Source organism: Streptomyces sp. 351MFTsu5.1 (assembly GCF_000383655.1).
In the GTDB taxonomy this organism is placed as follows: Bacteria; Actinomycetota; Actinomycetes; order Streptomycetales; family Streptomycetaceae; genus Streptomyces; species Streptomyces griseorubiginosus.
The window spans coordinates 284,130-396,591 of record NZ_KB911777.1 but is presented as its reverse complement, the minus strand read 5'-3'; the positions used below and the strand labels follow the sequence as shown (position 1 = coordinate 396,591).

Annotated in this window: 104 protein-coding genes and 1 pseudogene (2 of these 105 only partly in view); 58 read left to right on the top strand and 47 right to left on the bottom strand. The window is 71.9% G+C overall.

The window, feature by feature from the left end; all coding sequences use genetic code 11:
* The 3 genes in view from H295_RS0108380 to H295_RS0108370 are tightly spaced (each overlapping or abutting the next) and all read left to right on the top strand, a layout consistent with a single transcriptional unit that may run on beyond the window.
* Positions 1-154 carry the 3' end of an ABC transporter substrate-binding protein gene (locus H295_RS0108380; protein WP_020134903.1) on the top strand. Its footprint begins 896 nt before the window's first position, so only the last 154 of its 1,050 coding nucleotides appear in the window; its start codon lies beyond the left edge, outside the window; it ends in the stop codon at positions 152-154.
* Positions 151-1,164, top strand: coding sequence for a FecCD family ABC transporter permease (locus H295_RS0108375; protein ID WP_020134902.1), 1,014 nt, complete (start codon positions 151-153; stop codon positions 1,162-1,164). The genes H295_RS0108380 and H295_RS0108375 overlap by 4 nt, the downstream gene beginning before the upstream one ends.
* Entirely contained in the window at positions 1,161-1,961 is an 801-nt protein-coding gene (locus H295_RS0108370) for an ABC transporter ATP-binding protein (RefSeq protein WP_020134901.1), read from the top strand. The genes H295_RS0108375 and H295_RS0108370 overlap by 4 nt, the downstream gene beginning before the upstream one ends.
* Before the next feature lie 89 nt (positions 1,962-2,050).
* On the opposite strand, the gene H295_RS42915 is transcribed toward H295_RS0108370, so the two are convergent.
* Positions 2,051-2,725, bottom strand: a complete 675-nt coding sequence (locus H295_RS42915) for a lysophospholipid acyltransferase family protein (protein ID WP_020134900.1) — start codon at positions 2,723-2,725, stop codon at positions 2,051-2,053.
* Positions 2,726-2,875: 150 nt separating this feature from the next.
* Here H295_RS42915 and H295_RS0108360 point away from each other — a divergent pair, with 150 nt between their 5' ends.
* Complete coding sequence (locus H295_RS0108360; protein WP_020134899.1) at positions 2,876-4,090, top strand: DUF2207 family protein; 1,215 nt, start codon at positions 2,876-2,878, stop codon at positions 4,088-4,090.
* A 32-nt stretch (positions 4,091-4,122) separates the two neighbouring features.
* Here H295_RS0108360 and H295_RS0108355 read toward each other — a convergent pair whose 3' ends face one another.
* Entirely contained in the window at positions 4,123-4,305 is a 183-nt protein-coding gene (locus H295_RS0108355) for a hypothetical protein (RefSeq protein ID WP_020134898.1), read from the bottom strand.
* Positions 4,306-4,590: 285 nt separating this feature from the next.
* Here H295_RS0108355 and H295_RS0108350 point away from each other — a divergent pair, with 285 nt between their 5' ends.
* Positions 4,591-7,551 carry a helix-turn-helix transcriptional regulator gene (locus H295_RS0108350; RefSeq protein WP_020134897.1) on the top strand — a complete coding sequence of 987 codons (2,961 nt, stop codon included), beginning with the start codon at positions 4,591-4,593 and terminating at the stop codon, positions 7,549-7,551.
* 40 nt (positions 7,552-7,591) lie between these two features.
* Here the strand turns inward: H295_RS0108350 and H295_RS0108345 are convergent, their stop codons facing one another.
* Entirely contained in the window at positions 7,592-8,497 is a 906-nt protein-coding gene (locus tag H295_RS0108345) for an NAD(P)-dependent oxidoreductase (protein WP_020134896.1), read from the bottom strand.
* Positions 8,498-8,601: 104 nt separating this feature from the next.
* Here H295_RS0108345 and H295_RS0108340 point away from each other — a divergent pair, with 104 nt between their 5' ends.
* From H295_RS0108340 to H295_RS0108330, 3 genes are all read left to right on the top strand, one after another.
* Positions 8,602-9,192: a TetR/AcrR family transcriptional regulator gene (locus H295_RS0108340; protein WP_020134895.1), complete on the top strand. Its 591-nt coding sequence runs from the start codon at positions 8,602-8,604 to the stop codon at positions 9,190-9,192.
* A gap of 171 nt (positions 9,193-9,363) precedes the next feature.
* Entirely contained in the window at positions 9,364-10,197 is an 834-nt protein-coding gene (locus tag H295_RS0108335) for a PIG-L family deacetylase (RefSeq protein WP_028809186.1), read from the top strand.
* Positions 10,198-10,337: 140 nt separating this feature from the next.
* Positions 10,338-11,306 (top strand): SMP-30/gluconolactonase/LRE family protein, encoded by a 969-nt coding sequence (locus H295_RS0108330; RefSeq protein WP_028809185.1) that lies wholly within the window; start codon positions 10,338-10,340, stop codon positions 11,304-11,306.
* Between the two features lie 84 nt (positions 11,307-11,390).
* On the opposite strand, the gene H295_RS0108325 is transcribed toward H295_RS0108330, so the two are convergent.
* Positions 11,391-13,622, bottom strand: a complete 2,232-nt coding sequence (locus H295_RS0108325) for an alpha-L-fucosidase (protein ID WP_020134892.1) — start codon at positions 13,620-13,622, stop codon at positions 11,391-11,393.
* A 254-nt stretch (positions 13,623-13,876) separates the two neighbouring features.
* Between H295_RS0108325 and H295_RS0108320 the strand changes: the two genes are divergently transcribed.
* Positions 13,877-14,596 carry a FadR/GntR family transcriptional regulator gene (locus tag H295_RS0108320; protein WP_020134891.1) on the top strand — a complete coding sequence of 240 codons (720 nt, stop codon included), beginning with the start codon at positions 13,877-13,879 and terminating at the stop codon, positions 14,594-14,596.
* A 42-nt stretch (positions 14,597-14,638) separates the two neighbouring features.
* On the opposite strand, the gene H295_RS0108315 is transcribed toward H295_RS0108320, so the two are convergent.
* The 3 genes from H295_RS0108315 to H295_RS42910 all read right to left on the bottom strand — a co-directional run bounded on the left by H295_RS0108315 (position 14,639) and on the right by H295_RS42910 (position 19,036).
* Complete coding sequence (locus H295_RS0108315; RefSeq protein ID WP_020134890.1) at positions 14,639-15,754, bottom strand: chitinase; 1,116 nt, start codon at positions 15,752-15,754, stop codon at positions 14,639-14,641.
* A 74-nt stretch (positions 15,755-15,828) separates the two neighbouring features.
* Positions 15,829-18,015 carry an RICIN domain-containing protein gene (locus H295_RS0108310; protein ID WP_020134889.1) on the bottom strand — a complete coding sequence of 729 codons (2,187 nt, stop codon included), beginning with the start codon at positions 18,013-18,015 and terminating at the stop codon, positions 15,829-15,831.
* A 55-nt stretch (positions 18,016-18,070) separates the two neighbouring features.
* The gene (locus tag H295_RS42910) at positions 18,071-19,036 is read right to left on the bottom strand and encodes a DMT family transporter (RefSeq protein WP_051135517.1); all 966 of its coding nucleotides are present in this window, start codon (positions 19,034-19,036) and stop codon (positions 18,071-18,073) included.
* A gap of 30 nt (positions 19,037-19,066) precedes the next feature.
* On the opposite strand from H295_RS42910, the gene H295_RS0108300 reads away from it, so the two are divergent.
* Complete coding sequence (locus tag H295_RS0108300; RefSeq protein ID WP_051135528.1) at positions 19,067-20,635, top strand: PLP-dependent aminotransferase family protein; 1,569 nt, start codon at positions 19,067-19,069, stop codon at positions 20,633-20,635.
* A gap of 154 nt (positions 20,636-20,789) precedes the next feature.
* Here the strand turns inward: H295_RS0108300 and H295_RS0108295 are convergent, their stop codons facing one another.
* The 3 genes from H295_RS0108295 to H295_RS0108285 all read right to left on the bottom strand — a co-directional run bounded on the left by H295_RS0108295 (position 20,790) and on the right by H295_RS0108285 (position 26,180).
* Entirely contained in the window at positions 20,790-21,857 is a 1,068-nt protein-coding gene (locus H295_RS0108295; RefSeq protein WP_028809184.1) for a LacI family DNA-binding transcriptional regulator, read from the bottom strand.
* Positions 21,858-22,038: 181 nt separating this feature from the next.
* Positions 22,039-24,423, bottom strand: a complete 2,385-nt coding sequence (locus H295_RS0108290; RefSeq protein ID WP_020134885.1) for a beta-galactosidase — start codon at positions 24,421-24,423, stop codon at positions 22,039-22,041.
* A complete protein-coding gene (locus tag H295_RS0108285; RefSeq protein ID WP_020134884.1) occupies positions 24,420-26,180 on the bottom strand; it encodes a glycoside hydrolase family 35 protein in 1,761 nt (586 codons plus the stop codon). Before H295_RS0108285 ends, H295_RS0108290 begins: the two co-directional genes overlap by 4 nt.
* A 205-nt stretch (positions 26,181-26,385) precedes the next feature.
* Between H295_RS0108285 and H295_RS42905 the strand changes: the two are divergent.
* From H295_RS42905 to H295_RS0108270, 3 genes and pseudogenes are all read left to right on the top strand, one after another.
* Positions 26,386-27,015 (top strand): annotated as a pseudogene (locus H295_RS42905) (helix-turn-helix transcriptional regulator); the annotation flags it as partial.
* 152 nt (positions 27,016-27,167) lie between these two features.
* Positions 27,168-28,142, top strand: a complete 975-nt coding sequence (locus H295_RS0108275) for a pyridoxal-phosphate dependent enzyme (RefSeq protein ID WP_020134882.1) — start codon at positions 27,168-27,170, stop codon at positions 28,140-28,142.
* Between the two features lie 272 nt (positions 28,143-28,414).
* Positions 28,415-28,777 (top strand): cupin domain-containing protein, encoded by a 363-nt coding sequence (locus H295_RS0108270; RefSeq protein ID WP_020134881.1) that lies wholly within the window; start codon positions 28,415-28,417, stop codon positions 28,775-28,777.
* Between the two features lie 52 nt (positions 28,778-28,829).
* Here H295_RS0108270 and H295_RS0108265 read toward each other — a convergent pair whose 3' ends face one another.
* The 3 genes from H295_RS0108265 to H295_RS0108255 are packed head-to-tail and all read right to left on the bottom strand — an operon-like array spanning position 28,830 to position 32,054.
* Positions 28,830-29,804, bottom strand: a complete 975-nt coding sequence (locus H295_RS0108265) for an NAD(P)-dependent alcohol dehydrogenase (protein ID WP_020134880.1) — start codon at positions 29,802-29,804, stop codon at positions 28,830-28,832.
* Between the two features lie 46 nt (positions 29,805-29,850).
* Complete coding sequence (locus H295_RS0108260) at positions 29,851-31,200, bottom strand: vWA domain-containing protein (protein WP_020134879.1); 1,350 nt, start codon at positions 31,198-31,200, stop codon at positions 29,851-29,853.
* On the bottom strand, positions 31,197-32,054 hold the full coding sequence (locus tag H295_RS0108255) for an AAA family ATPase (RefSeq protein WP_028809183.1): 858 nt from the start codon (positions 32,052-32,054) through the stop codon (positions 31,197-31,199). Before H295_RS0108255 ends, H295_RS0108260 begins: the two co-directional genes overlap by 4 nt.
* Before the next feature lie 173 nt (positions 32,055-32,227).
* On the opposite strand from H295_RS0108255, the gene H295_RS0108250 reads away from it, so the two are divergent.
* From H295_RS0108250 to H295_RS47135, 3 genes are all read left to right on the top strand, one after another.
* Entirely contained in the window at positions 32,228-32,821 is a 594-nt protein-coding gene (locus H295_RS0108250) for a hypothetical protein (RefSeq protein WP_020134877.1), read from the top strand.
* 9 nt (positions 32,822-32,830) lie between these two features.
* Positions 32,831-33,595 (top strand): hypothetical protein, encoded by a 765-nt coding sequence (locus H295_RS47850; RefSeq protein WP_020134876.1) that lies wholly within the window; start codon positions 32,831-32,833, stop codon positions 33,593-33,595.
* A 182-nt stretch (positions 33,596-33,777) separates the two neighbouring features.
* Complete coding sequence (locus tag H295_RS47135) at positions 33,778-33,924, top strand: hypothetical protein (RefSeq protein WP_158691027.1); 147 nt, start codon at positions 33,778-33,780, stop codon at positions 33,922-33,924.
* A gap of 29 nt (positions 33,925-33,953) precedes the next feature.
* On the opposite strand, the gene H295_RS0108235 is transcribed toward H295_RS47135, so the two are convergent.
* Positions 33,954-35,387: a glycoside hydrolase family 43 protein gene (locus H295_RS0108235; protein WP_020134875.1), complete on the bottom strand. Its 1,434-nt coding sequence runs from the start codon at positions 35,385-35,387 to the stop codon at positions 33,954-33,956.
* A 318-nt stretch (positions 35,388-35,705) separates the two neighbouring features.
* On the opposite strand from H295_RS0108235, the gene H295_RS0108230 reads away from it, so the two are divergent.
* Together H295_RS0108230 and H295_RS0108225 are read left to right on the top strand one after the other, a co-directional pair.
* Positions 35,706-37,130 carry a family 43 glycosylhydrolase gene (locus tag H295_RS0108230; protein WP_028809181.1) on the top strand — a complete coding sequence of 475 codons (1,425 nt, stop codon included), beginning with the start codon at positions 35,706-35,708 and terminating at the stop codon, positions 37,128-37,130.
* Between the two features lie 279 nt (positions 37,131-37,409).
* Positions 37,410-40,379, top strand: coding sequence for an alpha-L-rhamnosidase (locus tag H295_RS0108225; RefSeq protein WP_020134873.1), 2,970 nt, complete (start codon positions 37,410-37,412; stop codon positions 40,377-40,379).
* Here H295_RS0108225 and H295_RS0108220 read toward each other — a convergent pair.
* The 6 genes from H295_RS0108220 to rhaI all read right to left on the bottom strand — a co-directional run bounded on the left by H295_RS0108220 (position 40,352) and on the right by rhaI (position 48,065).
* Entirely contained in the window at positions 40,352-41,008 is a 657-nt protein-coding gene (locus H295_RS0108220; RefSeq protein ID WP_020134872.1) for a LutC/YkgG family protein, read from the bottom strand. The two genes, H295_RS0108225 and H295_RS0108220, sit on opposite strands and share 28 nt — an antisense overlap.
* Entirely contained in the window at positions 41,005-42,492 is a 1,488-nt protein-coding gene (locus H295_RS0108215; protein WP_028809180.1) for a LutB/LldF family L-lactate oxidation iron-sulfur protein, read from the bottom strand. The genes H295_RS0108220 and H295_RS0108215 overlap by 4 nt, the downstream gene beginning before the upstream one ends.
* Positions 42,489-43,244, bottom strand: coding sequence for a (Fe-S)-binding protein (locus H295_RS0108210; protein WP_020134870.1), 756 nt, complete (start codon positions 43,242-43,244; stop codon positions 42,489-42,491). Before H295_RS0108210 ends, H295_RS0108215 begins: the two co-directional genes overlap by 4 nt.
* A 73-nt stretch (positions 43,245-43,317) precedes the next feature.
* Positions 43,318-44,754: a rhamnulokinase gene (locus H295_RS0108205; RefSeq protein ID WP_028809179.1), complete on the bottom strand. Its 1,437-nt coding sequence runs from the start codon at positions 44,752-44,754 to the stop codon at positions 43,318-43,320.
* Positions 44,751-46,790, bottom strand: coding sequence for a bifunctional rhamnulose-1-phosphate aldolase/short-chain dehydrogenase (locus tag H295_RS0108200; protein WP_020134868.1), 2,040 nt, complete (start codon positions 46,788-46,790; stop codon positions 44,751-44,753). Before H295_RS0108200 ends, H295_RS0108205 begins: the two co-directional genes overlap by 4 nt.
* A gap of 114 nt (positions 46,791-46,904) precedes the next feature.
* Positions 46,905-48,065 (bottom strand): L-rhamnose isomerase, encoded by a 1,161-nt coding sequence (gene rhaI / locus H295_RS0108195; protein ID WP_020134867.1) that lies wholly within the window; start codon positions 48,063-48,065, stop codon positions 46,905-46,907.
* Between the two features lie 274 nt (positions 48,066-48,339).
* Between rhaI and H295_RS0108190 the strand changes: the two genes are divergently transcribed.
* The 10 genes from H295_RS0108190 to H295_RS0108145 all read left to right on the top strand — a co-directional run bounded on the left by H295_RS0108190 (position 48,340) and on the right by H295_RS0108145 (position 58,893).
* Complete coding sequence (locus H295_RS0108190) at positions 48,340-49,857, top strand: sugar ABC transporter ATP-binding protein (protein ID WP_020134866.1); 1,518 nt, start codon at positions 48,340-48,342, stop codon at positions 49,855-49,857.
* Positions 49,854-50,894, top strand: coding sequence for an ABC transporter permease (locus H295_RS0108185; protein WP_020134865.1), 1,041 nt, complete (start codon positions 49,854-49,856; stop codon positions 50,892-50,894). The genes H295_RS0108190 and H295_RS0108185 overlap by 4 nt, the downstream gene beginning before the upstream one ends.
* A complete protein-coding gene (locus tag H295_RS0108180) occupies positions 50,887-51,864 on the top strand; it encodes an ABC transporter permease (RefSeq protein WP_020134864.1) in 978 nt (325 codons plus the stop codon). The genes H295_RS0108185 and H295_RS0108180 overlap by 8 nt, the downstream gene beginning before the upstream one ends.
* Positions 51,865-51,959: 95 nt before the next feature.
* Entirely contained in the window at positions 51,960-53,039 is a 1,080-nt protein-coding gene (rhaS, locus tag H295_RS0108175) for a rhamnose ABC transporter substrate-binding protein (protein WP_020134863.1), read from the top strand.
* 16 nt (positions 53,040-53,055) lie between these two features.
* A complete protein-coding gene (locus tag H295_RS0108170; protein ID WP_020134862.1) occupies positions 53,056-53,376 on the top strand; it encodes an L-rhamnose mutarotase in 321 nt (106 codons plus the stop codon).
* Between the two features lie 23 nt (positions 53,377-53,399).
* Positions 53,400-54,824 carry a BNR repeat-containing protein gene (locus H295_RS0108165; RefSeq protein ID WP_020134861.1) on the top strand — a complete coding sequence of 475 codons (1,425 nt, stop codon included), beginning with the start codon at positions 53,400-53,402 and terminating at the stop codon, positions 54,822-54,824.
* Between the two features lie 81 nt (positions 54,825-54,905).
* Entirely contained in the window at positions 54,906-55,931 is a 1,026-nt protein-coding gene (locus H295_RS0108160; RefSeq protein WP_020134860.1) for a LacI family DNA-binding transcriptional regulator, read from the top strand.
* Between the two features lie 103 nt (positions 55,932-56,034).
* Positions 56,035-57,336: an alpha/beta fold hydrolase gene (locus tag H295_RS0108155; RefSeq protein ID WP_020134859.1), complete on the top strand. Its 1,302-nt coding sequence runs from the start codon at positions 56,035-56,037 to the stop codon at positions 57,334-57,336.
* Positions 57,337-57,432: 96 nt separating this feature from the next.
* A complete protein-coding gene (locus H295_RS0108150; RefSeq protein WP_020134858.1) occupies positions 57,433-58,038 on the top strand; it encodes an FxLYD domain-containing protein in 606 nt (201 codons plus the stop codon).
* A 45-nt stretch (positions 58,039-58,083) separates the two neighbouring features.
* The gene (locus tag H295_RS0108145) at positions 58,084-58,893 is read left to right on the top strand and encodes a pentapeptide repeat-containing protein (protein ID WP_020134857.1); all 810 of its coding nucleotides are present in this window, start codon (positions 58,084-58,086) and stop codon (positions 58,891-58,893) included.
* Here H295_RS0108145 and H295_RS0108140 read toward each other — a convergent pair.
* The gene (locus H295_RS0108140; RefSeq protein ID WP_020134856.1) at positions 58,861-60,369 is read right to left on the bottom strand and encodes a cytochrome P450; all 1,509 of its coding nucleotides are present in this window, start codon (positions 60,367-60,369) and stop codon (positions 58,861-58,863) included. The genes H295_RS0108145 and H295_RS0108140 overlap by 33 nt on opposite strands.
* Positions 60,370-60,476: 107 nt before the next feature.
* Here H295_RS0108140 and H295_RS0108135 point away from each other — a divergent pair, with 107 nt between their 5' ends.
* The gene (locus H295_RS0108135; protein ID WP_020134855.1) at positions 60,477-61,085 is read left to right on the top strand and encodes a TetR/AcrR family transcriptional regulator; all 609 of its coding nucleotides are present in this window, start codon (positions 60,477-60,479) and stop codon (positions 61,083-61,085) included.
* A 77-nt stretch (positions 61,086-61,162) separates the two neighbouring features.
* Positions 61,163-61,888: a DUF2470 domain-containing protein gene (locus H295_RS0108130; RefSeq protein ID WP_020134854.1), complete on the top strand. Its 726-nt coding sequence runs from the start codon at positions 61,163-61,165 to the stop codon at positions 61,886-61,888.
* Here the strand turns inward: H295_RS0108130 and H295_RS0108125 are convergent.
* From H295_RS0108125 to H295_RS0108105, 5 genes are all read right to left on the bottom strand, one after another.
* Positions 61,856-63,088 (bottom strand): lactonase family protein, encoded by a 1,233-nt coding sequence (locus H295_RS0108125; RefSeq protein ID WP_028809177.1) that lies wholly within the window; start codon positions 63,086-63,088, stop codon positions 61,856-61,858. The genes H295_RS0108130 and H295_RS0108125 overlap by 33 nt on opposite strands.
* A 92-nt stretch (positions 63,089-63,180) precedes the next feature.
* Positions 63,181-64,203: a hypothetical protein gene (locus H295_RS0108120; protein WP_020134851.1), complete on the bottom strand. Its 1,023-nt coding sequence runs from the start codon at positions 64,201-64,203 to the stop codon at positions 63,181-63,183.
* Between the two features lie 27 nt (positions 64,204-64,230).
* Positions 64,231-65,508 (bottom strand): FUSC family protein, encoded by a 1,278-nt coding sequence (locus tag H295_RS0108115; protein ID WP_028809176.1) that lies wholly within the window; start codon positions 65,506-65,508, stop codon positions 64,231-64,233.
* A 192-nt stretch (positions 65,509-65,700) separates the two neighbouring features.
* Positions 65,701-66,054, bottom strand: a complete 354-nt coding sequence (locus H295_RS0108110) for a nuclear transport factor 2 family protein (protein WP_020134849.1) — start codon at positions 66,052-66,054, stop codon at positions 65,701-65,703.
* A 53-nt stretch (positions 66,055-66,107) separates the two neighbouring features.
* Positions 66,108-66,854 carry an SDR family NAD(P)-dependent oxidoreductase gene (locus tag H295_RS0108105; protein ID WP_020134848.1) on the bottom strand — a complete coding sequence of 249 codons (747 nt, stop codon included), beginning with the start codon at positions 66,852-66,854 and terminating at the stop codon, positions 66,108-66,110.
* A 122-nt stretch (positions 66,855-66,976) separates the two neighbouring features.
* Here H295_RS0108105 and H295_RS0108100 point away from each other — a divergent pair, with 122 nt between their 5' ends.
* A complete protein-coding gene (locus H295_RS0108100; RefSeq protein ID WP_020134847.1) occupies positions 66,977-67,588 on the top strand; it encodes a TetR/AcrR family transcriptional regulator in 612 nt (203 codons plus the stop codon).
* Between the two features lie 115 nt (positions 67,589-67,703).
* Here H295_RS0108100 and H295_RS0108095 read toward each other — a convergent pair whose 3' ends face one another.
* A complete protein-coding gene (locus H295_RS0108095; protein ID WP_051135526.1) occupies positions 67,704-68,291 on the bottom strand; it encodes a PAS domain-containing protein in 588 nt (195 codons plus the stop codon).
* A 204-nt stretch (positions 68,292-68,495) separates the two neighbouring features.
* Between H295_RS0108095 and H295_RS0108090 the strand changes: the two genes are divergently transcribed.
* From H295_RS0108090 to H295_RS0108075, 4 genes are all read left to right on the top strand, one after another.
* The gene (locus tag H295_RS0108090) at positions 68,496-71,666 is read left to right on the top strand and encodes a cytochrome P450 (protein ID WP_020134845.1); all 3,171 of its coding nucleotides are present in this window, start codon (positions 68,496-68,498) and stop codon (positions 71,664-71,666) included.
* 16 nt (positions 71,667-71,682) lie between these two features.
* Complete coding sequence (locus tag H295_RS0108085) at positions 71,683-72,684, top strand: phosphotransferase family protein (RefSeq protein ID WP_043217221.1); 1,002 nt, start codon at positions 71,683-71,685, stop codon at positions 72,682-72,684.
* Complete coding sequence (locus H295_RS0108080; RefSeq protein WP_020134843.1) at positions 72,681-73,961, top strand: ROK family transcriptional regulator; 1,281 nt, start codon at positions 72,681-72,683, stop codon at positions 73,959-73,961. Before H295_RS0108085 ends, H295_RS0108080 begins: the two co-directional genes overlap by 4 nt.
* Positions 73,962-74,027: 66 nt before the next feature.
* A complete protein-coding gene (locus H295_RS0108075) occupies positions 74,028-74,276 on the top strand; it encodes a hypothetical protein (protein WP_020134842.1) in 249 nt (82 codons plus the stop codon).
* Between the two features lie 193 nt (positions 74,277-74,469).
* Here the strand turns inward: H295_RS0108075 and H295_RS0108070 are convergent, their stop codons facing one another.
* On the bottom strand, positions 74,470-75,498 hold the full coding sequence (locus tag H295_RS0108070; RefSeq protein WP_028809175.1) for an SDR family oxidoreductase: 1,029 nt from the start codon (positions 75,496-75,498) through the stop codon (positions 74,470-74,472).
* Positions 75,499-75,625: 127 nt separating this feature from the next.
* On the opposite strand from H295_RS0108070, the gene H295_RS0108065 reads away from it, so the two are divergent.
* The gene (locus H295_RS0108065; RefSeq protein WP_020134840.1) at positions 75,626-76,282 is read left to right on the top strand and encodes a M15 family metallopeptidase; all 657 of its coding nucleotides are present in this window, start codon (positions 75,626-75,628) and stop codon (positions 76,280-76,282) included.
* Between the two features lie 16 nt (positions 76,283-76,298).
* Here the strand turns inward: H295_RS0108065 and H295_RS0108060 are convergent, their stop codons facing one another.
* The 4 genes from H295_RS0108060 to H295_RS0108045 form a co-directional block, all read right to left on the bottom strand.
* Positions 76,299-77,258 (bottom strand): SDR family NAD(P)-dependent oxidoreductase, encoded by a 960-nt coding sequence (locus H295_RS0108060; RefSeq protein WP_020134839.1) that lies wholly within the window; start codon positions 77,256-77,258, stop codon positions 76,299-76,301.
* 258 nt (positions 77,259-77,516) lie between these two features.
* Complete coding sequence (locus H295_RS42895; RefSeq protein ID WP_078616595.1) at positions 77,517-78,743, bottom strand: FUSC family protein; 1,227 nt, start codon at positions 78,741-78,743, stop codon at positions 77,517-77,519.
* Between the two features lie 29 nt (positions 78,744-78,772).
* Positions 78,773-79,429, bottom strand: a complete 657-nt coding sequence (locus H295_RS0108050; RefSeq protein WP_020134837.1) for an HAD family hydrolase — start codon at positions 79,427-79,429, stop codon at positions 78,773-78,775.
* Between the two features lie 39 nt (positions 79,430-79,468).
* On the bottom strand, positions 79,469-80,506 hold the full coding sequence (locus H295_RS0108045) for a PHP domain-containing protein (protein ID WP_020134836.1): 1,038 nt from the start codon (positions 80,504-80,506) through the stop codon (positions 79,469-79,471).
* Between the two features lie 336 nt (positions 80,507-80,842).
* On the opposite strand from H295_RS0108045, the gene H295_RS0108035 reads away from it, so the two are divergent.
* The gene (locus H295_RS0108035; RefSeq protein ID WP_020134834.1) at positions 80,843-81,079 is read left to right on the top strand and encodes a hypothetical protein; all 237 of its coding nucleotides are present in this window, start codon (positions 80,843-80,845) and stop codon (positions 81,077-81,079) included.
* Between the two features lie 9 nt (positions 81,080-81,088).
* Here the strand turns inward: H295_RS0108035 and H295_RS0108030 are convergent, their stop codons facing one another.
* Positions 81,089-82,309: a glycoside hydrolase family 16 protein gene (locus H295_RS0108030; protein WP_020134833.1), complete on the bottom strand. Its 1,221-nt coding sequence runs from the start codon at positions 82,307-82,309 to the stop codon at positions 81,089-81,091.
* A 110-nt stretch (positions 82,310-82,419) separates the two neighbouring features.
* A complete protein-coding gene (locus H295_RS0108025; protein WP_020134832.1) occupies positions 82,420-83,016 on the bottom strand; it encodes a VanZ family protein in 597 nt (198 codons plus the stop codon).
* A gap of 215 nt (positions 83,017-83,231) precedes the next feature.
* Here H295_RS0108025 and H295_RS0108020 point away from each other — a divergent pair, with 215 nt between their 5' ends.
* From H295_RS0108020 to H295_RS0107995, 6 genes are read left to right on the top strand one after another with little or no spacing between them, the layout of a single operon-like run.
* Entirely contained in the window at positions 83,232-83,414 is a 183-nt protein-coding gene (locus H295_RS0108020; RefSeq protein WP_020134831.1) for a hypothetical protein, read from the top strand.
* Positions 83,411-83,863, top strand: coding sequence for a monovalent cation/H+ antiporter complex subunit F (locus H295_RS0108015; protein WP_020134830.1), 453 nt, complete (start codon positions 83,411-83,413; stop codon positions 83,861-83,863). The genes H295_RS0108020 and H295_RS0108015 overlap by 4 nt, the downstream gene beginning before the upstream one ends.
* On the top strand, positions 83,856-84,116 hold the full coding sequence (locus H295_RS0108010) for a hydrogenase subunit MbhD domain-containing protein (RefSeq protein WP_020134829.1): 261 nt from the start codon (positions 83,856-83,858) through the stop codon (positions 84,114-84,116). Before H295_RS0108015 ends, H295_RS0108010 begins: the two co-directional genes overlap by 8 nt.
* A complete protein-coding gene (gene mbhE / locus H295_RS0108005) occupies positions 84,113-84,853 on the top strand; it encodes a hydrogen gas-evolving membrane-bound hydrogenase subunit E (RefSeq protein ID WP_020134828.1) in 741 nt (246 codons plus the stop codon). The genes H295_RS0108010 and mbhE overlap by 4 nt, the downstream gene beginning before the upstream one ends.
* Complete coding sequence (locus H295_RS0108000) at positions 84,850-85,200, top strand: sodium:proton antiporter (protein ID WP_020134827.1); 351 nt, start codon at positions 84,850-84,852, stop codon at positions 85,198-85,200. Before mbhE ends, H295_RS0108000 begins: the two co-directional genes overlap by 4 nt.
* Positions 85,200-86,966: a complex I subunit 5 family protein gene (locus H295_RS0107995; RefSeq protein WP_020134826.1), complete on the top strand. Its 1,767-nt coding sequence runs from the start codon at positions 85,200-85,202 to the stop codon at positions 86,964-86,966. Before H295_RS0108000 ends, H295_RS0107995 begins: the two co-directional genes overlap by 1 nt.
* On the opposite strand, the gene H295_RS0107990 is transcribed toward H295_RS0107995, so the two are convergent.
* Positions 86,967-87,629: a DUF4230 domain-containing protein gene (locus H295_RS0107990; RefSeq protein WP_028809174.1), complete on the bottom strand. Its 663-nt coding sequence runs from the start codon at positions 87,627-87,629 to the stop codon at positions 86,967-86,969. It abuts the gene before it with no gap.
* 151 nt (positions 87,630-87,780) lie between these two features.
* Here H295_RS0107990 and H295_RS0107985 point away from each other — a divergent pair, with 151 nt between their 5' ends.
* Entirely contained in the window at positions 87,781-88,974 is a 1,194-nt protein-coding gene (locus tag H295_RS0107985) for a cytochrome P450 (RefSeq protein WP_020134824.1), read from the top strand.
* A gap of 6 nt (positions 88,975-88,980) precedes the next feature.
* Here H295_RS0107985 and otr(A) read toward each other — a convergent pair whose 3' ends face one another.
* From otr(A) to H295_RS0107970, 3 genes are all read right to left on the bottom strand, one after another.
* The gene (gene otr(A) / locus H295_RS0107980; protein WP_020134823.1) at positions 88,981-90,822 is read right to left on the bottom strand and encodes a tetracycline resistance ribosomal protection protein Otr(A); all 1,842 of its coding nucleotides are present in this window, start codon (positions 90,820-90,822) and stop codon (positions 88,981-88,983) included.
* 218 nt (positions 90,823-91,040) lie between these two features.
* Positions 91,041-91,454: an anti-sigma factor antagonist gene (locus H295_RS0107975; protein WP_020134822.1), complete on the bottom strand. Its 414-nt coding sequence runs from the start codon at positions 91,452-91,454 to the stop codon at positions 91,041-91,043.
* 140 nt (positions 91,455-91,594) lie between these two features.
* A complete protein-coding gene (locus tag H295_RS0107970) occupies positions 91,595-92,032 on the bottom strand; it encodes a MarR family winged helix-turn-helix transcriptional regulator (RefSeq protein WP_020134821.1) in 438 nt (145 codons plus the stop codon).
* Between the two features lie 103 nt (positions 92,033-92,135).
* Between H295_RS0107970 and H295_RS0107965 the strand changes: the two genes are divergently transcribed.
* Positions 92,136-93,590, top strand: coding sequence for an aldehyde dehydrogenase family protein (locus H295_RS0107965; RefSeq protein ID WP_020134820.1), 1,455 nt, complete (start codon positions 92,136-92,138; stop codon positions 93,588-93,590).
* 22 nt (positions 93,591-93,612) lie between these two features.
* Positions 93,613-94,719, top strand: a complete 1,107-nt coding sequence (locus tag H295_RS0107960; RefSeq protein WP_020134819.1) for an NAD(P)-dependent alcohol dehydrogenase — start codon at positions 93,613-93,615, stop codon at positions 94,717-94,719.
* A gap of 51 nt (positions 94,720-94,770) precedes the next feature.
* On the opposite strand, the gene H295_RS0107955 is transcribed toward H295_RS0107960, so the two are convergent.
* Positions 94,771-95,721, bottom strand: a complete 951-nt coding sequence (locus tag H295_RS0107955; RefSeq protein WP_043217217.1) for an NADP-dependent oxidoreductase — start codon at positions 95,719-95,721, stop codon at positions 94,771-94,773.
* Between the two features lie 71 nt (positions 95,722-95,792).
* Between H295_RS0107955 and H295_RS0107950 the strand changes: the two genes are divergently transcribed.
* On the top strand, positions 95,793-96,746 hold the full coding sequence (locus H295_RS0107950; RefSeq protein WP_028809172.1) for a GlxA family transcriptional regulator: 954 nt from the start codon (positions 95,793-95,795) through the stop codon (positions 96,744-96,746).
* A gap of 22 nt (positions 96,747-96,768) precedes the next feature.
* Here H295_RS0107950 and H295_RS0107945 read toward each other — a convergent pair whose 3' ends face one another.
* Both H295_RS0107945 and H295_RS0107940 read right to left on the bottom strand, forming a co-directional pair.
* Positions 96,769-97,332, bottom strand: coding sequence for a TetR/AcrR family transcriptional regulator (locus H295_RS0107945; protein WP_020134816.1), 564 nt, complete (start codon positions 97,330-97,332; stop codon positions 96,769-96,771).
* Entirely contained in the window at positions 97,329-97,691 is a 363-nt protein-coding gene (locus H295_RS0107940; protein WP_020134815.1) for a DUF1304 domain-containing protein, read from the bottom strand. The genes H295_RS0107945 and H295_RS0107940 overlap by 4 nt, the downstream gene beginning before the upstream one ends.
* Positions 97,692-97,785: 94 nt before the next feature.
* On the opposite strand from H295_RS0107940, the gene H295_RS0107935 reads away from it, so the two are divergent.
* From H295_RS0107935 to H295_RS0107925, 3 genes are all read left to right on the top strand, one after another.
* On the top strand, positions 97,786-98,316 hold the full coding sequence (locus H295_RS0107935) for a GNAT family N-acetyltransferase (RefSeq protein ID WP_020134814.1): 531 nt from the start codon (positions 97,786-97,788) through the stop codon (positions 98,314-98,316).
* Positions 98,317-98,345: 29 nt separating this feature from the next.
* Positions 98,346-98,813 carry a pyridoxamine 5'-phosphate oxidase family protein gene (locus tag H295_RS0107930; protein WP_028809171.1) on the top strand — a complete coding sequence of 156 codons (468 nt, stop codon included), beginning with the start codon at positions 98,346-98,348 and terminating at the stop codon, positions 98,811-98,813.
* Between the two features lie 76 nt (positions 98,814-98,889).
* Positions 98,890-99,282, top strand: coding sequence for a VOC family protein (locus H295_RS0107925; RefSeq protein WP_020134812.1), 393 nt, complete (start codon positions 98,890-98,892; stop codon positions 99,280-99,282).
* An 888-nt stretch (positions 99,283-100,170) separates the two neighbouring features.
* On the opposite strand, the gene H295_RS0107920 is transcribed toward H295_RS0107925, so the two are convergent.
* Together H295_RS0107920 and H295_RS0107915 are read right to left on the bottom strand one after the other, a co-directional pair.
* Positions 100,171-100,473, bottom strand: coding sequence for a DUF4235 domain-containing protein (locus H295_RS0107920; RefSeq protein ID WP_020134811.1), 303 nt, complete (start codon positions 100,471-100,473; stop codon positions 100,171-100,173).
* Positions 100,474-100,521: 48 nt separating this feature from the next.
* Complete coding sequence (locus tag H295_RS0107915; protein ID WP_020134810.1) at positions 100,522-101,541, bottom strand: glutathione S-transferase family protein; 1,020 nt, start codon at positions 101,539-101,541, stop codon at positions 100,522-100,524.
* Between the two features lie 93 nt (positions 101,542-101,634).
* Between H295_RS0107915 and H295_RS0107910 the strand changes: the two genes are divergently transcribed.
* The gene (locus tag H295_RS0107910) at positions 101,635-102,606 is read left to right on the top strand and encodes a cation diffusion facilitator family transporter (RefSeq protein ID WP_106960790.1); all 972 of its coding nucleotides are present in this window, start codon (positions 101,635-101,637) and stop codon (positions 102,604-102,606) included.
* Between the two features lie 107 nt (positions 102,607-102,713).
* On the opposite strand, the gene H295_RS0107905 is transcribed toward H295_RS0107910, so the two are convergent.
* Entirely contained in the window at positions 102,714-103,163 is a 450-nt protein-coding gene (locus H295_RS0107905; protein WP_020134808.1) for a nitroreductase family deazaflavin-dependent oxidoreductase, read from the bottom strand.
* Between the two features lie 103 nt (positions 103,164-103,266).
* Positions 103,267-103,893, bottom strand: a complete 627-nt coding sequence (locus H295_RS0107900; RefSeq protein WP_028809170.1) for a LysE family transporter — start codon at positions 103,891-103,893, stop codon at positions 103,267-103,269.
* Between the two features lie 322 nt (positions 103,894-104,215).
* On the opposite strand from H295_RS0107900, the gene H295_RS0107895 reads away from it, so the two are divergent.
* The 5 genes from H295_RS0107895 to H295_RS0107875 all read left to right on the top strand — a co-directional run bounded on the left by H295_RS0107895 (position 104,216) and on the right by H295_RS0107875 (position 107,838).
* A complete protein-coding gene (locus tag H295_RS0107895) occupies positions 104,216-105,415 on the top strand; it encodes a cytochrome P450 (protein ID WP_020134806.1) in 1,200 nt (399 codons plus the stop codon).
* 12 nt (positions 105,416-105,427) lie between these two features.
* A complete protein-coding gene (locus H295_RS0107890; RefSeq protein WP_020134805.1) occupies positions 105,428-105,622 on the top strand; it encodes a ferredoxin in 195 nt (64 codons plus the stop codon).
* Between the two features lie 139 nt (positions 105,623-105,761).
* Positions 105,762-106,220: a DUF1348 family protein gene (locus H295_RS0107885; RefSeq protein ID WP_020134804.1), complete on the top strand. Its 459-nt coding sequence runs from the start codon at positions 105,762-105,764 to the stop codon at positions 106,218-106,220.
* A 24-nt stretch (positions 106,221-106,244) separates the two neighbouring features.
* Positions 106,245-106,760, top strand: coding sequence for a flavoprotein (locus H295_RS0107880; RefSeq protein WP_020134803.1), 516 nt, complete (start codon positions 106,245-106,247; stop codon positions 106,758-106,760).
* 106 nt (positions 106,761-106,866) lie between these two features.
* Complete coding sequence (locus H295_RS0107875; protein WP_020134802.1) at positions 106,867-107,838, top strand: aldo/keto reductase; 972 nt, start codon at positions 106,867-106,869, stop codon at positions 107,836-107,838.
* Between the two features lie 25 nt (positions 107,839-107,863).
* Here H295_RS0107875 and H295_RS0107870 read toward each other — a convergent pair whose 3' ends face one another.
* A complete protein-coding gene (locus tag H295_RS0107870) occupies positions 107,864-108,655 on the bottom strand; it encodes a phytanoyl-CoA dioxygenase family protein (RefSeq protein WP_020134801.1) in 792 nt (263 codons plus the stop codon).
* Between the two features lie 69 nt (positions 108,656-108,724).
* Here H295_RS0107870 and H295_RS0107865 point away from each other — a divergent pair, with 69 nt between their 5' ends.
* Positions 108,725-109,651: a helix-turn-helix domain-containing protein gene (locus H295_RS0107865; protein ID WP_020134800.1), complete on the top strand. Its 927-nt coding sequence runs from the start codon at positions 108,725-108,727 to the stop codon at positions 109,649-109,651.
* Positions 109,652-109,984: 333 nt separating this feature from the next.
* Positions 109,985-111,898, top strand: coding sequence for a ricin-type beta-trefoil lectin domain protein (locus H295_RS0107860; protein WP_020134799.1), 1,914 nt, complete (start codon positions 109,985-109,987; stop codon positions 111,896-111,898).
* 9 nt (positions 111,899-111,907) lie between these two features.
* Here H295_RS0107860 and H295_RS0107855 read toward each other — a convergent pair whose 3' ends face one another.
* Positions 111,908-112,462: the 3' portion of an arsenic transporter gene (locus tag H295_RS0107855; protein WP_199788571.1), read on the bottom strand. Its footprint extends 702 nt past the window's final position; only the last 555 of its 1,257 coding nucleotides appear in the window; its start codon lies beyond the right edge, outside the window — the gene reads right to left on this strand; its stop codon occupies positions 111,908-111,910.

Genomic DNA, 112,462 nt, shown 5'->3' with positions numbered 1-112,462 from the left:
CCTGGAGACCAACCCCGCCACCCGCAACCTGACCGCCGTGCGCAAGAAGCGCTACGTCCTGCTGTCCGGCCAGGCCATGAACCCGTCCGTCCGCACGGTCGAGGGCATCGAGAAGGTGGCGGCGGGACTGCGGGACTTCGGACTCGCCAAGTGACCCTCCGTACACCGCTGTTGGCCGGCGGGGGCCTGGTCGCGCTGCTCGCGTCGATCGCCGTCGCCGTGACGATCGGACCGGCGGACATCTCGACAGGGGACGTGTGGGCCGCCGTCGCGGCCCATCTCGGCGTCGGCGACGGCACGTCGGCGCCGCTGCGGGACGGCATCGTCTGGGATCTGCGCATGCCGCGCACGCTGCTTGCCGCCGTGTGCGGGGCCGGGTTCGCGGTCTGTGGGGCGGTGATGCAGTCGCTGCTGCGCAATCCGCTCGCCGACCCCTTCGTCCTCGGTGTCTCCTCCGGGGCGTCCACGGGAGCGGTCGCCGTGGTCGTGCTGGGAGTGGGCGGGGGAGTGGTGTCCCTGTCGGCGGGCGCCTTCCTCGGCGCGCTGCTCTCCTTCGCCCTGGTCCTCCTGCTCAGCCACACCCTCGGCGGCAGCACCGACCGGGTGGTGCTGTCCGGGGTGGCCGCGATGCAGCTGTTCTCCGCGCTGACCTCGTTCGTCGTCCTGACCTCCGCCGACGCGGAGACCACCCGGGGCGTGCTGTTCTGGCTGCTGGGCTCGCTCGCCGGCGCCGACTGGGGCCAGGTGCTGCTCTGTTCGGGCGTCCTGGCGGGGGTCCTCGTCGTGTGCCTCGGGTACGCCCGTACGCTCGACGCGTTCGCCTTCGGTGACGAGGCCGCCGCCGGACTCGGGGTCCGGGTCGCCCGTACCCGCATGGTCCTGCTCTGCGCGACCGCGCTGCTCACCGCCGCCCTGGTCAGCTGTGCGGGGGCGATCGGCTTCGTCGGCCTGGTCCTCCCGCACGCCACCCGTGCCCTCACCGGCGCGGGCCACGCCCGCCTCCTGCCCGTCACCGCGCTGACGGGCGCCGTGTTCCTGGTCTGGGTGGACACGCTGGCCCGTACCGTCCTCGACCCCCAGGAGGTCCCGGTGGGCGTGGTGACGTCCCTCATCGGCGTGCCCGCGTTCGTGGCCGTGCTCTACCGCGGAAGGAGAAGGGTGTGACCGGCCTGCACGCGGACCGTGTCGTACGGCGCCTCGCCGACCGGCTCGTGGTCGACGGCGTCACCCTCGCTCTGCGTCCCGGGGAGACGGTCGGACTGCTGGGCCCCAACGGGTCCGGGAAATCAACGTTGTTGAGGCTGCTGGCCGGGGTCCTCGCGCCCACCGCCGGAGTCGTGGCCCTCGACGGACGCCCGCTGCCGGAGGTCGGCCGACGCGCCACCGCCCGCCGGATCGCCACCGTCGAGCAGCATGCCGACACCGGGACCGAACTGACCGTCCAGGACGTCGTGGCCCTGGGCCGCATCCCGCACCGGCGTGCCTGGACCCCGCCGACGGCGGCCGACGCCGCGGCCGTCACCGAGGCGCTGGCCCGCACCGGCCTGACCGACCGGGCCGCCCAGTCCTGGCACACCCTGTCCGGTGGCGAACGCCAACGCGCCCAGATCGCCCGCGCGCTCGCCCAGCAACCCCGCGAGCTGCTCCTCGACGAACCCACCAACCACCTCGACATCCAGCACCAGTTGGATCTGCTGACCCTTGTGGTGAGCCTTCCGGTCACCACCGTGATCGCCCTGCACGACCTCAACCTCGCCGCGATGTACTGCGACCGCCTCCTCGTCCTGCGAGAGGGCCGTGCGGTGGCCGAGGGCACACCGGCCGAGGTCCTGACACCCGCCCTCATCGAACAGGTCTACGGCGTCCGGGCCGAGGTCACCCATGACCCCGGCCACCCCTCGATCCGCTTCCTGCGTCCAGCGGCCCCGGACCGACTCCTGCCGACCACAGGAAGGGGGTGACGGACGACGTCCCGACCGCGAACTGAGCCAGTGCAGACTCTCAAGGAGGGGCAAATTCAAGGGGGGTAGACCTCGGCTCCGCGCCGGTCCTACGACGAGCGGCAGTCGTGTGACCGATGGGACGTCACCTGGTCGACCGCCTGCCGCCAGGCCCGCTGGACGGCGGTGTGCAGGTGTGCGGTGGCGTCGGGGAGGTCGCCGGTGAGGTGGATGGGGTCGGCCACGTGGACGTGCAGGGCCGGGCGACGCAGCGGTGCGGTCAGCAGGCCGCCGATCTGCTTCGGCACGCTGCCGGAGATGATCCGTCGGGCCCCGGCGTGCCCGAGCGGGACGACGGGGGCGCCGGTGGCGAGTGCGAGACGGGCGACGCCGGTGCGCAGGGATGCGGGGGCGCGGTCGGCGGAGTCCCGGCGCCGTGGGATGCGGCCCTCGGGGTAGATCACCACGACCCGGCCGTCGGCGAGTGCCTGGGACGCGAGATCGAGTGCCGCGGCCGCCTGCCGGCTCCCACGGTGAACCGGTATGTGGCCTTCCCTGCTGAGGAGTCGGCCCAGGACGGGGACTCTCCAGAGTCCGGCGGCGGCAAGGACGACGGGCTCGGTGCCCAGACCGCGCAGCGCGGTCAGGACGACGCCGGGATCGATCAGCGCGGTGTGGTTGGGCGCCACCACGCTGCCGGGGGCGATCGTGCCGACCGTACCGGTGGTCACGGACAGCCGGCCGAGGACGGGGACCACGGTGCGGGCGAGGGTGGTGAGAAGCACGAGCTGCCGTTCCTTCGGTGTGGCGGAAGCCGGACGCTGCCTGCCTACCTGCCTGGCGTGCAGGTGATCGTCATCGTGGCACCCGGGATCCCGCGCCGCATGAGTACGTGTACTCACCCGGGGGAGGCTCCCAGTTGAGCGTCAGGGGGGATGCGTGTGAAGGACCAGGGGCTGCCCGCGGCTGTGGTGAACCTGCTGCTGGGGGACGGCGAGGTCACGCCGAAGGCGATCGAGACAACCGCCCTGGAGATGGCCCGCACCGGCCGGCTGAAGGCCGAACACAAGGCGGACGGCACGGTGACCGTACGGCCGGTCCCCGGGAAGGCCGGCCGGTTGTCGCTGCGCCCCTTCGAGAAACTCCTGGTCGAACGTGTCCGGCACCGCTGCCGCAACGGTGTCGACCGCGTCCCCGTGGAAGCTCTCGGGCCAGGGGACGGTGACGAGTTCTGGGTGTGGTGGCGCGGCTTTCAGCAGAGCGTCCGCGAAGAGGCCAGGGCCCGGAACCTGATACGGCCGGCACGCAACACCTACCTGACCCTGCTGTTGCGGACCACCGTGCTCGTGGCCTGGTTCGGGTCTCTGTACGCCGTCTGGCCGTGGTGCCCGCCGTGGGCGCGTGCGGTTCTCCTCGTCGTCGTGCCCGTGAGTGCGGTGGCAGCGGTGCAGCGGCCCCCGTTCCGGGTCCGGTCCGGCCCCCGGCTGACGGCCGCCGGCCGACAGGCCGCACGGGAGGTGCGGAACGGCCCCGACGCGGCAGCGCACCGGCTGCCGAAACGACAGGTGGGAGCGGACGGTCCCGAGTCGGCGCTGCCCGTCCGGGAGTCGCGCCGGATCTGGTCCTCGTACGGCAGGTCCTGGCATGTCGTGGACACAGCGCCGCTGGACCCGCCGCGCTGGGGCCACACCTGGCAGCTCGTCATGCTGTGCGTGACCGTCTGCGCCGTCGCCACCACCACGCTGATCGCCACCCTGACCGGGCACATCCCCCACGGCGGGGCGCTCGTGGCGGCCACGGTTCTGGTCGGTGCGCTGCTCTGGGTCCTGCTGCTGCCCGCCCGGCGCCGTGTCCTGGCCGTTCCCGCCGAGTCGAGGTTTCGCGGGGTCGTCATCTCCCGCTGGGACTACGACACCCACTACGACGACCCCCTGACCGACATCACGCACTACTGCTGCGCGATCGAGGACCCCGCGTCACACCAGGCCTGGTCCTTCGAGGTCCACCGGTGGAGCCGGCCGATGTTCTCGGGCAGGAAGAACCAGGAGTTGGCGGACCGGTTCCGGGTGGGCGACGTCGTCGACGTCCATTGCAGTCCCCGTAGGCGCCGGGTCCACCGGATCAGCGTGATCGAGGCCGTGCCACGCTGACCGCCCGGCCTCCCTGCGAGCCGCCGGACCGGTCACCGGTTCTTGTCGAACCATCCCATCGACCGGCCGACGCCCGCGCCGAAGAAGAGGATGCCGAGAGGAACGACCGTGAACCAGAGGGGCGCGGCTTTCACGGCCGCGAGCAGGGCGATGGAGGCGATGGCCAGCGCCAGCAGGACGAGCATGCCCACCAGGACACGGATCTTGGAAACCAACGGAGCACTCTCCCATGTTCGGCCGGGCTCGGTTGGCCGGACGGCGCTCGCTGCACCGCGGCTCCGCCCGGAAACCCAGGAGGTGAGTCTCCCAACCGCTGCCTTCCGGGGCGTTCGTAGAACTACGTATTCGCCTACTTAGGTTCACCGGCCTCCGCCCTTGGGCGTCTCACAAGGCGCCGTTCAGGCCGTGGGCCGGCCAAAGGGATGACCTAGTATCCGAATTGACTGGTAACAGACGGTGTGCTCGTTCGTGTGCACCTCCATGCGGAGGAGGAGGGCCACTTGCCCCCCAAGGATCAGGCCAGGGGGAACGGTGCCGTTCTCGTCGGCAGACAGGCGCAGACCGAGTGTCTTGCCGCGGTGGTCAGGGATCTGGCCGACGGTCGGGGAGTGGTCCTGGAGGTCGCCGGAGAGCCGGGGATCGGGAAGACCACCGTGCTCGGTCTGCTCGCCGAGCGGGCCGCAGAGGCGGGGGCCCTCGTGGTGCGAGCCCACGCCACGCGCGGTGCGACACGCCCCGGCCAGATCATCACCGAGATCCTGGAAGCCGTGGCGGGGCGGGACCCCTCGACGGAGCGGGAGCCCGACGCCGAGCTGCGGAGCGTGCTGGGGCGCTGGGCGGCGCGCCGCGGTGGCGTGCTCGTCCTCGACAACGTGCACCTGTGCGACGAGGACTCCGCGAGACGGATCGCGCAGCTGGTGCGGACACCTCCGCCCGGACCGTTCGTGCTGGCGTTGGGGCACCGTCCACGGCAGTCCGGCCCGGTGCTGAGAGAAGCGCTCGAACACGGGGTGGAGACCGGCTCGGTCGTCCGCATCGCCCTCTCCTCCCTGGACGTCCGGGCGATCTCCGATGTCCTCGGTCCGGAGGGCCGCTGCACCGACGTGCACTCCCCGCCTGCCGTCCCCCGCCCGGCGCCCGACCACGCCTACAGCGAGTGGCGCACCCCGGAGGCCCCCGTGGTCGACGGCACCTACGTCGAGCAGCTGCACGCCGCTTCCGGCGGCAACCCCCGGATGCTGCGCATCCTGCTCGCGGCGCGGTGGGACCCGGACGAGTGGCCGCTCAGTGCCGGTCCCGACCGGGACGGCATGCTCCGGGCCGCCGTCCCCGTCGTCACCGAGCTGGACGCCCTCACCGCTGACGCCGCCCACTCGGTCCAGGCGGCCGCCGTTCTGGGTGAATCCTTTCTTCCGGGGGACGTCGCCGCGGTCTCCGGTCTCGGTCCGGAACGCACTCTCGCGGCCTTCACCGAGCTCGTCGACGCCGACGTGATCCAGCCGCTGCCCTGGGGCGGCGGCTACACCTTCCGGCATCCGGTACTCGGCCACGTCGCCCTGGCACACGCTTCGCCCGCCCCGCGCGTCGAGGCGCACCGACGGGCCATGGATCTGCTCACCGCTCGACGGGCCCCCGCGCTCCTGCGGGCCCGGCAGGCCGAGCACCTGGTGGGTGCGGGCCGCGCCGAGGACCGGCAGGTGCTGGTCGACGGTGCGGCGGAGGCGATGGCCAAGTCCCCGGCCACCGCGGCCCGTTGGCTGCGGCTGGCGCTGGACCACCTGCCCGCCGGGGCGCGGATCAGCGCTCCCCGTGCTCTGCTGGTGCTCGACCAGTGCCAGGCCCTCAGTGCCGTGGGCCGACTCCAGGAGGCCCGCTCCCTGGTGCACGAGCTGCTTCGGCACCGGGCGGATCTCTCCGAGGACCTGCTGCTGAGGACCTACGCGGTCTGCGGAGAACTGGAGCGGCTGCTGGGCCGCCACCAGGAGGCCGAGGCGGTGGTCCGGGCGGCGCTCGGTCTCGTACCCCGCCCGCTGCCGGTTCCGCTCCCGCCGTCGGCGGTCGAGCTGATCACCGCGTACGGGCGGGTGCAGTTGTTCCGGGGTGCCTACGGCGAGGCCCGTGACGTGGTCCGGGAAGCGGTGGACGCCGTCGGGACCGTCGACCCGGCCGTGCCCTACCTGAGGGCCCTCGCCGCCCTCGGCGACACCCAGCTCGGGCTGTTCCCGGAGGCCGTCGCGGAGGTCACCGAGTGCGCGCGGATCGTGGACGCCCTGCCGGACACCGAGGCCGTCACCCTCCCCGACGTCCTGGCGATGCTCGGCTGCGCGGAGCTGTTCCAGGAGCGGTTCCTCGACGCGTACCGGCATCTGGAACGAGGTCTTCAGGCGACCACCGGTGCCACCCGGCGGTTGATCCGGATCAACCAACTGGTTGCGCTGTGCCACCTCGACCAGGTGACGGGGCGTCTGGAGACGCTGTGCCGCCGTGCCGAGGAGGCCCGTCTGCTCGCCCGGACGAGCGGGGTCGACGAAGCCGCCGGCCTCGCCATGCTCCTCCGGGCGACGGGGCTGCTCTGGACACGTCCGCGGCGGGACACCGACAGGCTCCTCGAACTGGCCGGCGAGGGCTACTCCCTCGCCGTGCGCAAACGGGGGTGGCGGGCAGCCGTGGCCGTGGGCCTGCGCGCCCAGGCCCAGTTCGTCGGCGGGGACCCGGAGGGCTGTCTGCGCACCCTCGTCGAGGGGGGCGGCCCGCGGCTGGAGCTGCTCCTGCGTGCCTGGCAGCCCTCCCTCCTGGCCCTCGCCGGCGTCGCGGCACTGCGGTGCGGGGACATCGACGGCGCGCGTGACTGGGTCGGGACGGGGGAGACCGTGGCCGCACAGCTCGGGCTGCCGCTGCAACAGCACCACGTGCGCAGGGCCCGGGCCGAACTCCACGCGGCCGAAGGCGAACACGCGCTGGCGGCGGAGCTGTTCTTCGAGGTCGCGGAGTCGTTCCGCCGCGCCGGCCTCCCGCTGGAACACGCCTGGACCCTGGTGACCGGGGTGCCCTCGGTCCACGCGGCCCACGGCACGCAGCAGGCGCTGGAGTGGCTCGACACGGCGGGAAAGGCCGCCCGGGCCTGCGGAGCCCAGCGGATCCTGGAGGAGGCGGCAAGGATCAGAAGCCAGCTGACCGCGTCCTGCACCACCGCCGGTGCTCCGGTCGCGACGGTGCAGGAGGGGAGCGTCCGGGCTGCGGTGGCTCTTCTCACCGAGCGGGAGCGGGAGATCGCGGAACTGGCGGCGGGAGGCAAGCGCACCAAGGAGATAGCGGAGGAACTCTTCGTCAGCTCCAGGACGGTCGAAGCCCACCTCGGCCGCATCTACCGCAAGCTCGACATCCCCTCCCGCGCGGCACTGCCACGCGCACTGGGCGCGGTGGTCCACCGGCCGCCCGTCCGACCGGTCCCCTCGGACTGATCGCGGTCGGGGCCGGCGTCGGTCGGCGGACCGGAGCCGGTCAGCTCCCGCTCCGGTGCACCGGCCGCGGGTGCGCCGCGGTGCGTGTCTCCAGGGCGTGCAGTACGGCCACCATGTCCTCGTCGCCGTGGCCCTGCTCCACGGTCTCGCCGAACAGGGCGTGGCAGACGTCCAGGAGCGGGGAGGCGACACCGGTCCTGCGGGCCGCCTCGGCGATCAGGCGGTTGTTCTTGAGGACGTCCGCCGCTCCGGCCTGGACCGCGAAGTCGCGGGCCAGCAGCTTGGGCGTCTTCATCCGGGACACGGAGCTGGCCATCGGACCCGCGTCCAGGACGTCCCGGATCAGCGCCGGGTCGAGTCCCTGCCGTGCGGCGAAGTGGAACGCCTCGGTCAGACCGGTGACCAGGGTGATCAGGAACAGGTTCACCGAGAACTTGGTCAACAGCGCGTCCGGGACGGGACCGCAGTCGAACGCCTCCCGGCACACGGGGGACAGCAGCGGGCGTACGGCCGCCACGGCGTCGGCGTCCCCCGCCAGCATCGCCACCAGCTCGCCCCGCTCGGCCGGCACCCGGGAACCGGACACCGGCGCCTCGACGTACCGCCCGCCCGCGGCCCGGACGTCGTCCTGGAGGCCGGCCGAGTACTCCGCCGAGGTCGTCCCCATGTGGACGACGGTCCGGCCGGACACGCGGGCCGGGAAGTCGGGGGTGCCGCGTCCCAGGACCGCGTCGACGGCGGTCTCGTCGGCGAGCATGAGGAACACCGTGCCGGCCCGTTCGAAGACCTCGGCCGCGCTCGCCGCGACCTCGGCGCCCGCGGCACGCAGGGGAGCGCACCTGGCCGGGGACCGGTTCCAGACGACCAGCGGGGTCCCCGCACGCGCGAGGTTGAGCGCCATGGGCTGCCCCATGACGCCCAGCCCGACGAAACCCACGTACGCCATGACGCTCCACCGCTTCCGTCGACTATGACCGCCGTCATAGTAGTCGGGATTATGACGACGGTCATAGAGTGGGGACCGGAAGATCGAGGAGCGGGAGGCCGGACATGGCGGTGTCCGAACGCGGACCACGCGAGCGGATGGTCTTCAGCGCGGCCCAGCTGATCCGGCGCGGCGGGGTCTCGGCCGCCGGGATGCGGGACGTCGCCGAGCACGCGGGTGCGCCGCGCGGCTCGCTCCAGCACTACTTCCCCGGTGGCAAGGAACAGCTGGTCAACGAGGCCCTGGGCTGGGCCGGGCGGTACGCCGCGGGGCGCGTCGCCCGTTTCCTGGCCGCCCTGCCCGCACCGACGCCGAGCGGGCTGTTCGCCGAGATGGCGCGCCAGTGGACCGACGAGTACGAGACGTCCGGGTTCGCGGGCGGCTGCCCGGTCGCCGCCGCCACGGCGGACTGCGCCGAGCGCGTCGACTCCACCCGGGAGGCCGCGTCCGCCGCCTTCGCCCAGTGGCACGGCGCGGTGGCGGCGGCCCTGGCGGACATGGGCGTACCGCCGGAACGGGCCTCCGCGCTCGCCACGCTCATGCTCAGCTCCCTGGAGGGGGCGATCCTCCTCGCCCGCGCCGAGCGGGACGTCCGCCCCCTGACGACGGTCACCCGGGAACTCGCCCCGCTGCTCGACGCCGCGGTGACGCGTTGACGTGCCGGCGCCGACGTCCGAACAGCACGTCAGGGCCCTGTGTTGGCCGGTTCGCCCACCGGATCTGACGCATTTCCTCCCGTGCCCTCCCCCCCGGGAACAGCGGGCCGCCCCGACCTGGTTGCATCGGGCGAGTGATTCACGACGTATCTCTGCTGGAGGACTGTTTTCATGACTGACCGGCCCTTGACGCTCATGGCGGTGCACGCGCACCCCGACGACGAGGCCACCGGAACCGGAGGGGTCCTCGCGCGGTACGCCGCGGAAGGTGTCCGCACGGTTCTCGTGACCTGTACCGACGGCAGCTGCGGTGACGGACCAGGGGGCGTCAAGCCGGGCGACCCCGGACACGATCCGGCGGCGGTCGCCGCGCTGCGACGGCAGGAACTCGAGGAGAGCTGCGGGGTCCTGAAGGTCACCGATCTGGAGATGCTGGAGTACGCCGACTCCGGGATGGCGGGCTGGCCCGGCAACGACGCCCCCGGGTCCTTCTGGCAGACCCCCGTGGAGGAGGCCGCGGCCCGGCTCGCCGAGCTCATGCGGCACTACCGGCCCGATGTGGTCGTCACCTACGACGAGAACGGCTTCTACGGTCACCCCGACCACATCCAGGCGCACCGCATCACCATGGCGGCACTGGAGCTGGTCGACCTGACACCGAAGGTGTACTGGACCACGATGCCCCGCTCGGCGATGGGGCGGTTCGGCGAGATCATGCGCGAGTTCGGCGAGGACGTGCCGGAGCCGGATCCCGCCGAGGCCGCCGCGATGGCCGAGATCGGCCTGCCCGACGACGAGATCACCACGTGGGTGGACACCACCGCGTTCAGCGACCAGAAGTACGACGCGCTGGCCGCGCACGCCAGTCAGGGCGAGAACATCTTCTTCCTCAGGATGGGCAAGGAGCGGTTCGGCCAGTTGATGGGCACGGAGACCTTCCTGCGTGTCCAGGACCCGACCGGAACGCCCGTACCCGAGAACGACCTCTTCGCCGGACTGCGCTGACCCGCGCGGGAGCGCCCCGTAGGCCACGAGGGCGACCCCCCGGCCGTGACTGCGGCGGTCACCTCTCGGTGTGGCGCAGGCTGCCCCTGCCGCCACACCGGTGGCCCGTGTTCCAGCCCAAGGAGAGGTTCATGCCCTTCATGCCCCGACTCCCGCATCTGGCCGCCGTCGCCGCGGCCGCCGTCGCCCTCGGCCTGCTCGCGACGGCCCCCGCGTCCGGTGACGAGCCGCTCGTGTCGCACCCCCGGGTGGTCGCCCACTTCGACTTCGCCGCGGGCGAGACCCCCGAGAACATCGCCGTCGAACCCGACGGCTCCGCCGACCTGACCTTCGCCCTCGCCCGCCAGGTCGCCAACGTCACCCGGCACGGGGACATCCGCGGACGCGTCACCCTGCCCGCCGTCGCGAACCCGAACACCCCCATCGTCCACAACGCCATCGTGCTCGGCATCGCCCGCGCCCACGACGGCACCCTCTACGTCGTCTACGCCACCGGCACCAGCGCGACCGGCGTCTGGCGCATCCCGGCGGGCGGCGGCACGCCCCGGCAGATCGCGAAGCTGCCGGCCGACGGGCTGCCCAACGGCCTCGCCCTCGACGAGCACCGGGGCGTGCTCTACGCGGCCGACTCGGTACGGGGAACCGTCTGGCGGGTGCCGGTGACCGGCGGTCCGCGCGTCGCCTGGGCCACGGGCACGGCTCTCACCCCGGTGCCGTCCGGAAGCGGCTTCGGCGCCAACGGCATCAAGGTCCACGACGGCGCGGTCTGGGTGTCCAACACCGACCGCGGCACGCTGCTGCGCATTCCGGTACGCCCCGACGGCTCCGCGGGTCCGGTCCGCACCCGGGCGACCGGGCTCGTCGGCATCGACGACTTCGCCTTCGTCTCCCACCACCACGACACCGTCCTGGCCGCGATCAACAGCACCAGCCAGGTCGTCGTGGTGCGTCCGGACGGGACCCACTCCGTCGTGCTCACCCAGCAGGACGGCCTCTCGAACCCGACCTCCGTGGCCGTACGCAAGCGGACGGTCTACGTCCCCAGCGCCTCGTACTTCGCCGCCGTTCCGGACCCGAACCTGCTGCTGGCCCGGCTCCACCGCCGGTGAGCGCCGGCCCGGTGGACTCCGGTCCGGCATGAGGGAAGGGGCGGGCCGCATTCCGGGCCCGCCCCTCGTGCTGGGCTGCCCCAACTACAGGGCGGTGAACGTCCACAGCAGGTTGGTGCTGGAGCCGTACGTCCACTGCTTGGTGACCGAGCCGGACGACACGTTGCCACCGCCGTCCAGGACCAGCCCGGTGGTGCGGTTGGCGATCGAGTAGCGGCCGTCTCCGCGATGGGTGATCTGCCACTGCTGGTTGCTGCCGCCGTTCCACGCGGCCTCGCGGGCGGGGGAGCCGTCGTCCGTGGCGCCCCAGCCGTCGGCGACCATGCCGTTCGTGCGGTTGACGAGCTTGTAGTAGCCGCCGCCGACCTCGACCACCTGCCACTGGAGGTTGGTGCTGCCGTCCCAGGCCCACTGCTTGAGGTTGGAGCCGGAGGCCACGTTGCCGCCGCCGTCCAGCGCCAGCCCGTTCGTCACGTTGACGAGCTGGAAGTACGGCGACGGGTTGAACTGCACCTTCAGTGACGTCACCGCGTCGTTGTTGCCGGTGGTGCGCAGATCGGCGTTGTCGGCGGTGAAGGTCCAGGCGGTGCCGGTGAAGTTGTCGCCGGAGTAGCCGATGACCTGGTGGCCCGGGGCGAGCCGCAGGGAGGACAGGGTGCCCGTGCCGAGCCCGGCCAGGGTCAGGGCGTCGGCGGTGTAGTCGCCGATCCCGAGCACGGTGCCGGTGCCCGCGTAGTTGACGTCCTGGAAGGCCACGGCTCCGGCCACCGGCCGCAGGCTGGGTATCTGGCCGGTGAAGGTCAGCTTCAGCACGTACGCGTTGGCGCTGAACGGTGCCGACGACGGCAGGGCGACCGTGAGACCGCTCGCGCTCTGGGCCGGGGTCGGCAGGGTGGTGTAGGTACCGGCGGTCGAGTTGAGCAGCTGGACCGACTGGAGTGAGGCGACGTTCATCCGCGCGGAGTTGAGCGTCTTGATGGTCAGGGAGCTGCCGGGCCAGCCGAGAACGGTGGCGTACAGCACGGTGTTGGCCTTGTTGCGGGTGAAGCGGATGTCCTGGGCCGTGCCGGCGGTCGGGTTGGTGAAGGCTCCGCCGCCCATCTTCGTGGGGCCCTCGCCGTACGCCGTCCACGCCCGGGTGTCGTAGACCGACTCCCCGAAGCGCTTGAGGTAGTCGCCGATGGCCAGCAGGACGTCCTTCTGGCCCTGCGGGATGGTCCCGTCGGCCATGGGCGCGATGTTCAGCAGCATGTTGCCGTTCTTGCTGACCCGGTCGATCAGCGCGTGGAGCATCTGCTGGGTGGAGTAGTAGCCGATGCCCTGCGTGTAGCACCAACTCGAGCTGGAGATGCTGTCGTCGGTCAGCCAGTAGGGGTCGGTGAGGTCGCCCGGGCCGCCACGCTCGTAGTCGAAGACCTCGCCGTGGCCGTTGAACCCGTCCTTGTAGGTGGCGACCACCTCTTTGCCCCAGGAGTTGGCCTGGTTGTAGTAGTAGGACAGGAAGTTGAGCCGCTGCTGCTCGTCGACGGCGGTGAGATCGAAGTCCTGCCAGAGGATGTCCGGCTGCGCCCGGTCGATGACCTCCTTGAGCTTGTCGTACCAGAGCTGGTTCTCGGCCGCCGAACCCAGCTGCCCGTAGAGCTTCTTCAGGCTCGCGTCGGTCTGCGCGGGGGCGTGGTCGTAGTAGCCGTTGAAGTTGTAGGCGTGGTGCATCGCCACCAGAAGCTTCAGGTTCCTGGCGCGGATGGCGTCGGTGAACAGCCGCAGCAGGTTCAGGCCGGGGCCCTTGCCCACGGAGTTCCACTCGTTGACCTGGCTGTCCCACATGGAGAAGCCGTCGTGGTGCTCGGCGACCGGGCCGGCGAACCTCGCTCCGGCGTCCACGAAGAGCTGCGCCCACTCGTTCGGGTCGAAGGCGCCGCCCGCCGACTTGAGCTTCGGGGCGAACTGCACGGTGTTGCCCGCCAGGTCCTTCGCCCCGTTGATGAAGTTGTGGTACGGCCAGACCGAGGGGTTGCCGTAGGTGGCCTTGTGATGCGTGTTGGCGTTGCTCCCGCTGATGTACATGTTGCGCGGGTACCACTCGCTGTCGTACGCCGGGACGCTGAACACGCCCCAGTGGAAGTAGATGCCGAACTTGGCGTCACGGAACCACTCGGGGGACGCCGGATGCTGGTTCACGGAGTTCCACGAAGGGGTGTACGTGGCGGGGGCGGCCAGGGCACGGCCGGCGGCGAAGGCGTCGGCGGTGACCGCGGCCGCCACGACGGCCGTGGCGCCGGCGACGAACTGACGTCTGCTGAGCGAACTCGACATGGGACATCCCTGGTGCGGTGGGGGACACGGAGACCCGGAAGCCGGATGTTACGGATGAAGGTCGGCCCTGTGTCGGGTCCGTGTCAACAAGTGTGCAGGGATGAATACCGGAGTTTGACTGGCCGTTACGAGTATTTCAGCGGTTATGGACCGATTCTCAGCTCTCAGACATCACATGAATCATGCTTTGGCGTAGACCTGTCGAGCCGGGCCGTATCATCAACATCGCTGAACGGCGGTGGAAGGAGTTCGGGGTGTCCCTGACGGACAAGGCCATCGAGCAGATCCGGGAACTCATCCGTTCCGGTGCGCTGCCTCCCGGCTCGAAGCTGCCGCCGGAACCTGACCTCGCGGCTCAGCTGGGCCTGTCCCGCAACCTCGCCCGCGAGGCGGTCAAGGCGCTGGCCGTCGCCCGGGTCCTGGAGGTGCGGCGGGGCGACGGCACCTATGTCACCAGCCTCCAGCCGAGCCTGCTCCTGGAGGGCCTCGGCGGCGCGGTGGAACTCCTCCAGGGCGACGCGGGTGCCCTGCGGGACCTGATGGAGGTGCGGCGGCTCCTCGAACCGATGGCCACCGCGCTCGCCGCGACCCGTATCTCCGACGAGCAACTGGCCGAAGTGAAGCAGCACTTGGACGCCATGCGCGAGGCGCGCGAGGATGTCGAACTGCTCAACGCCCATGACGCGGCGTTCCATCGCGCGGTCGTGTCGGCCACCGGCAACGAGTCCCTGCTCACGCTCCTGGAGGGGGTCTCCGGCCGCACCCTGCGGGCCCGCATCTGGCGTGGCCTGGTCGACTCACAGGCCGCGGGCCGCACCCTGGCCGAGCACGAGGCGATCTTCGCCGCCCTGTCCCGCCGGGACGCCACGCTCAGCCAGGCCACCGCGCTGGTGCACGTCAGCAACACCGAGGAGTGGCTGAGGGCCCACCTGGAGGCCGACGCAGCCGACACCGCCACCGCCACTGACGCCTGACGCCGGCACCGGGTGGGCCCGGTGCCGGCGCGAACTCCCCTGTCAGCAGTACAGGTTGCCCCCGGGAGCGACCCCGAGGATCGACGTGAACCGGTTGTAGGCGTCCACCCGGCTCTGCACCTGGGCCGGGTTGCGGCCGTCGCACTCCAGGGACCCGTTGATCGAGCGGATCGTCTGGCCGAACCCGGCCTGGTTCACCATGGCGTTGTGCGGGGTCATGGTGCCGGGACCGGACTGGGTGTTCCAGTACCAGAGGCCGGTCTTCCAGGCCACGGCGGAGTCGTTCTGCACCAGCCAGGGGTTGCCCAGCAGATCGATCCCCAACGCGTCGCCCGCCGCCTTGTAGTTGAAGTTCCACGACAGCTGGATGGGTCCGCGCCCGTAGTACGCGGCCTGTCCGGCCGGGCAGCCGTACGGCTGCCCGGCGTCGCAGTAGTGCGGGTAGTTGGCGGTGTTCTGCTCGACGATGTACACCAGCCCACCGGTCTCGTGGTTCACGTTGGCGAGGAAGGCCGCCGCCTCCTGCTTCTTCACCGTGTCGCTGCCGGTGTGGGCGAAGCCGGGGTAGGCGCTGAGCGCCGCGACCAGACCGCTGTAGGTGTAGAAGGAGTTCCGGCCCGGGAACATCTGGTTGAACTGCGCCTCGCTGACCACGAATCCGGACGGGGTGCTGCCGCCGCCGCTCGCGGGCGCGTTCCACTTCTGGTTGGCGGTGCCGGAGCACGTCCAGATCTGGAGCCGGGTGCCGTTGGCGCTGTTGTTGTCGCGGACGTCCAGGCACTTGTTCGCGGCCGGGTTGACGATGTCCCGCGCGCCGGAGACCACCCACTGCTGGTTGGCACCGCCCGAGCAGTCCCACAGTTGTACGGCCGCCCCGTCGGCGGTGCTGCGGTCGGCGACGTCCAGACACTTGCCGAGCGCCCTCAGGGTCCCGTCGCCGGGGTTGGACCAGATCTGGGCGCCGGTGCCGTTGCAGTCGTAGAGCTGGACGGCCGTGCCGTTGGCGGTGGACGCGCCCGCCACGTCGACGCACTTGCCGGCCAGGCCGGTGATGGTGCCGGAGGCGGCGTGCGCGGGGGTCACCGTGAGCAGTGCGGTGAGCACGGCGGCGAGGACGGCGAAGACCGCGAAGCGGCCTCGGCGGAGGAATGCGGACATGGGGGAGCACGCTCCTTGCGGGGGTGGGGGAGGCCGCCCCTGCCGTGCGGGAGGGGCGGCCGACGGACGGAGCTCTACGGGTAGCTGGTCAGATTCGCCACGTTGGTCGCGGAGTTGGACGGACCGCCGGTGCCGTTCACGACGTGCCGGATGGTGCCGGTGCCGCCGAGGGAGACCGTCACCATGCCCTGGAAGCGCACGCCGGCCGTGTTCGGGGCCTCGATGGCCCGCTCGGCCACGACACCCGGGTTCACGTTGAAGTAGCAGTAGCTGCCGAGGCCGTAGGCCTGGTGGCTGGTCACGGAGTCGGCGACCTTGTAGGCGGCGTAGCCCTGGGTCGAACCGTTCGTCCAGGCCGCCTGGTTGGGCGGGTCGTAGGGCATCTCGTTCTGGTAGAAGTACGTGCGGCCGCCGTTGCCGTTCCAGACGGTCTGGTACTTCTGGTAGTGCTCGACGAACAGGCCGTACGCCGTGACTCCGTCACCGTTGACGATCAGGCCGGTGTCCGCGGTGTTGGTGTTCCAGCCGACGCCGCTGCCGTGGTCGGCGCGCCAGATCCACATGTGGTCGCCGATCACGTTGTCGCTGTTGATCACGAGGCTGGTGGTCGCCTTGCCCACGCCCGCGCCGCCGACGCGGAAGTACACGTCGTGCAGGGAGGTCGGGTTCGCGGCGTGGGACGCGGCGGAGCCGGCCGGTCCCACCTCCATCAGGGTGGGCGAGTTGGTGGTGCCCGCGTCGAAGAGGACGCCCGCGACCTTGACCCCGTCGACGTCGGCCACCTTCATCGCGGTGACGCCGTTGTCCGGGACGAAGGTGGCGAGGCCCAGACCGAGGACGACGGTGTTGGCGCGGTTCACCTGGAGCGTCTGGTTCAGGTGGTACACACCCGGGGTGACCAGGAGGTTCTTGCCCGCTGTCAGGGCCGCGTTGATGTCCGCGGCACTCGCACCCGGCTTCACGACGTAGAAGGTGTCCAGCGACAGGGAGCTGCCCGACGGGGAGCCGCCGGCCCAGCTGGTGCCCGTGGAGCCGGACCGCACCGACGGCACGAACACCTTGTAGGAGCCGTCGCCGTCGACGTACAGGAAGGGCTTCTCGCGGCTGACCGGGGTCTGCGCGACCGTGGTGTACGGCGGGTTGGGGAAGCTGGTGCCGGGGACGCCCTGGCTGCCGACGAAGACCATGTTCCAGTTGGATCCGGTCCAGCTGCCGAGCTGGGAGTTCCGGGTCAACCACTGCTGCTGGCTGCCCGAGTTGACCTGTCCGTCGATCTTCGTGTCCGCGAGCAGGCCGCCGCTGGACCAGCCGTTGTCGTCCAGGGCGAGGTTGCCGCGCAGATGCATCCGGCGGTAGGCGGCGGCCTGGGAGACGGCCCAACGGTCGCTGCCGTTCACGGGGTTGACGGAGAGGTTCTCGGCGCCGCGCCAGAAGTTCTGCGTCGCGTTGCCCTGGAACCAGTCGGCCTCCGCGTGCACCGCGCCGTTGACCGTGACCGCGTCCGGCGTCAGGCCGAGTCCGGCGACCTGGGTGTAGAAGCCGACGTTCGCGTCCGCGGTGTAGGAACCGGGCTTGAACAGGACGGCGTAGCGCTGGGAGCCGAACTGGTTGGTCTCCTGCTGCTGGAAGATCGAGTTCAGCCTCGACTGGATCGTCGAGGACGCCATGGAGGGATCGAAGACCACCACGTTCGGGCCGAGGTCCGGATCGCCGGCCGCCGGGGTCACCGGGACCACCTGGAAGCGCTGGGCCGCGCTGCCGTTGCACGTGTACTGCACGAACTGCACGCTGTCGGCGGTCGAGGCACCCGGATCGTCCAGGCACTTGCCGCTGTTGCGGTTGACGAACCGGTACGCGCCGCCGCCCTCGTCGACGGGCAGCCACTGCTGGTTGGTGCCGCCGCCGTAGGTCCACAGATGGACGGGCGCGCTGTCGGCGGTGGAGACGTCGGCGACGTCCACCACCTGGCTGGTGTTGTTGCGGTTGTCGATGCGGACGTAACCGTCGCTCGTGGCGGTGAATCGCCACTGCTGGGCCGTGGTGCCGTTGCAGGCGTACTGCTGGACGGCGGTGCCGTTGGCGGTGCCGGCCGATCGGGCGTCGAGACAGCGGCCGCTTGCCGCGTTCATGACAGTAGAGAAGCCGGTGGGGATCGCGGTGGCGGCGCTCGCGGGTGCGGGGGTGCACGTCAGGAGCGACGCGGCCGCCGCCGTGACGAGCGCGGCGGCGCCGAATCCGCGGAGGCGGGTGCGGGTGGGCATGCGCAGAGCCCTTCGTGGGGGTGAGGTGGTGCGAGGTGTCTGGCTGCCCCGGAACCTAAAGGTATGGACCATTTACGTCAAGAGGTGAAGTAAGGTTTGAGGGAAGGGGGTTGGCTGTCGTCGACGCCGGGGAGATCTCGATGGCGCCCGCAGGACGGGGCCGCAGGCCGACGACCAGACCCACGATCACCACCGCGATGCCCAGCCACACCGAGGGCCCCGGGGTGCCCGTGCCCGAGAGCGCGCTCACGACCGCCGCGGCCAGGGGCGCGATGCCGGTGAGCAGCCCGGCCCGTCCGGCCCCGGCCGCACGGACCGTCGAGTACCACAGGACGAACGCGACCGCCGTCACCATCAGCGTGAGGTAGCCGGCTGCCGCCCACTGACTCACCGTCACCTCCCTTACGGCCGTGGGTCCTTCGAGAGGCACGCCGAGAACGGCCAGCAGCACACCGCCGATGCACGTCGCGTGGATCGACACCCCCCAGGGCGTGTGGCGTGCCAGCACCGGCACCGCGAGCAGCGTGAACGCGGCCTCGCACCCCAGGGCAAGGCCCGCCCAGGCCACCCCGGCCGCGTCCGTGCGCCCCGTCCCCTCCACCAGCACCGCGCCCGCCATCACGACGGGCGCCGCGATCAGCACCTGCCGGCTCGGCCTGCGCCGCTCCAGCAGCGGTCCCACCACCCCGAGCACCAGCGGAACGCACGCCACCGCCACGGCGATCACCGCGGGCTCCGCGTGCGCGACACCCCGGACCACGGCCACGTTGAACAGCACCAGACCGGTGACGGCGAGCCCGGTCAGCCACAGCCACTCCCGTCCTCGCGGCCACACCGGCCGGACACCGGCGAGCCGGGCGAGGAGGACGAGGATCACGGTCGCGGCCAGGTACCGCACCGCCTGGGTGGTGAACAGCGGGGCGTCCACCAGAGTGTGCGAGACGCTGACGCTGCTCCCCACCAGGATCATCCCGATCATGCCGGGGACCAACTGGGTCAACGAGGGGGAAGGTGTGTTCATACCGCCCACCCTGCCCGCACAATGGACGCCATGGGCAGGTCCACGAAGTCACCGTCCGAGGGGTCCAAAACCCGGTCCGGCCCGCAGAGCGCCGACACCGCCGCGGGCTCGGACTTCCTCCAGCTGGACATCGGACAGGCGCCGGCCGGTGGCCGTACCGCCTGGCTCGCCGACCGGTTGCGGGCGGCCATCGCCGACGGCCGGCTCCCGGTCGGGACCCGGCTGCCCGCCAGCCGGGTCCTCGCCGGCGAGCTGCGCGTCACCCGGGGCGTGGTCACCGAGGCCTACCGCAGGCTCGCCGAGTCCGGCCAGATCGCGGGCCGCGGCCGGCTCGGCACCGTCGTCGTGGCCGCACCCGCCGCACCCGCGGCACCCGCCGCACCGCGCGAGAGCGTCGCTCCCGCCGCTCCTGGCGAGCGCGCGCCCGACGCCGCCGGACCGGGCCCGGCCCTCTTCATGTCGGCCGTCCGTGACGGCGTCGTCGACACCCTGCGCGCCCTTCCGTGCCGTATCGACCTCTCCCCGGGCCTCCCCGACCTCGCCGCCTTCCCCCGCACCGCCTGGGTGCGCGCCGAGCGGGCCGTCCTCGCGGGTGTCACCCCGGCCGACTTCGGCTACGGCGACCCCCGCGGTGCCCCCGCCCTGCGCCGGGCCGTCGTCGGCTGGCTGGCCCGCAACCGCGGCATCCGCGCCGACCCCGACGAGGTCGTCGTGGTCGCCGGCGTGGCACAGGCCCTTGCCCTCCTCGGAGGGCTGCTGAGGGAGGACGGCGTCCACCGCATCGCTGTCGAGGACCCCGGATCGCTCGGAGCGCGCCAGCAGTTGGAGTACGGCGGCCACACCGTCGTCCCCGTCCCCGTGGACGAGGGCGGACTCGACGTCGCCGCCCTGCGCGCGAGCGGTGCCCGGGCGGTGCTGACCACCCCGGCCCACCAGTTCCCCACCGGCGTCGTCCTCGACGGGGAACGCCGGCGCGAACTGCTGAGCTGGGCCGCGGAGGGCGGCGTCGTCATCGAGGACGACTACGACGCCGAGCACCGCTACGACCGGCCGCCCGTCCCGGCCCTGCGCTCACTGCTGCCGGACGGGGTCTGCTACGCGGGCAGCGTCTCCAAACTCCTCGCGCCCGCGCTGCGGGTGGGCTGGCTGCTCGTGCCGCCGGACCGGCTGGACGCCGTGGTGCGGGCGAAGCGGTACGCCGATCTCGGCAACGGCGTCCTCACCCAGCTGGTCCTCGCGCGGCTGATGGACTCCGGCGAGCTGGAACGCCATCTGCGCCACGTCCGGCTGCGCCACCGCCGGCGCCGGGACGCGATGCTGCGGGCGGTCCGGGCCCGGCTGCCCGGCGCCCGCGTCCACGGAGCCGCCGCGGGCCTGCACCTCATGGTCACCTTCGACGACCGGGAGACCGGCCTGCGGGACACCGACCTCGCCGCGGCCGCGCTGGCCCGGGGCGTCAAGGTGCACCCGTTGTCCTGGCACCGGCTCACCCCCGGCCCGCCCGGCCTGGTGCTCGGGTACGCGGCGGGCGCCGCGCACGACATCGAGGAGGGCATCGCGGTCGTGGGCGAGGCGCTGCGCGGCCTGGCCCCGACGTAACCGCTGGAAGCACCGGCAAGAAGTTCCGGCATGAAGGTCCGGCACCAAGTCCCGGCATGAACTTCCGGCATGAACTTCCGGCATGAACTTCCGGCATGAAGTCCCGGCACGCGGCCTGCGCGGCCCGCCCCGGGGCACGGCCCCCGCCTCGGCCTCAGCTCCGGGGCACCGGCCCGCAGCTCGCGCGGACCACGAGGCCGACCGGGATCGGGGTCTCGGGGCGGGGTGGCGGCACGGTGTCGTCGATGCGGCTGAGCAGGAGCCGCAGGGAGCGCGTGCCGATCGCCGCGAAGTCGGAGCGCACGGTCGTCAGGGGCGGCAGCAGATGCGCGGCCTCGGGGATGTCGTCGTAGCCCACCACGCTGACCTCGCCCGGCACCGAGCGGCCCGCCTCGTGGAAGGCGTGCAGGACCCCGAGGGCCATCTGGTCGTTGGAGGCGAACACCGCGGTGACGTCGGGGCGCCGGGCGAGCCGCCGGCCCAGGTGGTAGCCGGAGTCGGCGCTCCAGTCCCCGAACAGCGGCTCCGGGACCCGGGCACCGGCCGCCTCCAGCGTCGAGCGCCAGCTCTCCAGGCGGTGGTCGGCGGAGGTCCAGCCGCTCGGGCCCGCGATGTGCCAGACGGTCGGGTGCCCGAGCCCGAGCAGATGCTCGGTGGCGATGCGGGCGCCCTCCCACGAGCCGCCGGTGATCTTCTCGGTCTCCGCGTCGAAGCCGTTCTCCAGCACCACCAGCGGGGTGTCGAACCGGGCGTCCGCCAGGGCCTGCCCCACCCACAGCTGCGGGGCGATGGCGATGACCCCGTCCGCGCCCTCGGCCGAGAGCCGGCCCACCGCCTCGACGACCGTGTCGTGCTCGGCCGTGTCGAGGGCGATGGAGCTCAGCAGGTAACCGGCCTCCTGGGCCGCCGTGTTGATCGCGGTGAGGATGGAGGCAGGACCGTAGCGGGCCGCGTCGAAGGAGATGACCCCGAGCATCCGGGTCCGCCCGCTGGCCAGCGACCGGGCGCTGCGGCTGGGCCGGTAGCCGAGGGTCCGCATGGCCGTCAGCACCGCCTCGCGGGTCTCGGGGCGCACCGACGGATGCTCGTTCAGCACCCGGGAGACGGTCTGCTTGGAGACACCCGCCAGCCGGGCCACGTCGTCCATCACCGGGCGTGAGCCCGCGAAGTTCCGTCGGCTGCGCCCCTTCGGCACGGCTCCTTCGGCGGCGCTTGGGCTCATGGTGGCGGTTCCTCGACCTGGTGGGGGGTGTGGTGGTGCGGCTGTGCGCCGGCGCGGCGACCGGGGTACGGCGGTGGCAGGCCGGCCGGGACGGCAGTGGCGAAGGTGTCGGTACAGCGGCTCCGGCCCACCGATGGCTCAGCATAGGCGGGCCGGGACCGGAGATCCGGACTCCGGCAGGTCAGCCGGGCCGGACCGGCCGGGTGCGCCGGATGATCCACTCGGCGCGCGTCACGGCCGCCGTCTCCCGTTCGGCGCGCGCCTGTTCCGGCAGCTGGACCGGCGCCCGCGCGTGCAACGGCAGCACCCGCACCCGCAGCCCCTCGCCCCGCACCGCCTCCGCCGGCAGCCGGTCCAGGCCGATGTCCCAGACCCGCCCCGCGGCGAACTGGTCGGCCACGAGGGTCCGGCCCACGTACGCCCGTCCGACGTCCCCGTGCCAGTGCAGCCGCAGCAGTGTCCCCGGCGGCAGCCCGTCCGGCACCTCGACCCGGTACTCGGCGGCCACGGTGTCGAAGTACGTGTCGGCCGGAACGCTCGCCCGGCCCTGGACACCGGTGACCGCCTCGGGGGCGGGCCCGGCTGCCCTGACCAGGGTGACCTCGACGGCAGGGACCTCCTCACCCGAGGCCGGCGGGACCGCGTAACGGGTGAACACGCCGTCCCTGACCGCCTCCGCCGCCACCCCGTCCACCACGGGTGCCCGCTCCGGTGCCGGCAGCACGGCGAACGACGTGGCGCCCCCCGTACCGTGCAGCCGTACCTCGTCCCGGTCGAAGACCACACCGTCCGCGCTCAGCACCAGCCGCTCCGCGCCCCAGGCCGTACCCCGGTAGGCGGTACGGGCCGTCGCCGCGTCCAGCACCAGCAGTCCCACCCGCCCGCCGTCGGCGGTGTCCACCTCGACGAGGGCGTCGGTGCCGGACCGCAGCCCGGTCACCAGCAGCCGGTCGCCGACCGGTACGACATCGCCCGTGGCCGTGCTCACCGCTGCCACCGTGTCCGTGTCCAGGGCGAGTTCGGGCGCGATGCCGTCGGTGGCGGCCAGCACCAGGACCGTACGCCCCCCGACGTCGAGCCGGCACACCGGCTGCGCTGTGGCCCACTCCAGCCGCAGTCCGGCCAGCTCCAGCCGCAGCGGCCAGCAGAAGTATGCGCCGGCCGGCACGGTGACGGGAGTGCTGGGCAGCACCAACTCGCCCTTGCCGTCGGCGAATTCCACCGCGAACGTGGTCTCCGGGTGGTCCGGCAGCGGCTCGTGCGGCTGGTGGTTGTTCACGAACAGGAAGCCCGATGCGCCGTCCCCGCGCACGGCCCACCGCAGGGTGCCCCGGTCGAACTGCCCGTCAGGACGCTCCTCGGGGAGCACCGACTCCATGGGGGCGATCAGGTGCCCGAAGTCCGCCAACAGCAGGTGCTGGAGCCGGAGTTCGTGGTAGGTGCGCCGGTACTGGCCGTACTCGCCGAGCGGCGCCTGGAAGTCGTACGTCAGCACCGGCAGGTCGTTCGGATATCCCGTGGCGTGCGACTCCTGGAGGGTGCTGAGCTCGCCCGGCGGATTGGTGCCGCCGTGGAACATGTAGAAGCCCTGCCAGACCGAACCGCAGCCGATCTTGGTGAGGCCGAGCGCACCGATGTCGTCCGGGTCGACGTACGGCCGCCGGTGGTACGACACCGCCATGCCGCCGCCCAACTCGCAGGTGGCCCAGGGGAACCGGTCCGCGAAGGCGTCCGGCTCGCTGCCGTGCACGGTCACCGGGCGCAGGTCGGAGCCGATGCCCTCGTCGTCGCGCTGGTGGGTGAAGAAGAAGTGCTTGCGGCAGGTGTCGGGCCGGCGGCCGTCGGCCTCGGTCCAGAAGGCGTCGGTGTAGCCCCCGTACAGCGGAAGCAGCTCGTCCGGCGGGAGTCGCACCCCGCCCCAGGCGGTCGAGGTCCACAGGGGTGCGCTGAGGCCGGCGTCCTGAGCCATCCGCTTCAGGGTCAGCAGGTGGCCGGGCTGGTCGTAGAGCTCGTTCTCGATCTGGATCGCCACGATCGGTCCGCCGTGGGCGCGGTCCAGGCCCTCCAACTGCTCGGCGATCGCCGCGAACCAGGGCCGTACCGCCGCCAGGTATGCGGGGTCGTCGGTGCGGGGCACGCAGTCGCGGGCCAGCACCCAGTCGGGCAGGCCCCCGCCCCGGACCTCCGCGTGCGACCAGGGGCCGATGCGGGGGACGAAGTCCAGGCCGTGCCGGGCGCACAGCTCGGCGAAGCGGCGCAGGTCGCGGTCGCCGTCGAAGCGGACCCGTCCCTCGGTCTCCTCGTGATGGATCCAGATGACGTAGCTCGCGACGGCGGTGACCCCGCCCGCCTTCATCTTCAGCAGCTCCTCCTCCCACTCCCCGGCGGGGTAGCGGGAGTAGTGGAACTCGCCTGAGACGGGGAACCAGGGGCGGCCGCCACGGGTGAGCCAGCGGCTGGTGACCTCGATCGGGTCGGCCACGCCCGGCGCGTCGGCGAACGGCAGGTGACCGGTGAGCGGGGGAGCGGCGGGTGCCGGGACGCGCAGCCGGTGCGGGCGGGTCACCAGGTGTTCTCCGGACCGAGGTCGGCGCTGTCGGTGAGCCGGGCGCGGGTGGCGGTGGTCGCGTGCAGTTCGAGGACGACGAGCTCGTTGGAGCCCGGGCGCAGGACCGGGGCGGGCACGTACAGGGTCTGCTGCGGACCGCGGTTCCAGTACCGGCCGAGGTGGAAGCCGTTGACCCAGGCCTGGCCCTTGGTCCAGCCGGGCAGGGCGAGGAAGGTGTCGGCGGGCGTGGCCACCTCGAAGGTGCCCCGGTGGAAGGCGGGTCCGGCGGAGGGGCCCGTCTCGTACGCCCCGAACGGCACGGCGGCCGGATCGTCCACCGGCACCGGGCGGGTCTCCCAGCCCTCCAGCTCGGCCCCCTGGAAGGAGACCGGGCCGAGCAGCCCCTTGGGCGCGCCGATGCGCGGCCCGTAGTTGACGCCGCCCATGTTCTCCACGAGCACCTCCAGCACGGCACCGGCGTGCGGCACCCGCACCACCAGTGTCTCGTCGTGGCGCTCACGCTCCAGCACGCCGAGGCAGGCGCCGTCCACGAACACCAGGGCCCGGTCACCGACCCCGCCCGCGAAGTGCAGCAGGCCCTCACCGGAGGCGGGCAGCGTGGTGCGGTACAGCACGTACCCCGACCGCAGCCCGAGTTCGTTCATCGTCGCCGGGTGCTCGGTGCGCACCGGTGCGAGGCCGCGGACGTACGGCAGCAGCGGCGCCCGGTGGTCCAGGTCGACGTCGGTGACGGGGAGCTTGGGCGCGGGGGCCGGGGCCGGTTCCTCCGGGGCGCCGGCATGGCGAGCGATGACCTCGCGGAACGCGTGGTACTTGGGGCCGGGGTCGCCGCTCTCGGTGAGGGCCGCGTCGTAGTCGTAGGAGGTGATCGTCGGGGTGTAGGCGTGCTTGTGGTTGGCGCCGTTGGTGAAGCCGAAGTTGGTGCCGCCGTGGAACATGTAGATGTTGACCGAGGCGCCGGCCGCGAGCAGCCGGTCCAGGTCCTCGGCGGCGTCGGCCGCGTCGCGCACATGGTGCGGGCCGCCCCAGTGGTCGAACCAGCCGACCCAGAACTCCGCGCACATCAGCGGCCCTTCGGGCTGGTGGGCGCGGAGCGCGGCGAGGTTCTCCTCGACCCGGCTGCCGAAGGTCGCGGTGGCGAGCGTTCCGGGCAGCGTGCCGGCCGACAGGTGCTCGGGGTTGGTCTGGTCGCAGGTGAACAGCAGCTCCTCGACGCCCCGTTCACGCAGCGACTGGTGGACGTGCTTGAGGTACGCGGTGTCGTCGCCGTAGGCCCCGTACTCGTTCTCCACCTGGACGGCGATCACCGGGCCCCCGTGCGCGGCGAGGTACGGCCGCAGGGCGGGGAGCAGCAGGTCCAGGTAGCCGTCGAACGCCCCGGTGAAGCGCGGGTCGCTGGTGCGCAGCCGGATGTCGGGGTCCGCGAGCAGCCAGGACGGCAGTCCGCCGTCGTCCCACTCGGCGCAGATGAACGGCCCCGGACGCAGGATCACCTGGAGCCCCTCCGCCTGGGCCAGGCGCAGCCAGCGGGGCAGGTCGAGGAAGCCGTCCAGGACGAGGGTGCCGGGCTCGGGCTGGTGGTGGTTCCACGGCAGATACGTCTCGACGGTGTTGAGACCCATCAGCCGGGCCTTGCGCAGCCGGTCGGCCCACTGCTCGGGGTGGATCCTGAAGTAGTGCATGGCTCCGGAGAGGATCCGGAACGGTTCGCCGTGCAGCAGGAAGCCGTCGGAGGACGTCGTCAGAGCAGGCATGCGGGGCATCCCTTCGAAGGGCCGGGAGTTCAGGGTTCGTGTGCTGCGGACGAGCTGACGGCCGTGCGCGCGGATGTCGATGTTACCGGTAACTCGAAGGCCGTCAAGATGTGCCGGCGCGCCAGGGGAGTCGAGTGTGATTGGACTGGTGGTCCAGAGATTGGATTGATAGTCTAGGTGCGCTGACGGAGAGAGGAGGCGTGTGATGGAGGCCGAGCGGGACGCGATCCTTGCCGCGCTCGAACCGGTCGTCGACGGGATCGCGGCGACCTTCGGACCGGTGTGCGAGGTGGTGCTGCACGACTACCGGAGACCGGAGCAGTCGGTCGTGGCCCTTTCCGGCGCGGTGACCGGGCGCTCGGTGGGCGGGGCGATGAGCCAGATCGGCCTGCGCATGGTCGCCCGCGGTGACGAGGCCGCCGACGAGCTGAACTACGTGACCCGCACCGACACCGGCAAGCTGGTCAAGTCGTCGACGATGCTGCTGCGGGACTCCTCGGGCGCGGTCTTCGGTGCCCTGTGCGTCAATGTCGACGTCGGCGCGGTGAGCGAGGTGCACGCCCTGCTGGGAGCGCTGGCCGGGACCGGCGCGGTGCCCGCCGAACCTCCGGTCACCACCTTCGGCGACGACATCGACTCGGTCGTCGACGTCATGCTCGACGCGCACCGGCACCAGTCGTGGGCGCTGCTCGACCGCGCCGGGCGCCTGGACCTATTCCGCAGCCTGGACGAGCGGGGCGTCTTCGCGGTGCGGCGGGCGATCGAGCAGGTGGCGGGACGGCTCGGGATCTCGCGGGCCTCCGCCTACAGCTATCTCTCCCAGTCCCGGAAACAGCCTCGGTCCGGGTCCCGCGACGGGGTGGGCGAAGGGGTTCGGGAAGGGGCTCCGGACGAGGTCGGGCGAGAGGCTCGGGGACGGGCTCCGGACGAAGGTGGGCAAAAGGCTCGGGGCCGGGTTCGGGACCGGGCGAACGAGGGAGGGCATTCGTGACGACCATTCCGCCGGTCACCCTGGACGACGTCCTGGACGCGGCCACTCGGCTAAAAGGGGTCGCCCATCGCACGCCGGTGCTGCGCTCACGCACCCTTGACGCGCTGGTCGGCGCCGAGGTCCACCTCAAGTGCGAGAACTTCCAGCGGGTCGGCGCCTTCAAGTTCCGCGGCGCCTACAACGCGGCCTCCCGGCTCACCCCCGACCGGTTGGCGCGGGGCATCGCCGCCTACTCCTCCGGGAACCACGCCCAGGCCGTCGCGCTGGCCGCCCGTGAACTCGGCACCACCGCCGTGATCGTGATGCCCGAGGACGCCCCGGGTTCCAAGCGGGCGGCCACCGAGGGCTACGGCGCCGAGATCGTGACCTACGACCGCTACACCGGCGACCGCGTGGCCATCGCCGAAGCCCTGGCCGCCGAGCGGGGCCTGGCGCTCATCCCGCCGTACGAACACCCGCACGTGATGGCGGGACAGGGCACGGCTGCCCTCGAACTCCTGGAGGAGACCGGCGAGTTGGGTGCCCTCCTGGTGCCGGTCGGGGGCGGTGGGCTGATGGCGGGGAGCGCGACCGCGGCCAAGGGCCGGTATCCGGGCATCCGCATGATCGGGGTCGAGCCGGAGACCGGCGACGACACCCGACGCTCCCTGGAGGCGGGGCGACGCGTCGACATCCCGGTCCCGAAGACCATCGCCGACGGACAGGCCCTGCACACGCCGGGGGAGCTGACGTTCTCGGTGAACCGCCGGCTGGTCGACGAGATCGCGCTCGTCTCCGACGACGAGATCCGGGACGCCATGCGGTTCGCCTTCGAGCGGCTGAAGATCGTGGTCGAACCGAGCGGCGCGAGTGCGCTGGCCGCGCTGCTCAGCGGCCGGGTGACCGGCCTTCCCGACCGGGTCGGGGTGATCGTCTCGGGCGGGAACGTGGACGCGGAGCGGTTTGTGCGGTTGTGCGGGGGTGGGGGGTGAGAGCTGGTGCGGGGTTCTGGGGGCCCGAAGCAGCGGGGCCTGGCCGAAGCCTGGGGCTCAGGTGAGGGTGGGTGTGAAGGGCGTCCACCGGCTCCGGGCCCGCCGTCCCACGACCTGATACGAACGACTCCCCGAGGGTCACCCGAATGGCGGCCCCGGCTGGACAGGCGGACGATGGAGGCGTGGGACCGGCCCCGCCGGTGCCGCCCGGGACGGGTGGGAGACGGAGACCGGCCCCGGCCGTACCGACACGGCCGGAAGGGAGATCCGTCATGTTCGAGGTGAAGACGCTCGACAAGCCGGACGAGCGCCGGGACTTCCCGCGGGGCCACCTGGAAGCGGTCCACATGAGCGGGCTGGACTTCGCCGTGGGCACCTTCGAGCCCGGCTGGCGCTGGTCGGAGTCGGTGGGACCGATTGCGGGCACCAAGAGCTGCGAGGTCCACCACAACGGCTACGTGGTCCAGGGCCGTATGCACATCCTGATGGACGAGGGCGGCGGAGAGCGCGAACTGGGCCCCGGGGACATCTTCGTGGTGTCGCCAGGACATGACGCCTGGGTCGTCGGCGACGAGCAGTGCGTGGTCTACGACTTCGCGGGCGGCATGGCGAGGGACTACGCGAAGGAGCGGTGAACGCACCCGTCCCGGGCGGTCGTCGCGCAGGCCACTCCCGACCCTCGCGACCTCACACCGTGATCACGATCTTCGCTCGCGCGTGCTCCACCTCCAGATGCCGGATGGCCTCGGACGCCTCGCTCAGCGGGTACATCCGCTCGACGGCCGGGGCGATCCGGCCGGCATCGACGAGTTCCCGCAGCGCGGCCAGATTCACCTTGCTCGCCTTCGCCGGCAGCTGGAGCACGCGTTCCCGCACGAAGGGGGAGAGCAGCCGGGCGCGCACCGAGAGCCATACGGGGCCGAGCAGACTGCCGCCCTCGAACACGCCCCCGCCGGAGAGGACGACGGTTCCCGAGGGAGTCGTCGCGCGCCGCAGGTCGGCCAGGGAACGGTTGCCGACCAGGTCCAGCACGACGTCGTAGCGGCGCCCGGCGCGGGCGAAGTCCTCCCGTGTGTAGTCGACGACGTCATCGGCTCCGAGCGACCCGACCAGTTCGACATTGCGCGCGCCGCACACCCCGGTCACCGTGGCGCCGTACGCCTTGGCCAGTTGCACGGCGAAGGTGCCGACCCCGCCCGAGGCGCCGTTCACCAGCACGGACTGACCGGCCCTGAGTCCGGCCACGTCCCGCAGGCCGATCAGCGCGGTGTTCGCGGCCAGCGGCATCGCGGCAGCCTGCTCGAAGCTGAGGCCGGCAGGCTTGAGGTCCGTCTCACTGTCCTTGGCGCACACGAACTCCGCGAAGGTGCCGTCCGCCTCGCCGTACACCTCGTCACCGGGGTGCAGTGCCTCGACGCCGGGACCGACCGCCGCCACCCGGCCCGCGAAGTCCCGGCCCCGGATCCGGACCTTCGGTGAGCGCACTCCGAACAACAGCCGGGCGATCCTGGGATCGCCGTGCAGGTAGTGCCAGTCGTAGGCGTTGACCGACGCCGCGTGCACCCGCACGAGCACCTCGCCGGCCCCCGGCACCGGCCGCTCGACCTCCCTCAACTCCAGTGTGTCCGCCGAGCCGTAGCGGTCCTGGACGACTGCCTTCATGAGACCCCCTCCATGTCCCGGCACTTTGCCGACCCCTTCACCGGGGTCAGACCGGCAGCAGTCGACCCACCAGGGCGCTGAGCTGCCGTACGTTGCGGCACTCGTGCATGTCCACCAACTCGGCGTACTCGTACGCGGCCGAGTCGCCCGTGCCCCACTGCGCCCGCGCCTCCGGGTTCAACCAGTGGACCCGGAGGGCCCGTTCGGTGATCTCCCGTACGGCGGACAGGTTCGGGTCGCTCATGTTGGTCCGGGCATCACCCAGCACGAAGACCGTGGTGCGCGGGCTCAGCGCGGACCCGTAGCGCGAGGCGAACTCGCCCAGTGCGACGCCGTAGTCACTGCTGCCGTGCCAGCCGGTGAGCGTGGCCTCGGCCCGGATCCGGGCGCCGAGTCCCTCCGGGTCGGCCGCCCCGTGCCGCAGCAGCCCGGTGACCTCGTCGAGCCGGTTGACGAAGGCGAACACCCGCACCTTGCTGAACTGGTCGTGCAGCGCCTGCACCAACAGCATCGTGAAGTCCGAGAACCCCGAAACCGAGCCCGACACATCGCACAGCAGCACCAGTTCGGGCCGGACCGGCCGACGCCTGCGCAGCACGGGCTTCATCGGCACCCCGCCCGTCGACAGCGAACCGCGCAGGGTCCGCCGGAGATCGATGCTGCCCCGTGCGGCACGGCGGCGGCGGGCCGCCAGCCGGGTGGCCAGCTTGCGTGCCAACGGCTGGACCGTGCGCCGGAGTTCGGCCAGCCGGTCCTTCCCGGCGAACAGGAAGTCGACCCGGTCGGTCATCGGAGCCACCGCCCGGCGCGCGATCGCGTCCCGGTCCCGGCGCTCCGCCACCCGCCGCCGGGCCTCCGCCGCCACCAGGGCCCGGAACGCCTCGATGCGCCGACGGATCTCGTCCTCCAGCAACCGGTCCGTGAACCCGGAGCTGCCCTGCTGCCTTCCCCGCACCTCGTCCCGGACGCGTGCGAGCAGGGTCTGCGGGCGCAGCCGGTCCAGGGTCTGGTACGACGACCAGCCGTCCGACGAGGGGGAGTTGCCGTATCCGCCGAACCCGTCGACGGCTTCGGCGGCGAGCCGGGTCATGAGGGTCTCGTCGTTCGCGGCGAGGGCCCGGGCGAGACGTTCGCGCAGGTCCTCCCGGTCCGCGGGACGGGTGTCGGGCGCACCGACGCCCCGCGGGAAGTACAGGTCGAAGACCGGGTCGAACACCCGCCGTTGCGCGGTGCCGTGCAGCAGCGTCGCGGCCAGCCCCTCCCGCAACCGTTCCCGGTCCGTGAGGCCCAGCGCCTCGACCGCCTGTGCCGCGTCCACCGTCTCGCCGGTCCCGATGCGCACGCCGTGCGCGCGCAGGGCCCCGACCAGGGAAGTGAGCCGCTCGGCGGTGCTCACACCGCGTCCAGGTCGAGCTTGGCCCCGGCCTTGAGGATGTCCTCCTGGTGCTTGAGGAGCACGCCCAGGCTGTCCCGTACGACCGTCTCGTCGAGGTGGTCCGCGCCGAGCGCGAGGAGGGTGCGCGCCCAGTCGATGGTCTCGGCGACCGAGGGAACCTTGCGCAGGTCCATCGCGCGCAGCGCTCCCACCACCCGCACCACGGACCTGGCCAGGGTCTCGTCCAGCCCCGGCACCTTCAGCCGTACGATCCGCCGCTCCAGTTCCTCCTCCGGGAACCCGATGTGCAGGAACAGGCAGCGGCGGCGCAGGGCCTCCGACAGTTCGCGGCTTGCGTTCGAGGTGAGGACGACGAAGGGGCGGCGGGACGCGGTGACCGTGCCCAGTTCGGGGACGGTGACCTGGAAGTCGCTGAGCACCTCCAGGAGCAGCCCCTCGACCTCGACGTCCGCCTTGTCGGTCTCGTCGATCAGCAGGACCTTGGGCTCGTCGCCCCGGATCGCCGTCAGCAGGGGCCGGGGGAGCAGGAACTCCTCGCTGAAGATGTCCGTGCGGGTCTCGTCCCAGGTCTCGTCCCGGCCGGCGCTGATGCGCAGCAGTTGCTTGGCGTGGTTCCACTCGTAGAGCGCCCGGGACTCGTCCACGCCCTCGTAGCACTGCAGGCGCACCAGCCGGGCGTCGGCGACCTCGGCCACGGCCTTGGCCAGCTCCGTCTTGCCGACCCCGGCGGGGCCCTCGACCAGAAGCGGCTTGCCCAGCCGGTCGGCGAGGAAGACGGTGGTGGCGACGGCGGGGGAGGCGAGGTAGCCGGTCTGGGCGAGGCGTGCGGAGACGTCGTCGACGGATGTGAACAGCAACGGGGCCTCCAGCTCGGCGCGAACGCGTTTCCCGACTATCTAAGCGCTTGTTCACCGCTTCTGTCACGGGGTGGCAGCCGTCGCCGGTGCGTGCGGCGCACGGCGAGCTCGACGACCGGTCGCACGGTGAGGCGAGGGCGTTGTCAGTGGCGCGTTGTACGTTTCGGGGCATGGGGATCTATCTGGTGAGCGTGGGGGCGCGGGAGTGGTTCGACACCGACGAGGAGGAGGGCCGGGCGGCCGTCTCCACGGGGTTGAACGAGGAGCTGCGCCGCAGGGGGCTGCCGTCGTACGAGTCGGTGCCCGAGGACACGGAGTTCGTCCGGGGATCGGGGACGCGGTTCGAGGAGAAGCTGGTGCCGCCCGTCGACGGTTTCGTGCGGCTGGCCCACGCCCATCTCGCGCCCTCCGAGCCGGAGACCCTCCTCGACTGGTCGGTGCTGGTGCCGGTCTCGCTGGACGAGGAGATCGAACTGCCCGTCGAGTCCTCCTACTCGGACACCACGGTGATCGCCGGAGCACCCCAGGTCCTCGATCTGACGCGCCGGCTCGCCGAGGCGGTGCGACTGCCCCTGGACGAGATACCGGCGACCTGCGACAACCTCGACCTGACCTTCTGGTTCCTGGAAGGCGACGCAGAGCGGGTGGCGGCGGCCAGGCCGGGCCCGTGGGCCGAGGACCTGGACGCGGCGTTCTACGTGGCGCTGTACCTCCGCGCGGCCGAACACTCCCTGCGGCAGGGCTGCCCGATCGTCTACAGCTGACGTGAGGAGGTGACGGCCGTCGTGCTGTTCGGCTCGCGGGCCGGTTTCGGCCTGGAGTTCCACGTGGAGCAGGATCCGAGCCTGCTGTGCGTGGACGTCTTCGTCGGCGGACTCCAGGTCAACACCTGGGACAACGCCTTCTATCCACCGCTCCTGGTCAAGAAGCTCAAGGACGAACTCGCTCGCTTTCGCACGCCGAGCCCGCGGCCGGTGGGGCCCGCCTCGCCCAGCGAGGAGGACCTCGCGCGGTGGGAGTTCCTGGAGTGGGGTGAGTGCACGGACCAGGTGACCGCGTTCGCGTCGCCCGACGGGGACCTGGTGCACCTCACCTGCCGGATACGCGAGGAAGCCGAACCCGGCCGGGGGACCGCGGCCCGGAGTGAACCGACGGAGATACCGGTGGGCCGGAGTGAACCGACAGAGGTGTCGGTGAGCCGGACCGCGCTCGTCGAGACGCTGGAGGGCGCCCTCGCCCTGGCTGAACGCGAGTGGTCCGCCCGGCTCGCCGCCCTCACGGCACGGGCCGAGTCGGGGGTCACGGTGTACGCGAGCGGGGACATCGGTGAACGCAACGCCACCTACGAAGTCGCGCTGTACGCACCGGGGTTCCTGCTCGTGGGCGACGACAGCGGGGGCCGCGGATTCCTCGTGCGGGCCGACGATCCGGACTCCGCCGTGTTCTCCTCAGGTCTCGGCGATCTGGAGCCCGCGGACTTCGAGATCGTGTCCGCGAGCTTCGCGGAGTGGATCGCGTCGCTCGGCACGGCCCGCTGACGAGGGAAGGCGGCGGGTCCGGCGGCAGGGCTTGGCCTCGACGGGGACCCAGGAGGCGGGACCGCGACCGGGCTCAGCCGCTCCGTCCGGCGCCTGGCCGCGGGTGAGCGGGGCCTGACGACCGGCTCCGAGCTCCTCGCCGGCCGGCGAGGAGCTCGGAGTGCTGGGCCCACGAGTGTCGGGTGGCCCAAGTCGCCCGTACAGCAGCGGATCTGCCCGTGCCCGGATCGGCCGGGCTTGGCGACCGGGGCGCCACCGACCTGCTCCGGGATGTGCTGCTCGCCCACTGGCGGAGCTGGGCCGGCAGCAGTCGCATCCCGGTGTCGTGACAACGTCCCCGGTCGCGGTCGGGACGGGGTCAGCTGGTCACGCGGAACGTGGCGTCGCTGCGGGCTGTCGCGGTGGTGATCGGGTCGAGGCGCAGTTGGTAGGCGTAGTGGCGGATGTAGCGGTCGGGGTAGTTGTACGACTGGAACGAGGACCAGCCGGCGTCGGCGAGGCCGGCGACCTTGCGGAAGGTGGCGTCGGCGGCGAACTGGGCGCTGCCGTCGTTGCGGACCAGTTGGAAGTCGTAGTTGGCGTGGCGCAGGAAGTAGCCGGGGTTGTTGACCGACTCGAAGGAGACGGTGCCGGTGCCGGCCAGGCCGGGCCTGATCCGGAACTGGGAGTCCTCGACGGGGCTGACGTTGGGATCGATGCGCACGTCGAAGTCGGTCTGGCGCACGTAGCGGTCCTGGAAGTTGTACGACTGGAGCCGCTGGGCGGGGGTGTTGGGCCAGCGGGCGAGCACGCGGCTCTCCTCGGCGGCGGTCAGGTTCATGATCCAGCCGTGCCGCTTCTTCGTGCCGCCCATGTTGTAACTTCCCGAAGCCTGCCTCTGGTACGAGGCGGGATTGGACGGGTCGGTCGTCAGGACCGGCATGTAGCCGCCGCCGGAGGCGTACTGGTCGAGGTAGAGAGCCCACTTGTCGGTGCCGTTGAACTTCATCCACATCGGGCCCTCGACCATGGACCCGGTCAGGCCGATGCCCGAGAGGTCGCCGAGCCGCGTCCAGGTTCCGAGGATGGAGTTGCTGCCTTCGAGGGTGATCTGGCCGTCACCTGAGGCCCGCACGTAGCGGTAGTTGCCCACACCGGCCGGCATCTCGATGATCTGGGTGTCGATGATCTCCTGCGTGCCGGGACGCTCGATGTAGGTCTGCGGGGTGGTGATGGTGCGGAAGTCGCTGGTGCGGGCGTAGTAGATGCGGTGCTTCGTCTTGCCGTCGAGGGGCACGTTGGTCGCCCAGTACAGGACGTAGTCGTGGGTGTCGGGGTTCCAGATCGCCTCGGGCGCCCAGGCGTTGCGTCCGTCGGGGATGGCGCCGGCGACGTTGAGCAGCCAGGGCTGCGACCAGGTGGTCAGGTCCGTCGACTCCCACACCACCAGGTTGTGGCTGCCGTTGTTGATGGCGGCGTTCCAGTCCTGCCCGCAGCTGATGCACAGGTCGGTCGCGATGATCCAGTACTTGCTGCCGTCGGGGGATCTCACGAGTGCGGGGTCGCGCACCCCCTTCGTGCCGACCGGGGAGCGCAGGACCATCCCGCCGCCGTTGAGGTCGTTCCAGTGCACGCCGTCCGTGCTGTGCGAGAGGTACATCTGCTGGTTGGTCGCCCCCTCACCGGTGAAGTGCACCATCAGGTACCCCGGTTCGGCTGCGTCGGCCTGTTGGGGTGTGGTCAGGGTCTGGCCGGCGAAGAGGAGGCATACGGCGAGCAGCAGCACCGTCAGCCGGGCGCGGAGCGCGGACATGTGGATCTCCATCCGGAAGGGGCCGTACTGTTCGAAATTCCGAACAATGTTCGCAGAATCGGGCAGACAGTAAGAGTGGCAACTGGGACGCGTCAATACATTCGACATCCATAGGTGCTTCGCGCCGCAGGTCGACGAACTCGCCGGATCCTTCTTTGATCCAAAGCGTTGACGAGGACTTGGTGCAGGGCTTACGTTCTGGCCGATTTCACGAACGGCGTTCGAAATATCGGAAATTGAGGGGCCGGTCGTCTGTGCCGCCCGCACCGAAGGGAGCAATACGTGAGACCTGCCCTCACCCGTCGATCGGTGCTCGGCATCATCGCCGGCTCGGCGGCCGCCACCGTCACCGGCGTCTCGGCCGGGTCCGCCCAGGCCGCCGTGCCCGCGTCACCCGGCGTGACGTACCGGAACACTATCGCCGAGCAGCGGGCCGACCCGCACATCTTCAGGCACACCGACGGCTTCTACTACTTCACCGCCACGGTGCCGGAGTACGACCGCATCGTGCTCCGCCGCGCCACCACGATCCAGGGGCTGTCCTCGGCACCCGAGACGACGATCTGGACCAAGCACGCCACCGGTGTGATGGGCGGTTACATCTGGGCCCCGGAGATCCACTTCATCGACGGCAAGTGGTACATCTACTTCGCCGCCGGTGACGCCGAGGACATCTGGCACATCCGGCCCTATGTCCTGGAGTGCGCCGCCGCGAACCCGGTCACGGGGAGCTGGACGGAGAAGGGGCGTATCGCCCTGCCGCTCGACACGTTCTCGCTCGACGCGACGACCTTCGCCGTGAACGGCACCCGCTACCTCGCCTGGGCGCAGAACGACCCGGCCGTCGGCCGCGGCACCAACATCTACCTCGCGCAGATGTCCAGCCCGTGGACCGTCACCGGCAGCCCGGTCATGATCAGCCGGCCGACCGCCGCCTGGGAGACGGCCGGAGGGGAGACGGTCAACGAGGGCCCGGCCGTGATCCAGCGCAACGGCAAGGTCTTCCTGACCTTCTCGGCCAGCGCCACCGACGCCAACTACTGCATGGGCATGCTGACCGCGTCCGCCTCGGCCAATCTGCTCAGCGCCTCGTCCTGGGCCAAGAGCTCGGGCCCGGTCTTCGCCAGTTTCGCCGCCACCAGCCAGTACGGCCCCGGGCACAACCAGTTCACGGTCTCCGAGGACGGCACGTCGGACCTCCTCGTCTACCACGACCGCAGCTACAGGGACATCAGCGGCTCCCCGCTCAACGACCCCAACCGCCGCACCCGCGTGCAGAAGATCTACTGGAAGGCCGACGGCACCCCCGACTTCGGCATCCCGGTCGCCGACGGCCTCACACCGATCCGGCTCTCCTCGTACAACTTCCCCGACCGCTTCATCCGGCACTGGGAGTACCGCGCCAGGATCGAGGCGAATGTCGCGCCCCTGGCCGACTCGCAGTTCCGCGTCCTCACCGGCCTCACCGGCTCCGGCACCGTCTCCCTGGAATCGGCGAACTTCCCCGGCTACTACCTGCGCCACAAGAACAACGAGGTGTGGGTGGAGAAGAACGACGGGACGTCGCTGTTCGCCAATGACGCCTCCTTCGTCGCCCGGGCCGGTCTCGCGGACTCCGCGGGTGTCTCGTACGAGTCGTACAACCTGCCGGGCTCCTACATCCGCCACTACGACTACCTGCTGTACGTCCAGGCCGTGAGCACCACAACCGGCCGCGCCGACGCCACATTCTACACCCAGTGACCCACCTCGGCGTCCCGTGACCCCTCGGACAGCTCCGACCCCCACGGGCCGGAGCTGTCCGAACGGATGGCACATCTGCCACGCCGGTGTTCCTCCCCTCCCACCCGCGACCGCGACCCAGGACCGCAGTAGAACCACCCTCCGGTTTTGCTCGGCACACACGCGCGCCTGGCCCACATCCGCCCTTCGGCCCAGTAGACACATGGGGAGACAGCAACCGACTCGCACCGCAGACTGGGCTGAATCGCCACATCTCCCAGCGGCCGAAGGGACACCGGCATGACCGACGGAGACGACCGCACCGCCGTCGAGGGCCTCACCGTGGAACACCGCACCACCCCGCTCGGCGTCGACGCGGCCCGTCCCCGATTCGGCTGGCGCACCGCCTCCCGGGTCCGCGGCCGGCGCCAGACGGCCTACCGCCTCCTCGTCGCATCCACCCCCGACCGTCTCACCGTCGGCCAGGCGGACGTGTGGGACAGCGGCCGGGTCGACTCGGCCGACTCGGTGGCCGTGCGCTACGCCGGACCCGCGCTGAAGCCCTCGACGCGCTACCACTGGACGGTGGAGCTCTGGGACGAGAACGGCCGCCCGCTCCCCGAGGCCCCCACCGCCCGCTTCGAGACCGGTCTGCTCAGCACCGACGGCGTGACCGGCTGGGACGGCGCGCAGTGGATCACCATGGCGGGCAAGGCCCCCAACAGCCCGGGCGCCCCCCTCCTGAGGAAGCAGACGGACCTCGTCGGCGGCCGGGTGCACGAAGCCCGGCTCTACGTCTCCGCGCTCGGCGTGTACGACGCCTACGTCAACGGCCGCCGCGTCACCGTCACCCAGGACGGCCGCGCCACCCAGGAACTCCTCACCCCCGGCTGGACCAACTACGACACCACCGTCAGCTACTTCACCTACGAGGTGACCGGCCTCGTGGCCGACGAACGGCAGGTCACCCTCGCGGCCGTGCTGGGCAACGGCTGGTACAACGGCCGCATCTCCGAGAACAGCGTGTACTACTCGCCGGACGGCAACCGCCTCGCCCTCAAGGCCAAACTCCTGATCCGCTACGAGGACGGCTCCGCACAGACCGTCGTGACCACCCCCGACGGCGACTGGCGGGCCACGGACACCGGCCCCTACCGTGCGGACGACCTCTACGACGGCCAGACCTACGACGCCCGCCGGGAACTGCCCGGCTGGACCGCGAACGGCTACGACGCCGCCGCCTGGTCCGGCGTCGAGGTGCACGACTTCACGACCAGGTTCCCCGGCTCCCGACTGGTCGCCCACCCGGGGGAATCGGCCCGGCTGATGCCGCAGTGGGACCGCAGGCCGCAGTCGATCGCCGTCCACACCGGCGGGAGCGACTTCACCGCCGACCCCGTCCGCACGGTCACCGACCCCACCCGGGCCGCCTCCGCCGCCCTGACCCTGCACCCCGGTGACACCGCCGTGATCGACTTCGGCCAGAACCTGGTCGGCGTACCCCGCTACACCCTCCACGGTCCCTCCGGCGCCCAAGTCACCTTCGCGCCCGGCGAGATGCTCAACGACACCAGCGCGGGCGCCGACGGCCCGCAGGGCTCCGTCTACCGGGCGAACCTGCGCACGGCCAAGGCCACCAGCACCTACATCCTCAAGGGCGACCCGAAGGGCGAGACCCACCAGGACTCCCTGACCTTCTACGGGTTCCGCTACCTCTCCGTCACCACGACCGACACCGTCACCCTCACCGACCTGACCGGCCGGGTCGCCACCTCCGCCCTCCGGGACATCGGACAGGTCACCACCGACGACCCCGACATCAACCAGCTGATCAGCAACGTCCGTTGGGGCCAGCGCGGCAACTACCTCTGGGTCCCCACCGACTGCCCGCAGCGCGACGAACGCTGCGGCTGGACCGGCGACACCCAGGTCTTCGCCACCACCGGCCTCTACAACGCCGATGCGGTCACCTTCCTGAGCCACTTCCAGGACATCCTGACCGACTCCCAGCGCACCTACGGCGCCGACGGCGCGCAGTTCCCCTGGATCGCACCCGGAGCCCGCTACAACGAGCCCGTCGGAGCGAGCGGTTGGGCGGACTGCGGGATCGTCGTGCCCTGGACCGTGTGGCAGATGAGCGGCGACTCCACCGTCATCGACCGCAGTTGGGAGTCGATGACGGCGTACATGGACTGGATCCGCGCACGCACCGGCGACACCTGGGCCGGGCCGGGTGCGATCTTCGGCGACTGGCTGGCCTTCCAGGTCACCAGCACCCGGCTCGTCAGCGACGCCTACTACGCCCACAGCGCCCGGCTCATGGCGGACATGGCCCGCGCCACCGGCCGCACCGCCGAGGGACACGCCTACGACGAGCTCTTCGCGCGGATCAAGCGGGCCTTCGTCACCACGTACCTGAGCGGTGAGGAAGGCCGGCTCACCGTGCGTTCCGGGCTCGGCGACCCGCCGCCGTACACCCCCGGGGACAGCCCCGTCCGGCCCGAGGACGACACCCAGACCGCCCTGCTCTGGATCCTCAGACTGGGCCTGTACGACACCGGGGAGCAGCGTCGGCGGCTCGTCGGACTCCTCGCCGAGAACATCGGCAACTCCGCCGCCTACAAGGCCGCCCACCCCGACAGCACGCGCGCCGGACACGCCGAGAACACCCTGTCCGTCGGCTTCCTCGGCGTGAACGTCCTGGCGCCGGTCCTCACCGATGAGGGCCAGGTGGAGCTGGCCTACAAGCTGCTGCACCAGGACGCCATGCCGTCCTGGCTGTACTCGGTGCGCAACGGCGCGACGACCGTCTGGGAGCGCTGGAACTCGTACTCCCGGGAGGACGGGTTCGGGCCGGTCGAGATGAACTCCTTCAACCACTACTCCTACGGCGCGATCATGGAGTGGATGTACGAGAGCATGGCCGGCATCGCCAAGGACTCGGCGCACCCGGGGTTCAAGCACTTCTTCCTGCGGCCCCACCTCGACCCGACCGGCCGGATCACCCGGGTCAGCGGCTCGCACCTGTCACCGTACGGCGAGATCGTCAGCGAATGGGCCGTGCGGGACAGCCTGTTCACGCACCGGATCGCCGTGCCCGCCAACAGCACGGCGACCCTGCGCATCCCCACGACCGACCCCGACTCCGTGTGCGAGGGCCGCACCCCCCTGTCACGCGTCCGGGGAGTCGGGCACCTGGGCTTCGAAGGCGGCGTCGCCTCCTACGAACTGCCTTCGGGGCGTTACGTGTTGACCTCCGCGCTCGCCTGATCCGCCACCAGCACCACCTCCAGGGTGCGCGGACCGTGCACCCCCTCGACCCGGTCCAGCTCGATGTCACTGGTCGCCGAAGGGCCGGAGATCCACGTCAACGGGCGTACCGGGTCGAGGCGTTCGAGGCCCTGCGGCACCGAGGAGACGACCTGGTCCGGGACCCGTACGACACAGATGTGGTGGTCGGGCACGAGCGTGATGCGGCGGCGGCCCTGGTCGGGAGAGCCGTCCAGGACGATCGTGCCGGTCTCCGCGATCGCCACCGCGCACGCCGTCACCACACTGTCGATCCGGTCCAGCTCGTGCGGGGTGCTCTCGGTCCGGTCCGGCACCTGCTCGGCCCCGGCCTCCGAGAGCCAGGACGGCTCCAGGCCCGGCGGCACCAGCACCGTCTTCGTGCCCCGTGCCGCCAGCATTCCGGCAAGGGTGGCGGGAAGGTCGGCCGTGGTGCAGCGGTGCACGATCGCCCGGTAGTCGGCGAGGTTCTCGGCCAGCAGCTCCACGGTCTCCCCGACACTGCGGTCACCGTGCTCGCGCAGATAGGCCCGCTCGATCGGAGCGTCCTCGCCGGAGACGTCGGACAGCGCGCGCCGCACCCGCCCCAGGATCCGTTCCCTGCTGCTCACTTCGAGCCCCCCTTCTCCGAGCGGCCGCCGTCGGTCCGCTGCCACCAGTCGCGGAAGGGCTCCGCGGGCACGGCCGGAAGGTCCCGGGTACCGCTCCACGCCTTGCCAGGACCCGGAAGCGAACGCGGATGCAGCCGCCGGGTGCGCGAGGCCGCCCGCTGTCCGGTGCGCAGGACACCGGGGCGGGAGAACGCCCAGCGGGCCGCCCGCATCGCCGCCCGCTCGGCCGCGTGCCCCTTGGCGGGCTTCAGCACCACCTTGTTGCCCTCGCGGACCACCGGACCGCCCTGAACGACCCGCTCCCGCAGATGCACCAGCACCTCGGGGATGTCGATGGCGACCGGGCACACCTCGTAGCAGGCCCCGCACAGCGAGGAGGCGTACGGCAGCGAGGCGTCGATCTCGCTTGCCGTGCCCCGCAGTTGGGGGCTGAGGATCGCGCCGATGGGGCCGGGGTAGACCGAGCCGTAGGCGTGCCCGCCGGCCCGCTCGTACACCGGGCACACGTTCAGACAGGCCGAGCAGCGGATGCAGCGCAGGGCCTGGCGGCCGACCTCGTCGGCGAGGGTGTCGGAGCGGCCGTTGTCGAGCAGCACCAGGTGGAAGGTGCTCGGGCCGTCCTCGTCCGTGGTCCCGGTCCAGGTGGACGTGTAGGGGTTCATGCGCTCGGCCGTCGAGGAGCGGGGCAGGGTCTGGAGGAAGACCTCCAGGTCCTGCCAGGTCGGCACGATCTTCTCGATGCCGACGACCGAGATCAGCGTCTCCGGCAGGGTCAGGCACATCCGTCCGTTGCCCTCGGACTCCACCACCACCAGAGTGCCGGTGTCGGCGACCATGAAGTTGGCGCCGGAGATGCCGACCTTGGCCCGCAGGAACTTCTCCCGCAGGTGCAGCCGTGCCGCCTCCGCCAGTTCTGCGGGCGTGTCGGTGAGTCCCTCGGGCGCCGGGCGGCCCCACTCGCTCATCTCCCGCTCGAAGATGTCCCGGATCTCGCCCCGGTTGCGGTGGATCGCCGGGACGAGGATGTGCGAGGGCCGGTCCTTGCCCAACTGCACGATCAGCTCGGCGAGATCGGTCTCGTAGGCCCGGATGCCCGCCGCTTCGAGGGCCTCGTTGAGCCCGATCTCCTGCGTGGCCATCGACTTGACCTTGACGACCTCCGTCTCGCCGGTCATCTTGACGAGCTGCGTGACGATCTCGTTGGCCTCGTCGGCGTCGGCGGCCCAGTGGACGATGCCGCCCGCCGCCACGACCGACTCCTCCAACTGCACGAGATAGCGGTCGAGATGAGCCAGCGTGTGGTCCTTGATCCGCTTGCCCGCCTCACGCAACTCCGCCCAGTCCGGGACCTCGGCGACGGCCTTGGCCCGCTTGGCGCGGATCGTGTGGGTGGCGTGCCGCAGGTTCCCGCGCAGGGTCGGGTTGTTGACGGCCTCGTGCGCAGCCTCGGGGAAGGCCGGCATTCCTACGAACGTCCCGCTCATACGGCCGGTTCCTCCTCCGTGCTCGCCAGGATCTCCGCGATGTGCACCGGCCGCATGTCCGACTCCAGCCGGCCCATCGTGCCCCCGATGTGCATCAGACAGGAGTTGTCGGCCGCGCACAGCACCTCGGCGCCCGTCGACTCGGCGTTGCGCACCTTGTCCGCGCCCATCGCCGCCGAGACATCGGAGTTCTTCAGCGCGAAGGTGCCACCGAAGCCGCAGCACTCGTCGGCGCCGGGAAGCTCCCTGAGCTCGAGTCCCTTGACCGCCTCGAGCAGGCGCCGGGGCCGGTCGCCCAGTCCGAGCCCCCGCAGACCGTGGCAGGTCGGGTGGTAGGTGACGGTGTGCGGGTAGCAGGCCCCGACATCCGTCACCCCCAGCACGTCCACCAGGAACTCCGTCAGCTCGTACGTCTTCGGCACCACGGGCGCCAGGGCCGTCGCGAGGCCCTCCCCGCGCCCCTCGGCCCGGGCCCGCTCACCCATCCGCGGATACAGCTCCCGCACCATCGCCCCGCACGAGCCGGACGGCGTCACGATCGCCTCGTAGTCCCGGAAGACATCGGAGAAATGCCGGGCCAGCGGCTCCGCCTCATGCCGGTATCCGGTGTTGTAGTGGGCCTGCCCGCAACAGGTCTGGGACATCGGGAAGTCGACGTCGACCCCCAGTCTGGTCAGCAGTTTCACCACGGCGCGACCGGTGTCCGGATACAGCGTGTCGTTGACGCAGGTCAGGAACAGGGCGACACGCATCGCGGCTCCTTCGTGGTCGATCATCGGATGAGTGCAGCGTAACCGGGAGGCGGGATCCCGGGGAGACCCGGGTTCAGATCCGGACGAGCCGGGCCTGCGCCTCGCGCCAGCGCGCGGGATCACCCCGGGGCTCGTAGCGGGTCAGCGGCTGGGTCCGGGTGAGCAGCTCGCGCCCGCCGGCGAGATCGCCGACGAGCCCGTGGGCCCGCGCCTGGACCAGGACGTTCCCGAGCGCGGCTGCCTCGGTCGGCCCCGCCACCACCGGCAGGCCGCAGGCGTCGGCGGTCAGCTGGCAGAGCAGGGCGTTGCGGGTACCGCCCCCGACGACGTGCACGACGTCGACAGGATGGTCCGCGAGCCGCTGCGCCTCCTCGACGGCCCGGCGGTGGGCCAGGGCCAGCGAGTCGAGGATGCAGCGCGTGATCTCGCCGGGGGAGACGGGCACCGGCTGGCCGGAGGCACGGCAGGCCTCGGCGATCCGCTCCGGCATCCGCCCCGGCGGGAGGAAGACCGGATCGGAGGCGTCCACCACCGACCGCAGCGCCGGCGCCTCGGCCGCCTCCCGCAGCAGCTCGCCCAGATCCGGGTCGCCCCAGGCCCGCACGCACTCCTGGAGCAGCCACAGCCCCATGATGTTTCGCAGATACCGGACGGTGCCGTCGAGCCCCAGCTCGTTGGTGAAGTTGGCGGCCCGGCTCTCCTCGGTGAGCACCGGCGCGTCCAGTTCGAGGCCTGCCAGGGACCAGGTCCCGGTGCAGATGTAGGCGAACCGTTCACCGGACGCGGGCACGGCGGCCACCGCGGAGGCGGTGTCGTGCGAGCCGACCGCCGTCACCGGCACGGGCCCCGTGAGACCGGTCTCCTCCAGCACCTCGGGCCGCAACAGGCCCGCCGGATCGCCGGGTTGCCGCAGCGGCGCGAACAACTCCAGGTCAATGCCGAGCCGTCGCGCGATGTCGTACGACCAGCCGCGCGTCCGGGGATCGATCAGCTGGGTCGTCGAGGCGTTGGTCAGCTCGGTGCCCTGCTCACCGGTGAGCCAGTAGGTGAGCAGATCGGGGACGAGCAACAGCCGCTCGGCGCCGGTGAGTCGGTCGGCCACGAGCTGGTACAGGGTGTTGAAGGGCGCGTACTGGAGCCCGGTCGCCGCGTACAGCTCGGGCGCGGGCACGGTCGCCCACACCTTCTCCGCGACACCCTCGGTACGGGAGTCGCGGTAGTGCACGGGGTTGCCGAGCAGCCTGCCGTCCCCGTCCAGCAGCCCGTAGTCCACGGCCCAGCTGTCGATGCCGACGGAGTCGACCCGGCCGGCCGCCCTGAGCCCGTCCAGGACACCGCCGTAGAGCGAGAGGATGTCCCAGCGCAGGCCCTCGGGCAGCCGCACGGGCCGGTTCACGAACCGGTGGGCCTCGGTCAGCTCCAGGCTGTCGGGGCCGACCCGGCCGACCATGACCCGTCCGCTGGACGCGCCGAGGTCGACCGCGGCGTACGACTTCACGGACCCGCTCATCGCAGGAAGGCGGCCGCGACGCCGGCATCGACCGGGACGTGCAGACCGGTGGTGTGCGTCAACTCCCCGCCCGTCAGCGCGAAGACGGCGTTGGCGACATGCTCGGGGAGCACCTCGCGCTTGAGGATGGTCCGCTGGGCGTAGAACTCGCCGAGCTTCTCCTCCTCGATCCCGTAGGTCGCCGCGCGCTGGGCGCCCCAGCCGCCGGCGAAGATCCCGGACCCGCGCACCACACCGTCCGGGTTGACGCCGTTGACGCGGATGCCGTGCTCGCCCAGCTCGGCGGCGAGCAGCCGCACCTGGTGGGCCTGGTCGGCCTTGGTGGCGGAGTAGGCGATGTTGTTCGGGCCGGCGAACACGGCGTTCTTGGAGGCGATGTAGACGACGTCGCCGCCGAGCTTCTGGGCGATCATCACCCGGGCCGCCTCCCGTGAGACGAGGAAGGAACCGCGCGCCATGATGTCGTGCTGGAGGTCCCAGTCCTTGGCGGTGGTCTCCAGGAGAGGCTTCGAGATGGAGATGCCGGCGTTGTTGACGACGAGGTCGACCCCGCCGAAGGCGAGCAGGGCGGCCTTGAACGCCCCGGCGATCTGCTCCTCGTCCGTCACGTCGACGGTCACGGCGACGGCCTTGTCGGAACCGCCGAGTTCCTCGGCCACGGCGGCGGCGTTCTCGCCGTTGAGGTCGGCGACCACGACACAGGCGCCCTCGGCGACCAGCCGCTGGGCGACGGCCTTGCCGATCCCGCTGCCCGCACCGGTGACCAGCGCCACCCGGGTCGCGAGCGCCTTGGGCTTCGGCATCCGCTGGAGCTTGGCCTCCTCAAGGGCCCAGTACTCGATGCGGAACTTCTCGGACTCCTCGATGGGCGCGTACGAGGAGACGGCCTCGGCACCCCGCATCACGTTGATCGCGTTGACGTAGAACTCGCCGGCGACCCGGGCGGTCTGCTTGTCCTTGCCGAAGGAGAACATGCCGACCCCCGGGATCAGCACGATCGCCGGGTCGGCGCCGCGCAGGGCGGGGGAGTCGGGCAGCGCGTGCCGCCGGTAGTAGGCGGCGTACTCCTCGCGGTACTCGGCGTGCAGCTCCCCGAGCCGCGCGACGGCCTCCTCCACGGGTGCGGTCGGCGGCAGGTCGAGGACGAGCGGCCGCACCTTGGTGCGCAGGAAGTGGTCGGGGCAGGAGGTGCCGAGCGCGGCGAGCCGGGGGTGCTCGGCTCGGGCCAGGAACTCCAGCACCGGGTCGGTGTCGTTGAAGTGCCCGACCTGCGGCCTGTCCTGGGAGGCGATCGCCCGGACGTACGGCGCGAGCGCGGCGGCCCGCTCCCGGCGCTCGGCCTCGCCGAGCGCGCCGTACCCCTCGATGACGGGCCCGAAGGGCTCGGCCTTGCCGCGCTCCTCCAGGAACTGCTCGGCGGTCCGGATGATGTGCAGCGAGTTCTTCTCGCACTCCTCGGCGGTGTCGCCCCAGGCGGTGATGCCGTGCCCGCCGAGGACGACGCCGATGGCCTGCGGGTTGGCGGCCTTGATGGCGGCGATGTCCAGCCCGAGCTGGAACCCGGGCCGGCGCCACGGCACCCAGGCCACGGTGTCCCCGAAGCACTCGGCGGTCAGCTTCTCCCCGTCGGCCGCACAGGCGAGGGCGATACCGGAGTCAGGATGCAGATGATCGACATGAGCGGCCTCGACGAGCCCGTGCATGGCGGTGTCGATGGAGGGAGCGGCCCCGCCCTTGCCGTGCAGGCAGTAGTCGAAGGCGGCGACCATCTCGTCCTCGCGCTCGACACCCGGGTACACGTCGACGAGCGCCCGCATCCGGTCCAGCCGCAACACGGCAAGCCCCGCCTCGGTCAACGTCCCGAGATCACCCCCGGACCCCTTGACCCACATCAGCTCCACATCACCCCCGGTGACGGGATCGGTGTCCGTGCCCTTGGCGGAAGCGTTCCCACCGGCGTAGTTGGTGTTGCGGGCATCGGAGCCCAGCCGGTGCGAGCGGGCCAGGAGGGCGGCGGCTTCGGGGTGGAGTGCCATGAACTTCCAGTCCTTACTGACAAGAGGGTGATTGTTCTTCCCTAGGGGCGCGGGGAACTGCGCGACCAGCCACAACCGGCCCGCACCCCGCAGACGACAGAACCCGGCAGAGGCTTACGCCCCCCACCCGGCCTGCTCCCCGCCAACCCGCGAGGCCACGATCTTCTCGGCCCACCCGGACCGCTTGTACGCAGCAACGGGGTTCGCATCGAGCCCCATCTCCTCCCGCACCTCCGCAAGCAACGGCCGCACATCCGTGTTGTACGCATCCATCAGCACGGCGTTCGCCTCGAGAACATCCCCTTCGCGCTGAGCCACACCAAGCGCATCCCGGTCGACCAGCAACGCCTTCGCCGTCGCTTCCTGCACGTTCATCACGGAACGGATGATCGCCGGAATCTTGGCCTCGATGTTGTGGCACTGGTCGAGCATGAAGGCGACGTCGGGCGTGAAGCCACCGCCCCGGACGACCTCGTACATGATCCGGAACAGCTGGAACGGATCGGCCGCCCCCACCATCAGGTCGTCGTCCGCGTAGAACCGCGAGTTGAAGTCGAACCCGCCGAGCTTCCCCTCCCGCAGCAGCGTGGTGACGATGAACTCGATGTTGGTCCCCGGCGCGTGGTGACCTGTGTCGACGACGACCTGCGCCTTCTCCCCGAGCTTCAGGCAGTGCGCGTACGCCGTCCCCCAGTCCGGCACGTCCGTCGAGTAGAAGGCCGGCTCGAAGAACTTGTACTCGAGGAGCATCCGCTGTCCGTCACCCAGACGGTCGTACACCTCGGAGAGGCCTTCGGCGAGCCGGTCCTGCCGGGCCCGCAGATCGTCCTGACCGGGGTAGTTGGTGCCGTCGGCGAACCACAGCTTCAGGTCCGCGGACCCCGTGGCGTCCATGATGTCGACGCACTCCAGCAGGTGATCCAGGGCCTTCCGGCGCACCGAGGCGTCCGGATGACAGATGCTGCCCAGTTTGTAGGCGTCGTCCTGGAAGGTGTTGGAGTTGATGGCCCCCAGCCGCACGCCCCGCTCCTCGGCGAACTTCGCCAGCGCGGCGTAGTCCTCGACCTTGTCCCACGGGATGTGCAGCGCGACGGTCGGGGCCACCCCGGTGAAGGCGTGCACCTGAGCAGCGTCCTCCAGTTTCTCCTGCGGGGTACGCGGTACGCCCTGCTGCGCGAACACCTTGAACCGGGTCCCCGAGTTCCCGTACGCCCACGACGGTGTCTCGACGGCCTGGGTCTTGAGCGCGGCCTTCACCGCGGCGAGCTCGGTCACTTGAGGGCTCCTGTGACGTCGGGTCCGAAAGGCTGGCGAACTGCTTCACTGTGAAACGATTCAAGACGGGAAAGTATGAGCACTCGGCAGAGGTGTCAACCCCTGCGGCCAAGGCTGTTGCCCGTGACCCTGCTGTTACATGAGTCCATCGAAAGTTTTTCGACACGAACCCATTGACGTGACATGCGCTCCATGCCTAACGTCCCGGCAACCCAGTTGAAACCTTTCACGACGCCGTGAGGGCCGTCCCGCCGGCGTCGTCGAGGAGCCCCCAATGACCCACCCGTCCACCACGGGTCCGGCCCCGGTACTCGCGCTCAAGGACATCTCGAAGTCCTTCGGCGCGGTCCGCGCCCTGCGGGACGTCTCCCTGGAGCTGTTCCCCGGGGAGGTGCACGCCCTCGCCGGTGAGAACGGCGCGGGCAAGTCGACCCTCATCAAGACCCTCGCAGGAGTGCACCGGCCGGACGCCGGCCAGGTACTGCTCGACGGCGAGCCGGTCGTCTTCCACGGTCCCGGTGACGCCCGCGACGCCGGCATCGCCGTGATCTACCAGGAGCCCACGCTCTTCCCCGACCTGTCGATCGCCGAGAACATCTTCATGGGCCGCCAGCCCCGCCGCGCCCTCGGCCGCATCGACCACAAGGCCACCCACGCCGCGACCCTCGCCCTGATGCAGCGCCTCGGAGTCGAGCTCGACCCGGACCGCCCGGCGCGCGGCCTGTCCATCGCCGACCAGCAGATCGTCGAGATCGCCAAGGCGCTGTCCTTCGAGGCCCGCGTCCTGATCATGGACGAGCCGACCGCGGCCCTGACCGGCAGCGAGGTGGCCCGGCTCTTCGGCGTCGTCGAGACCCTGCGCGAACAGGGCGCCGCCGTCCTGTTCATCTCGCACCGGCTGGAGGAGATCTTCCGGATCTGCCAGACGGTCACCACCCTGCGCGACGGCGCCTGGATCTCCAGCGAGCCCATCGAGGGCATGACCGAGGACGACCTGGTGCGCCGCATGGTCGGCCGCGATCTCGACGAGCTGTACCCCAAGCAGGACGTACGCCCCGGCGAGGTCGCGCTCACGGTGAGCCGGCTGACCCGGGAGGGCGTCTTCACCGATGTCTCGTTCGAGGTCAGGCGCGGCGAGATCGTGGGACTTGCCGGACTCGTCGGAGCGGGCCGTACCGAGGTTGCGCGAGCGGTGTTCGGCATCGACCGCTGGGACGCAGGCGAGGTCTCCGTGGCGGGAAAGGCGCTGGTCAACGGCGCCCCCTCCACCGCGATGGCCGCCGGACTCGCCCTGGTCCCCGAGGACCGGCGCGCCCAGGGCCTGGTGATGGACATGTCCATCGAGCGGAACATCGGTCTCACCGGGCTCCGCACCACCGTCAGGGCGGGCCTGATGGACCGGAGCGCCGAACGCAGCCGCTCCCTCGACTGGGCCGTCAAGCTCCAGGTGAAGTACGCCCGGATCGCCGACACCGTCAACACCCTGTCGGGCGGCAACCAGCAGAAGGTCGTCCTCGCCAAGTGGCTGGCCACCGCCCCCAAGGTGCTCATCGTCGACGAGCCGACCCGCGGTATCGACGTCGGCACCAAGGCCGAGGTGCACCGGCTGCTCAGCGAACTGGCCGCCGACGGGGTGGCCGTCCTGATGATCTCCTCCGACCTGCCCGAGATCCTCGGCATGGCCGACCGCGTGCTCGTGATGCACGAGGGCCGCCTCACCGCCGAGATCCCACGCTCCGACGCCACCGAGGAAACCGTGATGGCCGCAGCCACCGGGAGGGCCGCCGCATGACGGTGACCACCCCTCAGCAGGCTCCTCCCGCCGAGGTGCCCAAGTCCAGCGGCACCCGCCTGGTCGACCGCGTCTTCAAGATGCGCGAACTCGCCATCCTGGTCGTCTTCCTGGTGATGATCGTCGTCACCCAGATCGGCAACAGCGACTTCCTCACCGAGCAGGGCATCAAGGACCTGCTGCTCAACGCCACCATCCTGGTCCTGGTCGCCACCGGGCAGTCGCTGGTGGTCATCACGAGGAACGTCGACCTCTCGGTCGGCTCCATGCTCGGCATCAGCGCCTTCGCCGCCGGCACGTATCTCCAGGGCGGCGGCAACCCGGTCGTGGCCGTGCTCCTCTCGGTCCTGCTGGGCATCGGCTTCGGCCTGCTCAACGGCCTCCTCGTCAGCCTCGGCCAGGTCCCCGCACTGGTGGTCACCCTGGGCACGCTCTACATCATCCGGGGCATCGACTCCATCTGGGTCGGCTCCCGCCAGATCACCGCGGCCGACCTCCCGGACGGCTTCGTGAACTTCGGCTCCGGCGGCATCTCCGCGGTGCCCTGGCTCGCCCTGATCGCCCTGGCGGTCCTCGTCGCCACCGCCTATTACCTCAAGCACTTCGGCAGCGGACGCGAGCTGTACGCGCTCGGCTCCAACCCCGAGGCCGCCCGGCTCGCCGGCATCCCGGTGCGCAAGCGGATCCTGGCCGCGTACACCTTCTGCGGCGCCCTCGCAGGGCTCGCCGGGGCGATGTACCTGGCCCGGTTCGGCAACGTCGACTCCGGGACCGGCACCGGCTACGAACTGACGGTCGTCAGCGCGGTCGTGGTCGGCGGTGTCGTCTTCACCGGCGGCTCCGGCAGCGTCTACGGCGCGGCCCTCGGCGCCCTGCTGCTGACCTCCGTCAACAGCGTGCTGCCCGCGCTCGGCGTCAGTTCGGTCTGGGTGCTCGCCATCAACGGCGTCCTGCTCATCCTCGCCATCGCGGTCGACCGGGTCGTCGCGCTGCGCGTGGCCTCCGCCCTCAAGAAGAGGAACGCCCGCCATGCCTGACTCCCTGACGCGTGCCATCCGCTGGGACACGGTCGTCGGCACCCTCCTGATCGTGGTCCTGCTGCTGTCCTTCGGCACGGTCGACGGCTTCGGCAACGCGCTGAACCTGTCGTTCCTGATCGGCAACACCCTGCCGATCGCGCTGATCGCCCTGCCCATGACCCTGCTCGTGGTCTCCGGCGAGATCGACCTGTCCGTCGCCTCCACCGCCGGCCTGTCCGGCGCGGTGATGGGCGCCCTGTGGAACCAGGGCCTGACGATCGAGACGATCATCCCGATCTGCCTGGTCCTCGGTGTGGTCTGCGGGCTGGTCAACGGCCTGCTCGTCACCCGGCTCGGACTGCCCTCCCTCGCCGTCACCATCGGCACCCTCGCCGCCTACCGGGGCATCGCACAGATCGTGCTGGGCTCCGACGCGGTGACCGACTTCCCCACCCAGTACCTGGACTTCGCGGCGGGCCGGGTGGGGGACACCTTCATCCCGCAGGCCTTCCTGCCCTTCCTCGTCCTGTTCGCGATCGCCGTGGTCGTCCTGCACGCCACCCCCTTCGGACGGTCCACGTTCGCGATCGGCGCCAGCGAGGAGGCGGCCCGGTTCGCCGGCATCCGGGTCAAGCGGCAGAAGCTGATCCTGTTCACGGTGACCGGCCTGATGGCCTCGCTCACCGGCATCTTCTGGGCACTGCACTACGCCAGCGCCCGCTACGACAACGCCACGGGGCTCGAACTCTCCGTCATCGCCGCGGTGCTGCTCGGCGGCATCGACTTCGACGGCGGCAAGGGCACGCTGGGCGGCGCCATCGCCGGGGTCTTCCTGCTCGGCACGTTGCAGAACGTGATGAGTCTGCAGGACGTTTCGGCGCAGTCGCAGATTGTGGTCACCGGTGTGTTGCTGGTGCTGTCGGTGCTCGGACCGCGGGTCGCACGGCAGGTTGCTGTGGCCCGGGCTGCACGTTCATCCACCGGTTAGGTCGTATGTCGGCCGCGGCCCGGCTGTGGCTGGTCGCGCAGTTCCCCGCGCCCCTGAAAAATCTCCGCTCACCCTTCTTTCAAAGGAACTCCGTCATGCGTAAGTCATCCCTCCGGCGTGCCTGCGTCGCCCTCGCCGCCGTCAGCTCCCTCGCCCTCACCGCCACCGCCTGCGGTGGCACCACCAAGAAGGACGTGCAGGACGAGGGTGCCTCGGCCGCCTCCACGGCCAAGGCGGACCCGAACGCGGCCACCAAGAAGGGCCTGACCGTCGGCTTCCTGCCCAAGCAGGTCAACAACCCGTACTTCACCTCCGCCGACAAGGGCGGCGAGGCGGCCCTGACGGAGCTGGGCTCGAAGTACAAGGAGGTCGGTCCCTCCAGCGCCACCGACACCGCCGGGCAGGTCTCCTACGTCAACACCCTCACCCAGCAGCAGGTGAACGCGATGGCCGTCTCCGCCCAGGACCCGGGCGCCCTGTGCACCGCCCTCAAGCAGGCGATGTCCAACAAGATCAAGGTCGTCACGTACGACTCCGACACCAAGCCGGACTGCCGCAACGCCTTCGTCTCCCAGGCCTCCGCCGAGGACCTCGGCCGCACCGAGGTGCAGCTGCTCGCCGAGCAGATCGGCTACAAGGGCGAGATCGCGATCCTGTCCGCCGCGCAGACCGCGACGAACCAGAACACCTGGATCGACTTCATGAAGGACGAGCTGCAGCAGGACAAGTACAAGAACATCAAGCTCGTCAAGGTCGCGTACGGCAACGACGACGCCCAGCAGTCCTTCCAGCAGACCCAGGGCCTGCTCCAGGAGTACCCGAACCTGAAGGGGATCATCTCCCCGACCACGGTCGGCATCAAGGCCGCCGCCCAGTACCTCTCCGGCTCCAAGTACAAGGGCAAGGTCAAGCTGACCGGCCTCGGCACCCCCAACGACATGCGCAAGTACGTCAAGAACGGCACCGTCGAGGCGTTCGAGCTGTGGGACCCGGCGAAGCTCGGCGCGCTGGCCGCCCAGACCGCCGTCGCGCTGGTCTCCGGCCAGATCACCGGCAAGGAGGGCGAGAGCTTCAAGGCCGGCGGCACGACGTACACCATCGGCAAGGACGGCGTGATCAACCTCGGCAAGCCGACCGTGTTCGACGCCAAGAACATCGACCAGTTCAACTTCTAGGACCTGGAGTCCGCTGATGCAACGCGTGTGCTTTCTGCTGAAGGTCCGGCAGGACCGTCTGGAGGAGTACCGCGAGCGGCATGCCGCCGTGTGGCCCGAGATGCTGGAGGCGCTCTCGGCCACCGGCTGGCAGAACTACTCGCTCTTCCTCAGGGAAGACGGTCTGCTGGTCGGCTATCTGGAGACCGAGGACTTCGCCGCCGCCCAGGCCGGAATGGAAGCCACCGAGGTCAACGCCCGCTGGCAGACGGAGATGGCGCCGTTCTTCGAGTCGCTGGACGGCGCCCGCCCCGACGAGGCCATGAAACCGCTCACCGAAGTGTTCCACCTCGCCTGACATCCCCCTCAGGAGCCGCACCGATGAACAGACGTACGCTGCTGGGCGCTGCGCTGACCGGAGCCGTCATGACCCCTGCCCTCGCGTCGGGAACCGCCCGCGCCGCCGATCCCGGTCCCTCCGTCACCCGGACCGGCACCACCACGCTCGACAGCCAGGCCGTCTTCTTCGTCTCCTACGACGGCCTGGTCAACAACAACTCGTTCCAGAAGAACGGCCTGTTGACCTACAAGGGCTACCAGTACGCCGTCTGGTACACCGCCGACAAGAACGCCGTCGTCGGCCGCCGCGTCCTCGGCGGCAGCACCTGGTCCACCGTCCGGGTCGGCCACACCCTGAAGGCGAGCGACTCCCACAACGTCATCTCCATGGGTGTGTCCAAGGTGGACGGCCGCCTCCACCTCAACATGGACTCGCACAGCGACGGCTTCACCTACGTCAAGTCGGTCGCCGGGCTCATGGACGACCCGGCCGGCCTGAGCTGGACCGCCGCCCGCTTCGGCGCACCGCAGTCCACCCTGGACGGCCTCGCCCTCACCTCGCAGTTCACCTACCCGCAGTTCCTCAACACCCCCGACGGCAAGCTCCAGTTGAGCTATCGCGTCGGGATTTCCGGCAACGGCCGCAACGCCCTTGCGGAGTACGACGGTTCGGCCTGGACCGACCTCGGGGAGTGGTCCAGCGCCACCGGCACCTACACCAGCGAGCACGGCTCCTCCACGGCCCGCAACATGTACCTGCACGGCATCGACTACGACCGCAACGGCCGGCTGCACTCCTTCTTCACCTGGCGGGAGCAGAACGGTGCCGTGATGTGCTCGTCCGGCGGCATCACCAACCACGACACCGGCTACGTCTACTCCGACGACCGCGGCCGCACCTGGCGCAACAACGCGGGCACCGTCGTCGGCACCACCGGCGGCACCGACAAGGTCGCCGTCACCGACGCCGGCCTGGTGATCGACGCCCTGAACCCGGACCACTCCCTGATGAACCAGGAGAGCCAGTTCACGGACTCCGCGGGCCTCCCGCACGCGATCATCAGCTACGTCCCCGGCCGCTTCGGCCAGTGCACCACGAACTACGTCGCCGACCGCACCGCCAACGGCCGCGCCTTCCACGTCCGCAAGAACTCCTCGGGCACCTGGCAGAAGACCGAGATCCCGGTCGTCCTCGGCTCCAGCCAGCGCACCAAGCTGCTCCTGGACAGGTACGACAACGCCTACGCGGTCTTCCCCTTCGGCCGGATCGCCGCCGCCTCCAAGGCGTCCGGGTACACCGACTGGAAGATCCTCTTCGACGGCAGCGGCCTCAACGCCTTCGGCGAGGTCGTGATCGACGAGACGCGCATCGCCCAGGACAACGTGCTGTCGTTCCTCTACCAGGAGAAGTCGAGCGGTACGACCCCCTCGGCGCTCCACGTCGTGGACTTCGCGCTGCCCGCCTGACCGGACATCGGTGGGGGAGCGGCCTGACGATAATGTGAACGCCGTCCGGCTGCCCCCCGTCTACCTGGAGGTCCCTGCCCCATGGCCCAGTCGGTGGGTATCAAGGACGTCGCCCGTGCCGCCGGAGTCTCCGTCGGCACGGTCTCGAACGTCATCAACCGCCCGGACTCCGTCGCCACCGAGACCCGGGCGCGGGTGCTGTCCGCCATAGACCGGCTCGGCTACGTCCGCAGCGAGTCCGCGCGCCAGCTGCGCGCCGGGCGCAGCCGGATCATGGGCCTGCTCGTCCTCGACATGGGCAACCCCTTCTTCGTCGACGTGGCGCGCGGCGCCGAGCGGGCCGCCCGCGAGGACGGTCTAGGCGTGATGGTCTGCAACAGCGCCCAGAGCGCGAGCGAGGAGTCCGAGTACCTCTCCCTCTTCGCCGAACAGCGGGTGCGGGGCGTGCTGCTCACCCCGACCGACGCCTCCGGCCGCAACATCGCCTCCTTCCGCCGCCACGGCATCCCCTTCGTGCTGGTCGACCGGGTCGCCGAGGGCACCACCGAGTGCTCGGTCTCCGTCGACGACGTGGCCGGCGGCGCGCTCGCCGTGCGCCACCTCGTGGACGCGGGCCACCGCTCCATCGCCTACGTCAGCGGTCCGCCCGGCCTCAACCAGGTCCGCGACCGCCGCACCGGCGCCCTGAACGCGCTCGCCGAAGCGGGCCTGGGTCCCGAGCACCTGCGCGAACTGCCCACCGAACGGCTCGACGTGGCCGCGGGCCGGGACGCCGGCGCCCGCCTCCTCGGCCTCGCGGACCGTCCGACCGCCGTGTTCTGCGCCAACGACCTGCTCGCCCTCGGTGTCCTCCAGGCCATGTACGCGGCGGGGGTGACGGTCCCGGACGATCTCGCCATCGTCGGCTACGACGACATCGAGTTCGCGGCCGCCGCGGCCGTCCCGCTCACCTCGGTGCGCCAGCCCGCCGTCACCATGGGCGCGCTCGCCGCCGAGCTGCTCCTGGAGGAGACCGAGGTGGAGACCACCGGCAAGCGGCACGAGCACCGCCGGGTGGTGCTCCAGCCCGAACTGGTGGTGCGCCGCTCCAGCCTCGCCGCCCGCTGACCCGCAAGTCAGTAAGATTTCATGATCGAAGGGGTCCGGCGGCGGACGAACATGTGCTGAACTGGGACGCGCCCTGAAGAATCCGTCCGTCCCGGGAGCCCTGTTGTCCGCGACCTACCGCCAGCCCGGCCTCGTCCTGACCGACCGCCGGTTCACCGTCCCCCTCGACCACGACGACCCGGCCGGCGAGACCATCGAGCTCTACGCCCGCGAGGCCGTGGCGAGCGACAAGGCGGGCCAGAAGCTGCCGTGGCTGGTCTACCTCCAGGGCGGCCCCGGCTTCGGGGCGAACCGCTTCATCGGCAAGGGCGCCTGGTTCGGCCGGGCCCTGAAGGAGTACCGGGTCCTCCTGCTCGACCAGCGCGGCACCGGCCACTCCAGCCCCGCCAACCGCCAGACGCTCCCGCTGCGGGGCGGCCCGGAGGAACAGGCCGCCTACCTCACCCGCTTCCGCGCCGACTCCATCGTCCGCGACTGCGAGGTGATCCGCCCCCAGGTCACCGGCGGCGCCCCCTGGACCGTCCTCGGCCAGAGCTTCGGCGGCTTCTGCGCGACGGCCTACCTCTCCCTCGCCCCCGAGGGCCTCGCCGCCGCCGTCATCACCGGCGGCCTGCCCTCCCTCGACGCCCACGCCGACGACGTCTACCGGGCCGCCTACCCGCGGATCGAGCGCAAGGTCGTCGCGCACTACGCCCGCTATCCGCAGGACGTCGAGCGGGTCCGCCGGATCGCCGACCACCTGCTCACCAACGACGTCACCCTGCCGAACGGCTACCGGCTGACCGTCGAGGCCTTCCAGTCCCTCGGCATCCTCCTGGGCGGCGGTGAGGGCAGCCACCGCCTGCACTTCGTGCTGGAGCACGCGTTCGTGCGCACCCCTGCCGGCCACGAGCTCTCCGACGCCTTCCAGGAGGAGGTCCAGGGCCTCCTGTCGTACGCCTCCCACCCGCTCTACGCCCTCGTCCACGAGGCGATCTACGGCCAGGACGAGCGCCCCACCGCCTGGTCGGCCGAGCGGGTCCGCGCCGAGTTCCCGCGCTTCGACGCCGCCAAGTCGCTCGCCGGCGACGAGCCGCTGCTGTTCACCGGCGAGTCGATCCACCCCTGGATGTTCGACTGCGATCCGGCCCTGCGGCCGCTGCGCGAGACCGCCGAACTCCTCGCCGCCCGCACCGACTGGCGGCCCCTGTACGACCCGGCCCGGCTCGCCGTCAACGAGGTCCCGGTCGCGGCGGCCGTCTACCACGACGACATGTACGTCGACACGGCCCACTCCCTGCGGACCGCCCGCGCCATCCGCGGACTGCGCACCTGGGTGACCGACGAGTTCGAGCACGACGGCGTCCGCGCGGGCGGTCCCCGGGTCCTGGACCGGCTGCTCGCCCTCACCCGCGACGAGGTCTGAGGGGCGCGGACCCAGGGCGACATGCCTCCCTCGCGATTCCGGCATAAGGTTCTTTTCGGTCAGGAGTCGACGCCGGAGTCGAGAGGACGTCACCCGATGAGCACACCGTCACCGCACGGACGGTCCCGCATCGCCGCCCTCGCGGTGGCCCTGGCCGCCGCGAGCACGCTCACGCTGACGGCGTGCAGCGGCGACTCCGGGGACTCGCCGACGTCCTCCGCCACGCCCACCGCGCCGGACACGGCGTCCTTCTCCGGCAACGCGGCCTCCGCCCTCGCGTCCGTGGAGGCCTCGGTGCGGGCCAAGGCCTCCGAGCGGGCCGCGTCCGCTTCGGCCGCCGCCTCCTCCTTCGAGGCCTCCGTCTCCGCGGAGACGGAGCGCGCCAACAAGGCGGCGCGGACGGAACTGGCCAAGGTCGACGGACAGGGCAACGCGATGTCCGAGGTCACCATGACCGGCAAGCCCCGCTCCACGACCGGCGGGCTGCTCGCCGTCGTCGTCACCATCACCAACAGGACCGACAGGACGGCCTCGTACGCCGTCCAGGTCGACTTCCTCGACTCCTCGGGCAAGACGGTGGAGACACGCTACGTCGGCGCCGAGGACCTGAAACCGGGGGAGAAGGCCCAGCCCGTCGCCGTCAGCCGCAAGCCCGCCGAGCCGGTGCTCACGCCCAAGCTGGCGAAGGCGCAGCGCTACTGAGCCCGGTTCTGCCGCCCGCTAGGCTGAGCCGTGATGCAAGAACAAATGATCGAACTGCGCGGCGACTGCGGAAGCTGCTTCGGACTGTGCTGTGTCGCCCTGCCCTTCACCGCCTCCGCGGACTTCGCGCGCGACAAGCCGGCCGGCACCCCCTGTCCCAACCTCCGCGAGGACCACCGCTGCGGCATCCACGCGAGGCTGCGGGACGAGGGCTTCACCGGGTGCACCGTCTACGACTGCTTCGGCGCCGGCCAGAAGGTCTCGCAGATCACCTTCGGCGGCCGGGACTGGCGGACCGGCTCCCGCGAGGACGCCCGCCGCATGTTCGACGTCTTCCCCGTGATGCGCCGGCTCCACGAACTGCTCTGGTACCTCACGGAGGCGCTCACCCTGCCCGCGGCCCGTCCGGTCCACGCCGACCTGCGCCGCCTCCGGGAGCGGACCGAGGCGCTCACCCGGGGGACCGCCGAGGAACTCGAGGCCCTGGACGTCCCTGCCCACCGGGAGGAGGTCAACGTCCTGCTGCTCAGGACCAGTGAGCTGGTGCGAGCGGGGTTCGGTGCCAAGGGCAAAAAGAAGAACCGCCGGGGCGCCGACCTCATGGGCGCCCGCCTCAAGGGCGCAGACCTGCGGGGGGCCACGCTCCGCGGCGCCTACCTCATCGCGGCCGACCTCACCGGAGCCGATCTGCGCGGCGCGGACCTCATCGGTGCCGACCTGCGGGACACCGACCTCACGGACGCGGACCTGACCGGCGCGTTCTTCCTCACCCAGCCGCAGCTCAACGCGGCCCGGGGCAGCTCCGGCACCCGGCTCCCGGACTCAGTCACCCGCCCCGCTCACTGGACAGCGTGACTCCGCCACCGGTGCCGGTTCGTCGGTGTCCGGCGCCGTGGCGGCCGCGGTCCGCCGTTCCAGGTGCAGTCGCAGCCCCTCCGGCATCAGCGTCAGCCGCTCGGTCACGGTGAGCCGGTACCCGGGGTCGGCCCGCAGGCCGTAGCGGCGCAGCAGCAGACCGAGCACCAGCGTGGCCTCGTGCAGCGCGAACTGCCGTCCGATGCAGGCCCGCGCCCCGGTGCCGAACGGCTTGAAGACATGCGCGGGGCGCGACCGTACGGCCTTCGGGTCGAAGCGGTCCGGGTCGAACCGTTCGGCGTCGGCACCCCACACCTCGGGGTCGCGCTGGAGCATCGGCGTGAGCACCAGCGTCCAGGCGCCGCGCCGCATCGGATACCGCCCGGCCAGCACGGTGTCCTCCAGGGCCTCCCGGGCGAAGGCGGGTGCGGTGGGCCACAGCCGCAGCGACTCGTCGAGCACCCGGCGCACGTACCGCAGCTTCGCCACCTGGTCGTAGCCCGGCCGCTCCGCGTCGCCCCAGACCCGGTCCACCTCGGCCCGCGCGCGTGCCGCGACCTCGGGGTTGCGGGAGAGGTAGTGCAGAGCGAAGGAGAGCGCGCCCGAGGTGGTCTCGTGGCCGGCCACCAGGAAGGTGATGACCTGTCGGCGGACGTTCTCCGGGGACAGCCGCTCACCCGTCTGAGGGTGGGCCGTCTCCAGCATCCGGTCCAGCAGGTCACCGTCCCCGCTCGCGGCACGCCGGGTCCGGACCAGGTCGTCGACCATGCGGTTCAGGTAGGCGATGTCGGCCGCGTTGCGCTGCGCGGCCCGTCGTAGCAGTGCCGGGAAGGGGACCGAGTTGAGCCGCTGCGCGTAGGTGAGGGTGCCGACCATCGCCGTCACGAAGGGGTGCGGCCGGTCCCGCTCGAAGGAGCCGAAGTCATGGCCGAACCCGGTCCGCGCGATGGTCTCCAGGGTCAGCTTGGTCATGTCCCCGGGCACGTCCACCGAGCGGCCCGCCGCCTGCTCGCGGTCCCAGTGGTCGGTCAGCCGCGCGGCCACGGCCAGCATCATCGGGTGGTAGGCCGCCATCGCCTCCCGGCTGAAGCCCGGGGCGAGCACGTCGTGGGCCAGCTGCCAGTTCGGCTCGTGGTTGTACGCCGTGAACAGCCCGTCCCCGGCGACCGGCCGCAGATTGGCGACCCCCAGCCCCACGTGCTTGGCGAACCGCGACTCGTCCGCCAGGTCCGCCACCAGGTCGGCGCCCCAGGTGAACACGAACTCCCGGTTGAAGGCCTTGCGCCGGTAGATCGGCCCCAACTGGCGGGCGAAGCGCAGGGAGTCCTGGAGCGGTGTGGCCCGGTTGACGCCCAGCACGTCGCCGAGCAGGGGGAGCCGGCGCGGGGGGTGCGGAATGCGGTCCAGCTCGGGCCAGCCCAGCTCGGCACTGCGGAAACCCGTCCGCTCCGGGGCCGTGGCCGTCCTCTCCGCCATGGCGAGATCTCCTTTGATCCAGCGGCAGTTCAGCGCGTTGTACGCGAGTTCAATAACGCGCCTCAGTCTGATCTCCTTGTTGAACCGGCGTCAAGTAAAGTGCGGGCATGGCCGGGAAGCAGGGCGAGCGCACACGCCGCAGGCTCAGCACCGGGGAGCGCCGCGAGCAGCTCCTGTCGGTGGGGGCGAAGCTGTTCTCCGAGAGCCCGTACGACGACGTGTGGATCGAGCAGGTCGCCGAGATCGCCGGGGTCTCGCGCGGGCTGCTGTACCACTACTTCCCGACCAAGCGGGAGTTCTTCGCCGCGGTCGTCGAGCGGGAGAGCGAGCGGATGCTGGCCATGACCGCCGCCGTGCCCGGCGTCCCGGTGCGCGAGCAGCTCACGGCCGGTCTGGACACGTATCTGGAGTACGTGCACGCCCATGCCCACGGCTTCCGTGCCTTCCACCGCGCCGACGCGGCCGGGGACCAGGCTGTGCGGCGGGTCTACCAGCGGGCGCTGGCCGCACAGGAGCGGCAGATCCTCGCCGCGCTCGCCGCCGACCCGGAGTTCGGCCCGGTGGCGCAAGCGCGTCCCGACCTCCGGCTGGCCGTCCGGGGCTGGCTGGCCTTCACCACGGCGGTCTGTCTGGAGTGGCTGCGGGGCGCGGACCTCTCCCGTGCGCAGGTGCGCGATCTGTGCGCACGGGCCCTGCTCGGCGTTCTGGCGCCCTGACCGGATCTGGCACGTCCGTGGTTGGCTTACTCCCCGATCTTCGATAGGTTAGGCAAGCCTTACCTAAGGAGGAACGGATGGGTGACAGTCAACCCTGGACGGCCGCGCCGTCCGCGGCGGAGCACGCCCGGTCGGTGCTCGCCGCCGCGTGGTCCTGCGCGGTGACCGCCGAGGGCGGCCGCGAGGAGTTCGTCGGCGCGCACACGGTCACCGACGACGGACGGGTGACACTGTACGTCCCCGAGGACAGCACCCTGGTGACGGCCGCGATCTGCGCGCCCCGCGGCGAGCCGTCCGCCGTCCTGGAGTTCGCCGACGTGGCCCCCGTCCCGGTGCGCAACCGGATCCGCGCCCGGCTGTGGATCGCCGGATGGTTCGTCCCCGCCGACGGCAAGCTGGAGTTCGAGCCCACCCGCGTGGTGCTCCGAAGGCCCTCCGGCGCGGTCGTCGTCGACCTGGACGAGTTCGCCGCCGCCGCGCCGGACCCGCTCGCCACCGCAGAGGCCCGGCTGCTCACCCACCTCGCCGACTGCCACCCCGACGCCGTCGAACGGCTCACCCGGCTCATGGACCCCGACAGCCTGTACGGCGCGGTCCGCGTCCAGCCGCTCGCCGTGGACCGGCACGGACTGACCCTGCGCGTCGAGCGCGCCCGCGCCCACGGCGACGTACGCCTGCCCTTCCACGCGCCCGCCGACGACGTGGCGCGGGTGACGGAGCGCATGCACGCCCTGCTCACCCGGGCGAGCGCCGCGTCCTGCCCGCGCGCCCTACAGCGGCAGCGCACAGACGGCGACGGGTGAGGCGAACGGCTTTCCTGCGAGCCGCAGTTCACCGTTGCGCGCGTTCACGTGGAAGACACTGACCGTGCTCGACCTCTGGTTCGCCGCGAAGAGCAGCGAACCGTCCGGCGAGAAGGCGATGTGCCGCGGGAAGTCCCCGTGCACCGGCACGGTGTCGAGCAGCCGCAGCCGGGCGCCGTCCGCCTCCACCGCGTACCGGGTGAGGCTGTTGTCGCCGCGGTTGGCGAGATAGGCGAACGAGCCGTTCGCCGTGACCAGGAACTGCGCCGGGTAGCTGGTGCCCGGCCCCGTGCCCGTGGACTGCGCCGCCCCGACGGTCAGCCGCCCGCTGCGGGGGTCGTAACCGCACACCGCCACCGTGTTGTCGGACTCGTTGGCCAGATAGGCGTACCGGCCACCGGGATGGAAGGTCAGATGGCGCGGTCCGGCACCGGGCCGGGTGTGCGTCTGCGCGACCTCGGTGAGGGCGCCGGTGCGCTCGTTCAGGCGGTAGCTGTAGACGGTGTCGGTGCCCAGGTCGACGGCGAGCACATGCCCGCCGTCGGGAGCGGTGAGGAACTGGTGGGCGTGCGGCCCGTCCCGGCCGGGACCGGGCGCCGGACGGGAGTGCGTGACCGTCTCCCTGCGCTCGCCGAGCGCGCCCGAGGCGTCGATCGGGTGCACGGCGACACTGCCGGAGGCGTAGTTCGCGCTCAGCAGCCAGCGCCCGCCCGGATGCACCGACAGATGGCACGGCCCAGCCCCGCCCGTGCTCCGGCTCCCCAGGACCTTGCGGTCGGCCAGGCGTACGGCGGTCACGGCACCGGCGTCGTGTTCGGCGACCGCGTACAGGGTGCGGCCGTCGGGGTGCAGGGAGAGGTAGGACGGGTTGGTCAGGCCGGTGATCGTGCCGGTGCCGGTGATCCGCCCGCTGCCGGTGTCGTAGCGGGCCACCCCGATGCCGGGCCCGCCGCCCTCCACGGTGGTGTAGGTGCCGAGGTAGAGGGTGCGGGGGCCGGTCGGAGCGGGGGCGGGAGCGGACGGCGAGGGCGTGCCCGTGGGACTCGGCGAAAGGGACTCGGGGGAACTGGCCCGGGCCTCCCGCGGCGCCGACTCCGACGACGACCGGGAGGGCGACGCGCAGGCGGTGAGGCCCGAAGCCGCTCCCGCGAGAGCGCCGACGAACCGGCGTCTGCTCCAGCAGCCGTTCGTCCTGCCCATCCGTGCGCACTCCGGGTGATCGAGGGTCGGGGACCTGAACAGCCACCTTCGCCCGGATCACCCGGCCGGTGCAACCCGAGGCCGGCGCGCCGCTACCAGTCGCCGTCCTCCACCGGCTTGCCCGGCGCGTCGCCCAGCGGCTTGACCTGCGCGGACGTGGGCGGCTGCCACGGCTCGTGATCGTCGCCCAGCCAGTCCCCGACCGGCTTCACCCCTTCCAGGGCGTCCGTCGGAGCGAGATCCTCCCCGTCCTGGTCGTAGTAGTCGAACCAGGGCAACCCCGCCCTGGTGTACGCGGCGCGGTCCACGGGGGACGGAGGGGGAGCCTCACCGGTGATGCGGCGCCACTCCGGCGGGGTCACCAGGTGCACGAACACCCGGCCCGCCGGGGTGCCGGCCCAGTCCGACAGGGGCCGTTCGTCGCGGTAGACCTCCTGGCGCATCGAGCCGCCGACGCCGAGCCCCATCGCCGAGGCCCTGCGGGGCGCCGCCGCCGGAGCCGCGGGCGCCGCCATGGCCATGGGTGCGGCGGCGCCGTAGCCCCCGGCGAATCCGCTCGTCGACCGCATCTGCTGCTGCGTCTCGCGCCACTCGGCCAGCCGCTCGTCCTTCAGTGCGTAGGACTGGAGCTGCACACCGCCCCAGACCTCCTCGCCCGTGACCTGCCCCTCGACGGTCGCGCCGAGGCCGAGCGGCACCGCCACGAACTGGCGCACCGTCCCCTTGCCGGAGTTGATGCCGTCCAGCCAGGGCTGGCGGGGCAGGACGACGTAGTTCTGCGGGTCGCGGGTGAGGCGGTCGCTCCACGGCTTGCCGGAGACCGCGCACACCTTGCCCACCCCGACCTGGAGGGCGGCGGGCTCGAGGGTGCCGCCGAAGCTCAGCCACATCGCCTCGCGCAGATACACGGGCAGCATCACCCCGCCGCGCGCCCGCCACTGCTCCGGCACGGTGTCGGGGTAGTCGGAGACCCGGCGCACCGGGAACTCGCCGAGCCCCGGCGGCAGCGGATGCGTGCCCGTCTCGGGCAGCCGCAGGGTGCGGATGAACCGCACCGCCGCACCGCCCGGCAACCGCAGCGTGTTCCCGTCGATCCGCGCACCCGTGTCGCCCATCGGCCCCCCTTGATCGCTGTGCCTGTGTCACCTAGAACGACGGGCGAGTGCCCGGCGGTTCCGGCGCCAGCTCTCCTGCAACCGGGTCAGGTGCGGCATCCGCTCCCGCTGCTCGCGGGCGGCCCGGTCCAGCTCCTCCAGCAGGCGGCGGGAGCGGTGCTCGGTGTCCAGCTCGTCGAGGATGCGGTTGACCTCCGTGAGGACGGCGCCGTGCAGCTGCCAGTGTCGGGAGTCGCGCTGGATCCCTTCCAGGAGCAGCTGGGCGAGCTTGTCCCGGGTCGCGGAGGCCTGCCGCAGCTCGGCGGTGAGACGGCCCTCCGCGGACTCGGCGCTCACGCTGACGTGGGTCGTGACCAGGACGGCGAAGCTGACCACGGCGTCGCCGATCTCGGACAGCAGCTGCTCCACCGTGCGGCCGGTCTCCGGGTTGAACAGCGGCTCGGGATCCTGGTCCTTGTCGAGCAGGCCCGGATCCTCGGCGAACGGGTCGCGTTCCTTGGCGAGGTCGGTCAGGGTGCGGGCGAGGACCCGCAGGACGACCGTGCAGATCTCCAGGGTGTCCAGACCGGTGCGCAGCACCACCCGGTGCAGCAGGCCCTCCTTCACCCTGGGATTGAGCTTGAGACTGTCCTCGGCCTGCCGGAGCGCGGCGTCCACCTCGACGATGTCGTGGTCCAGCTCGCGCGCCTCGTACAGCCGGGCCGTCGCCAGCTCCACCGGCGGCCGGCCCGCGGCCTCCTCGCCCATCCGCAGCATCAGCTTCCGCACCCGGCGGGCCAGTCCCTCGATCGACTCGCCGGCCTCGTCCACCCACACCGGGGGAGCGAGCAGCAGATTGCAGGCGAGCCCGACGACCGCGCCGATCAGCGTCTCCACCACCCGCGCCCAGGCGGTGTCCCCGACGGTCGTCACGCCGAGCACCAGCATGGCGCTGATCGCCACCTCGGGCACGAACTCCTCGACCCGCACCAGCCGTCCGACCACCAGCGACGCCACGATCAGCAGGCCCAGGCTCCACCAGGTCAGCCCCACCAGCAGACTGAAGGCGATGGCGACGAGGACGCCCGTCACCACCGAGTTCACGCGGCGGACACCGGTGGTGAGCGTGGAGTAGAGGGTGACCTGGACGACGAGCAGCGCGGTCAGCGGTGCCGTGAGCGGAGCGGCCTCGGGACTGAGCCGCAGTGCGATGACGTACGCGATCGTGGCCGCGGCCGCCGATCGCAGGGTCTGCACCACCACGGGGTCCCGGCGCCGCCTCGCGTAGGCCACGAGACGCGCCGTCCACTCACGTACACCTTGCATGCTCTGGTCTGTTCCCGTTTCGCAGAAGCGTCCACACATCGCCGCCGATCTCTTGGTCCGCAAGCTGCCCAAGCGTGCGGGCTCGGGCTTGTCGCGGCAAGGGGCGGCGGCGGTGACGGCGGACACGCCGGGTTTGGGAGCACCTCAGCGTGTGACGCCGCCGGGACGCCGTGGACGACGCGGAGGCCTTGGTCAGGCCGTGAACATCGTCGTGATGGCGGCGATCCTTCCGTCGCGGACGGTGATGACGTCGATCCCGCGGACGGCGGGCGCGCCGGGCGGGCCGAAGGCCCAGGCGAGAGCTCCGGTGTCGGGACCGGCGTAGCGCCGGCCGTCCTCGGTGAACACGAAGTCGGCCGGGGCGTCGGCGAGGAGGGCGGCGGCCTTGTCCGCGAGGGCGTCGCGGCCGGTGATGGTGCCCTCGGGGTCGGTGAAGACGACGTCCTCGGTGAAGATGCGGTCGATGGCCGCGCGGCGGCTTGCGGCGTCGCGGTTGCCGAAGACCTCGTACAGGTTGGCTGCGAGCAGCTCGGTCACGTCGCTCATGATTCCTTCCAGGGTGTGCGGTGCGGGGGAGGGTCGGTCGGGGTGGTGGTCGGTCAGATCTGGCTTGCGCCGCCGTCGACGTATATCTCGGCACCGGTCATGAAGCTGCTGGCGTCGCCGGCCAGGAAGAGGACCGTATCGGCGATCTCCTCCGGGCGGCCGAGACGCTGCATGGGAACTCCGGCGGCCAGGCCCTTGAGCAGCTGTTCGGCCGCCTCGGGGCCGCCCGCGAGACCGCTGAGGCCGGGTGTCTCGACCGGGCCGGGCGCGATGCTGTTGACGCGGATGCCGCGGGTGACGAGTTCCGCCGCCCAACTGCGGGTCAGGGAGCGGAGCGCGGCCTTGGTCGCGGCGTAGACGCTGAAGGAGGCTGCGCCCTTGGTGTCGATGTTGGAGCTGGTCAGGATGATCGAGGCGCCCGGATTGAGCAGCGGGAGCGCCTTCTGCACGGTGAACAGGGTGCCCCCGACATTGGTGTTGAAGGTGTCGGCGTAGTGCTCCCAGGTGATGTCGGGCAGGGCCGCGAACTGTCCGCCGCCCGCGTTGGCGAAGACGATGTCGAGGCTGCCGTGCTGCTGGATCCGGAGGAAGAGGCGGTCGAGGTCGTCGAGGTCGGCGACGTCGGCCTGTACTCCTGTGGCGCGGTCGCCGATGGAGGCCACCGCCTCGTCGAGTGCCTCCTTCCGGCGGCCGGTGAGGAAGACGTGGGCTCCTTCCGCCGCGAGCCGTCGTGCGGCGGCCAGGCCGATGCCGGAGGTGGCACCGGTGACGAGGGCGGTCTTGCCGTCGAGCTGTCCCATGAGGGGCTCTCCTTTTCTGTACCGCTCGGTACTCAAGTCGTTCGCCAGGGAGAACCGCAGCATCGGGAAAGCTATTCCGTACCGCTCGGTTAAAATTTCGGAGAACGACACAGGAGGGCGTCATGGCGGTACGCGGCAGACCCCGGGGCTTCGACGCGGAGGCCGCGCTCGACCGTGCGGTGGAGGTCTTCTGGCGCCAGGGCTACGAGGGCGCGTCGCTCGCCGAGCTCACCGAGGCGATGGGCATCAACCGCCCGAGCATGTATGCGGCGTTCGGCAACAAGGAGGAGCTCTTCCACCGCGCCGTCGCCCGCTACGCCGAGGCCGACATGGCCTACGCCCGCGAGGCTCTCGCGGAGCCGACGGCCTACGCGGTCGTCGAATCCTTCCTCCGCGCCAACGCCGACGCACTCACCCGCCCCGACCGCCCCTCAGGCTGCCTGTCCGTGCAAGGCGGCCTGGCCGAGGGCGGCGACAGCGGCCGCATCGCCCGGTTCCTGGCCGACAGCCGCCTCGCCGGAGAGCACGCCCTCGCGCAGCGTCTGGCCCGCGCCGTCGAGGAGGGCGACCTGCCCGAGGAGACCGACCCGCACGCACTCGCCCGCTACGTCATGGTCGTCAGCGAGGGCAACGCCGTACACGCGGCCGCCGGTGCGGCCCGAGCGGCCCTCCATGCCACGGTCGACATCGCCCTGCGGGCGGTGCCTCGGCCCCGCGCACAGGTGGGCGCCTGACCAGTACAGGCTGCCGGTGAGGGATGCATGCCGGTGAGGGACGCAGGGTGGCGTGCGAGCGGCAGGCCGGTCCGGCGGCGGGCAAGGTCCTCTGCCCGTTCCGCGCCGGTGCGGCCTACCCGCCGGAGGCCGACGGGGGCCACACGCCGGTCGTGAGCACCCCGAGCGCGTAGGCCCGCGCCACCAGTTCCGTACGGTTCGCCGCGCCCCACCGCGCCGACAGCCGCCGCAGGTGGTAGTTGACGCCGTCCACCGTCAGCTCCGTCTCGCGGGCCGCGTGAGCCGTGGTGGCGCCGGCCGCGAGCAGGGCCAGGACACGGGCTTCGACCGGGGTGACGCGGACCGGCTCGGCGGCGGGGGAGTGCTCCCGCTCGCTCTCGACCCGCAGCATCACCAGCAGTGACGGCGTCTCCTGCACGCTGTCGCTCACCGGGTCCGCCGTGAGTTCGCCGAACCGCTCGCCGCCGCCCGGTGCCCGCCAGCACACCGACACCTGGTAGCGCGAGCGGTGCCGCAGCCGCAGCGCCTCGGCGATCCGCTCCACCTGGGTCGCCTCCTGCGGCCGGAACAACTCCAGCACGTCCCTGCCCCGCAGCCGCCCCGGTGTCGTGCCGCACTCCGTGGCCATCGCGGGATTGGCGAGCAGGACGGAGCCGTACACATCGCACACCGCGACCGGCACCGAGACCCGGTCGAAGAGCATCAGGGCACGGTTGCGCCAGACCACCGCCTCAGGATGGGACCGCTCCGGGTGAGACCGGACCACCACCACCTCCCACCGCTCCGCGCAAGCGCCACGCATGTACGTGCACTACACAATCATGTAGTGCGCCGGACCGGGCCGCCGGGCCCCGTCGACCACCCTGGATCGCAGTACTCCCGTACCGCGAAAGGCAGTTGCCGCGCCATGCCCCCCACCGCGCAGACCCCTTCCACCGCGCAGACCACTCCCGCCGGACTCCCCGTCGTCGACATCTCGGCCACCGGGCCCGGCCGCACCCCGATCCAGCAGGTCATGGGGCTGATGCGCGAGCACGGCCCGCTGCTCGTGCGGCGGCTGCACGGGCGGGACGTCACCTTCGTCTCCGATCTCGACCTCGTCACCGAACTCGCCGACGAGAGCCGGTTCTCCAAGGCCGTCGGGCCCGCCCTGGAGAACGTCCGCGAGTTCGCCGCCGACGGGCTGTTCACCGCGTACAACGACGAACCCAACTGGGCCAAGGCGCACGACATCCTGATGCCCGCCTTCGCCCTGGGCTCGATGCGCACCTACCACCCGGTGATGCTGCGGGTCGCGCAGCGGATGATCGGCGCCTGGGACCGCGCCGCCCGGGACGGCCGGCCGGTGGACATCGCCGACGACATGACCCGGATGACCCTCGACACCATCGGACTCGCCGGGTTCGGCTACGACTTCGGCTCCTTCGAGAGGGACGAGCCGCACCCCTTCGTCGAGTCCATGGTGCGCTGCCTGGAGTGGGCCATGACCCGGCTCGCCCGCACCCCGGGCAGCGACCACTCGGCCGCGGACGAGGCCTTCCGGGCCGACGCCGACCACCTCGCGCAGGTCGTCGACGACGTGATCAGCGCCCGCCTGGCCTCAGGCGAGACCGGCACCGACGACCTGCTCGGGCTCATGCTCAGCGCCCCGCACCCCGTCGACGGCACCACCCTCGACACCACCAACATCCGCAACCAGGTGATCACCTTCCTGATCGCCGGGCACGAGACGACCTCCGGCGCGATGTCCTTCGCGATGTACTACCTGGCCAAGCACCCGGCCGTGCTCGACCTCGTACGGCGTGAGGTCGACGAGCTGTGGGGCGACACCCCCGACCCGGAGCCGACCTTCGACGAGATCGGACGGCTCACGTACACCCGGCAGGTCCTCAACGAGGCGCTGCGGCTGTGGCCGACGGCCGCCGCCTTCAGCCGCCAGGCCCGCGAGGACACCCTCCTCGGCGGCCGGATCCCGCTGCGCGCCGGACAGTCCCTCACCGTCATCTCGCCGATGCTGCACCGGCAGCCCGTGTGGGGCGACAACCCCGACCTCTTCGACCCCTCCCGCTTCACCCCGCAGGCCGAGGCGGCCCGCTCCCCGCACGCCTTCAAGCCCTTCGGCACCGGCGAACGGGCCTGCATCGGACGGCAGTTCGCCCTCCACGAGGCGACCATGCTGCTGGCCCTCCTCGTGCACCGCTACCGCCTGCACGACCACGCCGACTACCGCCTCACGGTGAAGGAGGCCCTCACCCTCAAGCCGGACGGCTTCACCCTGAAGCTGACCTCCCGCACCCCGGCAGACCGCACCCACACCCCCCTGCCCGGGGTGGCCCAGGGGGTCGCGGCCACCCCGGCCGCCCGCACCGCCCTGCCCTCCCGGGTGCTGCCCGGCACCCGCGTGCTGTTCCTCCACGGCAGCAACTACGGCACCTGCCGCGACTTCGCCGCCGGGCTCGCCGACGAGGCCGCCGCCCTGGGCTGCGACACCGAGGTCGCCCCCCTGGACGCCCATGCGCACGGCCTGCCCACCGACCGCCCCGTGGTCATCGCCGCCGCCTCCTACAACGGTCAACCCACCGACGACGCACGGCAGTTCGCGACCTGGTTGGCGGACACCCACGACCTGACGGGAGTCTCGTACGCCGTCCTCGGCGTCGGCGACCGCAACTGGGCCGCCACCTACCAGCACTTCCCGACCCGGATCGACGAGCGGCTCGCCGAACTGGGCGGCCGGCGCATCCTGGACCGCGCCGCGGGTGACGCCTCCGGCGACCTCACCGGCACGGTCCGCACCTTCACCACCGGCCTGCGCACCGCGCTCCTGGAGGCCTACGGCGACCCGGACACCACAGCAGCCGGCGCCGAGCCGACCGCCGCCTACGAGGTCCGCACCCTGAGCGGCGGCCCCCTCGACGCCCTCGCCGCACGCCACGCCCTCGTCCCGATGACCGTCACCGAGGCCCACGACCTCACCGCCCCCGGCCACCCCCGCCGCAAGCGGTTCGTACGGCTCGCCCTGCCCGCCGGCACCACCTACCGCACCGCCGACCACGTCACCGTGCTCCCGGTCCACGACAAGGCGCTCGTCGAACGGGCCGCCGACGCGTTCGGCGCCGACCTGGACGCCGTCCTCGACATCCGCCCCACCCGTCCGCGCCGCGACGGACTCGCCGTCGACCGGCCCCTCACCGTGCGCCAACTGCTCACCCACCACGTCGAGTTGCGGCAGCGGCCCACCGCCGGGCAGATCGCCGCCCTGGCCGCCGCCAACCCCTGCCCGCCCGAGCGCGCACAACTCGCAGCCCTCACCGACGACCCGCGCACCCTCGTGGAGCTGTTCGAGGCACACCCAGCACTGCGCGGCGCCCTCGACTGGCCGGCCCTGCTCGACCTGCTGCCGCCGCTGCGCCCGCGCCAGTACTCCGTCTCCTCGTCCCCCCGGACCGACCCGGACCACATCGACCTCATGGTCTCCCTGCTGGAAGCCCCCGCCCGGTCCGGCAACGGCACCCACCGGGGCGCCGGATCCGGATACATCGCCGACGTCCAGCCCGGCGACACCGTCCTGGCCCGGATCCAGCCCTGCCGGGACGCCTTCCGCGTCGACCACTCCGCCCCCGTCGTGATGATCTCGGCCGGCACCGGCCTCGCGCCCTTCCGCGGGGCGGTCGCCGACCGCGTCGCCGCCCTCGGCCGGGGCGAACAACTGCCGCCCGCGCTCTGCTACTTCGGATGCGACGCGCCGGACGCCGACTTCCTGCACGCCGACGAACTGCGCTCCGCCGAGGCCGTCGGGGCCGTACGGCTGCGCCCGGCGTTCAGCGCGGTGCCCGGCAGCGGCTACGTGCAGCACCGCATCGCCGCCGAGTCGGCCGAGGTGTGGGCACTCCTGCGGGCCGGTGCCCGGGTGTACGTCTGCGGAGACGGATCACGAATGGCTCCCGGGGTACGGCACGCGCTGCGTACCCTGTTCCGGGAGCACACGCCGCACGCCGACGAGTCGGCCGCCGGGCGGTGGCTGGACGGGCTGGTGCGGGACGGGCGTTACGTCGAGGACGTGTACGCCGCGGGGTGACGGAAGGGGCGGGACGTTGGCGGACTCCTGGGAATGGGGTCGACAGGTGCTGGAGGACGCGGGACTCGACCCCGGTCGGCTCACCGCGGTCCGGCCCCTGAGCGGCGGCACGTACAACACCGTCGAGGAGCTCGTTCTCACCGACGGCACCCGGTACGTGGTCAAGGTCCCGCCCGCGGCCACCGTCCCCGGCCTGAGCTACGAGCGCGGACTCCTCGTCGCCGAGGCGGAGTTCTACCGCAGGGCCGCCGAGGCGGAGGTCGCCGCACCGCACGTGGTGGCCTTCGGTACGGGCGTCGCCGTACCGCATCTGCTGATGACGGCCTGCCCCGGCGAGCCCTGGGACGCGTCGGTCACCGCTGCCGAACGCCCGCCCCTGCGCAGGGAACTGGGCCGCCAGGTGGCCCGGCTGCACGCGGTGACCGGGCCCGGCTACGGCTACCCCTCCCGCGCCCTCGGCCCGCTCGCCCCCGACTGGCGGACCGCGTTCACGACCATGACCGGCGCGATCCTCGGCGACGCCCGGGACTACGGGGCGCGGCTGCCCCGGTCCGTCGCACAGGTGGAGGCCGCGCTCCGGGCCGGTTACCCGGCCCTCGACGAGGTCACCGTCCCCGCGCTGGTCCACTTCGACCTGTGGGACGGCAACATCCTCGTCGACCGCCCGGCCGGCGGGGAGCCGCGCATCGGCGGGCTGATCGACGGCGAGCGGATGTTCTGGGGCGACCCCCTCGCCGACTTCGTCTCCCTGGCACTGCTGGGCGACATCAAGCAGGACGAGGCGTTCCTCACCGGCTACCGGGAGGCGGGCGGCCGGGCCGAGTTCGACGTCCCCGCCCGGGTGCGGCTCGCCCTCTACCGCGCCTACCTCTACCTGATCATGCTCACCGAGACGGTCCCCCGGGCCGTCGACGTCGAGAGGGAACGCTGGGTCCAGTCGACGGTGGCACCGCAACTCGTCGCGGCGCTGGACGAGATCGAGGCCCTCTCCCGGGTCACAGGAGTCAGAACCCCTTGAACGGACGCACCGTACGCGACCTCAGACGCGCCAACCGCACAGCAGTGCTCCAGCGCCTCTGGTTCGACGGACCCCTCAGCCGCTTCGAACTCGGCCCCGCCACCGGACTGAGTTCCGGCTCGGTCAGCAACGTCGTGGCCGACCTGATCGCCGACGGGCTGGTCGAGGAGGCGGGCAGCGTCGACTCCGACGGCGGCCGCCCCCGCACCCTGCTGCGGGTGGCGCCCGAGAGCGGGCACATGATCGGCGTCGACGTGGGCGAGACCCGGGTCCGCGTCGAGCTGTTCGACCTGACCCTCACCGAACTCGCCCGCGCCGAACGCCCGTTGACCGGGCACGGCTACGACGTCGAGGTCGTCGTCGGCCACATCCGCGACGGCATCGCCGAGGTGCTCGCGGCCGCCGCCATCGAGCCCGAGCGGCTGCTCGGCGTCGGCATCGGCGTGCCCGGCATCGTCGCGCACACCCCGGACAGCGGGGCCGTCGTCCACGGACAGACCATCGGCTGGGACGCCGTCCCGCTGGAGGCGCTGCTGCGCACCGGTTCCCCGCTGCCCGCCGGCGTCCGGTACTTCATCGACAACGGCGCCAGGACCCTCGGCCAGGCGGAGATGTGGTTCGGCGGCGGACGCGGGGCCCACAGCGCGGTGGTGGTCCTCTTCGGCTCCGGCGTCGGAGCCTGTCTGGTGACGCCCGAGGTGGAGCACGGCCGGGCGGTGGAATGGGGGCATCTGACCGTACGGGTCAGGGGGCGCCGCTGCCGCTGCGGAGCCCTGGGCTGCCTGGAGGCCTACGCGGGCGCCGAGTCGCTGCTGGAACGCTGGCGCGAGGAAGGGGGCCGGCCGCCCGAGAACGCCGACGAGGAGACCGCGCTGACCGCGCTGCTCGCCGCCGCCCACCCGGACGGGGACACCGCGGCCGACCCGGTGGCACTCGCCGTGCTGGAGGAGACCGCCGAGTACCTGGGCGCCGGACTGTCCGACCTGATCAACCTCTTCCAGCCCGAACGCATCCTCATCGGCGGCTGGGCCGGGCTCCAGCTGGGCGAACGGTTCCTGCCCGCCGTACGGCGGCACGCCACGGCGTACGCGCTGCGCTACCCGGCAGAGAAGGTCACCGTCGAGCTCGGCCGGCTCGGACCCGACGCGGTCACCGTCGGCGCGGCCATCCTCCCGCTCGCCGACTTCTTCGGCCGTGGCGGCCGCCGCCCCGAGCCCGCTCCCGAGGGGCCGGCACCGGCCTGGCGGGCCGCCCTGGACGAGCGCGCCCCTCGCTGACGTTTCGCCGACCTGGGCGGAGGTACTCGCGCTCCCGCCGACGTCGAGAACGAAAGGGAGGACGTCGTGGACCACCGCAACGAAGGGCCCGGCGAGAACGGCGACCCGATCCCGCGGGACCTGCCGGACCAGCAGGCGGGCGAGGGCGAGGACCCCTGGGAGGTCGCCTCGGTGCCGGGCGAGGACGAGGGCGCTGCCGACCGGCCCGAGGACGTCCCGGACACCGACGAGGCGGGCACCAGCCGCCGGCAGGGGGCCCAGCGGTCGGACACCGTGCACCCCGAGCACCCGGAAGCGCAGGAGTCCTCCGGCTGACCATCGCAGCGCCGGGCCAGGATTCCTCCGGCTGCCCACCGGACCGCTCGGCCGGGGCGACGGCTGACCACGGCACTGCCCGCCCGGGGCGACGGCTGACCAGCGCACTGCCCGCCCCCGGGGCGACCACCGGGCCGTCCGGCCGGGCCGGTCACTTGACCTCCGGCTGACCATCGCGTCGCCCGGCCGGGGGTCAGCCGACCTTGCGGCCCCTCATCGGCTCCGTCGGTGCCCCGGCGCCCTGCTGCATCCCGTGCAGGAACTCCTCCAGGACCTCGGCCGCGGTGTGCTCCGGGCGCCAGCCCAGTTCGGTCCGCGCGCGCGTGCAGTCCATCAGCGGCAGCCGCAGGACCGCGTCGAACAGGTGCGGGGAGGCGGGCAGCAGGTGCAGTCCCCACGCGGCCGCGATCGCCGAGCGGGCCGCGGTGCGGGGCAGCCGTACGGGCCGGGCGCCGAGCAGCTCGCCCAGCAGCTCCGCGTCCACGGGCGGCTCGCCCGCCAGGTTGAAGGCGCCCCGCACCTGCGAGTGCACCGCCAGCACATAGGCCCGCGCCGCGTCGTCGGTGTGCAGGGCCTGCACCCGCAGTCCGGGGATGTCCGGCAGGAAGGGCAGCAGCTCGGGCCGGGCCAGCTGGCCGGGCAGGAAACGGCCGCCGAAGATCCGGCGCTGCTCGGCGGCCGACTCCCGCTTGAAGAGGAACGCCGGACGCATCCGGACCACCCGGACCTCCGGACGGTCGCGCTCGAACGTGTCCAGGGCCCGTTCCAGATACGCCTTCTCCCGGCAGTACGCGGCGTCCGGCCAGCCGTGCGTCGGCCATGACTCGTCCACCGCGTGCTCCTTGGGCCCGGGGGAGTACGCGCCCACCGAGGAGGCGTGCACCAGCGTCGGCACCCCGGCCGCCGCGACCGCCTCGAGCACGCGGATGGAACCGAGGACGTTGGTGCGCCAGGTCGTCGCCGGGTCGTGCGTCGGCTGGAACGCCCACGCCAGGTGGACGACCGCGTCGGCACCCGCGAACTCCGCGGCCAGATCCGCCCGGGCGGACGCGAGATCGACCGCCGACCACTCGGTGCGGGCGGGCGACCAGTCCGGGATCCGCCGGGCCAGGCCCCGTACGGAGCCCACCTCCGGGTCCTCCGAGAGAAGGCGCACCACGCTGGTTCCCACGTTGCCGGTGGCGCCCGTGACCACGATCCTGCTGCCGCTTGAAGTGCTCACCTTCGGCTCCTTCGGGCCGCTGGTGCAGGGAACCGGCCGAGTACCCGCGCCTCGGCGATGCACGCGGTACCGCCCCGGGGACGCACGCGGTGCGGGGCGGCGCACGGCGCCACGAGATGATCCCCCCATGAGTGAGATCATCCTGATGTCCGACGCCCGCGTCGCCGCCGTGCCCGTCGAGGACAACGGTGAGCCCCTGGTCGACGTCCGCGGCCGGCTCCTCGTCGACGACCGCAAGCACGAGGACTCCCTGGGCGCGGAGGTCCATCTCCGCCAGGGCGTCCTGGACCGGCTGCTCGCCGCCGAGGCCCTGCTGCCGGACGGCCTGCGGCTGCTCTTCGTGGAGGGCTACCGGCCGCCCGCGCTCCAGCGGCACTACTTCGAGACGTACGCGGACACGCTGCGCGCGGACCACCCCGACTGGTCCGCCGACCGGATCCGCTCCGCGGCCAGCCGGTACGTCTCCCCGCCCGAGATAGCCCCGCACAGCGCCGGTGCGGCCGTCGACCTCACCCTGGTGAACGCCGACGGCCGCGAACTCGACCTGGGCACCGCTCTGAACGCCAACCCGGAGGACAGCGACGGCGCCTGCTACACCGGCGCCGGCAACATCACCGAGGAGGCGAAGGCCAACCGGGCCGTGCTCGGCGAGGCCCTGGCCGCTGCCGGGCTGGTCAACTACCCGACCGAGTGGTGGCACTGGTCGTACGGGGACCGCTACTGGGCGCTGGAGACGGGCGCGCCGGCCGCGCTGTACGGGCCGAGGGAACTCGGGGAGCTGTAGAGCCGTCCGCCCGGGCTCAGGCGAACGCGTTCACGCCCGTCAGCTCCGCCGACAGCGTCCACAGCCGGGCCGCCTGCTCCGGGTCGGTCGCCCAGGCCCGGACACCGCCGCTCTGGTCGCCGTCGACGGCGGGCTCGGCGATGTCGCAGTCCTCCAGGTAGACACCGCCCATGCCGTCCAGCTGGGGCGAGGTCGCCGCCCACACCTGGGTGGCCGCGCCCTGCTCGGGGCTCTTGAAGCCGGACGGGTTGAGGGCGTTGCCCTGTTCGTCGATCCAGCCGCGCTCGACCATCTCCGCCTTGGGCAGGTGGCGCTGCAACGGGGTGAGGATGCCGCCGGGGTGGAGCGAGAAGGCCCGCACGCCCCGCTCGGCGCCGAGCTTGTCGAGGTGGACCGCGAACAGGACGTTCGCCGTCTTCGCCTGGCCGTAGGCCTGCCACTTGTCGTAGCCGGTCCGCCAGTGGACGTCGTCCCAGCGCATGCCGGAGAAGTGGTGGGCGCGCGAGGACACCGACACCACACGGGCGCCACCGGGCTCGAGGGCCGGCCAGAGGCGGTTCACCAGGGCGAAGTGGCCGAGGTGGTTGGTCGCGAACTGCGCCTCCCAGCCGGGCCCGACCCGGGTCTCGGGGCAGGCCATGATCCCGGCGTTGTCGATGACGAGGTCGACCGTGCGGCCGGAGGCGAGGAAGCGCTCGGCGAAGGCGCGCACGCTGTCCAGGTCGCCGAGGTCGAGCACGTCCTGTTCCACCCCGTCGAGGCCGGCCAGGGCCTCCTTCGCGGTGTCCGGACGGCGGGCCGGGACGACGACCCGGGCGCCCGCCTTGACGAGGGCCTTGGTGGTCTCGAGTCCGAGCCCGGAGTAGCCGCCGGTGACGATCGCGAGCTTGCCGGACAGGTCGACGCCCGCGAGGACGTCGTCGGCCGTGCTGTGGGCGCCGAACCCCGAACCGATCTTGTGCTGTGCAGTGCTCATGACCGGAACGCTACGAATTGGAGTGCGCTCGAAGTCAAGCCCGGCCCGCACGAGGAGAAGGCCCCGGGAAGGAGAAAGCCCCCGGGAAAAGGGGAAGCCCCGACCGGACGGGGGAATCTCGGTCGGGGCGGTCAGGTGGTGGGTACGGATGGCGGTCGCCTCTCGGCGAAAGGCTCCACAGGGCTTCAGCCGAACGATCGTCCCTGTGGGCAAAAGGTGAGGCCCGGGGACACTGTCCCATCCGCACCCACGGTCTGTTCAACGGGCAACGACCCCGTGGTGTTCCTCGCCGGAGGCCGAATCCGAGTGAGCCGTGTCACCCTGCCCGGCCGGTCGGACGGTCTCGCTCCACAGGTTCTCGGCCTGGAGCAGCAGGGTCCCCAGGACGGTCGTACCGTCGGCACCCTGCCCGGCGTGCTCCCGCAGCCCGTCGTGGAGCCGCCCGCGCAGCTCCCGCATCGTCGCCATCGCCTCGTCGTCCGGATGCACGTCGTCGCCGGCCCCCAGTATCCGACGGGCCTCCGCGTGGCAGGCGTCGCCGATCAGTTCCAGCAGCCGGGCGTAGGTGTCCAGCACGGTCCCCGAGGGCGCGGTCGGGACGCGCTCGTCGTCGGCGGCGACGGCCAGGGTCCGGGTGAGCGCACGGATGTGCCCGGTGACCCGGCTCCAGCGCTCGTCGTCCTGCTCGGGCGGGGCCGGCTCGGGAGGCCGCCGTACGGCACGCAGCGGGGCGGCGGTCAGCCGCAGGCTCTCCCGGCTCCAGCCCCGGGCGGAGCGCAGCGCCTCCAGCCGGTGTTCGAGATGGGCCGAGGCGTGGGACCAGCCCTGGGTGTCCCACTCGCCGTCGCGCAGGTCACCGGCCACCCTGCGCAGGACGTCACCCGCCTCCCGGGCCAGGGCCGCGAGGTTCTCGCGGACGTCCCGCAGATGGATCGGCGGCAGTACGAACGCGTTCACGGCGAGGCCGATGACCGCGCCGAGCGCCGCCTGACCCACCCGGTGCCCGACGGAGGACGCGCCCGCGGCACCCGTGGCGAGGGTGAACAGCGCGGTGGTGGCCCCGTAGATCCCCTGGTCGCCGAAGCGGGGCCAGTTCGCGAGGAGCACCAGCGGCGGCACCGACAGCGCCACCGCGCCCAGCGTGCTCCCGGTGACGGCCAGCGCGACCGCCGCAAGAACGGTCCCGCAGCAGATCGCCGCGAGCTGTCGCGCCGCCTGCATGAGGGAGCTGTACACGGTGGCCTGCACCAGGACCACCGCCACCCAGGGCGCCATCAGCGCCATCGGGTCGCCCATCCACACGCCCGCCACCAGCCAGGCCAGGATCGCCGCGGCCGACGCCTTGAGGGACTGCACCACCAGGTCGCGCTGCCGCCCGGGACCACGCCAGGCGGCACGGGCCGCCCGGCCCACGGCACCGGCCTCCCGCTGGAGGGCGTACGCGGGCCGGGACAGCCTCCTCACCCCTTCCGTCACACGAGTCATCCGCTGCGGGTTCCGCGGAAACCCGCAGGTCATGCCAGGAAACTGTCCGCCAGGTCCGCCAGGAGATGCGCCGGGTCGTCGTAGACCGCCTGTGCGCCCGCCTCTTCCAGGTCGGCACGGGGGATGCCGCCGCACAGGACGCCGACGCAGCGCACCCCGGCTCGGGAGCCGGCCCGCATGTCCCAGACGGTGTCCCCGACGAAGACCGCGTTCCCGGCCGGTACCCCGGCCAGCTCCAGGGCGTGCTCGACGGGTTCGGGAGCCGGCTTGCCCTGCTCGACGTCGTCCGCGCTCGCCGTGGCCAGGATCGCGTCGTCCGCGTCGATCGCCCGGCGCAGCGCCGACAGCTCGGCGCCGCCCGCCGAGGTCGCCAGCACCACCCGCCAACCCTCGTGATCGAGCCGCCGCAGCAGCCGCCCCGCGTCCCGGAGGGCCGGCAGCCGGTCGAAGTACTGCCCGTAGAGGGCCTTGTGAGCGGCGCTCAGTTCGGCGTCCTGGTCCTTGTCGCGGTCGTCCCCGAGCAGATGGGCGACGAGGTCCTCGGAGCCGAGCCCGATGGCCCGGTGGACCGCGTGCATGGGCACCTGGTGGCCCGCCTGCCGCAGCGCCTCCCACCAGGTCGTCACATGCAGGTGGTTGGTGTCCACCAGGGTCCCGTCGACGTCGAACACTGCCGCCCGTTCCATGTACTGCCCCTCTCCTGTCGTGCCGTCCCGGGTACCACGTCAGGCGGTCGTCACTCGGGACGGCACCCGGCCCTCCCGGGACCAGGCCAGCAGCTCGTCCATGCCCCAGGTGGTCACGATCCGCTCGGCCGGCACCCCGCACTCCTCGGCCCTGGCGCACCCGAGGATCTGCCAGTCGAGCTGTCCGGGCGCGTGCGCGTCCGTGTCGACGGAGAACAGCACCCCCGCGTCGACGGCCTTGCGGAGCAGCCGACGGGGCGGGTCGAGGCGCTCGGGCCGACTGTTGATCTCCACCGCCGTGCCCGACTCGGCGCACGCGGCGAACACCTCGTCGGCGTCGAACTCCGACTCCGGCCGCCCCCGCCCGGTCACCAGCCGCCCCGTGCAGTGCCCGAGGACGTCCGCGTGCGGATTCCGTACGGCGGCCACCATGCGCCGGGTCATCGCGCGGGCGTCCATGCGCAGCTTGGAGTGCACGGACACCACCACCACGTCCAGGCGGTCCAGGAGTGCGGGTTCCTGGTCCAGCGAGCCGTCGTCGAGGATGTCGCACTCGATGCCGGTGAGCAGCTGGAAGGGCGCCCAGGTCTCGTTCAGTGCCGCCACCACGTCCAGCTGTTCCCGCAGCCGCTCCGGGGACAGCCCGCGGGCCACGGTGAGCCGGGGGGAGTGGTCGGTGAGCACGGCCCACTCGTGGCCGAGTTCCGCCGCGGTCCGGCCCATCTCCTCGATGGGGCTGCCGCCGTCGGACCAGTCGGAGTGCAGATGGCAGTCGGCGCGCAGCAGCGCCCGCAGTGCCGCGCCGCCCCCGGCTTGCGGCGCGTCGGCCTCGCCCTCCAGCTTCTCCAGGTAACCCGGCACATCTCCGGCCAGCGCCTCGCGCACCACCTGGGCCGTCTTCGGGCCGATGCCCTTGAGCGACTCCAGCGATCCGGCCTCGGCGCGTTCGCGCACCTCGTCCGCGGGCAGCCCGGTCAGCACCCGGGCCGCCGTACGGAAGGCACGGACGCGGTACGTCGGTGCCAGGGAGCGCTCCAGCAGGAAGGCGATCCGCTCCAGCGCCTCGACGGGATCCATGGCCACCTCCTCCACCCAGCGTTCCCCAGGGACACGGGGGCCGCACGACGGGCGAGCGGATCGTCCGGTACGCACCCGGGTACTCCGGCAGAGGCAGGGCCACCGCCGTCGGGTGGGCCCGGGCGGGGATGCTCCTCGACATCGAGGCCGGCGGGCCCGACCCCTGCATCCCGCTGGGCCGCCCGGGTGACGCCCTGGAGACCGCGTCCCGGCTCACCGACCAACGGCGGCGCCCGTGAGACCCGCACATCTGCTCGGCCGAGACGCGGTGCCCGCCCCGCCCCGTGGGGCGCCGTCCGCCTCTCCCTCCCGCGGGATGCGTTCTACGCTCGTTCCATGACCGAAATCGCGAGCCCGCACATCGCCACCCCGCGGATCATCGTGCTCGGGGTCCAGCCGACCACACCGCCCTTCCGGATCGTGGAGATCGACGGGGAGGTGGTCGGTGAGGCGCGGACCGTCACCGACGTGCTGGAGGCGGCCGCCGCCTTCGGCATCACGGTCCACGACCTGGACGACCCGGACGTGGTCCGCTGGGTCGGCGGCGACAAGTTCACCTGGACCCGGCACTGACCCACCGGCTCAGCCGACCGTCCACTTCTGGTTGGCGCCGCCCGTGCAGGTCCACAGCTGAAGCCGGGTGCCGTTGGCCGGATTGTTCCCGGTCACGTCGAGGCACTTGCCTGCCTGCGGGTTGACGATGTCGTGCGCGGCCGTGACGGTCCACCGCTGGGCCCCGGAGCCGTTGCAGTCGTAGAGCTGGACCGCCGTCCCGTCCGCGGTGCCGCCGCCCGTGACGTCCAGGCACTTGCCGAGTGCCCGGACCGTGCCGTCGGAGCCCACGGTCCACTGCTGGGCCGCGGTGCCGTTGCAGTCGTAGAGCTGGACGGCGGTGCCGTTGGCGGGGTTCGCCCCGGCGACGTCCACGCACCTGCCCGCGAGGCCCCGGATCGCCGTGCCCGTCGCGGAGTCGCTCGTGGTCACCGAGACGTGGTCCACCACGAGTTGCTGCGGGAAGGACGTCGAGCCGTCCGGGTCGCCGGGCCAGTAGCCGCCCACCGCGAGGTTCAGGATCAGGAAGAACGGCTTGTTGAACACCCAGGTCCGGCCGCCCAGGTCGGCCGGGGTGCGCCGCTGGTAGACGGTCCCGTCCACGGACCAGGTGATCGAGTCGGGTGCCCAGTCGACGGCGAAGGTGTGGAAGGCGTCGGCGAAGGCCTGGCCGTTCGGCAGGGAGTAGCCGGCGCCGATGCCGCCCGAGCCGGAGTAGCCGGGGCCGTGGATGGTGCCGTGCACGGTGTTGGGTTCGAAGCCGACGTTCTCCATGACGTCGATCTCGCCCGAGTCAGGCCAGTTGACCGGCGTGCCGAGCATCCAGAACGCCGGCCACATGCCCTGTCCGCGGGGGATCTTCATGCGCGCCTCGACGTGTCCGTACTGCGCGGTGAACTTTCCCGAGGTGTTCAGCCGGGCCGAGGTGTACTGGCAGGTGCCGTACCAGCACTGGTAGCCGGCCGGGTTCTCGCGCCGGGCCGTGATCACCAGATGGCCCTGGCCGTCCAGCGCGGCGTTCCGGTTGCCCGCCGTGTAGTACTGCCGCTCGTGGTTGTTGACGTTGTCGCCGGTCTCGATCTGCCACTTCGAGGAGTCGACCGCGGCTCCGGCGGGCCCGTCGAAGGTGTCGGAGAACGTCACCGCGGCGGCCGACGCGACGGGTGCGTCGGCCGCCGCGGTACCTGAGGCGAGCAGAACGGCGGAGAGGGCGGCGAGGAGACATCTGCGCAGCAGGCGTGAGGAGGCCACGGCACATCCTTCGAGGTGGGGGTGAAGGTGTCGCCTCTTGATTTAAGGAGTGAACTAAGGGGTCGTCAACCCTTTGGTACGGACCAGAAGTCGGCCGACCCCGAAGACCCCTACGCCTTGTTCGCCGCCGGCTTCCTGGCCGCCGGCTTCTTGTGCACCGCACGGCTCAGCCGCCGTCCCAGCAGCAGGTAGCCGATCAGGGCGCCGGCCGTGTTCAGGATGACGTCGTCGATGTCGAAGGCCCGCCCCTCCACCAGGGCGCCCTGCGCGAACTCGACCAGCAGCATCACCACGGCCGTCAGCAGGGCGATCCGTATCAGCCCACGGGTCTTGGGAGCGATGATCGGCACCAGGATCCCGAACGGCACGCCCAGCAGGATGTTCCCGCCGATCTGCTTGACCGCGTCCCGCGTCTCGGGCTGGTCCAGATAGAGCTTGAGGGAGGCGCCGGGATGCAGGTTGGTGTGGGTCAGATCCACCGACGCGGGTGAGGGCTCCAGGGTGAGCCGGGCCAGCACGACGGCGAACGCCACCATGAAGGCGAAGGCGAACACCATCGCGACGAACCGGACGACGAGAGAGAGCGGACTGCGCCGGGGGCGGGCGGGTTTCGCCTCGGGCTCCCTCTTGGCGCGTTTCGCCTCGGGCTCCTTCTTGACGGTGCCGGCGTCCGACGCCGTTCGCGAACGTGAGAGCGCCCAGGCCATTGCTTCCTCCACTGTCCAACTTCCCTGTGTGGGAGGCCTATTACCCCCGAAGGTCGCGGAGATGCCGTCGGGTCCCGGCCACCCTCGGTTTCCCTTCGTACGGTCGGGGCACTGGGGGCTCAGTACCGCGCGCGTCGCCCCCGCCCACCCCCGGCGCGGTGTTTGGATGGCGCGCGACGGCCGTGTCGCACGGCCGGGTTCCGAGGAGGTGGCGCATGACCGGGCGGACCACGCTGCTCGCCGCGGCCGAACTCCTCGCCTGGTGGGCCGCGCTCGCCGCGCTCTGGCTCGTGCTCATCAGCACCGTGGACACCCTGGAACTCGCGGTCGGCGCGGCCGTCGCCGGTCTCGGCGCCCTGGCCGCCCGTGCCGCCCGGCAGGCGGTGAGCGAGCGGTGAACGGCTGGATCCTCGCGGCGGCCGTCGTCCTGGCCGGGGGAGTGGGCGCCACTGTGTGGGGCGTGGCCACCGGTCCGCTCAGGCGCCGGGTCGTGGCCCAGAACCTGTGCACCGCCTTCGCCTGCCCCGCCCTGCTGCTCCTCTCCCAGGGCTACGACCGCCCCTCCTACGTCGATCTCGCCCTGGTCCTCGCCCTCCTGGGCCCGGTCGGCACCCTCGTCTTCGCCCGGCTGCTCGCCGACGAACTGGCCGACGACCCGCCGAGCGCCTGGGGACTGACCTACGCGGCCGCCGCCGTCGGCGCGCTGGTCGTGCCGGCCGTGTGCGTGGCCGCCGGACCGAGCCGCGCGACGGCCAAACTGCTGTTCGTGGGCGTCCTGCTGATCGGCGGGAACATCGTGGCCTCGCGCGCCCTGTCCGGCGGATTCCCGGAGGCCCGCCATGGCTGACGCGGTCATCGTCGTCGCACTGCTCCTGGTCGCAGCCTCCGCGACGGCGGCGGTGGCCGCCCGCGACCCGGTCCGCCAGGCCCTGGTCCTGTCCGTGCTCGGTGTGGTCCTCGCGATCCTGTTCACCGTGCTCCAGGCACCCGACGTGGCCCTGTCCCAGCTCGCCGTGGGCTCCGCGCTCACCCCGCTGTTGCTGCTGCTCGCGGTCCACAAGGTGCGGCGGCGCGGCCGCAGGGAAGGACCCCGTAGGTGAGCCGGCGCTTCCGGCTGTGGCTCGTGGCGGTGGGCGGCGCGGGCCTCGCCGCCCTGTTCACGGCCGCCGCCCTCGACCTGCCCGCCTTCGGCGGCGACCACCACCCCTACGGCGACCGCGCCGTCCACGCCTCCCTCGCCCGGCACACCGCCAACGTCATCGCCTCGATCAACTTCGACCAGCGCGCCTTCGACACCCTCGGCGAGATGACCATCCTGTTCGCGGCGGTCATCGGCTGCGGGGTCCTGCTGCGCCAGACCCGCGACGAACACCGCGCCGCCCCCGAACCCCAGGAGCCGGCCCGCCCCGTCCGCCGCTACGCCCTCCTCGTCCTGCCCGTCGCCCTGCTCACCGGCCTGTACGTGATCGCCCACGGACAGCTCAGCCCCGGCGGCGGCTTCCAGGGCGGCGTGGTCGCCGCGACCGCCCTGCACCTGCTCTACCTGGGCGCCGACTACCGCGCCCTGGAACGCGTCCGGCCGGTCGCCCTGTACGAGACCGGCGACGCCGTCGCCACCTCCGCCTACGTCGTCACCGGCCTCGCGGCCCTGATCGGCGGCTCGGCCTTCCTCGCCAACACCCTGCTGCCGTACGGCACTTTCAACACGCTGTCCTCCGGCGGCACCGTCCCCCTGCTGAACGCGGCCGTCGGCATGGAGGTCGCCTGCGCGGTCGTCGTGCTGCTCGCCCGCTTCCTGGACCAGGCCGTCGAGATCGAGGAGGGGAACGGGACATGATGGACGTCCTTCCGTACCTGGCGGCCGGCTGGGTCTTCCTGACCGGCTGCTACGGCCTCGCCACCAGCCGCAACCTGATCCACGCCGTGGGCTGTCTGTCGGTGTGCCAGGCCGGCACCTACGTCCTCCTGCTGGCCGTCGGATACCGCGACGACGCCACCGCACCCGTCTTCTCCGACCTGGAACCGGGCTCCCGTCCGGTCGTCGACCCGCTCGTGCAGGCCCTGACCCTGACCGACGTCGTGGTCGGCGCCACCGTCACCGCCCTGCTGCTCGCCCTCGTCGTCCAGATCTCCAAACGGCACGGCACCGTCGACCCCGACGAACTCTCCGAGCTGCGCGGCTGATGGACGACCTGCTGCCCCTGCTGGTGGCCGTACCCCTGTTCGGCGCGGCCCTGCTCGTCGCCGGCGGCCGCCTGGTTCCCCGGCCCGTCGCCGAGACGGTGGGCTGCGCGGTCGCAGCGGCCACCGCCGCCCTCGCCCTCGTGCTCCTGCTGAACTCCTCACCGCCCTTCCTGGAATGGGCCGGCGGCTGGACGCCCGTGAACGGACAGAGCGTCGGCATCGTCCTGATCGGCGACGGCCCCGGCCTGGGCATGGCCGCCCTCGCCTCCCTGCTCACCCTGGCGGCGCTGGCGTACGCCTGGCACTACTTCGACACACCGCCCAGCGGCCACGCCGGGTCCTTCCCCGCACTCCTGCTGCTCTTCCAGGGCGGCATGTGCGGCTTCGCGATCGCCGGCGACCTCTTCAACGCGTTCGTCTGGTTCGAGCTGATGGGCGTCGCCGCCTACGCCCTCACCGGCCACCGGGTCGAGGAGGCGAGGGCCGTCCAGGGGGCGCTGACCTTCGCCGTCGTCACCTCGCTCGGCGCTTACGCCCTGCTCATGGGCATCGGCCTGCTCTACGCCCGCACCGGCGAGCTGGGGATGCACGCGATCGGCCGGGGCCTGGACGCGCACGGGCGGCCGGACGCCCTGGTCCTGGCCGCGTTCGTGCTGGTGATGACCGGGCTGCTGGTCAAGGCGGCTGCCGTCCCCTTCCACTTCTGGCTGCCCGACGCGCACGCCGTCGCACCGACCCCGGTGTGCATGCTGCTGTCGGGCGTCATGGTCGAACTCGGCACCTTCGGCGTCTGGCGGGTCTACGGCACCGTCTTCGCCGGCCCCGGCGGGGTCCCGGCCCCGGAGTTCGAGCGGACCCTGGTGACGCTGGGCGCGCTGACGGCCGTGATCGGCGCGGTGATGTGCTGGTACCAGCGGCACATCAAACGACTGCTGGCCTACTCGACGGTCGCCCACACCGGGCTCTTCCTCATCGGCGTCGGCGCGCTGAAGCCCGAGGCCGACGACGGGACCGCCCTGTACCTCCTCGGCCACGCCGGGGTGAAGGCCGCCCTGTTCGCCTGCGCCGGCATCCTCCTCGACCGCTACGGCAGCGTCGACGAGCCCGCGCTGCACGGCAGGGCACGTGAACTCAAGGGCGTGGCCGTGCTGTTCACCCTGGGCGGCCTCGGACTCGCCGGGCTGCCGCCCTTCGGCACGGCGCTCGGCAAGTCCATCACCGAGGAGGCCGTCGGAGGCCCGCTCACCGTGCTGTACGTGGCGGCGAGCGCGGTGACCGCGGCGGCGGTACTGCGGGTCGCCGGCCGGGTGTTCCTGGGCCTCGGGCCCAAGCCCGCCGAGGGGAAGGGTTCCGGCTACGAGACGACCGGGTCCGGTGAGCGGCCCGAGACCCGGCACCGGCTGAGCCGGATCCCGGACACCATGACGGCGGTGCCCGCGGTGCTGCTCGCCGGGTCCCTCGCCGTCGGCGTGGTCCCGGGTTTCGCGAGGGTGGTCGCGCAGTCGGTCAACGAGACCGGCTCGGCGGGCGTCGCCGTCTCCGCGCACTGGACCCCGGCCGGCGTCCTGCTGGGTCTGCTGTCGACCCTGCTGGCCGGGGTCCTCGCCCACCTCGCGGTCACCCGTCCGAAGACGTTCGCCGCACCGGACCGGGCGCTGTGGCTACGGCGCCTCCAGTCCGGGCACATCGGCGACTACGTGGCATGGGTGCTGGTCGGCGCCACCGTGCTCGGCGCCCTCACCCTGCCGGGCCTGCTCGGGGGCTGATCAGCTGCCGTAGACGACCTCGACCTTCTTGAAGCCGAGGGAGCCCAGCAGTCCCTTGAGCATGGTGGTCGTGTTGATCTCCGCCCTCTTGGTCAGCTCGCTCTCCTTCGCCGCCTCCGTGATGTGCCTGACCGCGAGCTTCTGCACGGCCTGCTCGCTGTTGGGGTTGTCGGAGAAGAAGTCACCGAGCCGGTCGAGCAGCCCGCGCTGCTTGGAGACCGCGTAGGAGCGGTCCGCGTCCAGCGTGGCCTTGCCGAGCTGGGCGTGCGGCAGATGGAGCGTGGCGGCCGTGCGGTCCCCGTTGACCGTCACGTCGTTCTTCGCGACCTTTCCGAGGTCGACATAGGCGTCCACAGCGCCCGCCCCCACGTAGAGGGTGCGGGAGCCGCGGATCGCGTCGGGCAGGAACTTGGTGTCCTTCTCCAGGTCGACCACGACCTGGAAGTTGCCGGAGGCTGCGTCGTAACGGCTGATGTCCTGGATGGACTCCAGAAGTGCGGGACCCGACCGGTCGTGGGTCTCGGTGCCGAACAGGTCCTTGAGGCCCGGAATCACACTGAGCCTGATGCCGGCGAAGAACACCACGAGCACCACCACGACGGCGGTGAGTACCTTCGCCCAGCCGGGCATGCGCCTGGACACGCGCCTTATGGGAGTCGTCATGCGACGGCCCTCCTTCCTGACTGCACGGATGCCCGGCCGCGACCCTCAAAAGCCTGGCGGCACCGTCTTGTTGGCTGATTGGAACACTGCCGGGACACTCGGGGGCGGACTAACGTGAGGAACTCCGCGTACGGCGTGTCTGGAGACCCGGATGAGCACGGACAGTACGTCCCGGACCCTGCGTCCCATGCACCGCATCCCCCTGCCCGACTCCGGCCCGCCCCGGCTCACCACCCTGGCCACCGGCACCCCGGTGTGGCTCGTGACCCGCTACGCCGACGTCCGCCAGGTGCTCATGGACCCCCGCTTCGACAGGAAGTCGCTCAGGGACGAGGACGCCCCGCCGCTGCTCCTCGTACCGAACCTGCTGGATTCCCCGGACGGCCTCATCAACCAGGACGGACCGCCCCACCAGTTGCTGCGGAGCACCGTACAGCGGGCCTTCACCCCGCGTGCGATCGCCCGCTGGCGGCCCTGGACCGCCTCCGTGGTGGAGACCCTCCTCGACGACCTGGCCCGGCAGCCGCAACCGGCCGACATCGTCGAGGCGTTCACCCGCCGGCTGCCGGTCTCGGTGATCTCCCGGCTGATGGGCCTCGAGGACGCCGACTGGGAACGCATCCGCGGCTGGGCCGACCACGCCCTGTCCGGCGGCGCGCACACGGCCGAGGAAGTGGGCGCGGCGATGCGGGAGTTCGGGCTGTTCTGCGCGGGACTGGTCGCCGAGCGGCGCAAGGAGCCGGGCGACGACCTGGTCAGCGCGTTGGTCGTGGCGGGCGACGGCCTCGGGATCGATGAGCCGCGGCTGGTCATGCTGGTCCTGGGCCTGGTCGTCGCCGGACACGAGACGACGATGACAGCCCTCGGCAACATCGTGGTCCACCTCCTCACCGACGCACCGCAGGCCTGGCCGGGCCTCGCCGGGAGCCAGGAGGCGGCCGAGACCGCCGTGGAACAACTGCTGCGGACGATTCCGCTCAGCGAGGGCCGGGTGCTGCCCGGCCTGATCCGCCGTGCCGTGGCCGAGGCCGAGGTCGGCGGCGTGACGATTCCGGCGGGGGCGGTGGTCGCCGTGCAGACCAACGCGGCCGACCGGGACCCCGCGGTCTTTCCCCAGCCTGCCGAGACCGACCTGTTCGCTCCTCTCACCACACCGAGCGTGGTGTTCGGCGCGGGCCCCCACCACTGCCTGGGCGCATGGCTGGCCCGCCTGGAGCTGGGCCTCGCCCTGCACCGCCTCGCGGTCCGCTTCCCAGGACTGCGGGCGGAGTTCACGGCGGAGACGATCGAGTGGCGGGAGGGGCAGATGACCCGGGGGCCGCGGAGGCTTCCGGTGTCGTGGTGAGAACCGTCAGCGAGACATGAGCTCGCGGTCACCCGACACACGTGACCACCACACCCCCTCACCCCGGGTGAGCCCCGGCAGCCGCAGCTCCATCTCCCGCACCCGCCGGGCCGGAAGCTCGCCGGTGATCACCCATGCCGGATCACCACCCGTGGTCCCCGCGAACTCCGCGCCAAGCGAAGCGAGTTGCGCGGTCACCGGGGCCAGCGCGGCCGGCGGCACCTCCACCTCGAACGCGTGACACGGCTCGAACACCCTCGTTCCCGCCCGCTCCAGCGCCTCCCGCAGCACGATCGGCGTGAGCCCGCGGAAGTCGGCCGCGGTGCTGAGCGGCCCCACGAATCCGGACCGGATCAGGGTGACCCGGTAGTCCGTCACGGCCGCCCCGGTCAGCCCGGTCGCCATGCCCGCGTGCACCGACTCCTCGATGGCCTGGTGGAACGCCCGCGGGAGCGCCCCGAGTTCGGTCTCGTACCGGAAGACGCCCCCGGAGCCGCGGTCACCGGGCTCGACCCGCAGCCCGACCGTCGCCCAGTACCGGGTCCCCTCACGCCAGGGGGTCTGCGCACCGGCCTCGCCCGTGCCGCGGGGCCGCTCCACGTACCGGATGCGGCCCGGCGTGAAGTCCGCCTCCACGCCGAAGTCCTGGGCGAGGGTCGCGGCGAGCACCTCCATCTGGACCTCGCCGTACAGGAGCAGGGTGGTGGCGCCTTCGGCGGTGGGGCGGGCGTGGATCAGCGGGTCCTGGTCGGCGAGGGCGAGCAGGGCGGAGCGCAGCCGGGCCGCCTGGGCAGGGTGGCGGGCCGTGACCAGGGTCTCCAGCGTGGGGGGCGCGAACTGCGGTGCACGGTCGGTGAGTTCACCGAGCCGATCACCCACGCGGAGGCCGGGGGAGAACGTCAGCGCCGCGATGTCACCGGCGGCGAGGGGCCCGCTCAGCCGGGTCGCCCGCCCGCGGATCCGGCTCGGCACGCCGTCGGCCCCGCGCCTCAGGAACGTCAGCCGCTGACGCTCCGTCACCTCACCCTCGTACAGCCGCAGATAGGCGAAGCGTTCACCGCCGGGGGCCGTGCGTACGGCGAACACCGTGCCGCGTGGCTCGGCGTCCTGTTGCGCGGGTGCGGGCGGGATCAGCCGGGTGACGGCCTCGACCAGTTCGGGCACGCCCTGGCCGCCGAGGGCCGAGCCGAAGTGCACCGGGTGGAACGAGCCGTCGGCGGTGCGGGCGGCCAGGGCCCTGCGCAGGTCGTCCGGGGTGGGCTCGGGGCCGTCCACGAGCGCCGCGAGGATGTCGGGGTCGACCTCGGCGAGCGCTTCGGCCGCGGAGCCGATGTCCAGCGGCCGCACCCGCGCCTCGGACGAGCCGAGGCCCGTCACCCGCGTCAGCGGCGCGACGTACGGCGTCAGCCGGCGGCGGATGTCTGCGAGCAGGTCCTCGTCGCGGGCGCCGGGCCGGTCGATCTTGTTGACGAAGATCAGCGTCGGCAGTCGCAGCCGGCGCACGGTCCGCATCAGGACGCGGGTCTGCGCCTGGACGCCCTCCACTGCGGACAGCAGCAGGACCGCGCCGTCGAGGACCTCCAGGGCACGCTCGACCTCGGCGACGAAGTCTGAGTGCCCGGGGGTGTCGATGAGGTTGATCCGGGTGCCGTGGGCCGTGAAGGAGGCGACCGCGGAGCGGATGGTGATGCCGCGCTGCCGCTCGATGGCGCCGTCGTCCGTGCGGGTGTCGCCGGTGTCGACGCTGCCGAGCCGGTCGATCGCGCCGTGGTCGAACAGCAGTCGCTCGGTGAGGCTGGTCTTACCGGCGTCGACGTGGGCCAGAATGCCGATGTTCAGGGTGTGCATGCGGGGTCGAGTCCTCGAGAACCGTGGGCCGAAGGGGGCGCTGGGTCATGACGAGGAGTCGGCGCATGCGGGTGTCCTGACGTGAGGGGAGTCGGCCGTCGCCATGATGGCTCCCGCCCACGGGGAGTCCGCAACCGGTTTTTCGCTGTGGTGACGATTGGATGCGGTGACGGTGTGGGGCGCGGGGCAGGTCACCGGGATCGTGAGGTGACCCGCCGTCATAACGAGCCGGACGTGGCCTCGGGCTGTTCCAGGGCCGCGTCCAGCGTCGGCTGCGGCGGCAGCAGCCGGGTCAGGCCGGTCACCCGCATGATCCGCAGGGTGAGCGGGTGCGTGCAGACCAGGAGCAGCCGGCCGTCCCGGTCGAGGACGCGGGACCTCGCGCGGTACAGCAGCCGCAGCCCTGAGCAGTCCAGGAACTCGACGAGGGTCAGGTCGACGACCACGCGGGCGTCGGCGTGGGCCGTGGCCCGGTCCAGGTGCGGCAGGATCTCGGTGGCCGCGGCGATGTCGATCTCCCCGCGGAACTCCAGCACGGTGTGACCGCGTTCCTCGTGGACCCGCAGATGCCGCGACGGTGGCGCGGGTTCCTGCTGCACGACGACATCGCCTCCCACCGACTCCGCGCACATGGGTTCCCCGCCCTGCAAGTTACCCCCGATGGAATGAATTTGAGCATGTTCGATTGACATATGTCTTCGAATTGCGACCGCCAGTTCGCCACCGGTTCACGCGGGGCTCGCGCCCGGCTCGGAAGAGGGCTCGTGCCGGCTCAGGAGAGGGCGTGCCAGGCCGTCGTGAGGGCCTGGCGGAACTGCTCGGTCTGGTGGGCGGTGAGGTCCCGCACCATGCGCTCCTCCAGCTCCCGCACCGGCGCCTCGTGCTGGGCGAGCAGCGCGCGACCCTCGTCGGTCAGCAGGATCAGCAGCTCCCGGCGGTTGTTCGGATTGCGCTCGCGCCGCACCAGCCCACGCGTCTCCAGGGAACGCACCAGGTCGGCGATCGACTGCGCGGTGACGAACGAGTCCCGGGCCAGCTGCGCCGCCGACAGTCCGTCGTGCCGCTGGAGCACGGTGAGCGCCGTGTACTGGAGTGCGGTGATCCCGGAGGGCCTGACCAGGTCGTCCAGGTGGGAACGGATGACCAGCTCCACCTGTTTCACCATGTAGAGGAGCGACGGGGGCGCCTTGGTCACCTGTGTGTCGAGCATGGGTTCAGCCTAGAGCATTGACAGGAAACCTGTCTGTAAAGAGACTGCGAACCAACAGGAATCCTGTTTGTTGAAATCTTGGCGACGATGCTGAGGAGCGGTGATGTCCCCCATCGAGATCGAACCCGGACGGCTCTTCGTGGGCGGCCAGTGGCGCGAAGCCGCCGACGGCGCCCGCACCGAGGTGATCGACCCGTCCCGGGGCACGGTGGTCACCACCGTCGCGGAGGCCGGCGCCGCCGACGTGGACACGGCCGTGCGCGCCGCCCGGGAGGCCTTCGACGCCGGGACCTGGTCCGGCCTCAGCGGCCGTGAGCGGGGCCGGATCCTGTACAAGGTCGCCGGGCTGATCCGCGAGAACGCCGACGAACTCGCCCGGCTGGAGAGCCTCGACGTCGGCAAGCCGATCTCGCTGTGCCAGGCCGTCGACATCACCAACGCGGCCAACGACTACGAGCACTTCGCCGCCCTCGCACACTCCCTGGACGGCGCCGTCCGCGACACCCCCATGAACGCCCTCGCCTACACCAAGCGCGAGCCGCTCGGTGTGGTCGCCGCCATCACCCCCTTCAACTTCCCGCTGATCCTGGCCGGTTCGAAGATCGGACCCGCGCTCGCCGCCGGCAACACGGTCGTGCACAAGCCCGCCGACGAGACCCCGCTCAGCGCCCTCTACATGGCCGGACTGCTCCAGAAGGCCGGGGTCCCGGACGGAGTCGTCAACGTCGTCACCGGAACGGGCCCGGTCGCCGGTGACGCCCTGCTGCGCCACCGAGGCGTCGACAAGGTCGCCTTCACCGGCTCCACCGCGATCGGCCGCCATGTCGCGGCCACCGCCGGCGAGGCCCTCAAGCCGGTCACCATGGAGCTCGGGGGCAACGCCGCCAACGTCGTCTTCGAGGACGCCGACCTGGAGAAGGCGGTCGGCGCGATCATCAAGGCGTTCGTCTTCAACACCGGCCAGTTCTGCATGGGCGGCCCGCGTCTTCTCGTGGCCCGGCCGGTGTACGCCACCCTGCTCGGCATCCTCGCCGACGCCGTGCCCGGTGTTCCGGTCGGCGACCCGCGCGACCCCGGGACCGTCGTCGGCCCGATGGCGGGGGAGAAGCATCTGAAGAAGGTCGAGGAGTACGTCGAGCTGGCCCGCAAGGAGGGCGGCCGGATCGTCTGCGGCGGTGAACGCCTCGACCTCGACGGCGGGTTCTACTACAGGCCCACGGTGATCGCCGACCTGTCCAACGACTCCCGCGTGGTCCAGGAGGAGATCTTCGGACCGGTTTTGACCGTGCAGCCCTTCGACACCGAGGACGAGGCGGTCGAACTCGCCAACTCGACGCCGTACGGCCTGGCTTCGGGCGTGCAGACCACCAACCTGGCCCGCGCCCACCGGGTCGCCGACCGGCTCCAGGCGGGCATCGTCTGGGTCAACGACTGGGCGATGCTCGACCCCGCGGTGCCCTTCGGCGGGGTCAAGGACTCCGGCTACGGGCGCGAGTACGGCCCCGAGGCGCTCGACGCCTACACCAAGGTCAAGTCCGTCGTCGTCTCGCTCGACTGAGCCTCCCCGAGGAGTCCGCAGGATGCCCATCACCACCCGTGCCGCCGTCGTCGAGTCCGGCGGCGCGCCCTTCACCCTCTCCGACGTCACCCTCGACGACCCCGGACCGCACGAGGCCGTGGTCCGCCTCGTCGCCACCGGTCTGTGCCACACCGACCTGGGCGTCGCGAGCGGCGGACTGCCCTTCCCGCTGCCCGGGGTCCTCGGACACGAGGGGGCCGGGGTCGTCGAGGCCGTCGGCTCCGCGGTCACCGGAGTGTCCCCCGGCGACCACGTGGTCCTGTCCTTCACCTCCTGCGGCAACTGCCGCAACTGCGACGGCGGGCACCCCGCCTACTGCGCGACCTGGCTGCCGCTGAACCTCCTCGGCGGCCGCCGGGCCGACGGCTCCAGCACCCTCAGCCGGGACGGCGAACCCCTCGGCGGCCACTTCTTCGGCCAGTCCTCCTTCGCCGAGCGCGCCCTGGTCGACGAGCGCAGCCTCGTCAGGGTCGACCCGGACGTGCCGCTGGAGTCCATCGCCCCGCTCGGCTGCGGAGTGCAGACCGGCGTCGGCGCCGTGTGGAACGTGCTGAAGCCCGCCACCGGCTCCACGATCGTCGTCCTCGGCGCCGGAGCCGTGGGCCTGTCCGCGGTGATGGCGGCCGCCCTCACCCCCGCCACGACGATCGTCGCCGTCGACCGCGTCGGTGAACGCCTGGCGCTGGCCGAGGAGTTGGGCGCCACCCACACCGTCGACGCCGCCGCGGAAGACCTCGGTGCGGCGCTCGCCGAGATCACCGGCGGCCGGGGCGCGGACGGCGTCGTGGAGACCACCGGCAACGTCACCGTGCTGCGCCAGGGCGTCGACGCGCTCGCCGCCCGCGGCACCGTGGTCGTCGTCGGCGCCCCGCCGTTCGGCAGCGAGGTCTCCCTGGACGTCAACGGACTGCTGGGCGGCAAGCAGGTCGTCGGTCTCACCCTCGGTGACGCCGAGACCCAGAGCTTCATCCCCGCCCTGGTCCGCCTGGTCAAGGAAGGACGGCTGCCACTGCACCGCCTGATCAGCACCTACCCGTTCGCGGACATCGACCAGGCGGTACGGGACATGGGCGCGGGCAAGGCGATCAAGCCCGTGCTGACGTTCTGAGCGGCCGACCGGAAATTAGCGGTCAGCCGACCACCAGCACCAGCTTCCCGGTCAGTCGACCACCAGCACCAGCTTCCCCGTCGTACGGCCGGTGTCGCCCAGCGCATGCGCCTCGGCGGCATCGGCCAGCGGGAAGGTCTTCTCGATCGTGGCGCGCAGCTCGCCCTTCTCCACCAGTTCCACGATCGCGTTCATCCCGGCCCGGTCGGCGTCCACGAGCATCCGCAGGGCCCTGACGCCCAGCCGCTCGGCCTCCCTGCCGAACTCGTCGGAGCCGACCGGCAGGATCGACACCACGATCCCGCCCGGCCGCAGCACCTTCAGCGACCGCACCGACGTCTCCCCGCCGAGCGTGTCCAGCACCACGTCGACGTCCTTGACGGCCTCGGCGAAGTCCGTCTCCCGGTAGTCGATCGCCTCGTCCACGCCCAGCTCGCGCAGGAAGTCGTGCTTGCCCGCGCTCGCCGTGCCGATCACGTACGCGCCCCGGGCCTTGGCGATCTGGACGGCCACGTGGCCCACCCCGCCGGCCGCCGCGTGGATCAGCACCCGCTGCCCCGGACGCAGGTCCGCGTTCTCCACCAGGGCCTGCCAGGCGGTCAGGGACACCAGCGGCAGCGCGCCGGCCTGCGTGTGGTCGATCGACGCCGGCTTGTGGGTGAGCGCCCGCACCGGCGCGATGACGTACTCGGCGTGCGAGCCGTGGCCGTAGGGGTACGGCAGCATGCCGAAGACCTCGTCACCCGGCTTGAAGGTCGCCACCCCGATGCCGACCGCCTCGACCTCGCCGGAGACGTCCCAGCCGAGGACGAACGGCGGTTCGCCGAGGAAGCCGCCGGTGGCGCGGTGCTTCCAGTCGGTCGGGTTCAGGCCGGCCGCCCGCACCCGGACCAGCACCTGGTTGGGCCCCGGTGCGGGGCGTTCGACCTCGATCTCCTTGAGGACCTCGGTACCGCCGAGGGTGTCCTGGCTGATGGCTCGCATGGTGTTCACAGTGCTCATGGTCGACCAGCCTGCCGGGAGCCGCCCGCCAGGAAAATGGCATGATTGCCAACCTCCGATAGAATCGTGCCATGGTGCATGTGGAACGAGTCGTGGTCCTGGCGCTCGACGGCGTCTACCCCTTCGAGCTGGGTATCCCGTCCAGGATCTTCAACGCCGCCGACGGCAGGTACGAGGTGCTCACCTGCTCGGTCGACGGACTGCCGGTCCGCACCAATGCGGACTTCACCATCGGCGTCGAGCACGGCCCCGAGATCCTCGGCACGGCGGACACCGTGGTGATCGCCCCCGTCGACTCCGCCCGGGTGAGCGGCGAACTGCCGGACGCCGTCCGCGCGGCCCTGGAGTTCGTCCGCCCCGACGCGCGCATCGTCTCCATCTGTACGGGTGCCTTCGTGCTCGCCGCGGCGGGCATCCTCGACGACCGCCGGGCGACCACCCACTGGTCGCTCGCCGATCGGTTCCGGCGTCTGTTCCCGCGCGTGGACCTCGACCCGGACGTGCTCTTCGTCGAGGACGGCCGCATCCTCACCTCGGCCGGGGCGGCCTCGGGCGTCGACGTGTGCCTGCACATCGTCCGCTCCGACCACGGCGGGGAACTGGCCAACTGGGTGGCCCGCTGCTGTGTGGTCCCGCCCTTCCGCGACGGCGGTCAGGCCCAGTACATCGCTCAGCCGGTCCCGGAGCAGGGCGCCGCCAGTACGGCCGCGACCCGCGTCTGGGCCATGGAGCGGCTCGACGAACCCCTCACCCTGGCCGAGCTGGCCGCCCACGCCCGGATGAGCCTGCGCACCTTCGCCCGCCGCTTCCACGACGAGGTCGGCCTCAGCCCCGGCCGCTGGCTGATCCAGCAGCGCGTGGCCCGCGCCCGGCACCTCCTGGAGTCCAGCGACCTCTCGGTCGACCAGATCGCCGGCCGTGTCGGATTCGCCACGGGCGCCTCCCTGCGCCAGCACCTGCATGCGGCGATCGGCGTGTCCCCGCAGGTGTACCGGCGCACGTTCCGGACCGCCGCGGCACGCTGAACGCTGCCGGGCCCGGACCGCCTCAGCGGCTGGCGTGCAGGGCGACCAGCAACTGCCAGACCTGGTCGGCGATCTCGGTGGCGGTCGCGTCGAGCAGCCCGTGCAGCCAGTCGGCCAGGACGCCCGCGAAGGTCGCCGCGACCGCGGAGGCGACCAGCGGGGCGTCGGCCGCGCCCGCCAGCTCCCGCTCCCGCAGGCTGTAGGCCCTCAGGTCCCGGTGCAGCACCCTGCCGAGCGGACCACCGCCGCCGGGGGTGAGCAGGGCCCGGTACAGCGCGGAGTGCGGGGTGAGCGAGGTGAAGAACTCCCCGAGCGCGGGCGGCGCGTGCACCGGGTCGGGACGCCCGCGCCAGGCATGCAGCGCCTCCACCGCATCCCGTACGACATCCGCGCAGGCGTCGACCGCGAGCGCCTCCAGACCGTCGTAGTGGACGTAGAAGGTGGCCCTGCCGACCCCGGCGCGCCGTACCAGCGCGGCCACGCCGACCTCCTCCAGCGGGCGCTCGGCGCACTCCGCGAGCAGCGCCTCCCGCAGCCTTGCCCGGGTGCGCGCCGCTCGCGGATCCTCGGCGGCGGCGCGGGTCACTGCGCGACGAGGACGGCGGCCAGGGCGACGGCGCCGGGCAACGCCTGCGCGAAGAGGATGCGGACGTTGGCGGTGGCGGCGCCGTACACGCCGGCGACGATCACGCACAGCAGGAAGAACACCTGCGCCCGGAAGCCGGTCGGATCAGCGGCGACCAGTCCCCAGACCAGGCCCGCCGCGAGGAAGCCGTTGTAGAGGCCCTGGTTGGCGGCCATGGCGGCGGTGGCCCGGGCCATCTCCGGGTCGAAGCCGTGGAAGGACATCCCCGGCTTCTTCTGCCACAGGAACATCTCCATCACCAGGATGTACACGTGCAGCGCCGCGACCAGACCGACCAGCACGTTCGCCAGGATCTCCATCAGCTTCTTCCCTCACTTCTTGGACGGGTGTCCACTATAACGGGACACCCGTCCAGAAAGTCCACTGTCAGTGCCGGCCACTACCGTGCGGACCATGACTGATCACGAGCTGACCGTCCGCCCGGCCCGCCCCGAGGACATCCCGGGACTGGTCGCCTCCAGCGCGGGCCTGTTCGCCGAGGACGCCGGCACCAGGGATCCGAGCGTGGACGTGGACTGGCCGCGTCGGCACGGGGCGGAGTCGTTCGCGGCGGCTCTCGCGGACCCGGCGCGGCTCGTGCTGGCCGTGGATCACGGCGGCGAGGTGGTCGGCCACCTGACGGGCACACTGACCGAACCCTCGGCCGTACGACCCGTGAAGTCGGCCACGTTGAACGCCCTGTACGTCCGGCCGGCCCATCGGCGCGGGCGGGTCGGGGAGCGGTTGGTGACGGAGTTCCTGACCTGGGCGCGGACGCACGGGGCCGGCCAGGCGGAGGTCGCCGCCTACGCGGCCAACCCGGACGCGATCCGGTTCTACGAGCGTCAGGGGTTCGGGGCGCACGCGGTGACGCTGCGATCCGTCCTAGGCCGAAAGGAGGAGGTGGCAGGAGGCTTGAACGACGAGACTGAGCAGGACGGTTGACGCTCGAGCAGAAGGACCGACCCGTGCCCATGACTCCGCAGCCCGCCCGCTCCGCCGAGCAGCGCAAGAAGGACACCCTGCACCGACTGGAGCACGACGAGGACGTCTGGGTCGCCACCGCGCCGGACGACGGCTCGGGGGTGCCGTATCTCGTTCCGCTCTCGTTCCTCTGGGACGGCTCGACCCTGCTTCTTGCAACCCCCGCCGACAGCCCTACCGGCAGGAACCTGAAGGCGACCGGCAGAGTGCGGCTCGGTCTCGGACCCACCCGGGACGTCGTGATGATCGAGGGCACCGTCGAGACCGTGACGCAGGCCGAGCTGGGCGAGGAGGGGGGCGACCGGTTCGCGGCCGGCACCGGCTTCGACCCCCGCCGACTGACTACGCCCTACCTGTACTTCCGCGTCACACCGCGGCGCGTACAGGCCTGGCGGGAGGTCAACGAGCTCACCGGGCGTGAACTCATGAGGGACGGTCAGTGGCTGGTCGCCGACTGAATCGGCCGTGCCGGGATATCCGCAAGGAACAGGCCCGCGGGGCGCGACGCCTCGGGGTGGACCTTTCGGAGGAGACATGGGACTGGTGAAAGCGGGGGTCGTCGTGCTCGACTGTGCCGAGCCCGAGAAGCTCGCCGTGTTCTACAAGGAACTGCTGGAGGCCGAGGAGACGGACGCCACCGCCAACCGTGTGGAGATCAGGGGGGCTGACGGCTTCCGGCTGGCCTTCCGCCGCGACGTGAACGCCACACCGCCGAGCTGGCCCCGCCCCGAGAACTCCCTCCAGGCCCACATCGACTTCGTCGTGCACGACCTGGACGAGGCCGAGCGCAAGGTGGTGGAGCTGGGCGGCCGTCCCCTGGACACGAAGGACGCCGCGGGCCCCTTCGAGGAACGCGGCTACGCCGACCCCGCCGGCCACTCCTTCACCCTCCGCCTGGTCACCCCGACGGCCCCGAAACAGGGCTGACCCGACCCAGGACACCGAGCCCGCGAGGACGGACTCGAGCGGCTCCCGGCTGCGCTTGCCTACGGCGGCCGGGGCCGTGTGCAGCGGGTACGGACACAAGGCCCTGGCCTCAGGGACTGCGCCGGCCCGACCGGTGAACCGGCCACCACCGCCCCACAACGCGGGGGCGAGGCTGTGCCCCGGCCCCACCGCACCGAGGCGGGCCGGATCCGGCGGCCCATCCCGCGGGGGCGCGGGTCTGTGCCGGTTCCACTGCACCGGGGCGGTTTGGATCCGGCGGTTGATCGGCGGCGCGGGCTTGTGGCGGTTCCACTGCACCGGGGCGGTTTGGATCCGGCGGCCGATCCGCGGCGCGGGGCTGTGCCGGTCTCACCGCATTGAGGCGGGCCGGGTCCGGCGCCAGATCTGCGGCGCGGGGTTGTGCCGGTCCCACCGCATCGAGGCGGGCCGAACCCGGTGGCCCCATCCCGTGGGGGCGAGGCGGTGCCGGATCAGCCACACCGACACGGGCCGGGTCCCGGCGGCCGATCTGCGGCGCGGGTCTGTGCCGGTCCCACCGCACCGCGGCGCGCCGGATCCCACGGCCGATCCGCGGCGCGGGCCTGTGCCGGACCCATCGCACCGAGGCGCGCCGGACTCGGCGGCCGATCCGCGAGGGCAGCGTTGATTCGTCCGCCCCGCGAGGGCATCGCTGACTCGGTCCGCTCCGCGAGGACAGGGCCACCCATCCGGCCCGCCCCGCCCCGGAACACCGAGCCGCCTGTCCACCGACGCGCCGACACCGGCCGCCCGGCCGATCCGTACCGTTCATCGAGCTCCAGGCCCGGTCAGCCGCCGTCGAGCCGGTCCGCCCCGCTCACGCACGGGCGCGCCGGGGCCGGCGCCGTGTCAGTCGCGGCCGCCCTTTTCGGAGGCCGGCCAGACTCCCGTGGACCGTTCGATGGCCTTCGCGCCGGTGCGGTCCACCGCGCTGCGTACCGCGGCGAAGATGGCGCCCTGGATCGCGGCCGCGAGCAGGATCTCCCCCCAGCCCCGGTCCCGGTCCAGCGCGTCCGGCGCGTCCTCCTCGTGCCGGATCGCCATCCAGGTCTTGCGGAAGGCGAGGCCCGCCAGCCAGCCGCTCGACCAGCCCAGCGCGAACCCGAGCGGCTGGTAGGCGAGGGGCAGCTTCAGCTTCTTCTTCTTGGCCATGTGGATCTCCTCGTTCGAGTCGTGCGAGTCGTGCGAGTGTCGCGTCGGTCAGGGACGTCCCCGAGCGGGCACCCGCTCCGCGGCCGGAGGCGGCCCCGGCGGGGTGCCGTCGCCGAACGGACGGCCGCCCAGCTCCTCACGGTGGTGCGGGGCCGGCCAGCCCGACAGATCGGGTCCGAGCGGGACGACGCCGGTCGGGTTGATACCGCTGTGCACCTGGTAGTAGTGCCGCTTGATGTGGTCGAAGTCGACCGTGTCACCGAAGCCCGGCGTCTGGTACAGGTCACGGACGTACGCCCACAGCACCTCGTTCTCCGTCAGCTTCCAGCGGTTGCACTTGAAGTGACCGTGGTAGACGGCGTCGAAACGCACCAGTGTGGTGAAGAGCCGGATGTCCGCCTCGGTGATGGTGTCCCCGACGAGGTACCGCTGCCGGGCCAGCCGCGGGGTCAGCAGGTCGAGCCTGCGGAACACGCCCGCGCACGCCTCCTCGTACTCCTCCTGGCCGGCGGCGAATCCGGCCCGGTACACCCCGTTGTTGACGTCCTCGTAGACATCCGCCATCACCGCGTCGATCTCGTCCCGCAGCGCCCTCGGATACAGGTCAGGCGCACCCTCACGGTGCAGGGCCGTCCACTCGGTGGCCAGGTCAAGGGTGAGCTGCTGGTAGTCGTTCGTGACGAGCTTCCCGCTCGGGACGTCCACCAACGCCGGCACGCTCACCCCACCCGGATGGCCCCTCTCCCGCTTGTCGTAGGCCTCGCTGAGGTAGCGGATGCCGAGCACCGGGTCGCGGCCGTCCGGGTCCAGGGTGAAGCGCCAGCTGCGGTCGTCCTGGATCGGGTCCGCGATCCCCATCGACAGGGCGTCCTCCAGACCGAGCAGCCGCCGTGAGATCACGGCCCGGCTCGCCCAGGGACACGCACGGCTCACGACGAGACGGTAGCGCCCGGCCTCCACCGGCCACCCGTCCCGGGCGTCGGCGGTGACCCGGTCGGCGAAGTGGCTCTTGGCCCGCTTGAACGCCTTGTGACCGTACGCGCTGTTGCCGTCGCCGGCGCTGTCCATGCTTCCTCCCGTGTGAACCGTCCTGGTGGACGCGTTCCCCGTTTTCGGGAGTCGGCACGGTGTGAGTGCCCGGGCGGTGGGCAATCGGCGAGGGTGAGCGGGACATCGACGAAAGATAACGCGGACCGGAAAACACGCGTCACCGTGCTGGTGGCACTCGCGGCGAACCTGGTGATCGCGGTCGCCAAGGCCGTAGGAGGCATCCTCGCGGGCTCGCCCGCGCTGCTGTCGGAGGCGGCGCACTCCGTCGCCGACAGCCTCAACGAGGTCTTCCTGCTGGCCGCACTGCACCGCAGCCGCCGCCCCGCCGACCGGCGCCATCCCTTCGGCTACGGCAAGGAGCGGTTCTTCTGGTCGCTGATCGCGGCCGTCGGCATCTTCGTCATGGGCGGCTGCTTCTCCGTCTTCCAGGGCGTCGAGGCGCTGCGCAACGGGGCCGAGGAGAAGCTCAGCGGCTATGTGGCGGGCCTGATCGTGCTGGGCGTGGCGTTCCTCGCCGAGGGGATCTCGCTGCTGCGGGCGCTGCACCAGGTGCACAAGCAGGGCGGGGTGGCCCAGGGCATGCGGGACCCGGCCCTGCGCACGGTCGTCGCCGAGGACGGCACGGCGGTGCTCGGCGTGACGCTGGCCATGGTCGGCATGGCGCTGCACATGGTCACCGGCCAGGTGGTCTGGGAGGCGTCCGCGTCCCTGGCCATCGGCGTGCTGCTGGTCTACGTGGCCTACCGGCTGGGACGTGAGGCCAAGGGGCAGCTGATCGGCGAGGCCGCCGACCCGGAGGCCAGTGCCCGGATCCGGGAGCTGCTGGACGCCCAGCCCGAGATCGACAGCGTGGAGGCCCTGTTCACCATGAAGATGGGGCTGGACTCGGTGCTGGTGGCGGCCCGGGTCGACCTGGTGCCGGGCCTGGACAGCGAGCGGGTCGAGGAGGTCGCCGTACGGATCAAGCGGTCGGTCGCCCGGATCGTCACGGAGGCGGACCAGATCTTCCTCGACGTCACCGACCGGCCGGCCGAGGAGGCACGGGAAAGCCCCGCCGCGACGGGGGAGCGCGGCGGGGCCTGACGCTCAAGTGCCCGGCCGTGACCGGACCATGCATCCTCGACGAAGAATTTCCCGGAGACGAGGAGTCCTTCGGAGGAAGCACCACTCGTCGCCTCCTCCGAAAGCCGTCAGTCCTCCTCGACGGGCTCCAGGACGAAGACCGGAATGACCCGGTCCGTCTTCGTCTGGTAGTCGGCGTACGGCGGGTACGCGGCGACGGCCCGGTCCCACCACTCGTCCCTCTCCGAGCCGGTGATCTCACGGGCCTTGAAGTCCCGCTTCACCGGCCCGTCCTGGAGCTCGACCAGCGGCTCGGCCTTGATGTTGTGGTACCAGACCGGGTGCTTGGGCGCCCCGCCCTGCGAGGCGACCACGGCGTACCGGCCGTCGTGCTCGACACGCATCAGCGGCGTCTTGCGGATGCTGCCGCTCTTCGCGCCCCGCGTCGTCAGCACGATGACCGGCAGCCCCGTGTCCATGAGCGTGGTGCCCTCGGTGCCGCCGGAGCTCTCGTACAACTCCACCTGCTCGCGCACCCATTGGGCCGGGCTGGGTTCGTACTGGCCCTCAAGAGGCATGGTGACCGTCTCCTGTTCGTCCGCTGCGGGTCTCCTGCACGGGACGTCAACGCCGTCCCGTCCAGAATTCATCCCCACCGGACTACCCAGGGGCGGGCTCTTGTCACGACAGGACCATCCGCACCGCCAGCGCGGTCATCACGGCACTCGACACCAGTGCCGTCACCAGACGTCCCCGGTGTCCCGTCAGCGCCCGCCCCAGCAGGGCGCCGCCACCGGCCAGCAGCAGCTGCCAGCTCGCCGAGGCGACGAACGCCGCCAGCACGAACACACCCTGCTCCAGGGGGCGTACGGCTTCCTCGGCGCGGGTGCCGATGACCAGCGCCGCGAAGTAGATCACGGTGGTCGGGTTGAGGAGGGTGATGCCGAGCAGGCCCAGGTAGGCCCGGCCCGGACCCGGGGGCGGCGGAATGGTGCGGGTGGCGAGGTGGCGGGCCCGGTACTCGCGTACGGCCGTCACCGCGCCGTGCGCCGCCAGCCCCACCAGGACGAGGGCCGCCGCCCAGCGCAGCGGGTCCACGACCGGCCGCAGCAGCGCGGCGACCGCGGATCCGCCGACCGTGGCCACCAGGGCGTACAGCCCGTCGGCGGTGGCCACGCCGAGCGCGGCGCAGACACCGGTGCGCAGGGACGTGCGGGCCGTGAGGGAGACGAGGTAGGTCGCGACGGCACCGACGGGAACGGCGATGCCGTACCCCGCGAGCAGCCCCGCGACGAGCGCGGCGGTCACGAGCGCGGAGGCGTAGGTCCCCACGGTCGGCCGGGCTGCTGCTGGACGCGCACCGGAAGGACGGTGGTGGCGGTCGGCGGCAGGAAGGCTTCGGTCGTCAGCATGGCCAGATCATGCGGGCCGGGAACCGGCCACGGCAAGCGCATTTCCGAGGTGGGCCCCGTGCGCCGGGAGGGCCGTCGTCCGTTTCCCGCTCCACGGCGGCGATCCCCGGCCAGATTCCCCCCGCCACCGATCTGGCCGAACTTCCCGTCGCCCCGTTAGATGCCCTGGGCATCTAATGAAGATCTGCACGACGCACCCTTCGTCTGCGAGGTCTCCCATGACGGAAACGGAACCTGTCGCGTTCCCCCAGGACCGGACCTGCCCCTACCACCCGCCCACCGGCTACGACCCCCTGCGCGCCACGCGCCCGCTGTCCCGGATCGCCCTCTTCGACGGGAGTCCGGCCTGGCTGGTCACCGGCCACGACACCGCACGGGCCCTGCTCGCCGACCCCCGGCTGTCCACCGACCGCACCCGGGACGGCTTCCCGGCGCCCACAGCCCGCTTCGCCGGCCTCAGGAAGCGGAGGACGGCACTGCTGGGCGTCGACGACCCCGAGCACCGGGTCCAGCGGCGCATGATGGTGCCCGCTTTCACGCTCCGCCGGGCCACCGCGCTCCGCCCCCGCATCCAGGAGATCGTCGACGAACGCATCGACGCGATGATCGCGCAGGGGCCGCCCGCCGAGCTGGTGACCGCCTTCGCGCTCCCCGTCCCCTCGACCGTGATCTGCGCGCTGCTCGGCGTGCCCTACGTCGACCACGACTTCTTCGAGGGGCAGTCCCGGCGGCTGCTGCGCGGCCCCGCGGCCGAGGACGTCACGGACGCACGGGATCAGCTCGAGGAGTACATCGACGAGTTGATCGACCACAAGCAGAAGCGGTCGGAGCCGGGCGACGGTGTGCTCGACGAACTCGTCCACGGGCAGCTGCGGAACGGGGAGCTGACCCGTCAGGACGTCATCGCCCTGGCGATCATCCTGCTGGTCGCCGGCCACGAGACCACCGCCAACATGATCTCCCTCGGCACCTTCACCCTCCTCCAGCACCCGGACCGGCTCGCCGAGTTGCGCACCGACCCGGCGCTGGTCCCGGCGGCGGTCGAGGAACTCATGCGGATGCTGTCGATCGCGGACGGACTGCTGCGGATGGCCCTGGAGGACATCGAGGTGGCCGGGACGACCATCCGGGCGGGCGAGGGGGTCCTCATCTCGACCTCGGTCGTCAACCGCGACGAGGCCGTCTACGCCGACCCGGACACCCTCGACTGGCACCGGCCCGCCCGCCACCATCTCGGGTTCGGCTTCGGCATCCACCAGTGCCTGGGCCAGAACCTGGCCCGCGCCGAACTGGAGATCGCCCTGCACACCCTCTTCGACCGGCTGCCCACGCTCCGCCTCGCCGCCCCGGCCGAGGAGATCCCCTTCAAGCCCGGCGACACGATCCAGGGGATGCTGGAACTCCCCGTGACCTGGTAAGGGGCCCCGCTCATGCACATCGACATCGACAAGGACGTCTGTATCGGGGCGGGCCAGTGCGCCCTGGCCGCCCCCGGCGTCTTCACCCAGGACGACGACGGCTACAGCACGCTCCTGCCCGGCGGGCGGGACGGCGACCCCATGGCCCGCGAGGCCGCCCGGGCCTGCCCCGTCGCCGCCATCACGGTGTCGGAGACGGCGGGCTGACCCGGCCGGGTCGGCGTGCGCAGATGGCGGGCCCACACCAGCGGACACAGCGCCGCAGGGTGGGCCGCCGCCCTCTCCGTGGACGGCCACTCCCTGACGTGAGAACGTACGTGCTCGCCCGGCCGTCCCGGAGGATGACATGACCGACCGCCCACCGCTGCCCCCCTTCACCGGCGAGACCGCCGCCCAGAAGGTGCAGGCCGCCGAGGACGCCTGGAACACCCGCGATCCGCAGCGGGTGGCGCTCGCCTACTCGGAGGACTCCGTGTGGCGCAACCGCGGCACCTTCGTCACCGGTCGCACGGAGATCGTCGAGTTCCTCACCGCCAAGTGGGCCCGCGAGCGGGAGTACGCGCTGCGCAAGGACCTGTGGGCGTACGACGGCAACCGCATCGCGGTCCGCTTCCAGTACGAGTGCCGGGACGCCGAGGGGCAGTGGTGGCGGTCCTACGGCAACGAGCTGTGGGAGTTCGACGAGCACGGGCTGATGACCCGGCGCGAGGCGAGCATCAACGACGTGCCGATCGAGGAGGCGCAGCGCCGGATCCACGGTCCGCGGCCCGAGACGGAGCGGGGACTGTCCTTCCCCCTTCAGTAGGGTTTCCGTCAGTAGGGTTCCCGCGTGACCGAACACGACGAGATACCGCCCTTCCTCTACGTCGTCGTCTGCGCCGCAGGCATCGCCGCGGGCGTCGGCAAGCTGATCACCGCCGCGCAGGAACGGGAGTGGCAGGTCGGGGTCATCGCCACCCCCACCGCCATGGACGGCTTCTTCGACACGGCCGCCGTCGAGGCGCAGACGGGCTACCCGATCCGCTCCGCCTGGCGCCGCCCCGGAGAGCCGCGGCCCTTCCCGGAGCCCGACGCGGTCGTGGTCGCCCCGGCCACCTTCAACACCGTCAACAAGTGGGCGGCGGGCATCGCCGACACCCTCGCGGTGGGCACGCTGTGCGAGGTGGCCGGGCGGGGCGTCCCCATCGGCGTCCTGACCTGCGTCTCCGACGACCTCGCCGCTCACCCCGCCTACCAGGACAGCCTGATCCGGCTGCGGGGGATGGGCGTGCGGTTCGGGTACCCCTACCAGGGCGCCGAGGGCGAGGAGTTCGGGTGGGAACGGGCGCTGGACCTGGTCGAGTAGCACCGCGACCGCCTCGGCCCGGTTCGGCCGCGGCACGGGGCACCCGGATCCCCCTCGAAGCCGTACGCTCCCCTTCGAACCCCTCTCGAAGGCAGGAGCAGCAACGATGCAGTACGTGAAGCTCGGTTCGACGGGCCTGGACGTCTCGCGGATCTGTCTGGGCTGCATGTCCTACGGCCTGCCGGACCGCGGCGTGCACGAGTGGACCCTCGACGAGGAGGCGTCGCGGCCACTGATACGGCAGGCCCTGGACGCGGGCATCAACTTCTTCGACACCGCGAACGTCTACTCCGACGGCACCAGCGAGGAGATCGTCGGCAAGGCCCTCGCGGAGTTCGCCAACCGCGACGAGATCGTGCTGGCGACCAAGGTGAACGGCCGGATGCGGTCCGGGCAGAACGCGGCGGGGCTGTCCCGCAAGGCGATCATGACGGAGATCGACCACAGCCTGAGGCGCCTGGGCACCGACTACGTCGACCTGTACCAGATCCACCGCTTCGACCCGCACACCCCGGTCGAGGAGACCATGGAGGCCCTGCACGACCTGGTGAAGGCCGGCAAGGTGCGCTACCTCGGGGCCAGTTCGATGTTCGCCTGGCAGTTCTCGAAGATGCAGTACACGGCCGAGCGGCACGGCTGGACCAAGTTCGTCTCCATGCAGAACCACTACAACCTCCTCTACCGCGAGGAGGAGCGCGAGATGCTGCCGCTGTGCGCCGACCAGAAGGTCAGCGCCCTGCCGTGGAGCCCGCTGGCCCGCGGGCGGCTCACCCGGGACTGGGGCACGGTGACCGACCGCAGCTCCACGGACAACTTCGGCAGCCGCCTCTACCAGGAGGGCGACCGCAGCATCGTCGAGGCCGTCACCCGCATCGCCGGCGCCCGGGGCGTCCCGCGTGCGCAGGTCGCCCTCGCCTGGCTCCTCGCGCAGGACACCGTGGCGGCCCCGATCGTGGGCGCGGGCAAGCGGCACCACATCGAGGACGCCGTTGCGGCCGTGGACCTCGAGCTCAGCGAGAAGGAGATCGAGGAACTGGAGGCGCCGTACACGGCCAGGCCGGTCGTCGGCCACAGCTGACACGAGCCCGGTCCGGCGCTCCCGGTCAGTGCGGTCCGTGCGGTGCGAACTCCGTTCCGCACGGACCCGCCCCCTCGCTCTCCGGCAGTGGCACCCGCGCGCCGCTCATCGACAGCGTCCGGTAGTAGGGCCCGATCCGCTCCGTGGACGCGCCCACGTAGTGCCCGATGAACGAGCGCCGGAACCGGTCGGCCGTGCGGTTGGGCTGCGACCCGTGCACCAGGCTGCCGTTGAAGAACAGGACGTCGCCCGGCGCCATGTCGACGGGCACCGTGACGAGCCCGGGCGGCGGCGCCACGTACTCCCTAGCGAACGACACTTCGGAGTCCGCCAGTTCGGGACAGAACAGGTCCATGCGGTGCGTGCCCGGGACGACTTCGAGACCGCCGTTGTCCCGGTCGATCTCGTCGCAGGCCACCCAGGCGGCGACACAGGTGCCCGGCTCGACCCGCAGATAGAAGTTGTCCTGGTGCAGCGCCTGCCCCCGCGCCCCCGGCGGCTTGAAGTAGAACATGCTCTGCGCGGCCAGCACCTCCTCGCCGAGCAGCGACTCCAGCACCTCCCGCAGCCGCGCGTCCAGCAGGACCCCGAGCGCTAGGTCGTTGATCTCGTGCGGCTGCATCACCCGCGGATACCTGCGCAGCGGATCCGTGGACTCGCTCGGCTCGAAGTGCCCCGGCACCGGGCCGCCCGCGTGCAGTGCCGCGAACTCCGCGCACAGCCGGTCGGTCTCCTCGCGTGCGAAGAGCCCGCGAACGACCGTGAAGCCGTCCTCCGCGAACTGCCGGACCCCTGTCCCGATGCCCGTGACGGTCATGTGTCCCCTCCTTCGTCACCTGTGTTCCACTCGTCACGCTAGGCCGCAGCACAGGTGAGGAGGATGTCCATGACCACCGAAGGACTGCCCGGGACTGTCGCGCCGGGCGACCCCGGACCACCGCCGGGCCTCGTGGTCGTCGGCCGCTACGACGAACTTCCCGGCTACACCGTCCAGCGACCGCAAGGCGCCGACAGCTGGCTGTTCACATGGACGCTGAGCGGCCGGGGAACCCTGCGTCAGGGACGGACCGAGACCGCGGCGAGCGCCGGGGAGCTCGTGGTGCTCGCCCCGGGCGTCCCGCACCGCTACGGCGTCCAACTGGGCTGCGACCATTGGGAGTTCTGGTGGGCGCACTGCGGAGCCAGACCCTCCTGGACCGCCTGGCTGGGACCGTACGGCAGGGGTGACGGCCTGTACGCCGTCGCCCCGGACCCCACCGGCGAGGACCCGCGCACCCGCGTCGAGGCGGCGTTTCGCCGCATGTTCGCCGACGCCCGCAGGCCCGGCACTGCCGTCCCGCCCGGGTCTCAGCCCGTCGGCGACCGTGCCACCGTGGCCGTCGCCCACGGCACCACCGCCCGTGAACTTGCCCTGAACGCGCTGGAGGAGGTCGTGCTGCTCGCCGCGGGTGCCGCCCACCGGAGCGGGGTGGCCGCCGACGGGGATCCCCGGGTGCGACGCGCCCAGGAGCTGATCGAGGCCGACCCCGGCGCCCCGCACACCGTACGGTCGCTCGCCGCCGAGGTCGCGCTCTCGCCGTCCCGGTTCGCCCATCTCTTCGCCCGGCAGCAGGGGCACGCACCGATGCGGGCGGTGCGCGAGGCCCGGCTCCGGCACGCCGCCCGGCTGCTGGAGAGCACCGACCTGTCTGTGGGACGCGTCGCCGCCGCCTCCGGCTTCGCCAGTCCCTTCCACTTCAACCGCGTCTTCCGCGAACGCTACGGCTCCCCGCCCGGCGCCTACCGCGCCGCCGGGTCAATGGTTGGTGCCTGACGTCGCGAAGCCGTCCGGACCTGCCGTGGAGTGGCGCTTCAATGGTTTCCTGGATCGCTTCGCGGAGTTAACTGAATCCTGTTTCCAACGGGTATTGACGAACCGTCTATCTACGCGCGGCACGCGGAATCTGAAAATCCGCGAGATCACTTGTTGGGCGTCCCTGACCTGTGCAAAGGTGTGCGTTGTCAGCACACAGACAATGCACATTTCCCCCTGTGTGCTCAAGACCCCCTCCGTACGCCTCATGCTTCAAAAGAGCGGACAACGGCGCACGCACCCATTGGTATGGACTTAATGCAACGCAGCATGCCCTCGGGAGGAAATGCCGTCGTGAAGGACGCAGGCCTGTCGAATTCCCCGTCTCCGGTTCGTCCGTACGACGTCACGGACGAACAGCTGAGCGCAGAGCTCAAGAAGTGGAGCGGTACGACTCCCGCCCTGCAACCCGTCGGCGAACTCCTCGACCGGCACTGGGAAGCCGCGTTCGCCTACGCCCGGCTGTGCACCGACGGTCCCCGCCCCGCGGGCATGCTGACCACGGCCGCGTTCACCCGCCTGTTCGGGGAGTCGCTGCGCCAGACCGGACCGAGCGCCGCCTGGCGCCCCCATCTGCTCGTCACCGTCCGCCGCATCGCGGCCGAGTGGGACTCCGACGGACGGCGCGAGATGCTCAACCCCGCACTGCGCGCCGAGGAGGACGGCGAGCGCGTCGCGGCCCGTCTGCTGCCGCCCGACGACCGCCGGCTGCTGTCCGGCGCCTTCCAGCGGTTGCAGCAGTCCGCCCGCTGCCTGTTGTGGCACACCGAGGTCGAGGCGGAACCCATCGGCGTCCCCGCGGCCCTCCTCGGCCTGGACGAGGAGGCCGCCGGCATCGAACTCCGCCGCGCCCGCGACCGGCTGCGCGAGGAGTGCCTCCAGGTGCACCGCGAGCTCGCCCCCGAGCAGGAGTGCCGGCACTACCTGCGGCTGCTCGACGTGACCTACCGGCGCGGCGGCGTCGAGCTCGACCCCGACCTGCGGGCGCACCTGGAGCGGTGCAGGCACTGCATGCACACCGCCGACCAGCTGCACCAGTTCAACGGCGGCCTCGGCCTGGCCCTCGCCGAGGCGGTGCTCGGCTGGGGCGCCGGCGCCTACGTGACCTCCCGGATGAGCGTCGACGACACGGGGGCCGCTCAGGAGGCCCGACAGCACGCCCCGGCCCGGCCGTTCGTGGCGGAGGCCTTCGGCACCCCGCCGCGGCCCACCACCCCGCCCGACGGGGCCGGCCCCGGCGACCCCGCCGTACCGGGCCCGCGCTCCAGGGCCCGCGCGGCCGCCCGCCGCTCGGCCCACCGGGGTGCCGCCCGGCGCACCTCCCGCCGCAATCTCACCGCCGCCGTCCTGACGGTGAGCGGGCTCATAGTCCTGCCGCTGGTGATGTGGTCCGCGCTCGGTTCGTCCGACGGCGACCACGCGTCCGCCGCGGGCCCCTCCGAAGCGCCCGGCTCCGACACGGCCTCCTCGACCGGCGATCCGTCCCAGGCGGGCGCGGGCGAGGCGCGCAAGGGAGACCTGCGCGGCCGTCTGCACAACGTCGAGTCGGGGCTGTGCGTCGGTGTCGTCGGCAAGGAGATCGCCCAGGGCGTCGAGACCGGACTCGCCGAGTGCTCCGGCGCCGAGGGCCAGCAGTGGACGTACGAGACGGACGGACTGCTGCGCAGCGCGGCCGACCCTCAACTGTGCCTGGACTCCCACCTCGGCTACTCGGTGCGCCTGGCGCTCTGCACGGGCGAGACCAGCCCCGGCGGCAAGAACATCCGCTACGACTTCACGCTCCAGGGCACCCTTGTACCGCGCTGGAACCAGGACCTCGCCCTGACACCGGCCGCGACCGACGGCTCCGGCGCGCTGGTCCTGAAGAACCGCGACGAGGGCCCCGCCCAGCGCTGGGTGTTCGACACCTCCACGACCGAGCCGCAGATGCAGGCGGTCAACTGGGACGCGGAGGGCAGCCCCACCCCGACCCCGAAGTCCGCCCCGGCGCCCTCGAAGACACCGACGGCGACCCCGACGCCGACCCCCGCACCGTCCGCCCCGCAGACCACGCCGACCCCGTCGAGCAGCGCCCCGCCGGGCCAGGACTGCTCCTCCAACCCGTACGCCTGCTCCTGGGGCGGCCCGCCCCCAGGCGGCTACGGAGGCGGCTACGGCGGCGGTTACGGGGGCGGCGGCTACGGCGGTGGATACGGCGGCAGGCGCTGAGCCTGCCGCTCAGGCCCCCACGAGCTGGAGCGAGCCCCACAGCGCCACCACGGCCGCGGCGAGCGCGGCCGGCACGGTCAGCAGGCCGAGCCGGGTGAACTCGCCGAGGCCGACCTCGTGGTCCTGCCGGTGCAGAATCCGCCGCCACAGCAGGGTGGCCAGGGACCCGGCGTAGGTGAGGTTCGGGCCGATGTTCACCCCGAGCAGCACCGCGAGGACCGCGCCGGGGCCGGCGGCCGCGGTGAGCGGCAGCAGCACCAGGACCGCGGGCAGGTTGTTGATCAGGTTCGCCAGGACGGCGGCCAGCGCGGCGATCCCCAGCAGCGCGACGAGCCCCGTCCCGTCCGGCAGGACCTGGTGCAGGGCGTCCGCGAGGCCGTTGTCCACGACCGCGCGCACCACGACGCCCAGCGCCAGCACGAACGCCAGGAACGCCGGTGCCGCGGCCCGCACCACCGTGGCCGGAGTGGCCTTGCGCCGGACCAGGGCACGGCCCGCCAGCACCAGCGCTCCCGCGCACGCGACCCAGGCGGGGTCGACGCCGAAGGCCGACGCCACCACGAA

Excerpts from the sequence above, each read along its gene's own strand:
- H295_RS0108360 (WP_020134899.1), top strand. The coding sequence starts at position 2,876 with ATGCGTGTGAAGGACCAGGGGCTGCCCGCGGCTGTGGTGAACCTGCTG.
- H295_RS0108345 (WP_020134896.1), bottom strand. The coding sequence starts at position 8,497 with ATGGCGTACGTGGGTTTCGTCGGGCTGGGCGTCATGGGGCAGCCCATG.
- H295_RS0108340 (WP_020134895.1), top strand. The coding sequence starts at position 8,602 with ATGGCGGTGTCCGAACGCGGACCACGCGAGCGGATGGTCTTCAGCGCG.
- H295_RS0108335 (WP_028809186.1), top strand. The coding sequence starts at position 9,364 with ATGACTGACCGGCCCTTGACGCTCATGGCGGTGCACGCGCACCCCGAC.
- H295_RS0108330 (WP_028809185.1), top strand. The coding sequence starts at position 10,338 with ATGCCCCGACTCCCGCATCTGGCCGCCGTCGCCGCGGCCGCCGTCGCC.
- H295_RS0108325 (WP_020134892.1), bottom strand. The coding sequence starts at position 13,622 with ATGTCGAGTTCGCTCAGCAGACGTCAGTTCGTCGCCGGCGCCACGGCC.
- H295_RS0108315 (WP_020134890.1), bottom strand. The coding sequence starts at position 15,754 with ATGTCCGCATTCCTCCGCCGAGGCCGCTTCGCGGTCTTCGCCGTCCTC.
- H295_RS0108310 (WP_020134889.1), bottom strand. The coding sequence starts at position 18,015 with ATGCCCACCCGCACCCGCCTCCGCGGATTCGGCGCCGCCGCGCTCGTC.
- H295_RS42910 (WP_051135517.1), bottom strand. The coding sequence starts at position 19,036 with ATGAACACACCTTCCCCCTCGTTGACCCAGTTGGTCCCCGGCATGATC.
- H295_RS0108300 (WP_051135528.1), top strand. The coding sequence starts at position 19,067 with ATGGGCAGGTCCACGAAGTCACCGTCCGAGGGGTCCAAAACCCGGTCC.
- H295_RS0108295 (WP_028809184.1), bottom strand. The coding sequence starts at position 21,857 with ATGAGCCCAAGCGCCGCCGAAGGAGCCGTGCCGAAGGGGCGCAGCCGA.
- H295_RS0108285 (WP_020134884.1), bottom strand. The coding sequence starts at position 26,180 with ATGCCTGCTCTGACGACGTCCTCCGACGGCTTCCTGCTGCACGGCGAA.
- H295_RS0108270 (WP_020134881.1), top strand. The coding sequence starts at position 28,415 with ATGTTCGAGGTGAAGACGCTCGACAAGCCGGACGAGCGCCGGGACTTC.
- H295_RS0108265 (WP_020134880.1), bottom strand. The coding sequence starts at position 29,804 with ATGAAGGCAGTCGTCCAGGACCGCTACGGCTCGGCGGACACACTGGAG.
- H295_RS0108250 (WP_020134877.1), top strand. The coding sequence starts at position 32,228 with ATGGGGATCTATCTGGTGAGCGTGGGGGCGCGGGAGTGGTTCGACACC.
- H295_RS0108235 (WP_020134875.1), bottom strand. The coding sequence starts at position 35,387 with ATGTCCGCGCTCCGCGCCCGGCTGACGGTGCTGCTGCTCGCCGTATGC.
- H295_RS0108225 (WP_020134873.1), top strand. The coding sequence starts at position 37,410 with ATGACCGACGGAGACGACCGCACCGCCGTCGAGGGCCTCACCGTGGAA.
- H295_RS0108215 (WP_028809180.1), bottom strand. The coding sequence starts at position 42,492 with ATGAGCGGGACGTTCGTAGGAATGCCGGCCTTCCCCGAGGCTGCGCAC.
- H295_RS0108210 (WP_020134870.1), bottom strand. The coding sequence starts at position 43,244 with ATGCGTGTCGCCCTGTTCCTGACCTGCGTCAACGACACGCTGTATCCG.
- H295_RS0108205 (WP_028809179.1), bottom strand. The coding sequence starts at position 44,754 with ATGAGCGGGTCCGTGAAGTCGTACGCCGCGGTCGACCTCGGCGCGTCC.
- H295_RS0108200 (WP_020134868.1), bottom strand. The coding sequence starts at position 46,790 with ATGGCACTCCACCCCGAAGCCGCCGCCCTCCTGGCCCGCTCGCACCGG.
- H295_RS0108190 (WP_020134866.1), top strand. The coding sequence starts at position 48,340 with ATGACCCACCCGTCCACCACGGGTCCGGCCCCGGTACTCGCGCTCAAG.
- H295_RS0108185 (WP_020134865.1), top strand. The coding sequence starts at position 49,854 with ATGACGGTGACCACCCCTCAGCAGGCTCCTCCCGCCGAGGTGCCCAAG.
- H295_RS0108180 (WP_020134864.1), top strand. The coding sequence starts at position 50,887 with ATGCCTGACTCCCTGACGCGTGCCATCCGCTGGGACACGGTCGTCGGC.
- rhaS (WP_020134863.1), top strand. The coding sequence starts at position 51,960 with ATGCGTAAGTCATCCCTCCGGCGTGCCTGCGTCGCCCTCGCCGCCGTC.
- H295_RS0108170 (WP_020134862.1), top strand. The coding sequence starts at position 53,056 with ATGCAACGCGTGTGCTTTCTGCTGAAGGTCCGGCAGGACCGTCTGGAG.
- H295_RS0108165 (WP_020134861.1), top strand. The coding sequence starts at position 53,400 with ATGAACAGACGTACGCTGCTGGGCGCTGCGCTGACCGGAGCCGTCATG.
- H295_RS0108160 (WP_020134860.1), top strand. The coding sequence starts at position 54,906 with ATGGCCCAGTCGGTGGGTATCAAGGACGTCGCCCGTGCCGCCGGAGTC.
- H295_RS0108150 (WP_020134858.1), top strand. The coding sequence starts at position 57,433 with ATGAGCACACCGTCACCGCACGGACGGTCCCGCATCGCCGCCCTCGCG.
- H295_RS0108145 (WP_020134857.1), top strand. The coding sequence starts at position 58,084 with ATGATCGAACTGCGCGGCGACTGCGGAAGCTGCTTCGGACTGTGCTGT.
- H295_RS0108140 (WP_020134856.1), bottom strand. The coding sequence starts at position 60,369 with ATGGCGGAGAGGACGGCCACGGCCCCGGAGCGGACGGGTTTCCGCAGT.
- H295_RS0108135 (WP_020134855.1), top strand. The coding sequence starts at position 60,477 with ATGGCCGGGAAGCAGGGCGAGCGCACACGCCGCAGGCTCAGCACCGGG.
- H295_RS0108130 (WP_020134854.1), top strand. The coding sequence starts at position 61,163 with ATGGGTGACAGTCAACCCTGGACGGCCGCGCCGTCCGCGGCGGAGCAC.
- H295_RS0108125 (WP_028809177.1), bottom strand. The coding sequence starts at position 63,088 with ATGGGCAGGACGAACGGCTGCTGGAGCAGACGCCGGTTCGTCGGCGCT.
- H295_RS0108120 (WP_020134851.1), bottom strand. The coding sequence starts at position 64,203 with ATGGGCGACACGGGTGCGCGGATCGACGGGAACACGCTGCGGTTGCCG.
- H295_RS0108115 (WP_028809176.1), bottom strand. The coding sequence starts at position 65,508 with ATGCAAGGTGTACGTGAGTGGACGGCGCGTCTCGTGGCCTACGCGAGG.
- H295_RS0108110 (WP_020134849.1), bottom strand. The coding sequence starts at position 66,054 with ATGAGCGACGTGACCGAGCTGCTCGCAGCCAACCTGTACGAGGTCTTC.
- H295_RS0108105 (WP_020134848.1), bottom strand. The coding sequence starts at position 66,854 with ATGGGACAGCTCGACGGCAAGACCGCCCTCGTCACCGGTGCCACCTCC.
- H295_RS0108100 (WP_020134847.1), top strand. The coding sequence starts at position 66,977 with ATGGCGGTACGCGGCAGACCCCGGGGCTTCGACGCGGAGGCCGCGCTC.
- H295_RS0108095 (WP_051135526.1), bottom strand. The coding sequence starts at position 68,291 with ATGCTCTTCGACCGGGTCTCGGTGCCGGTCGCGGTGTGCGATGTGTAC.
- H295_RS0108090 (WP_020134845.1), top strand. The coding sequence starts at position 68,496 with ATGCCCCCCACCGCGCAGACCCCTTCCACCGCGCAGACCACTCCCGCC.
- H295_RS0108065 (WP_020134840.1), top strand. The coding sequence starts at position 75,626 with ATGAGTGAGATCATCCTGATGTCCGACGCCCGCGTCGCCGCCGTGCCC.
- H295_RS0108060 (WP_020134839.1), bottom strand. The coding sequence starts at position 77,258 with ATGAGCACTGCACAGCACAAGATCGGTTCGGGGTTCGGCGCCCACAGC.
- H295_RS42895 (WP_078616595.1), bottom strand. The coding sequence starts at position 78,743 with ATGACTCGTGTGACGGAAGGGGTGAGGAGGCTGTCCCGGCCCGCGTAC.
- H295_RS0108050 (WP_020134837.1), bottom strand. The coding sequence starts at position 79,429 with ATGGAACGGGCGGCAGTGTTCGACGTCGACGGGACCCTGGTGGACACC.
- H295_RS0108045 (WP_020134836.1), bottom strand. The coding sequence starts at position 80,506 with ATGGATCCCGTCGAGGCGCTGGAGCGGATCGCCTTCCTGCTGGAGCGC.
- H295_RS0108035 (WP_020134834.1), top strand. The coding sequence starts at position 80,843 with ATGACCGAAATCGCGAGCCCGCACATCGCCACCCCGCGGATCATCGTG.
- H295_RS0108025 (WP_020134832.1), bottom strand. The coding sequence starts at position 83,016 with ATGGCCTGGGCGCTCTCACGTTCGCGAACGGCGTCGGACGCCGGCACC.
- H295_RS0108020 (WP_020134831.1), top strand. The coding sequence starts at position 83,232 with ATGACCGGGCGGACCACGCTGCTCGCCGCGGCCGAACTCCTCGCCTGG.
- H295_RS0108010 (WP_020134829.1), top strand. The coding sequence starts at position 83,856 with ATGGCTGACGCGGTCATCGTCGTCGCACTGCTCCTGGTCGCAGCCTCC.
- H295_RS0108000 (WP_020134827.1), top strand. The coding sequence starts at position 84,850 with ATGATGGACGTCCTTCCGTACCTGGCGGCCGGCTGGGTCTTCCTGACC.
- H295_RS0107995 (WP_020134826.1), top strand. The coding sequence starts at position 85,200 with ATGGACGACCTGCTGCCCCTGCTGGTGGCCGTACCCCTGTTCGGCGCG.
- H295_RS0107990 (WP_028809174.1), bottom strand. The coding sequence starts at position 87,629 with ATGACGACTCCCATAAGGCGCGTGTCCAGGCGCATGCCCGGCTGGGCG.
- H295_RS0107985 (WP_020134824.1), top strand. The coding sequence starts at position 87,781 with ATGAGCACGGACAGTACGTCCCGGACCCTGCGTCCCATGCACCGCATC.
- H295_RS0107975 (WP_020134822.1), bottom strand. The coding sequence starts at position 91,454 with ATGTGCGCGGAGTCGGTGGGAGGCGATGTCGTCGTGCAGCAGGAACCC.
- H295_RS0107970 (WP_020134821.1), bottom strand. The coding sequence starts at position 92,032 with ATGCTCGACACACAGGTGACCAAGGCGCCCCCGTCGCTCCTCTACATG.
- H295_RS0107965 (WP_020134820.1), top strand. The coding sequence starts at position 92,136 with ATGTCCCCCATCGAGATCGAACCCGGACGGCTCTTCGTGGGCGGCCAG.
- H295_RS0107960 (WP_020134819.1), top strand. The coding sequence starts at position 93,613 with ATGCCCATCACCACCCGTGCCGCCGTCGTCGAGTCCGGCGGCGCGCCC.
- H295_RS0107955 (WP_043217217.1), bottom strand. The coding sequence starts at position 95,721 with ATGAGCACTGTGAACACCATGCGAGCCATCAGCCAGGACACCCTCGGC.
- H295_RS0107950 (WP_028809172.1), top strand. The coding sequence starts at position 95,793 with ATGGTGCATGTGGAACGAGTCGTGGTCCTGGCGCTCGACGGCGTCTAC.
- H295_RS0107940 (WP_020134815.1), bottom strand. The coding sequence starts at position 97,691 with ATGGAGATCCTGGCGAACGTGCTGGTCGGTCTGGTCGCGGCGCTGCAC.
- H295_RS0107935 (WP_020134814.1), top strand. The coding sequence starts at position 97,786 with ATGACTGATCACGAGCTGACCGTCCGCCCGGCCCGCCCCGAGGACATC.
- H295_RS0107930 (WP_028809171.1), top strand. The coding sequence starts at position 98,346 with ATGACTCCGCAGCCCGCCCGCTCCGCCGAGCAGCGCAAGAAGGACACC.
- H295_RS0107925 (WP_020134812.1), top strand. The coding sequence starts at position 98,890 with ATGGGACTGGTGAAAGCGGGGGTCGTCGTGCTCGACTGTGCCGAGCCC.
- H295_RS0107920 (WP_020134811.1), bottom strand. The coding sequence starts at position 100,473 with ATGGCCAAGAAGAAGAAGCTGAAGCTGCCCCTCGCCTACCAGCCGCTC.
- H295_RS0107915 (WP_020134810.1), bottom strand. The coding sequence starts at position 101,541 with ATGGACAGCGCCGGCGACGGCAACAGCGCGTACGGTCACAAGGCGTTC.
- H295_RS0107905 (WP_020134808.1), bottom strand. The coding sequence starts at position 103,163 with ATGCCTCTTGAGGGCCAGTACGAACCCAGCCCGGCCCAATGGGTGCGC.
- H295_RS0107895 (WP_020134806.1), top strand. The coding sequence starts at position 104,216 with ATGACGGAAACGGAACCTGTCGCGTTCCCCCAGGACCGGACCTGCCCC.
- H295_RS0107890 (WP_020134805.1), top strand. The coding sequence starts at position 105,428 with ATGCACATCGACATCGACAAGGACGTCTGTATCGGGGCGGGCCAGTGC.
- H295_RS0107885 (WP_020134804.1), top strand. The coding sequence starts at position 105,762 with ATGACCGACCGCCCACCGCTGCCCCCCTTCACCGGCGAGACCGCCGCC.
- H295_RS0107875 (WP_020134802.1), top strand. The coding sequence starts at position 106,867 with ATGCAGTACGTGAAGCTCGGTTCGACGGGCCTGGACGTCTCGCGGATC.
- H295_RS0107870 (WP_020134801.1), bottom strand. The coding sequence starts at position 108,655 with ATGACCGTCACGGGCATCGGGACAGGGGTCCGGCAGTTCGCGGAGGAC.
- H295_RS0107865 (WP_020134800.1), top strand. The coding sequence starts at position 108,725 with ATGACCACCGAAGGACTGCCCGGGACTGTCGCGCCGGGCGACCCCGGA.